Origin of the sequence: Bradyrhizobium canariense (assembly GCF_019402665.1) — a bacterium.
In the GTDB taxonomy this organism is placed as follows: domain Bacteria; phylum Pseudomonadota; class Alphaproteobacteria; order Rhizobiales; family Xanthobacteraceae; genus Bradyrhizobium; species Bradyrhizobium canariense.
Genome location: NZ_VSST01000012.1, coordinates 1 through 108,390, shown reverse-complemented (window position 1 = coordinate 108,390; position 108,390 = coordinate 1). Strand labels below are relative to the sequence as shown.

The 108,390-nt window shown below is 64.2% G+C and carries 117 protein-coding genes, 5 tRNA genes and 2 pseudogenes (1 of these 124 only partly in view); 76 read left to right on the top strand and 48 right to left on the bottom strand.

From position 1 onward, the window contains the following. The 3 genes from recJ to FXB41_RS05250 form a co-directional block, all read left to right on the top strand. Window positions 1–1,043, top strand: partial view of a single-stranded-DNA-specific exonuclease RecJ gene (gene recJ / locus FXB41_RS05260; RefSeq protein ID WP_219680271.1) — the 3' portion only. The gene continues 799 nt to the left of window position 1, outside the view; 1,043 of the gene's 1,842 nt are visible here — the last part of the coding sequence; its start codon lies off the left edge, out of view; it ends in the stop codon at window positions 1,041–1,043. A gap of 44 nt (window positions 1,044–1,087) precedes the next feature. Further along, complete coding sequence (locus tag FXB41_RS05255; RefSeq protein WP_219680269.1) at window positions 1,088–1,897, top strand: SDR family NAD(P)-dependent oxidoreductase; 810 nt, start codon at window positions 1,088–1,090, stop codon at window positions 1,895–1,897. A 109-nt stretch (window positions 1,898–2,006) separates the two neighbouring features. After that, on the top strand, window positions 2,007–2,804 hold the full coding sequence (locus FXB41_RS05250; RefSeq protein ID WP_219680267.1) for an aldolase: 798 nt from the start codon (window positions 2,007–2,009) through the stop codon (window positions 2,802–2,804). A gap of 31 nt (window positions 2,805–2,835) precedes the next feature. On the opposite strand, the gene FXB41_RS05245 is transcribed toward FXB41_RS05250, so the two are convergent. Continuing rightward, window positions 2,836–4,065 carry a lytic murein transglycosylase gene (locus FXB41_RS05245; protein ID WP_219680266.1) on the bottom strand — a complete coding sequence of 410 codons (1,230 nt, stop codon included), beginning with the start codon at window positions 4,063–4,065 and terminating at the stop codon, window positions 2,836–2,838. Between the two features lie 134 nt (window positions 4,066–4,199). Between FXB41_RS05245 and FXB41_RS05240 the strand changes: the two genes are divergently transcribed. The 3 genes from FXB41_RS05240 (at window position 4,200) to FXB41_RS05230 (ending at window position 5,049) form a co-directional block, all read left to right on the top strand. Further along, a complete protein-coding gene (locus FXB41_RS05240; protein WP_219680264.1) occupies window positions 4,200–4,460 on the top strand; it encodes a hypothetical protein in 261 nt (86 codons plus the stop codon). 72 nt (window positions 4,461–4,532) lie between these two features. After that, window positions 4,533–4,784 carry a hypothetical protein gene (locus tag FXB41_RS05235; protein ID WP_219680262.1) on the top strand — a complete coding sequence of 84 codons (252 nt, stop codon included), beginning with the start codon at window positions 4,533–4,535 and terminating at the stop codon, window positions 4,782–4,784. A gap of 85 nt (window positions 4,785–4,869) precedes the next feature. Next, window positions 4,870–5,049 (top strand): hypothetical protein, encoded by a 180-nt coding sequence (locus FXB41_RS05230; RefSeq protein WP_219680260.1) that lies wholly within the window; start codon window positions 4,870–4,872, stop codon window positions 5,047–5,049. A 27-nt stretch (window positions 5,050–5,076) separates the two neighbouring features. On the opposite strand, the gene FXB41_RS05225 is transcribed toward FXB41_RS05230, so the two are convergent. Continuing rightward, entirely contained in the window at window positions 5,077–5,601 is a 525-nt protein-coding gene (locus FXB41_RS05225) for a MarR family winged helix-turn-helix transcriptional regulator (protein WP_219680258.1), read from the bottom strand. Between the two features lie 54 nt (window positions 5,602–5,655). Between FXB41_RS05225 and FXB41_RS05220 the strand changes: the two genes are divergently transcribed. Together FXB41_RS05220 and FXB41_RS05215 are read left to right on the top strand one after the other, a co-directional pair. Further along, window positions 5,656–6,135, top strand: a complete 480-nt coding sequence (locus FXB41_RS05220; RefSeq protein ID WP_219680253.1) for a carboxymuconolactone decarboxylase family protein — start codon at window positions 5,656–5,658, stop codon at window positions 6,133–6,135. 21 nt (window positions 6,136–6,156) lie between these two features. Next, window positions 6,157–6,660, top strand: coding sequence for a cupin domain-containing protein (locus FXB41_RS05215; RefSeq protein WP_219680250.1), 504 nt, complete (start codon window positions 6,157–6,159; stop codon window positions 6,658–6,660). Window positions 6,661–6,760: 100 nt separating this feature from the next. On the opposite strand, the gene FXB41_RS05210 is transcribed toward FXB41_RS05215, so the two are convergent. From FXB41_RS05210 to efp, 3 genes are all read right to left on the bottom strand, one after another. Next, the gene (locus tag FXB41_RS05210) at window positions 6,761–7,669 is read right to left on the bottom strand and encodes an amino acid ABC transporter substrate-binding protein (RefSeq protein ID WP_007591441.1); all 909 of its coding nucleotides are present in this window, start codon (window positions 7,667–7,669) and stop codon (window positions 6,761–6,763) included. A 181-nt stretch (window positions 7,670–7,850) separates the two neighbouring features. Next, a complete protein-coding gene (locus FXB41_RS05205) occupies window positions 7,851–9,473 on the bottom strand; it encodes a M23 family metallopeptidase (RefSeq protein ID WP_219680247.1) in 1,623 nt (540 codons plus the stop codon). 23 nt (window positions 9,474–9,496) lie between these two features. After that, window positions 9,497–10,063 carry an elongation factor P gene (efp, locus tag FXB41_RS05200; RefSeq protein ID WP_007591435.1) on the bottom strand — a complete coding sequence of 189 codons (567 nt, stop codon included), beginning with the start codon at window positions 10,061–10,063 and terminating at the stop codon, window positions 9,497–9,499. Between the two features lie 162 nt (window positions 10,064–10,225). Between efp and epmA the strand changes: the two genes are divergently transcribed. From epmA to FXB41_RS05185, 3 genes are read left to right on the top strand one after another with little or no spacing between them, the layout of a single operon-like run. Further along, window positions 10,226–11,290 (top strand): EF-P lysine aminoacylase EpmA, encoded by a 1,065-nt coding sequence (gene epmA, locus FXB41_RS05195; protein ID WP_219680244.1) that lies wholly within the window; start codon window positions 10,226–10,228, stop codon window positions 11,288–11,290. Further along, on the top strand, window positions 11,287–12,381 hold the full coding sequence (locus FXB41_RS05190; protein WP_035992751.1) for a lysine-2,3-aminomutase-like protein: 1,095 nt from the start codon (window positions 11,287–11,289) through the stop codon (window positions 12,379–12,381). The genes epmA and FXB41_RS05190 overlap by 4 nt, the downstream gene beginning before the upstream one ends. 44 nt (window positions 12,382–12,425) lie before the next feature. Then, window positions 12,426–12,680 carry a hypothetical protein gene (locus FXB41_RS05185; protein ID WP_007591425.1) on the top strand — a complete coding sequence of 85 codons (255 nt, stop codon included), beginning with the start codon at window positions 12,426–12,428 and terminating at the stop codon, window positions 12,678–12,680. A 54-nt stretch (window positions 12,681–12,734) separates the two neighbouring features. Here FXB41_RS05185 and FXB41_RS05180 read toward each other — a convergent pair whose 3' ends face one another. The 7 genes from FXB41_RS05180 to FXB41_RS05150 form a co-directional block, all read right to left on the bottom strand. Beyond that, a complete protein-coding gene (locus FXB41_RS05180) occupies window positions 12,735–13,820 on the bottom strand; it encodes a 3-deoxy-7-phosphoheptulonate synthase (protein ID WP_007591423.1) in 1,086 nt (361 codons plus the stop codon). Window positions 13,821–14,055: 235 nt separating this feature from the next. After that, entirely contained in the window at window positions 14,056–14,634 is a 579-nt protein-coding gene (locus FXB41_RS05175; protein ID WP_007591421.1) for an HdeD family acid-resistance protein, read from the bottom strand. A 74-nt stretch (window positions 14,635–14,708) separates the two neighbouring features. After that, complete coding sequence (locus FXB41_RS05170) at window positions 14,709–15,749, bottom strand: PrsW family glutamic-type intramembrane protease (RefSeq protein ID WP_007591420.1); 1,041 nt, start codon at window positions 15,747–15,749, stop codon at window positions 14,709–14,711. 563 nt (window positions 15,750–16,312) lie between these two features. Next, complete coding sequence (locus FXB41_RS05165) at window positions 16,313–16,570, bottom strand: hypothetical protein (protein WP_007591419.1); 258 nt, start codon at window positions 16,568–16,570, stop codon at window positions 16,313–16,315. A gap of 104 nt (window positions 16,571–16,674) precedes the next feature. Beyond that, window positions 16,675–17,301, bottom strand: coding sequence for a pilus assembly protein PilZ (locus FXB41_RS05160; RefSeq protein WP_007591418.1), 627 nt, complete (start codon window positions 17,299–17,301; stop codon window positions 16,675–16,677). 164 nt (window positions 17,302–17,465) lie between these two features. Then, window positions 17,466–18,107: a hypothetical protein gene (locus tag FXB41_RS05155; protein ID WP_219680240.1), complete on the bottom strand. Its 642-nt coding sequence runs from the start codon at window positions 18,105–18,107 to the stop codon at window positions 17,466–17,468. Between the two features lie 103 nt (window positions 18,108–18,210). Beyond that, window positions 18,211–18,285 (bottom strand) — tRNA-Glu (locus FXB41_RS05150). 225 nt (window positions 18,286–18,510) lie between these two features. On the opposite strand from FXB41_RS05150, the gene FXB41_RS05145 reads away from it, so the two are divergent. Genes FXB41_RS05145 through FXB41_RS05135 form a run of 3 tightly spaced genes read left to right on the top strand, consistent with a single transcriptional unit; the run spans window position 18,511 to window position 19,232 of the window. Beyond that, window positions 18,511–18,765, top strand: coding sequence for a PilZ domain-containing protein (locus FXB41_RS05145; protein WP_007610106.1), 255 nt, complete (start codon window positions 18,511–18,513; stop codon window positions 18,763–18,765). Window positions 18,766–18,813: 48 nt separating this feature from the next. Continuing rightward, window positions 18,814–19,059: a hypothetical protein gene (locus FXB41_RS05140; protein ID WP_007591413.1), complete on the top strand. Its 246-nt coding sequence runs from the start codon at window positions 18,814–18,816 to the stop codon at window positions 19,057–19,059. 5 nt (window positions 19,060–19,064) lie between these two features. Next, window positions 19,065–19,232, top strand: coding sequence for a hypothetical protein (locus tag FXB41_RS05135; RefSeq protein WP_007591410.1), 168 nt, complete (start codon window positions 19,065–19,067; stop codon window positions 19,230–19,232). Between the two features lie 108 nt (window positions 19,233–19,340). Here FXB41_RS05135 and FXB41_RS05130 read toward each other — a convergent pair whose 3' ends face one another. The 5 genes from FXB41_RS05130 to FXB41_RS05110 all read right to left on the bottom strand — a co-directional run bounded on the left by FXB41_RS05130 (window position 19,341) and on the right by FXB41_RS05110 (window position 21,978). Then, on the bottom strand, window positions 19,341–19,979 hold the full coding sequence (locus FXB41_RS05130) for a glutathione S-transferase family protein (protein WP_007591409.1): 639 nt from the start codon (window positions 19,977–19,979) through the stop codon (window positions 19,341–19,343). Between the two features lie 239 nt (window positions 19,980–20,218). Then, entirely contained in the window at window positions 20,219–20,401 is a 183-nt protein-coding gene (locus tag FXB41_RS05125) for a hypothetical protein (protein WP_157158543.1), read from the bottom strand. Then, window positions 20,368–20,820, bottom strand: coding sequence for a VOC family protein (locus FXB41_RS05120; RefSeq protein WP_219680237.1), 453 nt, complete (start codon window positions 20,818–20,820; stop codon window positions 20,368–20,370). The genes FXB41_RS05125 and FXB41_RS05120 overlap by 34 nt, the downstream gene beginning before the upstream one ends. 224 nt (window positions 20,821–21,044) lie before the next feature. Then, entirely contained in the window at window positions 21,045–21,443 is a 399-nt protein-coding gene (locus FXB41_RS05115) for a VOC family protein (RefSeq protein ID WP_007591406.1), read from the bottom strand. A 280-nt stretch (window positions 21,444–21,723) separates the two neighbouring features. Further along, a complete protein-coding gene (locus FXB41_RS05110; RefSeq protein ID WP_007591405.1) occupies window positions 21,724–21,978 on the bottom strand; it encodes a hypothetical protein in 255 nt (84 codons plus the stop codon). A 180-nt stretch (window positions 21,979–22,158) separates the two neighbouring features. On the opposite strand from FXB41_RS05110, the gene FXB41_RS05105 reads away from it, so the two are divergent. The 3 genes from FXB41_RS05105 to FXB41_RS05095 all read left to right on the top strand — a co-directional run bounded on the left by FXB41_RS05105 (window position 22,159) and on the right by FXB41_RS05095 (window position 23,032). After that, window positions 22,159–22,398: a hypothetical protein gene (locus tag FXB41_RS05105; RefSeq protein WP_007591404.1), complete on the top strand. Its 240-nt coding sequence runs from the start codon at window positions 22,159–22,161 to the stop codon at window positions 22,396–22,398. 116 nt (window positions 22,399–22,514) lie between these two features. Continuing rightward, on the top strand, window positions 22,515–22,757 hold the full coding sequence (locus tag FXB41_RS05100) for a hypothetical protein (RefSeq protein ID WP_245285858.1): 243 nt from the start codon (window positions 22,515–22,517) through the stop codon (window positions 22,755–22,757). Window positions 22,758–22,762: 5 nt separating this feature from the next. Next, window positions 22,763–23,032 (top strand): hypothetical protein, encoded by a 270-nt coding sequence (locus FXB41_RS05095; protein WP_219680235.1) that lies wholly within the window; start codon window positions 22,763–22,765, stop codon window positions 23,030–23,032. 27 nt (window positions 23,033–23,059) lie between these two features. On the opposite strand, the gene FXB41_RS05090 is transcribed toward FXB41_RS05095, so the two are convergent. The 6 genes from FXB41_RS05090 to FXB41_RS05065 all read right to left on the bottom strand — a co-directional run bounded on the left by FXB41_RS05090 (window position 23,060) and on the right by FXB41_RS05065 (window position 26,450). Then, window positions 23,060–23,251, bottom strand: a complete 192-nt coding sequence (locus tag FXB41_RS05090; RefSeq protein ID WP_219680320.1) for a DUF3072 domain-containing protein — start codon at window positions 23,249–23,251, stop codon at window positions 23,060–23,062. A gap of 132 nt (window positions 23,252–23,383) precedes the next feature. Beyond that, the gene (locus FXB41_RS05085) at window positions 23,384–24,406 is read right to left on the bottom strand and encodes an acyltransferase family protein (protein ID WP_311985791.1); all 1,023 of its coding nucleotides are present in this window, start codon (window positions 24,404–24,406) and stop codon (window positions 23,384–23,386) included. A 498-nt stretch (window positions 24,407–24,904) separates the two neighbouring features. Beyond that, window positions 24,905–25,081 carry a hypothetical protein gene (locus tag FXB41_RS05080; RefSeq protein ID WP_007591393.1) on the bottom strand — a complete coding sequence of 59 codons (177 nt, stop codon included), beginning with the start codon at window positions 25,079–25,081 and terminating at the stop codon, window positions 24,905–24,907. A 186-nt stretch (window positions 25,082–25,267) separates the two neighbouring features. Further along, window positions 25,268–25,540: a hypothetical protein gene (locus FXB41_RS05075; RefSeq protein WP_007591383.1), complete on the bottom strand. Its 273-nt coding sequence runs from the start codon at window positions 25,538–25,540 to the stop codon at window positions 25,268–25,270. Between the two features lie 176 nt (window positions 25,541–25,716). Next, on the bottom strand, window positions 25,717–26,019 hold the full coding sequence (locus tag FXB41_RS05070; protein ID WP_219680230.1) for a hypothetical protein: 303 nt from the start codon (window positions 26,017–26,019) through the stop codon (window positions 25,717–25,719). A 245-nt stretch (window positions 26,020–26,264) separates the two neighbouring features. Next, window positions 26,265–26,450 (bottom strand): hypothetical protein, encoded by a 186-nt coding sequence (locus FXB41_RS05065; protein ID WP_007591378.1) that lies wholly within the window; start codon window positions 26,448–26,450, stop codon window positions 26,265–26,267. 408 nt (window positions 26,451–26,858) lie between these two features. On the opposite strand from FXB41_RS05065, the gene FXB41_RS05060 reads away from it, so the two are divergent. Then, on the top strand, window positions 26,859–27,155 hold the full coding sequence (locus tag FXB41_RS05060) for an HU family DNA-binding protein (RefSeq protein WP_007591377.1): 297 nt from the start codon (window positions 26,859–26,861) through the stop codon (window positions 27,153–27,155). A gap of 147 nt (window positions 27,156–27,302) precedes the next feature. Next, the gene (locus FXB41_RS05055) at window positions 27,303–27,479 is read left to right on the top strand and encodes a DUF2934 domain-containing protein (protein WP_106943511.1); all 177 of its coding nucleotides are present in this window, start codon (window positions 27,303–27,305) and stop codon (window positions 27,477–27,479) included. 229 nt (window positions 27,480–27,708) lie between these two features. Here FXB41_RS05055 and FXB41_RS05050 read toward each other — a convergent pair whose 3' ends face one another. Then, window positions 27,709–27,936 carry a hypothetical protein gene (locus FXB41_RS05050; RefSeq protein ID WP_219680227.1) on the bottom strand — a complete coding sequence of 76 codons (228 nt, stop codon included), beginning with the start codon at window positions 27,934–27,936 and terminating at the stop codon, window positions 27,709–27,711. Window positions 27,937–28,226: 290 nt separating this feature from the next. On the opposite strand from FXB41_RS05050, the gene FXB41_RS05045 reads away from it, so the two are divergent. Next, window positions 28,227–28,379, top strand: coding sequence for a hypothetical protein (locus FXB41_RS05045; RefSeq protein ID WP_219680224.1), 153 nt, complete (start codon window positions 28,227–28,229; stop codon window positions 28,377–28,379). 216 nt (window positions 28,380–28,595) lie between these two features. Here the strand turns inward: FXB41_RS05045 and FXB41_RS05040 are convergent, their stop codons facing one another. Further along, on the bottom strand, window positions 28,596–29,099 hold the full coding sequence (locus FXB41_RS05040; protein WP_219680221.1) for a hypothetical protein: 504 nt from the start codon (window positions 29,097–29,099) through the stop codon (window positions 28,596–28,598). 23 nt (window positions 29,100–29,122) lie between these two features. Here FXB41_RS05040 and FXB41_RS05035 point away from each other — a divergent pair, with 23 nt between their 5' ends. Then, a complete protein-coding gene (locus tag FXB41_RS05035) occupies window positions 29,123–29,320 on the top strand; it encodes a hypothetical protein (protein ID WP_007591364.1) in 198 nt (65 codons plus the stop codon). Here the strand turns inward: FXB41_RS05035 and FXB41_RS41435 are convergent. Both FXB41_RS41435 and FXB41_RS05030 read right to left on the bottom strand, forming a co-directional pair. After that, entirely contained in the window at window positions 29,317–29,442 is a 126-nt protein-coding gene (locus tag FXB41_RS41435) for a hypothetical protein (RefSeq protein ID WP_007591362.1), read from the bottom strand. The two genes, FXB41_RS05035 and FXB41_RS41435, sit on opposite strands and share 4 nt — an antisense overlap. Window positions 29,443–29,519: 77 nt before the next feature. After that, entirely contained in the window at window positions 29,520–29,750 is a 231-nt protein-coding gene (locus FXB41_RS05030) for a hypothetical protein (protein ID WP_007591360.1), read from the bottom strand. Between the two features lie 282 nt (window positions 29,751–30,032). Between FXB41_RS05030 and FXB41_RS05025 the strand changes: the two genes are divergently transcribed. After that, a complete protein-coding gene (locus FXB41_RS05025) occupies window positions 30,033–30,332 on the top strand; it encodes a hypothetical protein (RefSeq protein WP_035992730.1) in 300 nt (99 codons plus the stop codon). Between the two features lie 67 nt (window positions 30,333–30,399). Here the strand turns inward: FXB41_RS05025 and FXB41_RS05020 are convergent, their stop codons facing one another. Continuing rightward, a complete protein-coding gene (locus FXB41_RS05020; RefSeq protein ID WP_015686271.1) occupies window positions 30,400–30,564 on the bottom strand; it encodes a hypothetical protein in 165 nt (54 codons plus the stop codon). Window positions 30,565–30,869: 305 nt separating this feature from the next. On the opposite strand from FXB41_RS05020, the gene FXB41_RS05015 reads away from it, so the two are divergent. The 4 genes from FXB41_RS05015 to FXB41_RS05000 all read left to right on the top strand — a co-directional run bounded on the left by FXB41_RS05015 (window position 30,870) and on the right by FXB41_RS05000 (window position 33,262). Next, window positions 30,870–31,631 carry an SIR2 family NAD-dependent protein deacylase gene (locus FXB41_RS05015; RefSeq protein ID WP_007591358.1) on the top strand — a complete coding sequence of 254 codons (762 nt, stop codon included), beginning with the start codon at window positions 30,870–30,872 and terminating at the stop codon, window positions 31,629–31,631. A 198-nt stretch (window positions 31,632–31,829) separates the two neighbouring features. Further along, window positions 31,830–32,462, top strand: a complete 633-nt coding sequence (locus FXB41_RS05010; RefSeq protein ID WP_018457757.1) for a cold-shock protein — start codon at window positions 31,830–31,832, stop codon at window positions 32,460–32,462. Between the two features lie 111 nt (window positions 32,463–32,573). Further along, complete coding sequence (locus FXB41_RS05005; RefSeq protein ID WP_007591354.1) at window positions 32,574–33,059, top strand: DUF192 domain-containing protein; 486 nt, start codon at window positions 32,574–32,576, stop codon at window positions 33,057–33,059. Window positions 33,060–33,185: 126 nt separating this feature from the next. Then, a tRNA-Pro gene (locus tag FXB41_RS05000) sits at window positions 33,186–33,262 on the top strand. A gap of 344 nt (window positions 33,263–33,606) precedes the next feature. Here the strand turns inward: FXB41_RS05000 and FXB41_RS41430 are convergent. Next, a complete protein-coding gene (locus FXB41_RS41430; RefSeq protein WP_256375792.1) occupies window positions 33,607–33,738 on the bottom strand; it encodes a hypothetical protein in 132 nt (43 codons plus the stop codon). Window positions 33,739–34,072: 334 nt separating this feature from the next. Between FXB41_RS41430 and FXB41_RS04995 the strand changes: the two genes are divergently transcribed. Beyond that, the gene (locus tag FXB41_RS04995) at window positions 34,073–34,267 is read left to right on the top strand and encodes a hypothetical protein (protein ID WP_007591350.1); all 195 of its coding nucleotides are present in this window, start codon (window positions 34,073–34,075) and stop codon (window positions 34,265–34,267) included. A 39-nt stretch (window positions 34,268–34,306) separates the two neighbouring features. Here FXB41_RS04995 and FXB41_RS04990 read toward each other — a convergent pair whose 3' ends face one another. Then, window positions 34,307–35,476: an OpgC domain-containing protein gene (locus tag FXB41_RS04990; protein ID WP_007591348.1), complete on the bottom strand. Its 1,170-nt coding sequence runs from the start codon at window positions 35,474–35,476 to the stop codon at window positions 34,307–34,309. Between the two features lie 259 nt (window positions 35,477–35,735). Between FXB41_RS04990 and FXB41_RS04985 the strand changes: the two genes are divergently transcribed. The 3 genes from FXB41_RS04985 (at window position 35,736) to FXB41_RS04975 (ending at window position 37,361) form a co-directional block, all read left to right on the top strand. Continuing rightward, window positions 35,736–36,041 carry an ETC complex I subunit gene (locus tag FXB41_RS04985; protein WP_007591346.1) on the top strand — a complete coding sequence of 102 codons (306 nt, stop codon included), beginning with the start codon at window positions 35,736–35,738 and terminating at the stop codon, window positions 36,039–36,041. A gap of 262 nt (window positions 36,042–36,303) precedes the next feature. Beyond that, a complete protein-coding gene (locus FXB41_RS04980; RefSeq protein WP_219680218.1) occupies window positions 36,304–36,789 on the top strand; it encodes an Lrp/AsnC family transcriptional regulator in 486 nt (161 codons plus the stop codon). Window positions 36,790–37,061: 272 nt separating this feature from the next. Continuing rightward, window positions 37,062–37,361: a DUF3551 domain-containing protein gene (locus FXB41_RS04975; RefSeq protein ID WP_007591343.1), complete on the top strand. Its 300-nt coding sequence runs from the start codon at window positions 37,062–37,064 to the stop codon at window positions 37,359–37,361. A 73-nt stretch (window positions 37,362–37,434) separates the two neighbouring features. Here FXB41_RS04975 and FXB41_RS04970 read toward each other — a convergent pair whose 3' ends face one another. Beyond that, complete coding sequence (locus FXB41_RS04970) at window positions 37,435–38,463, bottom strand: AraC family transcriptional regulator (RefSeq protein WP_219680217.1); 1,029 nt, start codon at window positions 38,461–38,463, stop codon at window positions 37,435–37,437. Window positions 38,464–38,620: 157 nt separating this feature from the next. Here FXB41_RS04970 and FXB41_RS04965 point away from each other — a divergent pair, with 157 nt between their 5' ends. The 4 genes from FXB41_RS04965 to FXB41_RS04950 are packed head-to-tail and all read left to right on the top strand — an operon-like array spanning window position 38,621 to window position 44,298. Then, window positions 38,621–39,748 carry an isovaleryl-CoA dehydrogenase gene (locus FXB41_RS04965; protein ID WP_283843410.1) on the top strand — a complete coding sequence of 376 codons (1,128 nt, stop codon included), beginning with the start codon at window positions 38,621–38,623 and terminating at the stop codon, window positions 39,746–39,748. A 24-nt stretch (window positions 39,749–39,772) separates the two neighbouring features. Then, the gene (locus tag FXB41_RS04960) at window positions 39,773–41,377 is read left to right on the top strand and encodes a carboxyl transferase domain-containing protein (RefSeq protein ID WP_219680210.1); all 1,605 of its coding nucleotides are present in this window, start codon (window positions 39,773–39,775) and stop codon (window positions 41,375–41,377) included. Window positions 41,378–41,381: 4 nt separating this feature from the next. Then, window positions 41,382–43,385: an acetyl/propionyl/methylcrotonyl-CoA carboxylase subunit alpha gene (locus FXB41_RS04955; protein ID WP_219680208.1), complete on the top strand. Its 2,004-nt coding sequence runs from the start codon at window positions 41,382–41,384 to the stop codon at window positions 43,383–43,385. A gap of 1 nt (window position 43,386) precedes the next feature. After that, entirely contained in the window at window positions 43,387–44,298 is a 912-nt protein-coding gene (locus FXB41_RS04950) for a hydroxymethylglutaryl-CoA lyase (protein WP_219680205.1), read from the top strand. Window positions 44,299–44,391: 93 nt separating this feature from the next. On the opposite strand, the gene FXB41_RS04945 is transcribed toward FXB41_RS04950, so the two are convergent. The 4 genes from FXB41_RS04945 to FXB41_RS04930 form a co-directional block, all read right to left on the bottom strand. Next, a complete protein-coding gene (locus tag FXB41_RS04945; RefSeq protein WP_007591326.1) occupies window positions 44,392–45,318 on the bottom strand; it encodes a dihydrodipicolinate synthase family protein in 927 nt (308 codons plus the stop codon). A 75-nt stretch (window positions 45,319–45,393) separates the two neighbouring features. Further along, window positions 45,394–46,377, bottom strand: a complete 984-nt coding sequence (locus FXB41_RS04940) for a TRAP transporter substrate-binding protein (protein WP_219680202.1) — start codon at window positions 46,375–46,377, stop codon at window positions 45,394–45,396. Between the two features lie 24 nt (window positions 46,378–46,401). Continuing rightward, window positions 46,402–47,667, bottom strand: a complete 1,266-nt coding sequence (locus FXB41_RS04935) for a TRAP transporter large permease (protein WP_007591322.1) — start codon at window positions 47,665–47,667, stop codon at window positions 46,402–46,404. Continuing rightward, window positions 47,667–48,275, bottom strand: coding sequence for a TRAP transporter small permease (locus FXB41_RS04930; RefSeq protein WP_219680318.1), 609 nt, complete (start codon window positions 48,273–48,275; stop codon window positions 47,667–47,669). Before FXB41_RS04930 ends, FXB41_RS04935 begins: the two co-directional genes overlap by 1 nt. A 204-nt stretch (window positions 48,276–48,479) precedes the next feature. On the opposite strand from FXB41_RS04930, the gene FXB41_RS04925 reads away from it, so the two are divergent. After that, entirely contained in the window at window positions 48,480–49,172 is a 693-nt protein-coding gene (locus FXB41_RS04925; RefSeq protein ID WP_219680198.1) for a GntR family transcriptional regulator, read from the top strand. 119 nt (window positions 49,173–49,291) lie between these two features. Here the strand turns inward: FXB41_RS04925 and FXB41_RS04920 are convergent, their stop codons facing one another. The 3 genes from FXB41_RS04920 to FXB41_RS04910 are packed head-to-tail and all read right to left on the bottom strand — an operon-like array spanning window position 49,292 to window position 52,220. After that, complete coding sequence (locus tag FXB41_RS04920) at window positions 49,292–50,650, bottom strand: TRAP transporter large permease (RefSeq protein ID WP_007591317.1); 1,359 nt, start codon at window positions 50,648–50,650, stop codon at window positions 49,292–49,294. Beyond that, complete coding sequence (locus FXB41_RS04915) at window positions 50,647–51,201, bottom strand: TRAP transporter small permease (RefSeq protein WP_007591315.1); 555 nt, start codon at window positions 51,199–51,201, stop codon at window positions 50,647–50,649. The genes FXB41_RS04920 and FXB41_RS04915 overlap by 4 nt, the downstream gene beginning before the upstream one ends. Then, a complete protein-coding gene (locus FXB41_RS04910) occupies window positions 51,198–52,220 on the bottom strand; it encodes a TRAP transporter substrate-binding protein (RefSeq protein WP_007591303.1) in 1,023 nt (340 codons plus the stop codon). The genes FXB41_RS04915 and FXB41_RS04910 overlap by 4 nt, the downstream gene beginning before the upstream one ends. 320 nt (window positions 52,221–52,540) lie before the next feature. On the opposite strand from FXB41_RS04910, the gene FXB41_RS04905 reads away from it, so the two are divergent. Next, window positions 52,541–52,783 (top strand): pentapeptide MXKDX repeat protein, encoded by a 243-nt coding sequence (locus tag FXB41_RS04905; protein ID WP_007591301.1) that lies wholly within the window; start codon window positions 52,541–52,543, stop codon window positions 52,781–52,783. A gap of 123 nt (window positions 52,784–52,906) precedes the next feature. Here the strand turns inward: FXB41_RS04905 and FXB41_RS04900 are convergent, their stop codons facing one another. Then, window positions 52,907–53,254: a DUF6481 family protein gene (locus tag FXB41_RS04900; protein ID WP_007591299.1), complete on the bottom strand. Its 348-nt coding sequence runs from the start codon at window positions 53,252–53,254 to the stop codon at window positions 52,907–52,909. 267 nt (window positions 53,255–53,521) lie between these two features. Between FXB41_RS04900 and FXB41_RS04895 the strand changes: the two genes are divergently transcribed. The 3 genes from FXB41_RS04895 (at window position 53,522) to FXB41_RS04885 (ending at window position 55,031) form a co-directional block, all read left to right on the top strand. Continuing rightward, the gene (locus FXB41_RS04895; RefSeq protein ID WP_007591294.1) at window positions 53,522–53,758 is read left to right on the top strand and encodes a hypothetical protein; all 237 of its coding nucleotides are present in this window, start codon (window positions 53,522–53,524) and stop codon (window positions 53,756–53,758) included. A 75-nt stretch (window positions 53,759–53,833) separates the two neighbouring features. Continuing rightward, a complete protein-coding gene (locus FXB41_RS04890) occupies window positions 53,834–54,070 on the top strand; it encodes a hypothetical protein (RefSeq protein ID WP_007591292.1) in 237 nt (78 codons plus the stop codon). A gap of 184 nt (window positions 54,071–54,254) precedes the next feature. Beyond that, the gene (locus tag FXB41_RS04885) at window positions 54,255–55,031 is read left to right on the top strand and encodes a hypothetical protein (protein WP_219680195.1); all 777 of its coding nucleotides are present in this window, start codon (window positions 54,255–54,257) and stop codon (window positions 55,029–55,031) included. Between the two features lie 110 nt (window positions 55,032–55,141). Here the strand turns inward: FXB41_RS04885 and FXB41_RS04880 are convergent, their stop codons facing one another. After that, complete coding sequence (locus tag FXB41_RS04880; RefSeq protein WP_007591288.1) at window positions 55,142–55,321, bottom strand: hypothetical protein; 180 nt, start codon at window positions 55,319–55,321, stop codon at window positions 55,142–55,144. A gap of 227 nt (window positions 55,322–55,548) precedes the next feature. On the opposite strand from FXB41_RS04880, the gene FXB41_RS04875 reads away from it, so the two are divergent. Then, the gene (locus tag FXB41_RS04875) at window positions 55,549–55,698 is read left to right on the top strand and encodes a hypothetical protein (protein WP_167552267.1); all 150 of its coding nucleotides are present in this window, start codon (window positions 55,549–55,551) and stop codon (window positions 55,696–55,698) included. Window positions 55,699–55,935: 237 nt separating this feature from the next. Continuing rightward, window positions 55,936–56,154: a hypothetical protein gene (locus FXB41_RS04870; protein ID WP_007591284.1), complete on the top strand. Its 219-nt coding sequence runs from the start codon at window positions 55,936–55,938 to the stop codon at window positions 56,152–56,154. Between the two features lie 126 nt (window positions 56,155–56,280). On the opposite strand, the gene FXB41_RS04865 is transcribed toward FXB41_RS04870, so the two are convergent. Next, on the bottom strand, window positions 56,281–56,508 hold the full coding sequence (locus FXB41_RS04865; RefSeq protein ID WP_007591282.1) for a DUF2171 domain-containing protein: 228 nt from the start codon (window positions 56,506–56,508) through the stop codon (window positions 56,281–56,283). A gap of 140 nt (window positions 56,509–56,648) precedes the next feature. On the opposite strand from FXB41_RS04865, the gene FXB41_RS04860 reads away from it, so the two are divergent. Together FXB41_RS04860 and FXB41_RS04855 are read left to right on the top strand one after the other, a co-directional pair. Next, window positions 56,649–57,932 carry a hypothetical protein gene (locus FXB41_RS04860; protein WP_219680191.1) on the top strand — a complete coding sequence of 428 codons (1,284 nt, stop codon included), beginning with the start codon at window positions 56,649–56,651 and terminating at the stop codon, window positions 57,930–57,932. A gap of 15 nt (window positions 57,933–57,947) precedes the next feature. Next, a complete protein-coding gene (locus FXB41_RS04855; protein ID WP_007591279.1) occupies window positions 57,948–58,313 on the top strand; it encodes a hypothetical protein in 366 nt (121 codons plus the stop codon). A gap of 61 nt (window positions 58,314–58,374) precedes the next feature. On the opposite strand, the gene FXB41_RS04850 is transcribed toward FXB41_RS04855, so the two are convergent. After that, window positions 58,375–58,617: a hypothetical protein gene (locus tag FXB41_RS04850; protein WP_219680188.1), complete on the bottom strand. Its 243-nt coding sequence runs from the start codon at window positions 58,615–58,617 to the stop codon at window positions 58,375–58,377. 201 nt (window positions 58,618–58,818) lie between these two features. Continuing rightward, window positions 58,819–58,895: transfer RNA gene (locus FXB41_RS04845), tRNA-Arg, on the bottom strand. Window positions 58,896–59,297: 402 nt separating this feature from the next. Here FXB41_RS04845 and FXB41_RS04840 point away from each other — a divergent pair. From FXB41_RS04840 to FXB41_RS04815, 6 genes are all read left to right on the top strand, one after another. Continuing rightward, complete coding sequence (locus tag FXB41_RS04840; protein WP_219680187.1) at window positions 59,298–64,502, top strand: alpha-2-macroglobulin family protein; 5,205 nt, start codon at window positions 59,298–59,300, stop codon at window positions 64,500–64,502. Between the two features lie 95 nt (window positions 64,503–64,597). Continuing rightward, the gene (gene pbpC, locus FXB41_RS04835; RefSeq protein WP_219680185.1) at window positions 64,598–66,706 is read left to right on the top strand and encodes a penicillin-binding protein 1C; all 2,109 of its coding nucleotides are present in this window, start codon (window positions 64,598–64,600) and stop codon (window positions 66,704–66,706) included. 50 nt (window positions 66,707–66,756) lie between these two features. Then, window positions 66,757–68,499 carry an ArnT family glycosyltransferase gene (locus FXB41_RS04830; RefSeq protein WP_007591232.1) on the top strand — a complete coding sequence of 581 codons (1,743 nt, stop codon included), beginning with the start codon at window positions 66,757–66,759 and terminating at the stop codon, window positions 68,497–68,499. Between the two features lies 1 nt (window position 68,500). Continuing rightward, window positions 68,501–69,346, top strand: coding sequence for a phosphatase PAP2 family protein (locus FXB41_RS04825; protein ID WP_219680184.1), 846 nt, complete (start codon window positions 68,501–68,503; stop codon window positions 69,344–69,346). Between the two features lie 63 nt (window positions 69,347–69,409). Continuing rightward, the gene (locus tag FXB41_RS04820; RefSeq protein WP_007591225.1) at window positions 69,410–70,156 is read left to right on the top strand and encodes a glycosyltransferase family 2 protein; all 747 of its coding nucleotides are present in this window, start codon (window positions 69,410–69,412) and stop codon (window positions 70,154–70,156) included. Then, on the top strand, window positions 70,153–70,491 hold the full coding sequence (locus FXB41_RS04815; RefSeq protein WP_007591223.1) for a lipid-A-disaccharide synthase N-terminal domain-containing protein: 339 nt from the start codon (window positions 70,153–70,155) through the stop codon (window positions 70,489–70,491). The genes FXB41_RS04820 and FXB41_RS04815 overlap by 4 nt, the downstream gene beginning before the upstream one ends. A gap of 10 nt (window positions 70,492–70,501) precedes the next feature. Here the strand turns inward: FXB41_RS04815 and FXB41_RS04810 are convergent, their stop codons facing one another. Both FXB41_RS04810 and metC read right to left on the bottom strand, forming a co-directional pair. Further along, window positions 70,502–72,193 (bottom strand): Na/Pi cotransporter family protein, encoded by a 1,692-nt coding sequence (locus tag FXB41_RS04810; protein ID WP_007591220.1) that lies wholly within the window; start codon window positions 72,191–72,193, stop codon window positions 70,502–70,504. A 156-nt stretch (window positions 72,194–72,349) separates the two neighbouring features. Further along, a complete protein-coding gene (gene metC / locus FXB41_RS04805; protein ID WP_007591219.1) occupies window positions 72,350–73,534 on the bottom strand; it encodes a cystathionine beta-lyase in 1,185 nt (394 codons plus the stop codon). 395 nt (window positions 73,535–73,929) lie between these two features. Here metC and FXB41_RS04800 point away from each other — a divergent pair, with 395 nt between their 5' ends. The 7 genes and pseudogenes from FXB41_RS04800 (at window position 73,930) to FXB41_RS04770 (ending at window position 82,439) form a co-directional block, all read left to right on the top strand. Then, a complete protein-coding gene (locus FXB41_RS04800) occupies window positions 73,930–74,946 on the top strand; it encodes an amino acid ABC transporter substrate-binding protein (protein WP_007591217.1) in 1,017 nt (338 codons plus the stop codon). Window positions 74,947–74,971: 25 nt separating this feature from the next. Further along, a complete protein-coding gene (locus FXB41_RS04795; RefSeq protein ID WP_219680181.1) occupies window positions 74,972–76,177 on the top strand; it encodes an amino acid ABC transporter permease in 1,206 nt (401 codons plus the stop codon). Beyond that, entirely contained in the window at window positions 76,174–77,694 is a 1,521-nt protein-coding gene (locus FXB41_RS04790) for an amino acid ABC transporter permease (protein WP_219680178.1), read from the top strand. Before FXB41_RS04795 ends, FXB41_RS04790 begins: the two co-directional genes overlap by 4 nt. Window positions 77,695–77,705: 11 nt before the next feature. Beyond that, a complete protein-coding gene (locus tag FXB41_RS04785) occupies window positions 77,706–78,443 on the top strand; it encodes an amino acid ABC transporter ATP-binding protein (protein WP_007591212.1) in 738 nt (245 codons plus the stop codon). Window positions 78,444–78,543: 100 nt separating this feature from the next. Beyond that, window positions 78,544–79,713 (top strand): annotated as a pseudogene (locus FXB41_RS04780) (tetratricopeptide repeat protein); the annotation flags it as partial. Continuing rightward, window positions 79,635–81,770 carry an O-linked N-acetylglucosamine transferase, SPINDLY family protein gene (locus FXB41_RS04775; RefSeq protein ID WP_446479879.1) on the top strand — a complete coding sequence of 712 codons (2,136 nt, stop codon included), beginning with the start codon at window positions 79,635–79,637 and terminating at the stop codon, window positions 81,768–81,770. The pseudogene FXB41_RS04780 and the gene FXB41_RS04775, both read left to right, overlap by 79 nt. Before the next feature lie 135 nt (window positions 81,771–81,905). Beyond that, window positions 81,906–82,439 (top strand): DUF805 domain-containing protein, encoded by a 534-nt coding sequence (locus FXB41_RS04770; RefSeq protein ID WP_219680172.1) that lies wholly within the window; start codon window positions 81,906–81,908, stop codon window positions 82,437–82,439. 21 nt (window positions 82,440–82,460) lie between these two features. On the opposite strand, the gene FXB41_RS04765 is transcribed toward FXB41_RS04770, so the two are convergent. Beyond that, a complete protein-coding gene (locus FXB41_RS04765; protein WP_219680170.1) occupies window positions 82,461–83,495 on the bottom strand; it encodes a cysteine synthase A in 1,035 nt (344 codons plus the stop codon). Between the two features lie 759 nt (window positions 83,496–84,254). Here FXB41_RS04765 and FXB41_RS04760 point away from each other — a divergent pair. The 10 genes and pseudogenes from FXB41_RS04760 to FXB41_RS04720 all read left to right on the top strand — a co-directional run bounded on the left by FXB41_RS04760 (window position 84,255) and on the right by FXB41_RS04720 (window position 96,297). Beyond that, window positions 84,255–85,706, top strand: a complete 1,452-nt coding sequence (locus tag FXB41_RS04760; protein WP_376707486.1) for an efflux transporter outer membrane subunit — start codon at window positions 84,255–84,257, stop codon at window positions 85,704–85,706. Then, a complete protein-coding gene (locus FXB41_RS04755) occupies window positions 85,696–87,093 on the top strand; it encodes an efflux RND transporter periplasmic adaptor subunit (RefSeq protein ID WP_219680164.1) in 1,398 nt (465 codons plus the stop codon). Before FXB41_RS04760 ends, FXB41_RS04755 begins: the two co-directional genes overlap by 11 nt. A gap of 36 nt (window positions 87,094–87,129) precedes the next feature. Next, complete coding sequence (locus FXB41_RS04750) at window positions 87,130–90,279, top strand: efflux RND transporter permease subunit (protein WP_219680162.1); 3,150 nt, start codon at window positions 87,130–87,132, stop codon at window positions 90,277–90,279. After that, the gene (locus tag FXB41_RS04745; protein WP_219680159.1) at window positions 90,279–93,383 is read left to right on the top strand and encodes an efflux RND transporter permease subunit; all 3,105 of its coding nucleotides are present in this window, start codon (window positions 90,279–90,281) and stop codon (window positions 93,381–93,383) included. Before FXB41_RS04750 ends, FXB41_RS04745 begins: the two co-directional genes overlap by 1 nt. Window positions 93,384–93,424: 41 nt before the next feature. Further along, on the top strand, window positions 93,425–94,159 hold the full coding sequence (locus FXB41_RS04740; RefSeq protein ID WP_219680157.1) for a tRNA-uridine aminocarboxypropyltransferase: 735 nt from the start codon (window positions 93,425–93,427) through the stop codon (window positions 94,157–94,159). A gap of 198 nt (window positions 94,160–94,357) precedes the next feature. After that, entirely contained in the window at window positions 94,358–95,074 is a 717-nt protein-coding gene (locus tag FXB41_RS04735; RefSeq protein WP_246648613.1) for an ABC transporter permease, read from the top strand. A 160-nt stretch (window positions 95,075–95,234) separates the two neighbouring features. Continuing rightward, window positions 95,235–95,354 (top strand): annotated as a pseudogene (locus FXB41_RS42150) (ATP-binding cassette domain-containing protein); the annotation flags it as partial. Window positions 95,355–95,521: 167 nt separating this feature from the next. Then, window positions 95,522–95,830 (top strand): hypothetical protein, encoded by a 309-nt coding sequence (locus FXB41_RS42145; protein ID WP_246648610.1) that lies wholly within the window; start codon window positions 95,522–95,524, stop codon window positions 95,828–95,830. A gap of 57 nt (window positions 95,831–95,887) precedes the next feature. Continuing rightward, window positions 95,888–95,961: transfer RNA gene (locus tag FXB41_RS04725), tRNA-Cys, on the top strand. Between the two features lie 189 nt (window positions 95,962–96,150). Beyond that, window positions 96,151–96,297 (top strand): hypothetical protein, encoded by a 147-nt coding sequence (locus FXB41_RS04720; protein WP_219680155.1) that lies wholly within the window; start codon window positions 96,151–96,153, stop codon window positions 96,295–96,297. Between the two features lie 86 nt (window positions 96,298–96,383). On the opposite strand, the gene FXB41_RS04715 is transcribed toward FXB41_RS04720, so the two are convergent. Beyond that, a complete protein-coding gene (locus FXB41_RS04715) occupies window positions 96,384–96,578 on the bottom strand; it encodes a hypothetical protein (RefSeq protein ID WP_219680153.1) in 195 nt (64 codons plus the stop codon). A 254-nt stretch (window positions 96,579–96,832) separates the two neighbouring features. On the opposite strand from FXB41_RS04715, the gene FXB41_RS04710 reads away from it, so the two are divergent. From FXB41_RS04710 to FXB41_RS04675, 8 genes are all read left to right on the top strand, one after another. Beyond that, window positions 96,833–97,096 (top strand): hypothetical protein, encoded by a 264-nt coding sequence (locus FXB41_RS04710; RefSeq protein ID WP_007591186.1) that lies wholly within the window; start codon window positions 96,833–96,835, stop codon window positions 97,094–97,096. A 1,271-nt stretch (window positions 97,097–98,367) separates the two neighbouring features. Next, window positions 98,368–98,736, top strand: a complete 369-nt coding sequence (locus FXB41_RS04705) for a hypothetical protein (protein ID WP_007591185.1) — start codon at window positions 98,368–98,370, stop codon at window positions 98,734–98,736. Window positions 98,737–98,870: 134 nt separating this feature from the next. After that, window positions 98,871–98,945: transfer RNA gene (locus FXB41_RS04700), tRNA-Asn, on the top strand. Window positions 98,946–99,121: 176 nt separating this feature from the next. After that, window positions 99,122–99,301, top strand: coding sequence for a hypothetical protein (locus FXB41_RS04695; RefSeq protein ID WP_007591158.1), 180 nt, complete (start codon window positions 99,122–99,124; stop codon window positions 99,299–99,301). A gap of 136 nt (window positions 99,302–99,437) precedes the next feature. Then, on the top strand, window positions 99,438–100,100 hold the full coding sequence (locus FXB41_RS04690) for a protein-L-isoaspartate O-methyltransferase family protein (RefSeq protein WP_219680151.1): 663 nt from the start codon (window positions 99,438–99,440) through the stop codon (window positions 100,098–100,100). Window positions 100,101–100,314: 214 nt separating this feature from the next. Continuing rightward, the gene (locus FXB41_RS04685; protein WP_219680148.1) at window positions 100,315–101,715 is read left to right on the top strand and encodes a TolC family outer membrane protein; all 1,401 of its coding nucleotides are present in this window, start codon (window positions 100,315–100,317) and stop codon (window positions 101,713–101,715) included. A 306-nt stretch (window positions 101,716–102,021) separates the two neighbouring features. Then, on the top strand, window positions 102,022–102,795 hold the full coding sequence (locus tag FXB41_RS04680; protein WP_007591154.1) for a PopZ family protein: 774 nt from the start codon (window positions 102,022–102,024) through the stop codon (window positions 102,793–102,795). A gap of 153 nt (window positions 102,796–102,948) precedes the next feature. Then, entirely contained in the window at window positions 102,949–105,825 is a 2,877-nt protein-coding gene (locus FXB41_RS04675; protein WP_219680145.1) for a valine--tRNA ligase, read from the top strand. Between the two features lie 2 nt (window positions 105,826–105,827). Here FXB41_RS04675 and FXB41_RS04670 read toward each other — a convergent pair whose 3' ends face one another. Further along, window positions 105,828–106,430, bottom strand: a complete 603-nt coding sequence (locus FXB41_RS04670; RefSeq protein WP_219680144.1) for a DNA-3-methyladenine glycosylase — start codon at window positions 106,428–106,430, stop codon at window positions 105,828–105,830. A 130-nt stretch (window positions 106,431–106,560) separates the two neighbouring features. Here FXB41_RS04670 and lipA point away from each other — a divergent pair, with 130 nt between their 5' ends. Together lipA and FXB41_RS04660 are read left to right on the top strand one after the other, a co-directional pair. Then, window positions 106,561–107,517, top strand: coding sequence for a lipoyl synthase (gene lipA, locus FXB41_RS04665; RefSeq protein WP_219680140.1), 957 nt, complete (start codon window positions 106,561–106,563; stop codon window positions 107,515–107,517). A gap of 6 nt (window positions 107,518–107,523) precedes the next feature. Continuing rightward, a complete protein-coding gene (locus FXB41_RS04660) occupies window positions 107,524–107,994 on the top strand; it encodes a type II toxin-antitoxin system RatA family toxin (protein WP_219680137.1) in 471 nt (156 codons plus the stop codon). Window positions 107,995–108,390 lie beyond the last annotated feature (396 nt).

Here is a 108,390-nt window from a genome sequence, read left to right as displayed (position 1 = left end):
CGCCGCTGATCGGTCTCAACCGCGCGTTCGTCGCCAAAGGCCTGATCGCAATGCGGCGGCGCGACCATGTCGGCCACACCGCGCTGATGGACGTGGCGCGGCTCAACGGCCCGCCGGAGGCCTGGCATCTCGGCTTCATGCTGGGGCCGCGCATCAATGCCGGCGGCCGCATCGGCCGCGCCGATCTCGGCGTGCGGCTGCTTTTGGAGGGTGACAGCGTCGAGGCCGCGCGGATCGCCGCCGAGCTCGACCGCCTCAATAGCGAGCGCCGTATCATCGAGCAGGCGGCCGAAGCGCAGGCCGAAGCCGAGGCGCTCGCCTCGATCGGGCTCGAGGACAAGATCGGCGTGATCGTGACGGCCTCCGAAGGCTGGCATCCCGGCGTGGTCGGTCTCGTTGCGTCCCGGTTGAAGGAGAAGTTCTCGCGGCCCGCCTTCGCGATCGCGCTGGAGCCCGGCGGCATCGGCACCGGCTCCGGCCGCTCGATTGCCGGCGTCGATCTCGGCAAGGCAGTGCGCCAGGCGGTCGCCGACGGCATTCTGCTCAAGGGCGGCGGCCACGCCATGGCCGCGGGCGTCACGCTGCGCAAGGAAAAGCTCGCCGAATTTCGCGCCTACCTCGAGCATGCGTTGGCCCGCGACGTTGCCGAGGCGCGCCACGTCAACGAGCTCTACATCGACGGCGCGGTCTCCGCGCGCGCGGTGACGACCGAGCTTGCAACGACGCTCAACCGCGCCGGTCCCTTCGGCAGCGGCAATCCGGAAGTCGTGTTGGCGCTGCCGGCGCACCAGCTCGTCTATGCCGACGAGGTGGGACAGGCACATTTGAGGCTACGCTTCAAGTCGGGCGACGGCGCCATCGTCAACGGCATCGCGTTCCGTTCGATCGGACAGAAGCTCGGCAATGCGCTCGTTGCCAATCGCGGCCAGCAATTGCATGTCGCGGGATCATTGTCGCTCGATCGCTACCAAGGCGCCGAGCGTGTGCAATTCCGCGTCGTCGACGTCGCGCTACCCGACCAGGGACCATCCATGATTAGATAGGTCCGGCAAACAACAAAAAACGAATAGCAAAAAAGGGAGTGAACATGGCAGGGCAGGTTGAGGGCAAGGTCGCGCTGGTGACCGGCGGCGCCTCTGGCATCGGCGAGGCCGTCGTCGAGATGTTCGCGCGCGAGGGCGCCACCGTCATCGCCACCGACATCGACGAGCTGCGCGGCCCCGAGCTCGCCAATAGCATCACCAAGGCCGGTGGCAAGGCGATTTTCCTGGAGCAGGACGTCACCAGCGAAGAGCGCTGGATCGAGATCACAGCCGAGATCGCGAAGCGCTTTGGCCGGCTCGATATTCTCGTCTCCAACGCCGGCACCGGCATTGCCGTGCCCTCGATCGTCGACATGACGCTCAGCGATTGGCGCAAGCAGAACGCGATCAACCTCGACGGCGTCTTCCTCTCGGTCAAGCATTGCCTGCCCCTGATGCGCAAGACCGGCGGCGGCTCGATCGTCATGATGTCCTCGCTTGCGGGCCTGCGCGGCGCGCCCGGGCTGTCGGCCTATTCAGCGACCAAGGGCGGCGTGCGGCTGTTCGCAAAGTCGATCGCGATGGAGTGCGCGGCGGCCTGTGACGGCATCCGCGTCAACTCCGTCCATCCCGGCATCATCGACACGCCGATTTGGGGCAAGATCCCGACGGGCGCGACCGGCAACCAGGGCAATGCGCCGATCGATCCCGAGGAGCGTGCGCGCGTCGTAACGCCGCTCGGCCGCGCCGGTCAGGCTGCGGAAATTGCCTCTGGCGTGCTGTATCTGGCCTCCGATGCCTCGCGCTACGTCACCGGCAGCGAGCTCGTCATCGACGGCGGCATGAATGCTGGCGGCGTGCCGCGGCGGCAATAGCCCGCCGCGCGGGCTGCGAAGGGCAGGGTGGCGCCCGCGGGGGCTGACGCGCAGGCGTCGGACCTGTACAACGCGGGCGTCGTCCGATCGACAGAGGTGTCCTTCCGCCATGGCGCACAGCCTTCACTCTTCGTCATCCACGCCAGCAACGTTTCGATCGAACCGTCCGGATCTCGCGAGCGACGCGATCCGCAGCGCGCGCGAGGATCTTGCCGCCTGCTTTAGGATGGCGGCGCGCAACGGCTTTGAGGAGGGCATCTGCAACCACTTCTCGGCCGTGGTGCCGGGCCATGACGATCTCTTCCTGGTCAACCCTTACGGCTACGCCTTCCGCGAGCTGACCGCGTCAAAACTTCTGATCTGCGACTTCCACGGCAATGTGCTCGAGGGCGAGGGCGTGCCCGAGGCGACCGCGTTCTACATCCATGCCGAGATGCACAAGCGCCTGCCGCGCGCCAAGGTCGCCTTCCACACCCACATGCCCTACGCCACGGCGCTGTCGATGACCGAGGGGGATCCGCTGATCTGGGCCGGCCAGACCGCGCTGAAATTCTACGGTCGAACGGCCGTGGACCGCGACTACAACGGCCTCGCACTCGACAACCGCGAAGGCGCACGCATCGCGTCGGCCGTGGGGGATGCCGACATCATCTTCATGAAGCATCACGGCGTGATGGTGCTGGCGCCGACCATCGCGGAGGCCTGGGACGATCTTTATTATCTCGAACGCGCCGCCGAGGTGCAGGTGTTGGCGATGTCGACCGGGCGACAGGTGCTGCCGGTCGATCCCGCGATTGCGGCCGAAACCTACAGGCAGATGCGCGAGGGCGATTCCGAATCCGCGCGGCTGCATCTTGCCGCAATCCGCCGCCAGCTCGATGCGGAAGAGCCGCAGTACCGGCACTAGCGATCGCGTCGTAGCCCGGATGGAGCCATAACTAAGACCCCTGGCGCAGCTTCGCCAGCACCTTCAGCCCGCCATAGCCGTCCGCAGGCGTGATGCCCGCGCGCTGCTGAAAGTCCTTGATCGCTTTCATGGTGTCGTTGCCGACACGGCCATCGGTGCCGCCGGTATCGAAACCCGCCTTGGTCAGGCGCGTCTGCATCTCCTGCACCTCGGCGAGCGTCAATGCGCGCTCGGAGCCGGGGAATGGCTGGATGAAAGGCGGGGCGCCGAGGCAGCGGTCGCCGAGATGGCAGATCGCCAGCGCATAGTTCATCGAGGGATTGTAGCTCTTCACCGCGTTGAAATTCGGTCCCAGCAGAAATGTCGGCCCGCCCGCAACCGGCGTCCACATCTGCGCGGATGCGGAGGCTTGCGGAAACGGCTGGCCGTCGGCGCGGGTGACGCCGGCCGCCTGCCAAGCCGCATAGGTCCGGCTGCCGCTCATCTCACCGGGCGTGCGCACCTCGTAGCCCCAATGCTCGCCGCGGTGCCATTTGCCGCGATTGACGAGATATTTTGCGGTCGAGCCCAACGCGTCGTCGGGCTTGCCGAACGGCGACACCTTGCCGTCGCCGTCATAGTCGATGCCGACATTGAGCCAGACTTCCGGCATCCATTGCGAATGCCCCATTGCGCCGGCCCAGGATCCCTGCATCTGCTCCGGCGTGCTCCAGCCCTTGTCGACAATGCGCAGCGCGTTGATCAGCTCGGTTTCCCAATAGGCTTTTCGGCGCGGCTCGTTCCAGGCGAGGGCGGCGAGCGAGGGAAACACCGGCGTCATGTGGTTCTGCTGCACCAGCGGATCGCCATAGGCGGACTCGACGCCCCACAGCGCCAGCAGCGTACCGCGCCCGACGCCGAAATCGCGCTCGATGCGCGCGAGCAGCGCCTCGTTGTTCTTCAGCGCGATCTTGCCGTTGATGATGCGCCAGTCGGAGACGCGGCGATTGATGTATTGCCAGACCTGCTCGTGGAATTCGGGCTGGTTGCGCATTTGCTTGAAGACGCTCATGTCGGGCTCGACCCGCGCCATCGCGCGCTGCCATGTCGCAGCCGAGATGCCCTTGGCCATTGCACGAGCGCGAAAACCCTCACGCCATTCCTCGAAGCCCGGAGGCGCGGCCAGGATGCGCGTTGGGAATGCGATGAGGGCGGCTGCTCCGAGCGTCGATCGAAGCAGAGCGCGGCGGCTGCGAGAGGATATAGAATCAGCGTGTTTCATGGATGCATTCTAGCGGGAAACATGGCGGCTGTGACCGGTTCCTGGAACTGGAGGAACAGACGCGGGCCCCGCGTTCCCCGGAACAAACTGTCGCACTCCCGCATTCCCCCAGCACCAATTTGGAGGAGAAGAAGATGAGGAAATATCTGTTTGCCGCGGCCATGGTCACCGCCATCGCTGCGCCTGCTTTTGCCGACGAAGTCGGCGTTCACGTCGGTCCGGTCGGTGCCGGCGTGACGGTCGGACAGTCTCACGAATATCGTGAGCGGGACCGCGATCGCGACCGCACCACCGTCATCAAGGAGCGTGAACCTGCCGATCGCACCACGGTGATCAAGAAGGAAGATGAATTCGGCAATCGCAGCAAGACCGTGATTCATCACGACAACGACTGATGGAGTGGGGCCCCGGCCGATGGCCGGGGCCTGCCGTCGCACGCAGTCCGTTCATCGATAATTCGGGGTGGAATGAAGATACGCGCGCATGCGGAAAGTCATGTCGTCGAACTCGACGACGGATCGCAATGGCAGATCTTTCCCGGCGATCTCGCGACCACGCTGAGCTGGAAGCCCGAAACCGACCTGCGCCTGGAGCGAAGCTGCGACCGGGTGAGTTCGCATGAGCTGGTGAATGACACCGATCAAAGCCGCGTCCGGGTGATTGCCGCGGGCGAGACCTGGCCCGATGGCGAGGTTAAGAAAGCGTTGAAGGGGAAATAGGGCGCGCCTGCAGCGGGTCGGATACCCCCAGTTTTGGGCCTGTCGCTTTACGGTCGATTCGCTTCCGTCTGCGCACAATGCGTGAATGCAGGAGCTGTTCGACATCATCCGCGCTAATCCCTGGCCGTTCGGCGCCGGGTTGTTCGTCGTCATCCTGATGATCCTCGCGGAGAACTTTGGGCGCGGTATTCAAGGCGACGGTACCGTCAGTGACTTCTCGGATTCGGACGGTGGCGGCTGCGGCGACGGAGGAGGCGGCGACTAGCGCCCGTCAGCGGCGAACGCGCTTCGGCTAGTCCTCCTGCAAATCGGCCGCGATGCCTGCGAGCCACCGGCGAATGCTTGCCTCGGCCTTGGCATCGAGCCCGGCGGCCAGCCGCTTCTCCAACGCGATCACCCTTTCCCGGCACGCTTTCAAAAGCGTCGCGCCGCGCGGCGTCAGTGTCCATTGCTGGATGCGGCCGTGGACGGGATGCGGCGTCATCACAATCGCACCGTCACGTTCGAGATTGCGGATGATGACGCCGACGGTCTGGGGCGTCAGAAAGGTGAGGCGGGCAATGTCGGCGCCCGAGAGGCCCGGATAGGCGTTGAGCATGGTCAGCACCGCGAATTGCGGTGAGGTGACACCGAGATCGGCCAGCGACCGCTCCATCGTCAGACGGACCGCGGCGTGGGCTTGGCGCAGCAGATAGCCGAGATAGCCCTGCTCGCCGCGCTTGCCTTCCCCTGGGGCTGGCACGCGCACCGCCGGGGCAGACGTGGGGGCCTTCCGCCGCGGTTGCGATCTCGTGATATCAGGCGGCTTGCGCAACATGTAAGTGCTCTTATAATGTCTCAGCACTCTTACAATACCACGAGGTGAACGGCAATGTCACACGCCCGCAGCGAATACGAGGATTTCAAGAGGATCGCGCCCGACGCGTATGAGCTGGTGCTGGCGCTCGGCCAGGTCGCGGCCAAGGCCGGCCTCGACAAGCAGCTTCTCGAACTGGTCAAGCTGCGGGCATCGCAGATCAACGGCTGCGCCTTCTGCCTGCAGCATCACATCCTGCTTTCGGAGCGGATCGGCGTGCCCGTCGACAAGCTCAATTTGGTCGTGGCCTGGCGCGAGGCGCCGATCTTTTCCGCGCGCGAACGTGCCGCGCTGGCCTGGGCCGAGGCGCTGACCTGCCTGCCCGACGGCGTCGGCGAAGACGTGTACGCCGAGGCGAGCCGTGAATTCTCCGAGACTGAGCTGACGTACCTGACCTCGGCGGTCGCCTCGATCAACGTCTGGAACCGTTTCGGTGCGGCGTTTCGCTGGACGCCGGCGACGCGGCCCGTCGAAGCCAATGCCGCAGCGTCCTGATTGCAACGAAGGGAGATCACGATGACAGCAATGAGTGTTCCCACCGCGCCGCGCCCGGCGTCATCGCGTTCGATGGCGATCGCCGTCGTCGGCGGGCTTGCCTGCGCGCTTGCGATCGGCAAAGCGCTGCCGGTGACGATGGACACCATTTCCGGCGCACTCTCGCCGCTCTGCGCCACCGCCGCCGAAAGCTCGCCGCTCGACAAGGTCGAACCGATCGGCTCCTACCCGCTGCCGAACGTGCCCGGCAAGCGCGTCACGATCGTGCGCGTGTTCTACGGCCCCGGCGGGTTCTCGCGGCCGCATCGTCACGCAGGATCCGTCACCGCCTACATCACCAAGGGCGAGATCCGCTCCCAGCTCGGCGGCGGCCCGGTCGAGACGTTCGGCGTCGGCCAGTCCTTCTTCGAGCCGCCCGGCTCGACCCATCTGGTCTCGGCCAATGCGAGTACCACGGAGCCGGCAGAATTGATCGCGGTGTTCGTGGCGGACGAGGGCGCGCAACTCACGACGTTGCTGGATTGATCCGTAGCCCGGGTGAGCGAAGCGACACCCGGGGCAGTCGTCGCGTGAGTCCCGGATGTCGCTTCGCTCATCCGGGCTACGTTACCAGCGTGCTCTCTCGTCAGCCGCCGTAGGATGCTGGATCAGGATTGTCCGACGGATGCTCGAACGACTTCTTCATCGACACCGGCATGGGTACGTGAAAGTTCAGGCCGCGCGGCGGCACCGGCTCCATGAACCATTTGTTGTAGATCTGCTCGATCTCCGGGCTCTTGTAGAGTTTTGCGGTCGCGCGATCGACCACCGCCTTGAACGGCGCGTCGTCCTTGCGCAGCATGATGCCGTAAGGCTCCGGATCGGAGAACGCGCCGGTGCTGATCGCGTACAGCGACGGATCCTTCGAGGAGGCGATCATCGCCGCCAGCTGGATGTCGTCCATGACGAAGGCCACGGCCCGGTCGGTCTCGACCATCAGGAACCCTTCGGGGACATCCTTTGCGTTCATCACGGTGATGTCGAGCGAGCGGGCCGCATTGGCCTTGTTGAGCTGCGTGATGTTGGTGGTGCCCGAGACCGAGACGACGGCCTTGCCCTTGAGATCGTCGATTTGGTCGAGCTTCGAAGTCTTCTTGGACACGAAGCGGCTCGCCGTGAGGAAATGCGTGTTGGTGAACCACACTTGTTTCTGGCGATCGGCGTTGTTGGTCGTCGAGCCGCATTCGAGATCGACGGTGCCGTTCGCCATCAGCGGAATGCGGCTGGACGAGGTGACCAGGTTCTCGTTGACCGCGAGCTTGTCCAGCTTGAGCTCGGCCTTGATCTCCTCGACGATCTTCATGCAGATGTCGATGGCGTAGCCGACGGTCTTCTGCTTCTCGTCGATATAGCTGAAGGGCACCGCGCTGTCGCGCACGCCGAGTGTGATCGCGCCGGTGTCCTTGATCTTCTTCAAGGTCCCGCTCAATTCCTGCGCATGAGCCGGCACGCCGAACGCGACGGCCAGAACGGCCACTATAGTGAGACAACGCATGTGCCTTCCCTTCATCCTGTTTACCCGCGGGGAGGAAAGCAATTCTGAGGCCAGACAATTTCGAGGCCAGAGAAGGCTCCGTCATAAGGAGGCCGGGCCGGTCAGGCGGTGTGCGTGCAATTCGCTGTCATAGGACCGTCATCAGACAGTTTGGTTGGCTGTCTAGATGGCGCAAGCAGCGTCAATTCTCGTCGCCGCCCGATCCCTCGCGCAGGTCCGGCTTGAGCACGTCCTCCGGCAGCGCATGTGCCACGGGCTGCGGCGTGCCGGCGATCTCCGGGCCGACCTCGCGGCCGCGGGCATGGATCAGACGCTCGTACGCCGAGACCAACGTGACGTAAGGACTGACCCAGATCCAGCCGTCGCGGGTGAACACCTGCACGTCGAAATGCAGGTGCATCGAGGTGCCGGCGGGATGATCGAGATAGTTCGAGACCACGCCGATCTTCTCACCCTCCGATACGATGCGACCATTGAGCAGGCCATCGGCGTTCAGCGCCTGCGGGTTCATATGCATGTAGCGGAAACGGATGTGCTCGGTCCGGCTGTTGATTTGCAGCGTCACGGCCTGGTCCTTGGAAGCGCGTATGACCCTCGCATCGCGCACGGCGACGATGGCGCGCTGCTTGGGATCACAGGCTTGGCGGCCTTCACCAGGCGATGGGCACTCAGCCGCGCGGATGTCCTCGCCCTGATGGCCATAACCGCCGCCGCATTGCCAGACCTCGAAACTGCGGGATTCGCAGAAGTTGTCGCGCCAGGGGTAAGCGGTCGTGCTCTCCATCTTGTCGCGCTTGGCATAGGATTGCGAGTGTACGAAAGCGGGCGCCTTCTCGAGAGGAAAGCGGATCTGTGCGTAGGCCATCACGTCGGGATGGCCGCCCTGCTTGCGATAACCGGTGTTCGGGATGATGTCGCCGCTCGGCCGATAGGTGAAGTCCGGGGAACGCGCCGCGGGACGATCGAGAATGTTGGAAGCGATGTCCGTGAGCGGCCGCATGCGCTGGCCGCCCGCCACGCGCAGCGCCTTCAGGAAGCGCTCGGCGACCGGATAGGCCTCCTTGCAGGCAAGCCGCCGCGGCTTGGCGACGCTGTCGAGGCATTGGATCGACACCACATAGGCGACGCCGAAACGGGTGAAAGCGTAGCGCACATAGCCTTCCCGGATGAATTTGCGCAGGTCCGGGTAGAGCGCTGCGAGCGGTTTGACCGGCTCGCCCTTGCCGCCCGAGGGATCGGCAATGTCATAGACGAGCGCCGAACCCGTGATCTGCACCTCGACCGGTCTTGCGAAGACCCGGCTCGGCATGCCGTCTCCGGTACCAGGCTCGAACGAAAAGGTCGCGCTGTAGCCGGCGGGGCCGGCATCGAACATGTCGACGGAATTGAAGTCGGCCTGGTAGCGCGACAGCGCGACGGTCGCTGGCGCACCATTGCGCCGTGCTTCGAAATACGCAGCAGCGTCGAACGGCAGCAGCACGGGCACGGAGCTGCGGGAGATGCCGGTGAAGAATTGCGAGGAGATCGCGTTGAGCTGCACCAGCGCCGGCATCGTGCGCGGATCATAGCGCGGCATCGAACGACGGGGCGCGAAGATGAAATCGTCCGCGACCCGGGGATGGGCGTTGATTTCGGTGCGCAGCTGATCGAGCGCCGCGCGCCAATCGACGCGCAGCGCCGTGAGCGAGGGGCTGCGGAATTCATCCGCAGTGAGCGGAGAGGCAATGAGGAGCGAAAGCGACGCCAGAAGTTGCGAGACGAAGTGGAAACCTTTCCCAACCACTGTCTCGCCCCCCGGCGGCACCTGTTGCGCTCGCGTTGGCCCCGTCAGTCCTTGGCGCGCTCGGAGTAGGAGCCGTCTTCGGTCATCACGACGATTCGGGTGCCGACGGCGATGTGCGGCGGCACCGTGGTGCGCAGGCCGTTCGAGAGCACGGCGGGCTTGTAGGACGAGGAGGCGGTCTGGCCTTTGGTCACGGGCTCCGTCTCGACCACTTCCAGCGTCACGCGCTGCGGCAGGGCGATCGATACGGGATTGGCGCCGTGCAGCGACAGCTTGACCGTCATGCTCTCCTGAAGATAGGCCGCCGCGTCGCCGATCACGTCCTTGGAGACCTGGACCTGGTCATAGGTCTCCGGGTTCATGAAGTGATAGCCGTCACCATCTTCGTACAGGAAGGTATAGTTGCGCTCTTCGATCGTGGCCTTCTCGACCTGGTCGGTGGTCTTGTAGCGCTCGGAGATCTTTACCCCGTCCGAGATTCGGCGCATTTCGATCTGGCTGACCGGGGTGCCCTTGCCGGGATGGATGTTCTCGGCGGTCACGACGACATATAGCTTGCCGTCTTGCTCGATCACGTTGCCCTTGCGAATAGAACTGGCGATGACTCTCAAAGCTGTATTTCCTGCTTGCTTGGCCCGGCTCGGGCCAGGACGTGGTCAAATTGATGGGGGACCTGGGGCCCCAAATCAGACCGCGGCACCCGTTTCGGGCCGCAACATACTGGTTTTGCCGTTGGATGCCAGCATTTTGCTGGCCTGCGGGACGGCCGGTTAATGGCGGGGGACAAGCCGATGTCGCCGTTCTGGTCCCCCTCGCGGCATCTCGACCGCCGGCCCTTCCTGCAGGCCAGGGGAGCAATCACCGGGGCTCTACGGGGATTTTTCGCCGAGCAGGGCTTTGTCGAGGTCGAAACCTCCGTTCTCCAGGTCTCTCCGGGCAACGAGACCCACCTGCACGCCCCCCGGACCGAGATCGTGCGACCCGACGGCAGCCGTGTGAGCCGATATTTGCGGACTTCGCCGGAATTCGCCTGCAAGAAGCTGCTGGCGGCCGGGGAGACCCGGATTTTCGAGTTCGCCCGGGTGTTCCGGGACCGCGAGCGCGGCGACCTGCATTTGCCCGAATTCACCATGCTGGAATGGTACCGGGCAGGCGCCCCCTATGACGCCATCATGGCCGACTGCGTCGTCCTCATCGGCCGCGCCGCCCAAGCGACCGGGATTGGCACCTTCGCCTTCCGCGGCCGGACCGCCGATCCCTTCGCCGAGCCTGAACTTGTGACGGTGGCCGGCGCCTTCGAGCAGTTTGCGGGAATCGACCTGCTTGCGACCATTTCCGGTGGCGAAGGCGACCGCGCCGCGCTTGCCCGGGCCGCTGCCGGCAAGGTCCGTGTGGCCGAGGACGACACCTGGTCCGACATCTTCAGCAAGGTTCTGGTCGAGCATGTCGAGCCGCATCTGGGGCAGGGGCATTTGACCATTCTGTTCGAATACCCATCTCCAGAGGCGGCACTGGCGCGCATGAAGGCAGGCGATCCCCGCGTTGCCGAGCGGTTCGAGATCTACGCCTGCGGTGTCGAGCTCGCCAACGGCTTTGGCGAACTGACCGACGTCGAGGAGCAGCGCAAGCGCTTCACGCAATCCATGGCGGAGAAGCAACGCCGCTACGGCGAAGCCTATCCGCTGGACGAGGACTTTCTGGCCGCGGTCGCGGCGATGCCGGAGGCGAGCGGCGTCGCGCTCGGTTTCGACCGGCTGGTGATGCTGGCGAGCGGCGCATCGCGAATTGATCAGGTGGTCTGGACGCCGCCTGCAAATGAAGCGTTAAGCGAGACATGATGAAGAGCAATCTTGCGCGCACATTGCGCGAGCCGGCCGAACTTGTCGCCGAGCAGCTGGTATCAGCCACAGCGCTGCCGGTGCTCGATCGCGTTGCCGCACGCTATGCGGTTGCGATCACGCCGGCGCTGGTCGATCTGATCGACAGGTCCGATCCCGACGATCCCATCGCGCGGCAATTCGTTCCGACTGCCGCGGAGCTCGAGATGCAGCCGGGCGAGAACGCAGATCCGATCGGCGATCATCCGTACTCGCCGGTTCCCGGGATCGTGCATCGCTATCCCGACCGTGTGCTGTTCAAGCTCGTTCACGTCTGCGCGGTCTATTGCCGCTTCTGCTTCCGCCGCGAGATGGTTGGACCCGGCAAGGAGAACGCGCTCTCGGACGGCGCCTATCGCGCCGCGATCGACTACATCCGATCGCACAGCGAGATCTGGGAGGTGATCCTGACCGGGGGCGATCCCCTGATGTTGTCGCCGCGGCGGATGAGCGAGATCATGGCGGATCTTGCCGGAATCGATCACGTCAAGATCATCCGCCTTCACACCCGCGTGCCCGTGGCCGAGCCCGCGCGCATCAGCGAGGAGATGGTCGGGGCGCTCAAGGTCGAAGGCGCCACCACCTGGGTGGCGCTGCATGCCAACCATGCGCGCGAACTGACGGGGCCCGCGCGTGCCGCCTGCGCGCGGCTGGTCGATGCCGGAATTCCCATGGTAAGCCAGTCCGTGCTTTTGCGCGGCGTCAATGACAACGCGACCGCTCTGTCGGATTTGATGCGAGCTTTCGTCGAATGCCGGATCAAGCCCTATTATCTGCATCACGGCGATCTCGCGCCCGGCACGGCGCATCTGCGAACGACGCTCGCCGAGGGGCAGGATTTGATGCGGCAGCTGCGCGGACGGGTGTCGGGACTGTGTCAGCCCGACTATGTCATCGACATTCCCGGCGGCGCCGGCAAGTCGCCGGTGGGACCGAATTACGTGTTGCCGATGCAAAATACCGCACCTGATGCGGGTGATGCGGCATCGGAAACGCGCTATCGTATCGTGGATTATTGCGGCGACGTTCACCTCTATCCGCCCGAGACCTGATTGGTCGTGATGGAGATTCTGGCTCGAGGAATGGAGGGAGAGACATGAAGAAGATCATGGTGGCAGTATCGCTCGCGGTCTTGCTCGGCGGCGCGGCGGTCGCGCAGACCGGCGGCACGAAGGGATCGACATCGGGCGGCGCGGCGTCCGGATCGCTGCCGCAGGCACCCGTGGGCCATCGCCAGCCGCGCGTCGGCGACGTGCCCAGCGAGAAGAACCTGAGCGACCCGAACGATCCCCTCAGCAAGGAAAATCAGGCGCTCGACAAGAAGATCAAGAGCATCTGCCGCGGCTGCTAGGCGCCGGAGCAGCGGGCAGGGTGCGACAGCCTCACCCCGCCCGCGATCGTTCGGTCAGGCGGAGCGCTCGTGCAGCCCTGCGCGTTTGGTGTTGCGCCGGATCTCGACCGCGTCAGCGAGCTGTTTGAGCACGGTTGCCGTGGTCGCCCAGTCGATGCATCCGTCCGTGATGCTCTGGCCATAGGTGAGCGGCTTCCCCGCCACCACGTCCTGGCGTCCGGCGACGAGATTGCTCTCGACCATCACCCCCATGATGCGGTTCTCGCCGCCGGAAATCTGGCCGGCGATGTCGGCTGTCACGAGCGGCTGGTTTTCCGGCTTCTTGCTCGAATTGGCGTGGCTCGCATCGACCATCACGAGCGGTGCGACGCTCGCTTTCGCCAGATCGTTGCAGGCCGCTGCGACGCTTGCCGCATTGTAATTCGGCGTGCTGCCGCCGCGCAGGATGATGTGACAATCCTCGTTGCCCGCGGTTGAGGCGATCGCCGAGCGGCCGAGCTTGGTCACCGCCATGAAATGATGCGGATTCGAGGCCGACTTCACCGCGTCCGCCGCGATGCGCACATTGCCGTCGGTGCCGTTCTTGAACCCCACAGGGCAGGACAGCCCCGAGGCCAGCTCGCGATGGATCTGGCTTTCGGTCGTGCGCGCGCCGATCGCGGCCCAGGACACGAGGTCGGCAATGTATTGCGGCGTCGTCATGTCGAGGAATTCGGTGCCGGCGGGCAGGCCGAGATTATTCACGGCCGAGAGCACGTTGCGCGCCAGCCGCAGGCCCTTGTTGATGTCGAAGCTGCCGTCCAGATCAGGATCGTTGATCAGGCCCTTCCAGCCGACCGTGGTGCGTGGCTTCTCGAAATAGACCCGCATCACGATTTCAAGTTGATCGGCAAGCTCTTCGCGCAAGCTCGCGAGGCGCTCGGCGTATTCGAGCGCGGCCCTGGGATCATGCACCGAGCAGGGGCCGACCACGACCAGAAGCCGGTCGTCCTGGCCATTGAGGATCGCGTGGATGGCGTTGCGTGCCGCCATCACCACGCGCGTCGCGGTGAGCGTACGCGGGACTTCCCGCATCACCTCTTCAGGCGTGCTCAGTTCTTTCAGTTCGCGGATACGAAGATCGTCGGTCGTGCTCAGCACGGCGGGCTCCTTGTCATTTTGAGACCCTGCCGGCCAATAAAAAAGCCGCCAGGTCTGGCGGCTGTTCGGACTAGATGCTGCAATTTGTCAGATTGAGCGTGATCCTCCCACCGCCAGCGAGCTGTCGTAGCTAAAATACCAATAAAAGCTGGTGGTGACGGTGATCATGGCCAGTCATATACCGCGCGATCGGCGGGTTGTCACCCCCTAAGCGAGGTGAGGATCACGGGGCGCCTCAACTGTTGCTTTTGCGTGCCGCCAGCGCCATGCCGATCAGCGTGGCGCCACCGAACAGCAGGTTGATGCCGACGAGGATGCCGATCGCCCATTCCGCCGAGCTCGGCAATCCCGTGATCACCATGAACGAGATCGCGATATCGACGAGGCCCGAGATAAGAAGCCACGACCAGCGGCCGCCCGGCTCGCGGCGGTGCTCCAGCGCGTACATGATGGTGGCGATGCCCTCGGCGAGGAAATAGGCGCCGAGCACGATGGTCAGCGTCAGCACGGCCTGCATCGGTCGCGCCAGCAGCAGCATGCCTGCGAGCACCGCGAGCGCGGCCGAGATCAGCGACCACCAGAAGCCCGGCGTGCTGCGCGCCCAATAGGTGGCGATCAATCCGCCGATGCCGCTGATCAGGAACATCCAGCCGAGGAAGATCGCAATCGCAAGGCTTGCGAGCGGCGGCAGGATCAACGCGGCAACGCCGAGCACTGCAAGCAGGATGCCTTCGAACAGGAAGGCCTTCCAATGTGCCTTGACCGTCCGGCTCATGGCGGATTGCAGCCGGGAAAAATCCTCAGGCGATGTCATGGGCGGGCTCCGGATCGACAGGTGTGTGCTCGATCCAGTCTAGTACGTGCACACCGCGCTTGCCATCCCGCGGCTCAGCCGCCGCCGTGCGCCGACGAAAAACCTTCGCCGCTGGTGCGGATGCGGTTGCGCCCGAGAACATAGATCGCGGTCGTGACGATCAGAAGTGCGAGGCCGAGCAGGATCGAGACCAGGCCGATCGGGATCAGGGCCAGGGTCAGATTGCGCTCGGGGTTGATGAGCCAGTGATGGATTGAGGTCAGCACGAAGGCGAGCCCGAGAAAGCCGACGCCGCCGCCCGCGAGCAGCAGCGCCCACATCCGGCGGAGCTGGCTGAGGCGCTCGCGCGCGACCTCGGTCCGGGGCGCGTGATGGCGCGCGACGCGCCGCACCAGGCGGATGGCGAAGGCGATCGAGCTGAAGCCGATCAGCAGGCTCGCGCCGCCCAACCACATCCGCAGCGTCGGATCGAGATCCGGCATGCGCTGGAGTGTGAGCAGCGGGAAGTCGAACGCCGAATGCAGGGCGAGCGGGCCTGCGAAGATCAGCAGCCGGCTGGAGAGACGGGCCCAGTCGCGATGATGGCGGTTCGCACCCAGCGCCGTGCCGGCGCGCGCGATGGTCAGATAGGCGCCGGCGATGATGCCGAGCGCGCCGTGGAATGGCACGGTCAGCACGCTGCGCAATGCAGCCAGCGAGCGCCACATCTCCGCGTGCTGGACGAGATAGGCGAGGTTCTCGTAGGCGGCGAAGCCCAGGCCGACCGCAGCGCCATAGACCACGGTGTCCATCGGATTGGCGAAGGTCCGCCGCTTGGTCGAGGCGACCAGCACGATCGCGATCACCTTGACCGCTTCCTCCGGCAGCGCGACGCCGAAGATCGAATGCATGGCCAGCGCCGCCCACGGGTTGTCCGGAGCCGCGACCATTTTGGCGAAAGGGGCGCGGGCCAGGCCCAGCAGCGAAATGCTGGCCGCGCCGAGCAGGAACGCGGTCCAGACCTGGGCCGGCGGTCCCGGGCGTTCCTCGGCGGCAATGACAAGCCACAGCATTAGCAGCGCCGGGGCAATGGCGGCCGTTCCGATGACGGTGGGTAAAGCTTCAATCAGGTACATCGGCGCCGAAAATAGGTTCCCTTGATCCGCTTATCCACATTGCCCGATGCGACCTTGTGTCATGCGCTTGCTGTCGCGTCGCTTAACAAGCGCGACAGCCTACGTTCATTAGGACGGTCGCCGAGGTGTAGAATATGGAGCGCAATCAATCGCATGACAGAACCACCTCGTCGTTTCTGACAACGGTCGCGCGCCTGTCATCGGATCGCGATTGGTAAGTCAGATCAAGGCAATGTGCAGGTTTCTTCGATTCACGATGAACGTGTCGCCGCGGCAAGTCCAGAGCCGGGATTGCCCCGTGCGGGCTATGCACGGCCGGGCGACGGCCTAGTCACGCCTGGTCGCGCGGGATGGCGACGCGGTCCGGCGGGCCCGGAGTTGCTCCACCTCCCAGAAGGCGCGTATGAGGCACGTGCCGAGGCAGAGCACGATGAGCAACAGCAGGAAGGCCTGATCGACGGCGGGGATGTGGGTCATGGCAATGATAAAGCAACCGCTATGCCACCGCGTTCCTTCCCGGCCTGCACCACGTGCAGGGCTGCCGCTCCCAAGCCCGCTTTGACTCAATGCGTGGTGAACGGCGGCGGTGCGTCGGGCGCCACGTCGAAAGCGCCGAGATGGAATTCCTCGCCGATGGACGCGTCCGGCTCGGAATGCTGCGCCATCAGCGTGAACGCTGCCTGCGGGTATTGCTTCCAGATATCGAGATCGCCGGCGGTGATGGTGAGCCAGCCGAAGGTGTACATGTAGCGTCCCGGCTCGGTGACCCGGCCGACCTTGTCCCAGGTGATCTTATCGACCGTGATCTTGTCGACTGCCATTCGGTCCCCCGATCGCAAGTCTGCAAATGATGCCCGGCACGAGGCGCGGACCTTCAAAAGCTTATCTCGAAATAGGGCTGCGATAGGGCGGCGAGGCCGGCGGTTCAGGCCGATTGCAGCATGGGCGAGCGGACGATCAGCCGGACGACGTCGTCCCGCGACTGCTTTTCCGCGAATTTGACAGCAAAGCCGTTTTCGAATTTGCGGATCACGCGCCCGACACAAGCGCCGACCGCAAGCGGAGTTCCCACTGGCGGATCGTATTCGCAGGATATGGCGACACCGGCCGTGGAGACGTCGATGATGAAGCAGGCATGGGTGTTGCCGTCGGCGAGCGTCAGGAAGGTGTGCGCGACCTGCGGAACGAAGCGCGCGTCATTCCGCAGCTCCTGGACACTGGCGTCCTTTTGCTTCTTCTCGAGCCAGGTCAGCTTTTCCGACATCCAGGCGCGCCGGGCCCGCGTCATGTCGAGCTCCATCAGGAAGCCCGATTTCAGCGTCGCGCTGATGGTGCACTGGAATTCGCCAAAGTCCTGGAAGTAGGAGGTCACGCGCTCGCCGACTTTGCCGACCACGGGAACGTCGACCATCATGCGGAACGGCGAGACGCGGCTGGTGCGGCAGGCGAAGGTCCGGAGCTTGCCCTCGCAATCGTACCAACGCGGCAGCGAGTAGCTGCCACTCACGGTGACTTGCACGGCACGCTGTCTGAGGAATTCTGCGACGGACATGGGCGCCAATCGTGGTTCGGAGGGTTCCGTAGTTCCACGGTAGCAATCAAATTCTAAGCAAATGATACCGGCGCTCACGAGCAGGGGTAAATTTTTGGTAAATGCGCCGGTCGAGACAGGCGGCATAGCGCCGCGATTATCAGTCCCGTGACCTCACGATCGCGTCATCCGAGCAGCACCAGCAGGGCCAGCACGCCAAGGGCCATGACGAGCTTGATCGTCGCGCAGGCCACGCTGCTCGGTCTTCTCTCAAATCCGAACCACGGCAATGAATGCTGCATCGCGCGCGTTGCGACTGCTTCGACGATGGCGAACAAAAGAGCGATTCCGGCGAGGAAGGACCACGATGTATCCGGAAGCATCCATGTCGAGAGCGACGCGGGAACGGACGCTTTCAGCGATGCCAGCAGCGCGAACCATCCGAACAGGGATACGAAGCCCTTGATGATTTCGGGCCCGATCGTGCCGGGCTCGATACGGATGCCGATCTTTCCAAGAGCGAGTTCGATGCGCTCGCCATCGCTGAAGAAGAGGAAGGCGCCGAGGTAGAGCGGAACGCGCGACTGAAACAGGAGTGCGATGATGCCGAACAGCACGGCGTAGCCGTAGGCGTCAGCGAGAATGTTCGTGCCGGCCGTAGGCGACGGCGCAGCCGTGGCCCGAGACAGCGATCTGGCGCGCGCCATGTGCTCCAGCATTCTGGCGCGCCGTTCCGGCGCGTAGGCTGCCGTCCGGTGGATCCATGGCGGCGGCGCCGGCGAGGCAATCCCGGCCTGGTCGTCCGAGGGAGATTTATGCTGCGCCATGGGCCTGCATCTGGTTCCGTCTGGACATTGGTCGGAGGCGAGGGGGAAGGAGGTTCATTGCGAGGGCGGCAGATTTCGCCGCGTCATCCAAACGTCCGGATGATGGCGCTCCCTAGCGGAATCGAACCGCTCTCTCCACCGTGAAAGGGTGGCGTCCTAACCGATAGACGAAGGGAGCAAACCCAGGGCCCCGCCGCTTTTCGCGGCACGGCCGCTGGCCGCCCGAGTCATGCCCGGCGGCTGCAGCGGGCGAACCTATAATGGCCTTTGGCGCCCTGGGCAAGCCGTTCGGGAACGGTCTTTTGGCACCGGTGGATAGCCTCCCGCCCCAGGATCAGTCGGGGCAAATTCAACGGTTTCTTAGGTTCCCTGAGCTAGCGCTGGACGGGGAGAATTTAAGCCGATGCCACCGCCCAAGAAGCGCGCAGCCCGCAAGTCGCTGTCGCAGCATGCCTGGATCACGCTCGAGGGCGGGTTCGCGGCGCGGCAATGCCTGGTCCAGGACATCTCCGCCACGGGCGCCAAGATCACGCTGGACGAGGATGCGAGCCAGCTCCCGGGCGTGATCCGGATGGCATTCGCACGCGATGCGCGGACCGGGCGGAGCTGCCAGGTGGTGTGGCGCCGCGGCAAATCGGCCGGCATCAAGTTCATCTGAAGCGACCCCCGATGGCGCGCGGCGCCGGTCCGGGCTAGAACGGCCCGCATGCGTGCGCCGCTCCTCATCCTGATCTCGTTGCTGACGACGTCCGCGGCCGCGGCGGAAGCCTTGCGTCTCCCGCCTGCGGAGCGCCCACAGGCCGGCAAGGACTTGCCGCTGAAGGGTGCCGGCGGGAGCGCGAAAGCGGGCTCTTGCGCCGCCTATGGCCGCGGCTTCCATCTGGTCGAGAGCACCGGCACCTGCGTCAAGATCGGCGGCTCGATCAGCATCGAGACCACGGTCAGGCGCTGACGTCGATGCCGCCGGACATCATGCGGCCCGAGATCATCGTCCCGTTCGTGATGTATTGCGCGCTGCTGTGGTGGGTCGGCCGCGGCCTGAGCTGGACCGCGCGGCTCGCCACCGCGGCCGTCACGCTCGTGCTGATTTTCTGCGTGCTGCTGTTCGAGCGCGGCTGGCCTTAAACAAAAAACGCGAAAACAACCCCATGCACAGTAGCCGCCACCTCCCGGCGGCGCGCGGCGAAGTGCGGATTCATCGTGCTCTCAACGGAGTTTAGGCCGCATCACCGCTCACGACATCGGCGGTGCCACAAATTGCGCAAAACCGGGCCGTTTGCCGAGCTCGGCGAGCCAGCGCGTCAGATGCGGCTGCGCGGGCCGGGTGATGCCCTCGACGCCGAGCCAGCGCCGCGCATAGGCGCCGATCGCAATGTCGGCGAGGGTGAACGCATCGCCGTCCATGAACGGACGCGTGGAGAGCAGACGGTCGGCGATGGCCCAGACCTCGGCGGCGGCATCCGCATCCTTCTGCAGCTGGATCATGTCGCGCTCGGCGGGCGGCGTGCGCACGAGGCCCCAGAACACCGGGCGGTCGACCGGCTGCACCATCGACAGCGTCCAGTCGAGCCAGCGGTCGACGCTGGCGCGCAGCTTCGGCGCCTCGGGATAGATTTGCGTGCCGCGCCCGTGCGCGAGGCAGAGATAGCGCATGATCGAATTGGATTCCCACAGCGTGAAGTCGCCCTCGACCAGCGTCGGGATCCGCGCATTGGGGTTCATCGCGAGATAGTCGGCCTCGCGGGTCTTGCCGAAGGCCATGCCGGCGTCGATGCGCTCGTAAGCCAGGCCGAGCTCGGCGAGGCACCACAGCACCTTCTGCACGTTGACCGAATTGGCGCGGCCCCAGATCGTCAGCTTTTGGTCCGGCACATCATCCTCCCCAAGCTTTTCTTGGTGTCGTAGCCCGGATGGAACGAAGCGCAATCCGGGGTGCTTCGGCAGCGTCAGTCCCGGACGACGCGTGCGCTCCACCCGACAAGCGCGGGTGATAGCGGAATCCACTGCGGCGAGCGACGCGCGATTGCGCCGATCCTCTCATGCAAAAGGTCCGCATGCAAAAAGCTCCGCCTGAGGCGGAGCTTTCGTGCAGGGTCAAGTTGGTCAGGCGATCAGCGGCCGAAGAACAGCCATAGCAAGATGATCACCGGGATCGGCACACCCAGCATCCACAACAAAATTCCGCGTCCCATCGCGTCCTCCTCCAATTGCATTGTCGAAGAGAGAACGCTGCTGGCACGGGCTTGTTCCAGCGGCGAGCCTACCAATGGCCGGTGTTCGGCATCGACGACCACGGCTCCTGCGGCGGCTTCGGGTCGCCCTTCTGCAACAGCTCGATCGAGTGCAGATCCGGCGAGCGGACGAAGGCCATGTTGCCGTCGCGCGGCGGGCGGTTGATAGTGACGCCCGCCTTCATCAGCTTCTCGCAGGTCGCGTAGATGTCGTCGACCTCATAGGCGAGATGGCCGAAGAAGCGATCCTCGCCATATTTTTCCTCGTCCCAATTCCAGGTGAGCTCGACCAGCGGCGCGCCGCGGCTCGATGGCTGCTTCTTGAGCGCCTCGAGATCGTCCGACGAGCACAGGAACACCAGCGTGAAACGCCCCTTGTCGTTCTCGATCCGCCGCACCTCCTTGAGCCCCAACGCATCCTGGTAAAACTTCAGCGCGACATCGAGATTGCGCACGCGCAGCATGGTGTGGAGGTATCGCATGGTTGTTGCTCCCTTGAACGGATGGGGTTTTGCTTTGGGCCGAGACGGCGGAGAAGGAGATAGCAGGAAATTGGGGGGAGGGGCAAAGGGTGGGTGCACGTGTGCGTGAGGGTGAAGCCCGCTGATGAAGCAAATCAGCCGGCGACTTCAATGCACTTTCACCGCAAATCCAGTGCCGCACACGCGCCACCGGCAACGTATGCGGGCCGGTCTGCTGCCGCGGCCTATTGCGCCGCGAGGCGCTTTCCGGCCTGCTCGATCGGCGGCATGAAGAGCGATACTGCGGTGCCTTCGGGGTCACGAAACTGGAACGTCTTGTTGCCCCATGGCATCGTTTTCAGCTCATGAACCAGGGTGACCTTGTCTTTCAGGCGCTCATACTCCGCATCGATGTCTTCAACCTGAAACTCGATCACGGCGGTGCGGTTTGCGCCGGGCTCGGCACTGTTTTCTTGCCAGAGCGCGACCGTCTCGGCAGCGCCGATTGCCAGGTTGGCGCCCGGCGTTACGATCTTGGCGAACACCGGCGCGAGCCATTCGGCGGAAACTCCGGTGACCATTTCATAGAACGAGACCATGATGTTGATGTCGGAGGCGATCAGGCGAGTGGAGGCGAACTTCATGGCATGTCCTTTGGTTGACCGCAGATTTGAGCGGCATCGCGGGGCTCGTCGCACACCGCTGCTGCCACCCTGATGTCAGCAGTCACGATGCCGTGCCGAGCGCGCGAACTACGGGCATGAATTGCGATGGCAATGCTGGACTGCGCCTCAAGTGAGACACGATGATCCCGGTGAAAGGGCTGGACTGCACCGTCACCGCAATTTTAGAGTCACATGGGCAGCGCGCCAGTTCGTTCGAGGCCTAAGCCCAGCCTCCAAGGAAGACGGGCCCCGTGATGACTCAACGCTTGGGCGTCCAGGTATCGAAGTTGCCGTCCTTCTTACCGACAGCTCTGGCCTTCTCAACCGAGATGCCGTCGCGGCAGGCGATGTAGGACTGAACCTGGGCGTTGGTCCCGGCTCGCTTCGCAACCCACATGTCACGCGTGAAGCCGTTCTTTGCCATGCAATCGAGCGCATGAGGGGTGCTGTTCGAGGCGGCGTGGGCGCCGATTGTTGACAGCAGCAATGCGGAAACAGCGATAATTGTTTTCATGAAATCTCCCAATGAAGCGCCTGTACAATAGCCGCCGTAAACAAAGCTACAAGGCGCTGTTGTCAGAACGCTCAACTTTCCAGATAGTCGATCGTTGGAGACTCTTCAGGTCGCTGGAGGTCGGGGCGTCGCGCCGGTCGACCGAAGGGGGACTCAATTGCAAGCTCCCGGGAGATATTGATGCGTTTTAGAACGGCACTTTTGGTTGCTTCACTCGTGGCGCCGTGGTGTGCGGCTCCGGACACGGCAAAGGCTGCGGGCAGCATGACGCTCTGCCTGCAGGCTGGCTTCTCGCAAGCCTGCTGCAAAGCCGAGGAAGCGAAGGGCGGTTTCAACGGTGACGGTGCCGATGCCTCTGCGCGCCGCTGGAATAGTCTTGCTATGTGCAAGAGCGGGAGTGCGCAGAAGATCAAGCGCTAGAAGACGAGCCCCTTCACGCGAAGCACCTCCACAGCGCTAACCGGGCCCTCAGAACGGTGATCCAAAACCGCGGAATTTGGCCACCTCACTCACGGGTGGACAGGCTTGTTTAGCCGTTGGCAGATGAACTCCTCGCGGAGATGACGCGACTAACCGCCATGGCCAATATTCTAGGCGAGCTTCTGTTCGCACTTATCCGCTCGATTGTTGCTGGATGGGCGTATGCGCTCTGGGTCAAACTGGCGACATGGCTCGAGCCGAAAATCCAACGGCGTTGGGTGAAGGTTGCCGTAGGAGGCCTCCTCGGCCTGGCAGCCTTTTTTATGATTCCGATACTGATGGGGCTGTTGGGCCTTTGAAGACAATGAAATCCGTTCTCATCCCCGCACTGGCAATCGGGGCGCCCGTCTCGACGGTGCTGCTCGTCATGGAGCAGCTCACCGACTACTCCATCGCTGTGATGGCATGGGAGATGCCGGGCATATCCGCAGCTTATCTTTTCTGGGGAGCTGTCGGCAGTTCCGTTTTCCTGGGCATCGCCATCACTTGGGCCGTGAATGCCATCGTTTACGGGGCGCCCGCCTTCGTCGTCCTCACGGTCGTCAAGCTGGCAATTCGCGGTTCGCCGAAGTGACCTGACAATGACGGTGATGCCAGATATCTACTTCTCGAGCCCGGCCTTCTGCCGCATCGTATCGATTAGCTCTGAGGCCTCTGCCTTGGTCAGATCCTTCTTGGGCAGCTCCTTGTGGGCCTGCTCGGCGAGGGTCTTGAGGTAAGATTCCTGGGCACCGGTCATCGGGTCGTCGCCGGAGACCCAATCCTTCGGATCCTTTTGGGTGTTGTCCGCCATCTTGTTGTCAGTCACGGCGATCTCTCCTTTTCAGGTTCAATGCCGGCTGACGCCTTTTGTTCCTTATTTGTTCGTGGCTGACCCATGACGCAGCAAGGGCCGCACTTGCCCCGATTCAGCGTCGGGAGATGATCACGGAACGGCCGGCAGCGATCGGCGTCTGCGCATGAGACCTATCTTGCGACTTGCCTTGCGCCCCCAATCGAGGATCGGTGCCTCAACCGCGACATGCAAGGCGGCGGCGAGACCGATGGAGAGCAGGATGCCGGCGATGATTGTCCCGACGATCGACAGACGCCACAGTCCGTCAAAGCTGGCGATCCATTTCACCACCAGATAATGGACGATATACAGCGCGTACGAAATCTTGCCGAGCCATTGCAGGATCGGTGAGAAGGATCGTCCTTCGGTCTCGACAGCGATCACAGCATGGATCAGCAATCCCGCACCTACGCCATAGGTCAGGACGCGCGCGAACTGCGCGTCGATCGCGCCGTGCACGAAAATCCAGTACCAGCCGGCCACGAACAGGCCCGCGGAAACGGCTGGGAAGTGGCGCGAAAAGCGCAATCGTCCGCTTCTCTGGAGATAGGCGATGACAACGCCGGCACCGAATTCCAGCACCAGCGGATGAAAGTAGATCCCGAACTCAAGGCCGAAGACGAGAGCAAGAATGACCAGGCCGAATCCAGCGAACAAGATCTCGAACAGCCGGTCCGGCTTGATCGCCAAGACGACCGCGACGGCGACATAGAAGTGCAGTTCGAAAGCCAGCGACCACGCCGGCCCGAGGTACCAATTCGGATATGTCCATGCGAAGATGGTTCCGAGGTCGAGAGCGGGGCGGTCGCCCGGCGCCAGCGCGATCCAGGAAGAGCTGATAAACGCCGCCAGCAACACCAGCCAATAGAGCGGAAAAATTCGGAGCGCCCGTCTGAAAGCGAAATCCAGCGGGTTGTGTTGTGCCGTCGCCGTGGTCGCGATGATGAAGCCGGAGATCACGAAGAAGATGTCGACGCCGCTCGCGAGAATCGTCAGCGCGCCCTCGGCGAGCTCGGGGCCGACCCTATCGGGTCGCGCACTGATTGCGTGTCCGCAGACCACCGACAGCGCAGCGACCCCGCGCATCGCCTGTATACCCGCGAAGATCCGCACCAAGCCCCGCCACGTTTATTGATACGCAATCTAGGCGAGAAACCCATTAAGGAACAGTTGCGCTGATGCGATAGAATGGCTGCTGGATGCGCTGGCGATGAGACATGCATCTCAAGGCGGATACATTTTGCTGAGCCTGTCATCGAAGGCACGACCATTGACGGCGTTGCCCTGCTATGCGGGTGCTTCTCAGCGGCGCCTGAGCAAGCGCCTCATCCTTCGAGACGACCGCTTCGCGGCCCCCTCAGGATGAGGCTCAGCTGCATCCGTCTCCGTTGAAGTGCTGCCGCCTACTCATTCCTCATCCTGAGGGCCCGCCGCAGGCGGGCGTCTCGAAGGATGGCCGCAGTCGAGCTTCCAGCCACATGTTTCTTCATGTGCGAGAGTCCCGCACGCGACGGCGCGTGAATCGAAAAACCGCCCCCGATTGCCGGAGGCGGTTCTCGAAAATCTGGCCAGAGAATTATCGCGACCGATATTCGCTTCGCGCGAGACGCCCTAGTGACCGGTGCCGGGCTTGGTCGTCTTTGGCGGCTTGCCGTCTTCGATCCGGCCTTCGTTGCGCAAGTCGCGACCTTCCTGGGCCTTCTTCTGGCTCTCGCGGGATTTGCCGTGTTCGTTCATCTCTTCTTTGATGAATCCGGCGCCTTCCTTCACTTTACCTTCAACGCTCATGACGATCTCCCTTGCTGGAGATGGGGCAACTCGCGGCGAGACCTGACCGTTCCGGTGCGCGCACGATTGTGAGGCGTGCATTGGCGACAGGTTCCAAAAAGATCCGCGTCATGATGGGTCATGAAATGGCCGCGCCGCCTTGTGGGAAGCGACGCGGCCGGGAAGCAAGCCGTACAGGAAACCGGCTTACTTCATGTTGCTGCGGGTCCTGGTGCCGCCCTGGTCGCTGCCGGGGCCGGAGCCGCCTTGGCCGGAGGCGTCGGGCCTCACCATTCCGCCCTTGCCCATGCCGTCATGGCTCATGCCGGTGGTGCCGCTCCTCATCGTGCCCTTGTCCGTGTTGGTCATACCGGGCTTCTGCATGTTGTCGGTCTGCGCGGCGGGGCCGGTCTGGTTCTGCGCAAAGGCGGAGCCGCACATGAGGCCGAGGGCGGCGGTCGCAATGACGAGCTTCTTCATCTCAAACTCCTGGTTGGTTGTGTGGGCCAACGGGAGCGCAGAAACCGTGTTCCTAAAACAAGGTGTTCCGGAGTGCAAAAATTCTCGTCTGCAACGAGGGTACTTTCGGTTCTGATTGACTCAGAACCGCTCCGGATTGTTGTGACGCGTTTTCTTCGCGCGAACTTGAAAACGCCCTACGCCGCAAGCCGCTGGTCGGTCGGGCCCGTCAGGTGCTTGAGCACTTCCGCATGCTCCAGGTCGGGAACCGCAATGGCCGTGTGGCTGTAGCTCGCATGGGTTCGTGAGTTTGCAATCCGGTCCAGGATCTCGCCGCCCTTGATGACGTGGAGGCCCATGCCCTCTCCGGACGGGAAGATCGCGAGCACCACGTCATAAGCCGTGATGACGGCCCGAAGCGCTTCGGCCTTGTCTTCGGCAATTTCGACGAACACGCGAACATCGGCCGCGAGTTCACGCAGCTCGTTAAAATCCAACACTGTGGGGTACTCCAACGCAACGATACTGAGAGGAGCTTGGAGGCGTTAGGTTACTGAAGTCTCAACGGCCTATGCCCAGCCACAGGTTTATCGACCAGGCGCCCCCGTCAGGCCGATAGACGCGCGGGCGTTGCCGCCTGCTCGGCGATGCGCCGGCACGGGAAGGACATCTGGAGCGGGGAGGGACGAAGCGCGCCTCGTACCCATACGGGCGTCACGCGATACACGCGTGACTTATGCGCGCTTTACTTGGCGTATCCCTGGGAGCGGAGCCACGCGATCTTGCGGTCGCCGTTGATCCAGTCGTCGGCGTCTGCCTTGCTGGTGAAGCCCTTGATTTCGCGCTGTTCGCTGTCCGGGTAATCCGCCAGGATTTTCCAGTCGTTGTCTGCAATGCGGACGGTTTTGAAGGTCACTTTTGTTTTTGCCATGCCGCATTATGCAGGAGATGGCCGGAAAAGAGAACCTGCCTTGTGACGGTCACCGGTGTGGCCCGGGCGCAGACCTCGGGGGCCAGCCTGATCGGCTTTGCGCGGCCAGGTCCCCGAAAAGGCGAAAGCCCCGCCTGGGGGAAGCGGGGCTCTCCGATGGGGGTGAAGCTTGGGGACTTCAAAGAGTTAGACGCCTCCGGGAGAAAATGGTTCAACGCGAAAACGGCGAAGGCTGCGGCATCGTTCCCACGGCGTCCGGCCCCCCGCAGAACCCCTGCTTGCGTTTTGGGCGTCGATGGGTTCTAAGCCCCGTCACTTCATGAAAGTTGGCATGAATCAGAAGCGCGTTGCGCGGTTGGACCGCGTCCTGAGCAAAGCCTGCTCGCGCGCACAGAAGGAAATTCAGACATGGCGAAGATGACCAAGACTCAGTTGATTGATGCAATTGCCGAGGGCACGCAGCTGTCGAAGAACGACGTGAAGTCGGTCATCGAGTACATGGCGACCGTTGGCTACAAGGAGCTCAACGAGTCCGGCGAGTTCGTCATTCCCGGCTTCGTGAAGATGTCGGTGGTGAACAAGCCGGCGACAGAAGCCCGCATGGGCGTCAATCCCTTCACCAAGGAGCCGATGCAGTTCGCGGCGAAACCGGCGAGCAAGTCGGTGAAGGCCTCGCCGCTGAAGGTGGCCAAGGACTCCGTCTAAGGGCTCGCTAAGGGTTCGCATTTTCGTTGCGGCGGCTCCTTTTTGCGGAGTGCTGCCGCGGAGTGCTGCAATGACTGCTTGCTTGTGCTGAACCAATAAGGAACTCTGGGCGATCGTCAGGCTTTGCTTCCGAGAGGGAGAAATCACATGACTGGTCTCAGCGAAGTAGAGATTCGAAATCGGGCCTATCACCTCTGGAAAGAGGCCGGCGAGCCTGCGGGCACGATGGACACCTTCTGGTACGAGGCCGAAAAGGAGCTTCTCGCCGAGCGGACCAAGCAAGGCGAAGTGCCGCCTGGGATGACCGACAATCTGCCGGTCTGACTGCGATGGTCTAAGAGGCGAGCGTCGACAGTTCTCAAAGCAGCCACCCGGCGTAACGCCCGGGTGGCTGCTTTGCTGTTCGGGCCACCGCTTGGATGGCGACCGCCTTAAAGAAAAACCCCGGGCTTAGGGACCGGGGTTCTTCAAGCTGGCCGCCCGCGTCGCGACGTGCCGCCAGCACCACTGAATTCGGCTTGATAACGTGAGACGGGAAAATTCGTTCCGGCCGCTAGTCCGGCGACACGGACACGTCGATGATCGCCGGCGTATCGACCTTGCGCTCGCGCCAGACGACGAGATCGCATTTGGGATTGAGCCACTGATATTCGGAGCCGCGCGCCTTCAGGTGCGCGAGCGCTGCATCATGTGCGGCGGTCCGGTCCGGCGCTTCGACCATGATCTCCACGGTCTCCTCGATCTGACGCACCACCTCGACGGCGTAGAATTTTCTGGTCACGGTCCCTCGCTCCGGAATGACTAACGGGGAGGGCGATGGCGCGTTCCCCAAAAGAAAAACCCCGCGCTTTCGCATGGGGTCTTCTTGGCTGGCGACGATGGGATTTCAGCGCCTGGCCGCCGGCCGCGTTCTCGCACTTAAGGTTGAAAACCCAAAAAGCAACCGCGGCGGCGCGCGGAAGCCTGAGGCGATGTGGCCGGCGAATTTTGCGGGGAGGGGCTGGACTTTTTGTTCTTATTTTGTTCTAGTGGGGCATCCCTTTTGGCAGCGACATTGATTTGGAGGTGCCCATGACTGTCGAGAAACAACGCGAAGTGATCAGGCTCTGGAATCAACTCAGGAAACTCGACGGCCCGGCCGCGGAAGAACTCCGCATCCAGATCCTCGAATGCTTTTCGGAGAAAGATCTGTCGGGGAAGGGCACGGCGAAGCGAGCGGCGTGATGAGCGTCGCACTACGTTGATGATAACGGGCCATCTTCCCCCACCTTCACCGATCGTTAGGAATCGTTTTGCGCTGATTTCTCGACTCCGATTCGTTCCTTGCGAACGAAATGGAGTCGGATGCAGAACAAGCCGTGCCTTCTGTGTCGATGCGGGACACGCGCTTCCAAACCAAGCCAGCGTGATGCTTCGCACGGTCCCTCCCGCGTGTCCTCGCTACGAGATCAGGCGAAGGAGACGCGACATGGATGCGTGCTGGTTTCTTGAGATGTTCGCCGAGATCGCGAAAGTGTTTTGGTATGATCGGCATCCGCGCTTGCGCAAAGGCAGGCCGTCGGTGCCGCAGGTGTCGCCGCGGTCGAAATCCCAAGACGCGATGTGAGTGCGCGATCGTTGGCGACTGCGCTCGTTTGTGTGCAAACGAAATGTTAAGATTTGCTTCGCGTCGATTTCTGCGATTCCGATTCGCTCTTCGAGAACGAAAGGCGGGCGAAGCTGGAACAAAGCCGGATGGCGGATCGCCAGAAGCTCCGCAGCCTCGGCTTTCGCGCGGGCTTGAGGCGGCTCGCCGACTTCTGGAGACGCTTCGCGCACTCCTAACGGAAGCTTGCCGCGAAGCCGATAACCGTATTCGGTTAGGTTAAAAGCGCGATCGCATTGCGCTTGCCGCTGCTTGGGATAGGTGTGTCTGGCGACGTCTGGAAACGACTTTGCCAACAAGCAATTTTGCCAAGAACGAATTCATGACACCTTTTTCAGAACCGAGCTTTTATCAGGGCGACCGCCACACCTATCGGCGCGTTGCCATCGTCGGCACGCTGTTCTGTCTGGCTTTCGTGGTGATCAGCGTCTCGCTGCGGCCACAGCTCGAGGAGACGCGTGTCGCGGTCAAAGCCGACAGGCTGATGCGCACGGCGGGCCAGCCACCGCACACGAATTAACGGTCCTCGCCGGAGATCTGATGGTCGGCGCAATTGCCTGGGCAGGCGGTGCCCCGCGAGGCGAGCGCCACGAAGCCGGCATAGCCGGACAGGTTGAGCAGGACTTCGAGCCAAACGGGCATGTCGGCCTCTTTTCTCCCTGAAGGCTACGCCAACGTGCGCGCGAAGCGCATGTTCCCGGACAAGAAGGCGCCGCGCCTCAAAGCGGGGTGGTGGGGTCGAGCCGCCGGCCGAGGACGCCTACGGACTCGCTCGACGGCTGCTCCTTAAGGAACTCGGCAATAGCCCGCGCCAGTTCGCCGTCGCTCATCGGCGTCGATGGCGGGCGCAGCGTGCCGACACCGAAACTGCGGACGATCTCGTCGTAATGCTGATCGCCGGATTTGGGAACGAGCCTCCGGATACGGGCCAGCAGCGTGGATATCGGCACTTTAGCCTCCTAGGCGCTCCCCGCTGGCAGCAATTGGGCTGCGTTGCCAATTTGCTGTCCGTGAAACTGAAAACCCCGCCAGCATTGGTGATGCTGACGGGGTCTTCGTGCTGTTGCCTCAACCGGATGGCAGAGGCATCCGCACTTGCACAAACAATTCGCGGAACGCGCGCCTGTTCCATGCGTGGCCGGATTTATTCCGAGCTCGGTTCCACAAGCTTGCGCGCAACCATCGCAACGCGCCGGCGTTGTCCATCCGAGATACGAAGGAGGAGATTCATGATGAGGAAGACACTGGCAGTTCTGGCTACCGTTGCAGCCGTCGGCCTGACCGCGGTTGCGGCGCCTGCGCCCGCCGAGGCGCGCGGCCGCGGTATCGGTCCGGGCCTCGCATTCGGCCTCGCCGCCGGCGCCATCACCGCGGGCGCCGTCGCCGCGTCGCATCCTTACGGCTATGGCTACGGCTACGGCCCGGGTTATGGCTACTATGGCGGCCCGGCCTATGCTTACGGCCCCGGTCCGTACGCCTATTACGGCGATGGACCGTACTACCGCCGCCACCATTATTACCGTCACTGGTAACGCCTGAACAAATGAAAAGCCCGGAGCAATGCTCCGGGCTTTTTTCATGCTCGGTGATCTGGTGTCGTTACGGCCAGAGCGAGGGCCGTTCCACCTTGCGCGCGTTGTCGAGCGTCGACACGAAATACTCTTCACGTTCGCGCTTGAATTTTTCCTGCGTGGCACGGAAGGCGGCGACACGGGCGGCGATCTCTTCGCGTTCGCGGATTTTGCGTTGTTCGTCCTCGGTCATGTCAAATCCCCTCTGCACGTGAGTATGTGTCCTACTGAACTCAAGCACTGCCGCCGCAATCACGTTGAGTCGCGTCAACACATGCATTGGCGCTTCTGATTGGGGCGTCAATGGGGAGGAGGCATTGCAGGATTGTGATAAGCGAGGGTCGGAAAAAATTGCCGACCGTGCCTTGCGCGGCAGTGGATAACAGCGTCAATAATCTTGTCGCTTGCGCATGTTGCAGCTAGCGCAAAAACAAATCACCAACCGATCAGCAGAACCAATCGGCCAAACCAATCGGCAAAGCAAAACGGGAGGCCGCGTTGATTGCATCGGATCTTCGCAGCGGCGTCGAGCGTCTCGGCGACATGATCGCCGAAGCCAAACGGATCGTGCCGTTCACCGGCGCCGGCATCTCGACCGAATGCGGCATCCCCGACTTCCGCTCGCCGGGCGGAATTTGGACGCGCAACCGCCCGATCCCGTTCGACGAGTTCGTCGCCAGCCAGGAGGCGCGCGACGAATCCTGGCGCCGGCGCTTCGCGATGGAGGAGGTCTTTGCGGCGGCCAGGCCCGGCCGCGGCCATCGCGCGCTCGCCTCACTCTACCGCGCCGGCAAGGTTCCCGCGATCATCACCCAGAACATCGACAATCTGCACCAGGCCTCCGGCGTCGCGAGCGACCACGTCATCGAACTTCACGGCAACACCACGTATGCGCGCTGCATCGGATGCGGGCAGGCCTATCCGCTTGATTGGGTGAAGCGCCGCTTCGACGAGGAGGGCGCCGCGCCCAACTGTCCCGTGTGCGACGAGCCGGTGAAGACCGCCACGATCTCCTTCGGCCAGACGATGCCCGAGGATGAAATGCAGCGCGCCACCGCGCTGTCGCAAGACTGCGACCTCTTCATCGCGATCGGTTCCTCGCTGGTGGTATGGCCGGCCGCGGGCTTTCCGATGATGGCGAAGGAAGCAGGTGCACGCCTGGTAATCATCAATCGCGAGTCCACCGAGCAGGACGACGTCGCCGATCTCGTGATCCGCCACGACATCGGCGAAACGCTCGGGCCCTTTGTCGGTAATTGAGGCAGCAATTTGATTCGCGGCTGTGCAAGCTGTTCATAGGTTCCGGCGAATCTCTTTTTTGTCTATGCGTCGCAACCGGGAGTGTTATCTTTTGAGTCGAAAGATTCGCGTCGCGTCGAGTTGAGAAGATTCTCTAAAGACGCGTGATTCGGCGCCGCCATTCAGGCGGGTTGCATGGCATGTGTGGGGTCCGGGGTTATGGGGTCGTCCGACGGATTTGAGTCCAAGAAGGTCGGAGTTCCCGCGGTGGGTGAACACGGCGGTGGCGGTCGCGACAGCGCTCTCAGTCCATTCACCGGACTTGGTGAGAGCAGCGCCAACCTCGTCGAGGTTCACGGCGTCATCAAATGGTTCGACGCCTCAAAGGGCTACGGCTTCATCGTTCCCGACAATGGCTGGCCCGACGTGCTCCTGCACGTTACCGTGCTTAGGCGCGATGGCTTCCAGACCGCCTACGAGGGCGCCCGCATCGTCGTCGAGTGCATCCAGCGGGCCAAGGGCTACCAGGCGTTCCGCGTCGTCTCGATGGACGAGTCGACTGCGATCCATCCGGCGCAGATGCTGCCGCCGCGCACCCATGTCACGGTGACGGCGACCAGCGGGCTGGAGCGAGCCCAGGTCAAATGGTTCAACCGGCTGCGCGGTTTCGGCTTCCTGACCTGCGGCGAGGGCACGCCCGACATCTTCGTGCACATGGAGACGCTGCGCCGCTTCGGCATGACCGAGTTGCGGCCCGGCCAGTATGTGCTGGTCCGCTTCGGGCCCGGCTCCAAGGGCATGATGGCGGCAGAGATCCATCCCGAGACGGGATCGCCGGTCTCGTCCCACTAATTCTATTCCCGCGATCGTGAGCAGAGGCGCGCTGGCTGACCGGCGCGCCTCTGGCTTTTCCGGCGATCGCCACGTAAGGACTGGTCCAGTCCCACGCCTCGAGAGCCATCCATGAATTTCGATCGAAAGGCCGTCTTCGCCGTTGCGAAGGGCTGGCTCGCCGCCATCCTCGTCATCGCCGGCTGTGCCGTCGCGAGCGCCCCCGTCCGCGCCGCCAGTTTCCAGCCGCTCGAGATCGTCACCAAAAACGGCGTGCAGGTGTTCTCGGTCGAGATCGCGACGACCGAGGAGGAGAAGCAGACCGGCCTGATGTACCGCAAGGAACTGGCGGACGGCAAGGGCATGCTGTTCGACTTCAATCCCGAGCAAGAGGTGTCGATGTGGATGAAGAACACCTATGTCTCGCTCGACATGATCTTCATTCGCGCCGACGGCCGAATCCTGCGCATCGCCGAAAATACCGAGCCGATGTCGACAAAAATCATCTCATCCAGGGGGCCCGCGCGGGCTGTTCTGGAGGTGGTGGCAGGGACGGCGCAGAAATATGGCATCCGCGCCGGCGACCGCGTCGGCCACCCGCTGTTCGGCAGCAAGTAGGCGGGTCAAGGGGCTATTGGCAGGGCTATTGCCCCCGTCCTGAGGTCTTTTGGGAAGCTTGCTGGTGCCGTTGGAAGGCTTGCTGGCGCTTTGGGAAGCGTGTATCGACGGGGCTCGCCGGACATTCGGGGTATAGCGCAGCCTGGTAGCGCGGCAGTTTTGGGTACTGCAGGTCGTTGGTTCGAATCCAGCTGCCCCGACCAGTCCGGAGGTGGGTCGGAACCGCACCAGAGAACAACAGCCCGTCGGCGAGGCGCCAGGCGATCCAGGCGAGAGCGCAGCAGCCGAGCATGGTGCGCGTTCAGTGCCGATGCCCGGAGCTGCCAAAGCCCTCCAAACCCTCGGCGCTCATTCCCTGCCCAACGCGACTTCTGCGCGATTTTTCAAGCCATTGGGCAGATCGGGCGGTGCGGAAATCGTAAAACTTTGTCGAACCTTTTGTCGTCGCCATGCACGTATAGGTGTTGGGGGATTTCAGCGCCCAATGCCTAACGGGCGCCGCCAAGCGATGATATTCCGCTTGCGCGGCGTTACGCTTTTCCGACCATCAGTTCGTCGCGTACCAGCCGAACGGAAACGGCAGGAACGGCCAGGCCAGCTGATTGTCGTTGGCGGCCTTCCGCGGGTCTTGCTCCGGCGTCTTCGCGGGCAGAGCAGGCGGCGTCGAACGCAGCGCCAAGCGCAGACATGCACATTGCAAATTCATCGTGGTGGCCCCCGCCCATTAATAGTTTTCAAAAATTTGCGTCAGCCTGGAAATAACCGCACGTCCTCAAAACGACGCGCTCATTCTCAAATCACACACAGTCTAGGAAAATCGGCGACCGCTTTCAACCGGTCTTGCCGCGCGCGCACAGGAAGTAAGGTTGATCGGTTAGGTTAAGGACGAGCGGTTGTTGCGGCCGTCTTCGTGACTGTTATCAGATCGGTCCGGCTCGCGACGGCTGCCTGAAATTCGTGCTCACATGATATCACAGTTCGTCGCAGTGCTCGTATCCTGTGAGTTCTGCATCATGTCTTTCGATCGCAACGTCCGAACCATCGGTCCGCAGGCGAGCTGGACCGAGATCTGGCATCTCTGGACCGTGTTCGTGCCGCGCCGCTCGATCAACGGGCAGCTGGTTTACGGCAAGGTCTGGCGCCGCCACGACGGCCGCGACTGGATCTACAAGAAATTCACCGAGTACGACAGCGAAGCGGCAGCCTGAAGCGGCGTCGCTGTCGTCCGGCGCGGTATCGCTGCCCCCTCAAGCGGCCTTTGCCGCGGCAGGCTTGGGCGGCGGCGGCTTCAGCGGCTTGTCCTGCCTCTTCGACCAGGAGATGTAATAGGCCACTGTCGTCATGATCGCGATGCCGGCGACGCTGACGAAGATCTGCGCGAACAGCGAGCCCGAGCTCATCGACAGCTCGAAATGACCGACGAAGGACAGGAACACGCCGACGCAGAACACGGCGAGCGACTGCTGGCCGCATACGATGATGGGATCGAACCCTTTCCATTCCAGGCCCGGCCAGTCCTTCGGCACGAAGCGGATCACCAGGATCACGATCACGACGAAGTGGATGAAGCGGTAGGGCGCAAGGTTGGTCTTGTCGTTCGGGTTGAACGCCGAGAACAGCCATTCCGGGAACATGCCGCCGAGGGTCGGGAAACGGCCAGCCATGGTCATGACCAGCGCAAACAGCATGTAACCGAGACAGAGCCAGAGCGTGACCGGCGCATTGATCAGCGCCATCGAGCGCCGCGCGCCGCCCATTGCGCACCAGGCGCCGAACACGAACAGCACCTGCCAGCAATACGGGTTGAAGTACCACTGTCCGGCCGGATAGGCGTTCAGGTTCAAGCCGAAATGGCGCGCGGTCAGCCAAAGCACGATGGACAATGCCATCGTCAGGTCCGGCTTGCGCAGCATGAACCACAGCACCGGCGGAAACAGCCCCATCAGCACAATGTAGAGTGGCAGCACGTCGAGATTGAGCGGCTTGAAGCGCAGGAACAGGCCCTGGCGCAGCGTCTCGGTGGCATTGTCGACCAGGCCGGCGACGTTGAACTCGTTGATCATCTCGGAATCGCCGAAGCGCAGCGCCAGATAGCTGATCGAGGCGATGTAGATCACGAACAGGATGATATGGGCGACGTAGAGCTGCCAGACCCGCTTGGTCAGCCTCGTGGCGCCGACCAGGAAGCCGCGCTCGAGCATCATCCGTGCATAGACGAAGGAGGCGGTGTAGCCGGAGATGAAGACGAACAGATCGGCGGCGTCGGAAAAGCCGTAATTGCGGGTGGTGATCCAGTTCACCACGTTGTCGGGGATATGGTCGAGGAAGATGGCCCAGTTCGCAATACCGCGAAACAGGTCGAGCCTGAGGTCACGGCCCTTTTCGGGGAGCGTGGCGTTGATGTTCAGGAAGGACATGCGACGGGAGCTTTCGGAGGGGACGGACAGGTGGGCGTCAACGAAGCAGGGCCGCCGGGCGAGATCCCGGCGCGGAAGGCGGGTACGCAATTGTCACGATGCAGCATAATGATTATACCCGTCGGCGAGGCATCCCGGGGGCCGGAATCACGGATCAGTTCCCTAAAGGTGTCTCTATACTATGCCCGCGGTTTCCACCAACTGCTACCGTGCCGCATCGAAATCGAACGAAAAGACGAACAAGAGGCCCGGACCATCCATGACCGCACGCATTTTCAAGCCCGCCAAGAACGCGATGCAATCCGGCCGGTCCAAAACCAAGGAATGGCAGCTCGACTATGAGCCCGAGCAGCCGCGCGCGGTCGAGCCGCTGATGGGCTGGACCTCGTCCGGCGACATGAAGCAGCAGATCACGCTGCACTTCCACAGCAAGGAAGAGGCGGTCGCCTATTGCGAGCGCAAGGGCATCGCCTACCAGGTGATCGAGCCAAAGGAATCGGTGCGCCGTCCGGTCGCCTATGCCGACAATTTCTCGTTCCGCCGCGGCGAGCCTTGGACGCATTGAGGGCGGGCCACGCGTCGAGACTCTGGTCATGCCCGGGCTTGCCGTCTTCGCTGAAGCTTCGCCGGCCCAACACCGAATGCCCTGCGAAGCCTTGGTGGAGCCGGGTCCCGGGCATCCTTGTTTTTAGCCCCGCGTGAAAGCCCGCGGCTGGCCGGAATAAGCCCGGGCAACCACGCGGGTTCTTCCCATCGTCCTGCCCTTGGCAGCCATTCCGCTCCGTGCTTCGCTGCCGCGCAAGACAGGCTCATGGCGAGGTGGGGGTATGGCCGGGCGTGACCAGCTCGACGGCGTCGATCTGAAAATACTCTCCGAGTTGCAGCAGGACGGGCGGGTTCGCAACAATGAGCTGGCGCTGCGCGTCGGGGTGTCCGGGCCCAACTGCGTCAGGCGGTTGAAATCGCTGTTCAGCCGCGGCGTGATCCGGGCGGTGCGCGCCGTCATCGACGAGCGGCTGCTCGGCTACGAGGTGGTGTCGTTCGTCTCGATCCAGCTCGGCAGCCAGGCCCAGCCGGTGCTGGCGGCGTTCGAGAGCTCGATCGCCGCGATCCCGCGCATCCAGCAGTGCTGGCGGATTTCGGGCGACACCGACTATCTTCTCAAATGCGTGGCGCCGAGCGTCGAGAGCATGCGCCAGCAGCTCCTGCATTTCGCCGCGATGCCGAACGTGAAGAACGTCCGCAGCTTCCCGGTGCTGGGCGTAGCGAAGGACGTGCCGCTGCCGTTGCAGAAGATCGCGGCGGCAGGATAGTTCGGCGGCAACTGTCCCAGAACGTAGCTCGCACAACGACATCCAAACGTCTGAAGGCGCGGGGGTTATTCCCTTGCTGGGATAGAAGTTCGGATAAGGCGGATAAAAAGATAAGTAACTCACCTAACTGTGACATGTGATTTGGGAAGTCCTGCAATGCGCCGAGCCGTGATTGCCGGTTCCTGGCGCCGGCCTACATGCGAGGTGTGAACCTCAGCCTGCATCGCATGCCGAGGCCTCTTTTGTGGGACCCTGAAGCAGGAAAAGACAACATGACCTCGATCTCGAAGACGTTCGTCGCATCCGCTGCGACGCTGTTTGCATCTGCGTTTCTCATGATGACCGCGCCGGCTGCCCAGGCAGAAGACTACTGCATCACCAATGGCGCCCAGGCCGCGCATGGCTGCGGATATCCGACGATGGAGGCCTGCCGGGCGGCGGCCGGCGGCATCGGCGGCTCGTGCTCGCAGAGCGGCGGCGCGAAGACGTCGACAGACGCGCTGGCCTTCCAGCCGAAGCAGACGCACTCGCGCACCAAGCTGCGCCCGGGCGGGCAGACCAACTCGAACTGATCGAGACCGGTTTCGAAATGTTGCGGCCTCCGAGTTGGATCTCGGAGGCCGCAACGGCACGACAGCCCGCGCGTCAGCGATACCGGCCGCGGAACTCGCGCGGCGAGGTACCGGTCCAGCTGCGGAAGGCGCGGGAAAAGCTCTTTTCGTTGCGGAAGCCGGCGATCTCCGCGATCCGCTTGATCGGGCTGCGACCGCGCATCAGCTCCTGCTTGGCGAGCTCGAATTTTGCCTCTTCCTTGAGATCGCGCAATGAGGTCGCCTCCTCGCTCAGGCGCCGATGCATGGTGCGGGTAGAGAGTGCCAGCTCGCTTGCGACATCCTCGGCTCCGAGACTGCGTCCGCGCGCATTGCGGAGCACGCGGCGAACGCGCTCGACCAGCAGCCGGTCGCGCCGATAGGGGAGCACTGTCAGCCGCAGCGCGCCCTTGAGCATGTTGTCGAGGTCCGCCGCGCTACGGGTGAGCGGCAGCGACAGATAATGCTTGTCGAAGGTGATGGAAGCACGGTCCGCATCGAAGCGGATGTTTCGGCAAAAGATGGTGGGATAGACCGAGACATGGCCGGGCTCGGCGTACGGGAATTCCGCGGCGCGGAGCGCGATCCTGGAATCCACGGCCCAGCAGGAAAAGCCAAGAACATAGCGAAGCAGGGTGACCAGGCAGAATTCGCGTAGAGATCCAAGGTCGCGCAGTTCACGGATGGACACGACTGCGGTCTCCTTGCCGACCGCGAGATCGAGCAGCACGTCCTCGGTGAGCAGACGATGGTGCCGGCACCAGCGCTTGAGCGCGACCTCCAGCGTCGGGGCGGTGATCGAGGCGCGGCACAGCATGCCGTAGGTGCCGAAGGGCAGCCGGCGCGAGAACCAGCCGAGCGCCTCGTCATCGAGCTCGCGCATGGCATGGCCCGCCAGCGCCTCGAACTGGCCGGCCGTGACCCGTCCACCCGGAGAATTGACAAGGTCTGGCGTTACCTGACCCCGGCTCAGCGCCTCGGTCGGATCGCGGCCGTAACGTTCGTAAGCGGCAACGACCCCGCGGACGAAGGCGGCTGGGGTCACGGCGCGGCGCGGGATCGCGGTTGCGACTTGAAAAGGCATCGGAAATCCTCTGGGAAAATCCTCGCCAAGTTTGGCGGAAAATGCAACCTTTTCGACCGCAGAAGGGCCCCGATGCCGCTAGGTTCGGTCCCCAAAAGACGGAGGAATCGCCTTGAATATTCCGAGCATCGATTTCGATCTGGGCGAAGATATCGGCATGCTGCGCGACACGCTGCGCGCCTTCGTGGAGGCGGAGATCGCCCCGCGTGCCGCCGATATCGAGAAAGCCAATCTGTTCCCGGCGGACCTCTGGAAGCGCCTCGGCGACCTCGGCCTGCTTGGCATGACCGCGCCGGAGCAATATGGCGGCTCCAACATGGGCTATCTCGCCCATATCGTCGCGATGGAGGAGATTTCGCGCGGCTCGGCCGCGGTCGGTCTCTCCTACGGTGCCCATTCCAATCTCTGCGTCAACCAGATCCGCCGCAACGGCAGTGATGCGCAGCGCGAGCGTTATCTGCCGAAGTTGATCTCCGGCGAGTATGTCGGCGCGCTCGCGATGTCCGAGCCCGGCGCCGGCTCCGACGTTGTGTCCATGAAACTGCGCGCCGACAAGCGCGGCGACCGCTACGTGCTCAACGGCTCGAAGATGTGGATCACCAATGGCGGCGATGCCGACGTGCTGGTGGTCTATGCCAAGACCGATCCGGAAGCGGGCCCGCGCGGCATGACCGCCTTCCTGGTCGAGAAGGGGGCCAAGGGCTTCAGCCACGGCCAGCATCTCGACAAGCTCGGCATGCGCGGCTCCAACACCTATCCACTGTTCTTCGACGAATGCGAGGTGCCGGAGGAGAACGTGCTTGGCAAGGTCGGCGAGGGCGTCGGGGTGCTGATGTCCGGCCTCGACTATGAGCGCACGGTCCTCTCCGGCGGCCCGCTCGGGATCATGGCGGCCTGCATGGACGCGGTGGTGCCCTACATGCACGAGCGCAAGCAGTTCGGCCAGCCGATCGGCGACTTCCAGCTCATGCAGGGCAAGCTCGCCGACATGTACGCGACCTGGCAGGCCACGCGCGCCTATGTCTATGCGGTGGGGCGTGCCTGCGACCGCGCCGATCACGCACGCAGCTTGCGCAAGGATGCGGCGGCTGCGATCCTCTATTCCGCGGAGAAGGCGACGTGGATGGCGGGCGAGGCGATCCAGGCGCTTGGCGGGGTCGGCTACACCTCCGAATTTCCGGTCGGACGGCTCTGGCGCGACGCCAAGCTCTACGAGATCGGCGCGGGGACTTCCGAGGTCCGCCGCATGCTGATCGGCCGCGAATTGATGGCTGAGACGGCTTAAAACCTTCACGCAATTGGAATCAACATGCCGCTCCATTCCAGCATCGATACGTCTTCGTCGGACTTTGCACGCAATTCCGAGGCCATGCGCAGCCTCGTCGCGGATCTGCGCGAAAAGCTGAGCCAGGTCGCCGGCGGCGGCGGTGAGGTCTCGCGCAACCGCCATACCTCGCGCGGCAAGATGCTGGCGCGGGAGCGCGTCGACCTCTTGGTCGATCCCGGCACCGCGTTCATGGAGCTGTCGCCGCTCGCGGCCTATGGCCTCTATGGCGGCGACGTGCATTCGGCCAGCGTTGTCACCGGGGTCGGGCGCATCGCGGGTCGCGAATGCGTGATCGTTGCCAACGATGCCACCATCAAGGGCGGCACCTATTATCCCATGACCGTGAAGAAGCATCTGCGCGCGCAGGACGTGGCGCGGCAGAACAATCTTCCCTGCGTCTACATGGTGGATTCCGGCGGCGCCTTCCTGCCGCTGCAGGACGAGATCTTTCCGGACGAGCGTCATTTCGGCCGCATCTTCTACAACCAGGCCCAGATGTCGTCGCAAGGCATCCCGCAGATTGCCATCGTGATGGGCTCCTGCACGGCCGGCGGCGCCTATGTCCCCGCGATGTCGGACGAGAGCATCATCGTGCGCAATCAAGGCACCATCTTCCTCGGCGGGCCGCCGCTGGTGAAAGCGGCGACGGGCGAAGTGGTGACCGCGGAAGAGCTCGGCGGCGCCGACGTGCATTCGCGGCAATCGGGCGTGACCGATCATTACGCCCAGAACGACGCGCACGCGATCGGCATCGCCCGCCGCATTGTCGGCACGCTGAAACCATCGGTGCGACCGAACCTCAACATGCATCCGGCGCGTGATCCCTTGTTTGCGGCGGAGGAGATCTACGGCGTGGTGCCCGTCGACGGGCGCAAGCCGTTCGACGTGCGCGACATCATTGCGCGCGTGGTTGATGGCTCCGAATTCGACGAGTTCAAGAAGCTCTACGGCACGACGCTGGTGTGCGGCTTCGCTCACATCTGGGGTTTTCCGGTTGGCATCATCGCCAACAACGGCATTCTCTTCAGTGAAAGTTCGCTGAAGGGGGCGCATTTCATCGAGCTGTGCTGCCAGCGCGGCATTCCGCTGGTGTTTTTGCAGAACATTACCGGCTTCATGGTCGGCAAGAAGTACGAGGCCGGCGGCATCGCGCGTGACGGCGCCAAGCTGGTGACGGCGGTCGCGACGGCGTCGGTGCCGAAATTCACCGTCGTGATCGGCGGCTCCTATGGCGCCGGCAATTACGGCATGTGCGGTCGCGCCTACTCACCGCGCTTCCTCTGGATGTGGCCGAACGCCCGCATCTCGGTGATGGGCGGCGAGCAGGCCTCGATGGTGCTGAGCCAGGTCCGCCGCGACAATATCGAGGCCAAGGGCGACAGCTGGTCGAAAGAAGACGAAGATAAATTCCGCGAGCCGATCCGCGCGCAATATGAGAGCCAGGGGCACCCGTATTACGCGACCGCGCGGCTCTGGGACGACGGCGTGATCGACCCGGCCGATACAAGGCTGGTGCTCGGCCTTGGCCTCTCGGCCGCGTCGAATGCGCCGATCGAGCCGACGAAATTTGGCCTGTTCAGGATGTGATGCGATGGACCGCTCAAAGCTCTACCGTCGTTTTCGCACGCTCCTGATCGCCAACCGCGGCGAGATCGCCTGCCGGGTGATCCGCACCGCGCGCGCCATGGGCCTGCGCACCGTCGCGGTCTATTCCGAGGCCGACCGCGAGGCGATGCATGTCGCGCTCGCCGACGAGGCCGTACTGCTCGGACCCGCACGCGCTCGCGACAGCTATCTCAATGTCGAGCGGCTGATCGGGGCCGCGCGAAAGACCGGCGCGGAGGCGGTCCATCCCGGCTACGGCTTCCTATCTGAGAACGCCGAGTTTGCGCAGGCGTGCTTCGACGCCGGCCTGGTCTTCGTCGGCCCGACCGCCGCGATGATGACCGCGATGGGCTCGAAGTCCGGCTCCAAGGCGCTGATGGAGAAGGCCGGCGTACCGCTGGTGCCCGGCTATCACGGCGAGGCCCAGGACGATGCGACGCTGGCGAAGGCGGCCGAGAAAGTCGGTTTCCCCATTCTGGTAAAGGCGTCCGCCGGCGGCGGCGGCCGTGGCATGCGCATCGTTCGCTCCGTGGATGAACTTGCGCCTGCAATCGTCAGCGCGAAGCGGGAAGCAAAAGCCGCGTTCGGCGACGACCGCATGCTGATCGAAAAATACGTCGATAACCCCCGCCATATCGAGGTGCAGATCGTCGGCGATAGCCATGGCAATCTGCTCTCGCTGTTCGAGCGCGAATGCACGTTGCAGCGGCGGCACCAGAAGGTGATCGAGGAGGCGCCGTCGCCGACGCTCAATGCGGCCCAGCGCGAGACGGTCTGCGCCGCTGCGCGAAAGGCGGCCGGAGCCGTCAACTATGTCGGCGCCGGCACCATCGAGTTCGTCTCCGACGGCAAGGACGTGTTCTTCATCGAGATGAACACGCGCCTTCAGGTCGAGCATCCCGTGACCGAGCTGATCACCGGGATCGATCTGGTCGAGTGGCAGTTGCGGGTCGCCTTCGGCGAGGCGCTGCCGCTCAAACAAGATCAGATCAAGCTCAACGGACATGCGGTTGAGGCTCGGGTCTACGCGGAGAACCCGACCAAGAACTTCATGCCTTCGGTCGGCAAGATCTCGACCTGGCGGTTGCCCGCGGAAACCGGCGGCCTGCGCATCGACGCTGGCTATCGCGAGGGCGACGCCGTCTCGCCGTACTACGATGCGATGCTAGCGAAGATGATCGCCTGGGCGCCGACGCGGGAGGTCGCGATCGAGCGGCTGAACCGCGGGCTGGAAGAGTCCGACGTCCGCGGGATCGTCAGCAACATCCCGTTCCTGTCGGCGCTGATGACGCATCCGAAGGTGAGAGCGAACGCGATCGACACCGGCTTCATCGAACGCGAGCTTGCGGTCCTGACGCAGGCACCGCCGGCGCCCGGCGAGCTCGAGCTCTGCGCCGCCGTGGCCGCTGTGATCAACAACGAGCGGCAGGCTGCGCAGGCGGACGCGAATTCGCCCTGGCAAACCTTTGGCTGGATGCCGGTCGGCCGCCGCCAGCGCAACTTTACGTTCCGCGTTGGCCACGGACCCGAGCAGAAGGTTGTGCTGAACTACGGCAGCGGCCCGTCCACACTGGTGATCGGCGAACGCGAGCTGGCGTTTGCGATTGCGCCTCGCGACGGCGGCTTCGATCTGACTCTCGACGGCGTCAAATCGTCGGTCGCGGCCGTGATCGACGGTCATGAGCTGTATTTGCGCACGCGCAACGGGCGCTTCGACCTGCATTGGGTCGATCCGTTCGGCGGCGAGACCGAGGAGCAGGCCGGCGCGGATAAGATCGCAGCGCCCTTGCCGGGCACCGTCGTCGCCGTGCTGGCGGAGGAGGGGGCCAAGCTCGAGAAGGGCGCGCCGATCCTGACGCTGGAAGTGATGAAGATGGAGCAGACGCTGCGCGCGCCCTATGCCGGCGTGCTGAAGTCGATCAAATGCAAGGTCGGCGACATCGTCCAGGAGGGCATCGAGCTCGCCGTGGTCGAGCCTTCCGGAGAATGAGATGAGCGACCCCGTCCGCATCATCGAAATGGGGCCCCGCGACGGCCTGCAGAACGAGAAGACGGCGGTCAGCGTCGAGGCGCGGATCGCCTTCATCGAGGCGCTGGTCGCGGCTGGCCTCAATACGGTCGAGGTCGGCGCCTTCGTCTCGCCCAAGGCGATCCCGCAGATGGCGAGCTCGGATGCCGTGCTGCGCGGCGTCAGCCATTTGACCGGTGCCGAATTCCACGTGCTGGTGCCGAACGAGAAGGGCTATGACGCCGCGCGCGCGGCCGGCGCCAAGATCGTCTCGGTGTTCGCCGCGGTTTCCGAAGGCTTTTCGCGGGCCAACATCAATTGCACGGTCGCGGAGTCCATCGAACGGTTCAAGCCGGTGCTGGCGCGCGCCAAGGCTGATGGTGTCAAGGTACGCGGCTATATCTCCTGCGTGCTGGGCTGTCCCTTCGACGGCGAGATCAAGCCGAAAGCCGTCGCCGATCTCGCCACCACGCTGTGGGAGCTCGGCTGCTACGAAATCTCGCTCGGCGACACCATCGGCGTCGGCACGCCTGATAAAGCCAAGGAGATGCTGCGCGCGGTCAGCGCCAACATCCCGCCCGCCAATCTCTCGATGCATTTCCACGACACCTACGGCCAGGCGCTCGCCAATCTGTATGCGGGGATGGAGGAAGGCGTCCACGTCATCGATGCCGCCGCCGGCGGCCTCGGCGGCTGCCCCTACGCGCCGGGCGCGACGGGCAACGTTGCGACCGAGGACGTCGTCTACATGCTCGAGGGCATGGGAATCAGGACCGGCGTTGATATGGAGAAGCTGCTGGCTGTCACGAACGAGATGAGTCGCGTGCTCGGCAAACCGCCCGTGAGCCGCGTGGCGTCCGCACTGAATGCAAGGAAGAAGCGGGCAGCTTCGTAGGGTGGGCAAAGGCGCATAGCGCCGTGCCCACCATCTTTCCACGATTTCGATCTCAGTGGTGGGCACGCTTCGCTTTGCCCACCCTACGTGCGCTCAGGCTGCCTTCAACCCAACATCGGGCAGGCGCGGCCGGCTCTTGAGCGCCTTGGCCATCATCGCCTCGACCTCGGCCTTCTCCTGCGGCAGCAGCGCGAGGCGGGGCGGGCGGGTCAGCGCGGTGCCGCGGCCCATGATGTGCTCGCACAGCTTGATGCACTGGACGAGGTCCGGGCGTGCGTCGAGATGCAAGAGCGGCATGAACCATTCGTAGAGCGGCATCGCCTCGGCATAGCGTCCGGCCTTGGCCAGGCGAAACAGCGTCTCGCCCTCGCGCGGAAAGGCGTTCGACATGCCGGACACCCACCCCACGGCGCCCATGGCGATGCTCTCGACGATGACGTCGTCGAGGCCGGCGAACAGCACGAAGCGATCGCCGACCATGTTCCTGGTGTCGATGAAGCGCCTTGTGTCGCCCGAGGAATCCTTGAAGCAGACGACGGTCTCGACGTCGGCGAGCGTGGCCAGAATGTCGGGGGTGACGTCGTTCTTGTAGATCGGCGGATTGTTGTAGAGCATCACCGGCAGGTCCGTCGCGGTGGCGACGGCGCGGAAATGCGCGGCGGTCTCGTGCGGCTTGGACGAATAGACCAGGGCCGGCATCACCATCACGCCGTCGATGCCGACGCGCGCGGCCTCCTTCGCGGTTTCGACTGCGAAGGCCGTGGTGAATTCGGCGATGCCGCACAGCACGGGCACGCGGCCGGCCGCAACGGATTTCGCCGTCTCCATGATCGCGACCTTCTCCTTGCGCTCCAGCGAGGTGTTCTCGCCGACCGAGCCGCAGACGATCAGGCCGGAGACGCCATCACGGATCAGTCCGTCCATCACCTTCGCGGTCGCGTCGATGTCGAGCGAGAGATCGTCGTGGAATTGCGTGGTGACGGCCGGGAAGACGCCCTCCCAGGAAACGCGGCGGCTCATGATTTGACTCCGAGTGGATTTGGCCGGCGGGGGGCTGGATCCGCCGGGGTTCTTGGAAGGGGATGGCGGTTGGGGTCAGAGCGTGGCGCCGACCTTGCGCAGCTCGGCGAGGACGGGCGCCTTCGGCAGCCAGATCTTGTCGAACTCGGCAATGACGGCTTCGGTATCGCCGGCCGGCACCTGGCGGATCGGGATCGGGGCATTGCGGAAATTCTCGATCAGCGCGGGCTCGTTGGAGGCCAATTCGTCGATCTGCGCATCCAGCGTCGACTTGACGGTCTTGGCGATCAGCTCGCGGTCGGCGGCGGGGAGCGACTGCCAGACCCGGCCCGAGAGCACTGCGGCCATCGGCATGAAGACGGCGTTCATCTGCAGGATCACCTTCGACACCTTGTCGAAGCGCTGGTTCCAGGAGAATTCGAGATCAGCCTCGAGACCGTCGACCTGGCCATTGGCCATCGCGTCGAACACCTGCGGCGTCGGGATCGGCGTCGGAGCTGCACCCAGCGAGGAATAGAAATCGCGATAGACCGGCGTCGGATTGATGCGCAGCTTCATGCCTTTGATGTCGGCGAGCGAAGTCAGGTCCTTTGAGGAGAATACCGCCCGCATGCCGGTGATGCCCCAGCCGAGCCCGATCGTTCCGGTCTCCTGCGGCAGCACCTCGAACAGCTTCACCGCCGCCGGATGCCGTACGAATTTCGCCACTGCGGGCGTCGAGCGGACGATGTAGGGCGCATTGATCGCTGCAATGTGCGGCACGCGCGAGCCGAGCTCTGCGGCCTGGACGAAGCCCATGTCGAGCGCGCCGGACTGCAATTGCTGCATCATCGCGGGCTCGTTGCCGAGCTGGCCGGAGTGAAATACGGTCAGGGTCAGGCGGCCGTTGGTCGCCGCCTTGAGATCTTCACCGAATTTGAGCGCAGCCTTGTTCCAGGAATGGCCGTTCGGCGTAATCAGGCCGAGACGGAATTCCTTGGCCTGGGCGAGCGCCAACGACGGCGCGAACACCGATGCGGCGGCGCTGGCTGCGAGAAAGCGGCGGCGTGAAAGCGGCATGGTCGGGCTTCCTTTTGGACGGGCCTATTTGATCAGGATCAGCGAGAGTGACGGATAGAGCGAGAGCAGCACCAGCAGGACGCAGGAGATGACGAAGAACGGCAGCGTCACCATGAACATCTTGCCGGGCTTGGCGCCGGTGACAGCGGCCGCGACGAAGAAGCAGAGCCCGACCGGCGGCGACAACAGGCCGAGCACGAGGTTGATCACCACCACGACGCCGAAATGCCTGGGATCGATGTGATAGACGTCGGTTGCAACAGGCAGCAAGATCGGCACCGTCATGATCAGGCCGGGAATGCCGTCGATGACGGTGCCGATCACCAGCAGGATGACATTGCAGATCAGCATGAAGCTGATCGGGTCCTTGGCGGCCGTCTGGATCCAGGCGGCGGTTTCCTGCGGCACCTTGCCGAAGATCAGCACCCAGGAGAACACCGCCGCGGCGGCCACCAGGAACAGCACGATCGCCGAATAGATCGCGCTGCGCAGCATCATCTGCGGCAACTGCGAGAATTCGAACTCCCTGGTCCAGAACTTTCCGACCAGGGCTGCGGCAACGGCGCCGACGGCGGCGGATTCCGTCGCGTTGGCGAGACCGCCGAGGATGGTGCCGACGATGACGATCGGGATCAGTAGGGTGGGCGAGGTCCGCAGGATCGTCGCCACGCGCTGCCGCGGCGTCTGATAGTCGGCGCGCGGATAGTTGTAGACGTATCCCATCAGCGCAATGACGACACAAAACATCACCGTGAGGATCACGCCGGGCACGATGCCGGCGATCAGCATGTCGCTGACCGAGACCTGTGCGAGCACGCTGTAGACCACGAACATCACCGAGGGCGGAATGATCGGACCGAGCATGCCGCCATAGGCGGTCAAGCCCGCCGCAAACGTCTTGTCGTAGCCCTTCTTCTCCATCTCCGGCACCATGATCTGGGCCATGATCGCGACCTGTGCGGTCGCTGACCCCAGGATCGAGGAGATGAACATGTTGGCGAGGATGTTGACGTAGGCGAGGCCGCCCTTGAGCGAGCCGACGAAGGCCATCGCCATGTCGACGATGCGCCGCGTGATGCCGCCGCCGTTCATGATCTCGCCGATCAGGATGAAGAGCGGGATCGCGATCAGGCCGTAGCTGTCGACGCCGCCGAACAGCTGGAGCGGATAGGACTGGAACAGCACCGGATTGCCGGATGCGGCGATGTAGACCAGGCCGGCGAGACACAGGCAGAGACCGATCGGTACGCCGACCAGCATGATCGCGAGGAAGGCTGCCGACGTGATCATCAGTTGACCCCGTCGAGCTCGGAGAGCGCAAAGCCCTTCGGTGGGATGCGCGGGACCAGTTCGAGATCTTCCAGCAAATTGGCGAGACCATGCACGGTCATCGACACCGCGAAGATCGGCAGCGTCAGATAGAGCACCCAGGTCGGCCAGTTCAGCGTCTGGGTATGCTCCGTGTAGAGGAAATTGAAGGTCTGGGCCGCCAGCTTGCGCCCGTCGAAGCCGGCGCGGGCGAGGCCAATCGGGTCCATCCAAAGCACGCAGGTGACGATCAGGGCGAGACCGAACACGACGACGAGGCCGGTCGAGATCACCTTCGCGATCTTCTGGGCGCGGAGCGAAAGACGTTCCGTCAGCATCGTCACCGCGAAATCGAGCCGCAGCCGCGTCATCGCGGAGGCGCCGACGAATGTCAGCCAGACCACGCAATAGACCGCGGACTCGTCGATCCAGTAGATCGGGAAATGCGAGTAGCGGGTGACGACGTTGACCAGGATCAGGGCGGTGAGCAGGTACATCAGGCCCATCAATGCGATCCGCTCGACGGCGAGCAGGGCGCAGGAGGCGCGGACGACCATGCGTCGAACGCTGAACGCGCGCGTGGCCGGCATCGTCTGCTCGATCATGAAGAGGCCCCATTGCCCGCAAGATTTGTCGTGCGATGGCCGAATGTATAATTTATACATTTTGGCTGTCAAATGGAATCGCGGATTGCGTCGAAGGCGTGCACGCGCTTTTTGCGGGGACGCGATGACCTCAACATGCAAGACAGGGACCGTTCCGGCCGGCCGAGTCGGAGAGGGACGGAAGATCGGATGAAACTGCCTCTGAAGCATCGCACCCTGTCGGCTGCGATCGTCGACCAGCTCCGGCAAGCAATCCTCGACGGGACCTATCCGGCCGGATCGCAACTGCGCCAGGATGCGCTCGGCGAGGCCTATGGCGTCAGCCGTATCCCCGTGCGCGAGGCGCTGTTTCAGCTCGAAGCGGAAGGCCTGGTGCGGATCGTTCCGCAGAAGGGCGCCATCGTCTCCGAGCTGTCACTGGACGAGATCAACGACGTCTTCGACCTGCGCCGGATCCTGGAGCCGCGGCTGCTGGCGCACTCGGCTCCCCGGTTCACGGCGGAGGATTTCGCAGGGCTCGACGACATCCACAAAAGCTTCGAGAAGGCGATCAAGGCCCGCAACGTCAGCGAATGGGGGCAGCTCAATGCCGACTTCCACATGGCGCTCTACATCCACGCGCCGCAGCCCCGCACCCGGGCGATCGTGCTGTCACTGCTCCAGACCAGCGACCGCTACACGCGGCTTCAGCTCTCCAACACCAAGGCGATGGGCACGGCGGAGAAGGAGCATGCCCATCTGATCGCGCTCTGCCGCGCGCAGAAGATCGAGGAGGCCTGCCGGTTTTTGGAGCGTCACATTGAAGCCGTGCGCAAAGATCTGCTGCAGGTGGTGGGTGGCGGCACGCTCGCGCCGAAGTCGCGGCGGAAGCGCGAGTCGTAATCGACGCGCTGGTAGGGTGGGCAAAGCGAAGCGTGCCCACCACTTTTCGCGGAAGCACAGAGAGGTGGTGGGCACGGCGCTGCGCGCCTTTGCCCACCCTACAGCACTTGCGATTGCCGCTACCTGCTCCCGTCCGGCCCCATCACCAGGTCCGGCAGTGCGGTCGAGATGCCCGGCACGAAGCACAGCAGCAGCACCGCGAGCATCATCAAGAGCACGAAAGGAAGCGTGCCCCAGATCACCTCGCGCAGGGGAATGTCCGGCGCGACGTTGCGGATGACGAAGATGTTGAGCCCGACGGGTGGATGGATCAGTCCCATCTCCATCACGATGGTCATGACGACGCCGAACCAGATGATGTCGAAATTGGCGGCACGGAGCGGCGGCAGGATGATCGGCGCGGTCATGAGAATAATCGAGACCGGCGGCAGGAAGAAGCCGAGCACGACGACCATGACGAGGATCGCGAACAAGAGGCCCCAGCGCGGCAGATGCATCGCGACGACGGATTCGGCGGCCGATTGCGAGATGTGCAGATAGCTCATCACGTAGGAATAGAGCAGCGACATGCCGATGATCATCATCAGCATGGTCGATTCCCGGATCGTCGATTTCAGGATCGGGGCGAGGTCGCTCGGCCGCCACACGCTGTAGATCGCCGCGATCAGCGCCAGCGCCAGGAGACCGCCGAGGCCGGCAGTCTCCGACGGCGTGGCGTAGCCGCCATAGAGCGCGATCATGACGCCGGTGAGCAGCAGCACGAAGGGGATTACGCGTGGCAGCACGCTGAAGCGTTCCGCAAGCGTGTACTCGTCGCGGGCGAGGATCGCAGCTTCCGGCCCGCCGTTCTTGTAGATCGCTTCGGCCGCGGCGTATTCCTGGCGGAAGCGGATCACGGCGTAGACGCCGAACAGCGAGACCAGCAGCAGGCCGGGCCCGATGCCGGCGAGGAACAGCCGTCCCAGCGATTTTTCGGCGGCGACCGCAAACAGGATCATGGTGATCGACGGCGGGAGCAGAATGCCGAGCGTGCCGCCGGCGGCGATGATGCCCGCGGCAAAACCACCGGAATAGCCGCGCTTGCGCATCTCGGGGATGCCAGCCGAGCCGATTGCCGAGCAGGTCGCGGGCGAGGAGCCCGCCATCGCCGCAAACAGCGCGCAGGCAAACACATTGGCGACGCCGAGGCCGCCGGGGACGCGGTGCAGCCAGGCGTGCAGAGCCGAATAGAGATCCTGGCCCGCGCGAGACTTGCCGATCGCGGCGCCCTTCAGGATGAAGAGCGGGATCGACAGCAGCGTGATCGAGGCCATTTCCTCGTAGACGTTCTGCGTCACCGTATCGAGAGAGGCGGCGGGCATGTAGATGCCCATGAACACGACCGCGACCGCGCCGAGCGCGAACGCAATCGGCATGCCCGAAAACATCACGACCAGCGTCGCAATTCCGTATGCGAGGCCGATACCGAAAACGCTCATGAACGCCTGGCTCCAGCGAAAGGCAGCGCAAGCTGCACGAAGATCTGGACGCAGAGCAGGCTCATGCCGAACGCCATCAGCGAATAGGGGATGGCCAGCGGCGGCGACCACATCGAGTTCGAGACCTGGCCGTCGACATAGGCTTCATGCGCCAGCGTCCACGACTTCCAGGCGAAGAAAGCGCAGAACAGAAGCGTCACGGCGTCGACCAGCCACAGCCTGATCCGGTTCGCCAGCGGCGAGAGCAGGCCGACGAAGGCCTCGATGCCGATGTGACCGCGGTTCTGCTGTACGTAGGCGGCGGTCATGAAGGTGGCGCCGACCAGCAGGAACACCGCAGCCTCGTCCTGCCAGTAATTGGCGGCCTTGAACAAGGCGCGGCTGAGCACGCTGTAGCTCAGGATGGCGCAGGCGGCGATCAGCGCAATCGCGGCGAACACGACGATGATGTTGTTGAGGATGGCGAGACCGCGATCGATCGCCGCCGCAAGGCCAGTCCTTGCGGCAGCGTTGGCCTGGTCGTCACGATCCGGAAGCGGACCGTGGCTCATGCGGCGACGTCGGTCGCGAGCTTGAGCAGGTTGGCCGAGGTCGCGGTCTTGGCGCCGTAGTCTTTCCATGCGGTGTCGCGGGCGATGTCGCGCCACTTGCCGACGGTCGCGGCATCGAGCGCCGAGACCTTGGCGCCGGCCTTCTCGTAGACCTTGGCGACCTCGACGTCGTCGTCCTGCGCGCCCTTGCGGCCGAAGGCTTCGAGCTCGGTGCCGACCGCGAGCAGGACGTCCTGCTGGTTCTTCGGCAGCTTGTCGAAGATCGCCTTCGACATCATCAGCGGCTCGAGCATGAACCAGTAGGACGCGCCTGCGCCCGAGGTCAGCGATTTCGCGACCTCTTCGAGGCGGAACGAGATCAGGCTGGTCGAGGAGGTGATGCCGGCATCGCAGGCCCCCGTCTGCATCGCTGCGTAGATTTCGTTCGAGGGCACCGACAGCACGGATGCGCCGGCGGTCTGCAGCACCATGTCCATCTCGCGCGAGCCGCCGCGCACCTTGAGACCCTTGGCATCTTCGGGGGCCACGATCGGCTTGGAGCGGCTGGCGACGCCGCCGGCCTGCCACACCCAGCTGAGCAGGATGATGCCCTTGTCGGCGAGGAAGTCGGTCAACGCCTTGCCGACCGGCTCCTTCTTCCAGCGCATGCCCTGGTCGTAGGTGGTGACGAGGCCCGGCATCAGGCCGATATTTGTTTCCGGCAATTCGCCGCCGGCGTAGGGCATCGGGTAGAGGCTGATGTCGAGCGCGCCCTTGCGCATCGCGGAGAACTGCGCGTTGGTCTTGATCAGGGAGGAGTTCGGATAGATTTCGGCGGCGATGTCGCCGTTGCTGCGCTTGGCGACTTCGGCGGCGAACATGCGGCAGAGCCGGTCGCGGAAATCGCCCTTGTCAACGGTGCCGCCCGGGAATTGATGCGAGATCTTCAGCGTGGTCGCGGCATGCGCGGTGCCGGTGCTGAAACGGAGAATGGCGGGTGCGGCGACGGCGGTCGCGATCAAGTGGCGGCGCGTGAGCATGGTGTGATTCCCTTTGGACGTTTCTTGGACGGTTCTTGCTTGCTGTGATTTTGGGCGGGTCTTTGAGACCGTGCTGAGGCCCATCCTAGCCGGTCTTTCAGACAATGTTCTCTAGTCTGATAGTTCGAGACCGAATGCCGCGGCAAGTGTCGACCATGCTGCGTTGCACACTTCTGGGTGTTTCTGCATCCGTCCAACGAAGGGGCGGCGGGGGCGCAGAAATTTATCAGCGGTCGCGTAACAACGCCCCGTGGCAATCCGTCGAGATCAGATAGCGGCGTCCGTCGCTGACAAACATCATCTCGAAGGGAAGACCAGTCATGACCATTCGTACCCGCATCGCGCTCGGCGTTTCGGCGGCCGTTCTCTCGCTCGGCCTCGCGCTGTCGCCGGCCGCCTTTGCCCAGGACAAGATGGGCAAGGATGACGGCATGATGAAAAAGGACACGATGTCCAAGGACGGCATGAAGAAGGACACCATGTCCAAGGACGACGGCATGAAGAAGGACACGATGTCGAAGGACGGGATGAAGAAAGACGACGGGATGATGAAGAAGCACTGATCTTCCATCGTCGAGGCGGCGCTTGCGACAGCCAGACGCGCGCCAAAAATCCGGGGGCGGTCACGTAGACCGCCCCCGGAGTATTGTTTCAGTCCAAATTCAATTGAACGTGACTTGCGAACGTTACTTGCGCTTCGCCTTGCGGGCGGCGTAGCGGGCGTCTCGCTTGGCCTTTTGATCGGCCTCGGCTTCGGCGGCCTTCGCGACGGCTTCTTCGGCTTCGCGGGCGATCCGCGCGGCCTCGAGCGCGGCAGCCTCTTCTTGAAGGCGCTTCTGCTCGGCCTTTTCCGTCTCGCGCGCAGCCTTTGCCTCGGCGCGCTTGGCCGCAAGGGCCTCGCGCTCCGCACGCTTCGCCACAACCGCGGGATCATCCGGCCCCGGCTGCGACTTGAATTTGTTCAAAAGGTTTTTGCGTGCTTCCTGTGCCGCCTTTTGCCGGTCGGAGAAGCCTGGTTCCCTAAATCCACTCATCGGCGAACCTTGTCATCCTCGCTTTCGATCCTACATCACTGCCTGTTGGTACGTCGGCTGGGCATAGCGGGCGCCGCGCGACGCAGATGCGTGTACATCGGCGCGCGCCGTGATGCCACCTATAATCGCAGCCGATCAGGTAGACGAAAATCGCCGCCCCCGACGATCTCTCGTAGCCCCGAAAAACTGCCGAATTGTGATGCCCCTCATAAGGGGCACCAGGGCGGCGCCTAGCGTCCCGCCTGGTATGAGACGCGGAGCACGGGCATGACGATCTCAAGACTGAGCCTGAAGGCGCTCGCAATCGCCGTCGCGGTGGCAACCCTGGCTGGTGTCACGCTGCTCTTCGCCAGCCCGCAGCCGATCGAAAGTGCCGTCCTGGGTGCAGATTGGGAATGCACCCAGACTGCGTTTGTGCTCACGACCTGCGCACCGCGGGCCCAGCAGGCGATCCCGGCCGCCGAAACCTCGCGCAAGGAAGCGATCCGGCCGACGCGGGGCTAACCGGGAGAAGCTGGGCGGGATGTGACGCCACGCCGCAGAGGTGATAAAGCCCGCTCGCCCCGTGATCGGTCAGCCATGTCCAAGTCCGAAGCCAAGCCCGAGCCTAAGCCCAAACCGGGCGCGAAGCTCAAATCCCCTCCAAAACCTCAATCCGGTGACAACCGCCGCGGCGCCATCGCCGGCTTGATCATCGCGATTGTCATCCTCGGCGTCGGCTGGTGGCTCGCCCGCGATCTCACCTCCGCGAGCAAGATGCAGGACTGCCTGATGTCCGGGCGAAGCAACTGCAATGTGATCGAGCCGGCCCGCTAGAGGCACTCCAGAGCGGCCCGCGCGGACGAAAAAATGTCGTGATCTTAATCATTTGTAACGGGACTTGGCCGACCAAAGCAGGTCAGTCATGTCAGCCGGCATCAGCTCAGCGCGAGCCGAATCGTCTATCGCGCCAGGCATCACGGCCATCGACGGCAATCGAGAGAGTAGGGGGCAAGCACGCATGAGTGCGTCCAGTCGCATCAAGATCATCATTCCCTTGGTTTCGGCCATGTCATTGCTCGCCGTCCCGGCGCAGGCTCAGGACGCGCGGCCGCCGAGAGACGCCGCCCAGCCATCGCCCGGGCCGAGCGCAGGTGCGCCGCCGCAGAACATGCGCAAGGGGCTGCCGCCGCAGCAGGCTGCCCGGCCCGTGCTACAGCCCGGCGGCCAGCCTCACGCGGGCGGTCCGGGCTATGCAGGTTCTGGTCCGCGCAATGCCGGCGGTCCGCCGCCCGGACGCAATTACGCCAGGGGTCCCGCACCGGCGCGCGATTGGGGCGGACACACCTATCGCGGCCATCTCGCCTGGGATGGCGGACGCTGGCGCCACGAAGTCCACGACGGCCGCTCCGGCTGGTGGTGGGATGTGGGCGGCGCGCGGTATTATTATCCGCAGCGCATGGAAGGGCCTCCGGCCTACATCTCGGAGGATTATTACGATGACGCGCCTGTGGCCTACACCCCGCCGCCGGTCGCCTACGAACCGCCGCCTCCGCCGCCGCCGGCGGATCCTGGTGCGAGCGCGCTTGGCGGCGCTATCGTCGGCGGCGTGCTGGGGGGCCTGATCTCGGGCAACGCCTCGGGCGCGGCCGCAGGCGCCGTGATCGGCGGTGCCACCGGGGCGATCGCCGGCGCGACGGCTGCTTCGCGCCCCGGCTACTATTTGGCCCAGGGCAACTGCTACTACCGCTATCCGAGCGGCCAGTATGTGCAGGCCGATCCCCGGGCGTGTTACTGAGCACTCCAGGCGAGACCTGAAGCGATGAGGCGGGCGAAAAGTCCGCCTCTTTTCGTTTTGCGCTGGCCGTCAGCTGGCCGGGAATTGATTCAAGGGGGATCGCCCGCGCGTCAGGACACCAGCCAGCTGAAGAACGCGATCGCGGCCCAGACCAGGCCTGCGATCCAGGCCAGCATCACGATGCCGATGGTCGCAAGATAAGCGATGCCGAGCGGGTCGGATCTTTCGCGTCGCGTCGGGACGGCAATTTCGGCTGCGGCTTCTTGCGTCATGACGGGAATATCTCCCATGCCTTCTCCCTCTCTGGGAGCGCTGAGAACTGTTTAGCGGAGGCGCCGGGCGCCGGCTGTGACGCACTTCACAGATCGGTACGCACCAAGCCCACAATCGGGGCGGATCGTTCGACAGATGCGTGAGCTGGATCGCGTCGCAAATCCGTGTCGGGAGGCATTAACCCCGCAATCATACGGACGAAATTGCCACGCGCTTGTCCAGATCGTCCGGCTAGAATTGCTTCATGTGTACCAAGTACGATCCACAGCACGAAGCCGAGGCGGCGATGAAGCGCGCCGTGGCGGCCGATGGCCCCGACCGGCAACGTCTCATCGAGCTGGCCCTGGCCTGGCACCAACTCGCCCGCGACCGGCGCGAAGAGCGGACGGACTGAGCCCACGCTCTTACGACAATATCCGTATTCAAAGAAAAACCCTGTGCTCGGGGGGACGAGCACGGGGTTCTCGAGAGCCGATCGGGGCTGGCAAATCGGCACCACTCGATATCGAACGCGCTGATCGCAGGTTCGTTCCGCGCCCCCTCAATTCTTTTCGCGCGAAGATCATGAAGGGCGACCGGGGGAGGGCGTCTTGCCGATGGAACGTCGGTTCCCCGCCGACGTTGAGCCGCTATGACCGATCCCGAGTTGCGCGCACAGTCCTTCGAGATTGCCTGGAAGTATCTCGACCAATCCGGCCTGCTTACTGGCGAGCGCAGGGACGCGGCCCGGTTCATCCTGAACAGGATCGACCGCATGATGTTGGGTGGCGAGAGGCGACGATTGCTGCTGTCCAACGCCGCGATCGACGCCTACCGCTTCCGGCCCGTGCTCGTGACGCTCGAGGCCTGACGCGAGCCGTCGAAACGCGACGTTAAGACTCGTTCGGGCGACGATTTTCCGATCGCGTTTCGTTTCGGAGAACGAAGCGGAGCAGGACCGTGAACAAACAAAAAGTCCCCGAGGGGACTTGCTGGCTCAGGCTGCTTCCGACTTCGGCACCGCGTCGGCATTGACCGAAAGCTTGACGACATCGCCTTCGACGGCACCGACATATTTCGTGTCGATGTAATGATGATGGTCCTTGTGACCTTCCGGGCTGTCCTTCCGCGTCAGCTTGATGCGGTTGCCCTCGACGCGGTCGACGGTGCCGACATGTGCGCCGTCCTTGCCGACGATCTTCATGTGCTCTCTGATCTCGCTCATGATGTTCTCCTTGTGCAGTGTCAACGGCGAGGACCGGTCTTCGTTGCAAGGATGAGCGCGGCCGACTGTTTGGAGCCAATGCGTTCGCCGAACGTTGAAAGGCCGTCGCAATTGCCAAGACCACCTTCGTCAAGATCCGCATGGAGACCTCCGAGGCCTATCTCGAACGAAAGCACAGGGAAATCGGGCTGCTGAACGATTGCCTGAGGAGCCCGCTGCATTTGGCTCGGCCGCAATCGGTCGACGAGGTCGTGGTCTCCAAGTTTCAGCTCGCCGCCGCGCTACGCGCGGAGCATGCGCTCCAGGACTGGAAGGCGACGGAGACCGCCTGGTCGCACGCGGCGTCTCCCAGCAGCGGTCCGTTCGTGTTCAGCTACGATTATCAGCGCGCGGACCTCAAGGTGCGTGGTCCCTCGTTCTACGAACTCGAGCGGAGCTGCGGGAGCGAGGCGATCTATACCGCATCCGGCATGGCCGCGATCTCCGCGCTGCTGCTCGCGTCCGCACGAATCATCGGCAAGGCAGACGTCGTGGTGCTGCCGGGCACCTACGGCGAGACACTGGAGCTGATCGAGAGCCTCGTCCCCCATTTACGGCTTGTCACCGCCAGCCTCCCGCTGGGCGAAGCGTTTGCTGCGGCAGCCTCGCCACGGTTTCTCCTGCTGGATTCATGCGCCCCTGCCGCGGCGTTCGAAGCGGCTTTGCGTTGCGACGGTTCGGGGCTCGACCTGTTGATTTTCGACACGACATGTTTCGCCGGCAGATCGGGGCGCATCCGGCGCGTTCTGAGATGGGCCGCGCGATTGGACATTCCGGTCGTGTTGGTGCGAAGCCACAACAAGCTGGATTCGCTCGGGGTGGAATACGGCCGGCTCGGCTCTGCCGTATTCGTGCATTGGAGCCGGAAAGACCTGAATGCAGGCCAGCTGCTGTCCGAGAGCCTGGCGGCGGAAACCGGCAATGCCGTCCGGCTTCTCGGTGGCGCGGCGTTGCCGGCACACTTCCCGCCATTCGTGGGCTCAGCGGGCTATTGGGCCCTGACGAAAAAACGCGTCGCGGCGATCCTGCGCAACGGTCGCCACACGGCGCGATATTTCGCCGCCGAGCTCGGTTCGCTCTCGGCCGAGCTGCATTTCACCCACGGCCTCTATGTCACGCTTCGCGGCAGGCGCTCCCTCGATGAGGCGACCGCGCGGCAGGCGGCCGAGGACATGAGCCGCGACCTCGGCGGCGAAGGCTTCCCCATCCGCCACGCCGGCAGCTTTGGTTTCGATTTCGCGGCGACCGAGTGGTTTCACGACGCGACTACGGATCGGTACAGCGTCCGGGTGGCGGTGCCGGATCTGCCGACCGAGTCGTGGAAGAATCTTGCGGCGGCGATCGCCGGATGGTGGGCGCGACATCAGGGCGACACTGAAGAGTGAGTGCGGTGCAAGGCCATGACAGAGCGACCGACAGCGTTTCCTTACAGGGAATGCACGTGGCATGTTTCAGACGAACAGTCCCAGCAATGGCTTGCGGTGCTTGAAAAGACGGGTGCAGCCAACGTCCGAGCGCGCCTAGCCCAGACCGACGCGGCATCCGCAGGAGCGATTGCGATCGGAACCGCGCCCGTCATGACGATCGGGTTCGCCCAGGAATGGCTGAACTGGAAAGATAATCAAAAATCCGAGGCGGATATCGAACGGCACGAGCGGCAGATCTGGTGGACTCGGACCGCGGCAATCGCCGCATCGGTCGCCGCCTTGAGCGCACTGTTCGGCTGGATTTGGACGATCTTCATCCGGGGGAATAATGGCCTGTAACAAACATGATTGTTACGTTGCGCATACATCCGCGAGACGAGCGGCGACAAACTGCGCTGTTTCAATCGATCGCCAGGCATTCTTCCACGGCCGGCTTCTGGTGGCCGCGACGTGCCCAGGCTTGAACGGCGAAGGCGAGTTCGTGCTGACTCGCCGCCGCGTCCACGATGGAGGCCCGCGCCGTCGCGATGGGCTTTGTGATCACCCCGGAGTTCACGACTCCCGCGTCAACTGCCAGGAACGATATTGCCACAACCGCCACCGCAGATGCGATCGCCATTCTCGTCAAGTCGGATAGTGGCATCAAAGTCCTTATCGGGGCGCAAGTCGCTCGGCGGATACATAGGGTTCGTTTGCCCGGATCAAAGCCCGGAGGGAGGCGACCCACGCGTTCGTGAAGGACGGTGGATTCTGCAGGCGCGCGTCGTAGACCGGGCTTACAGTGAACGCCGGTGTATCGAGTCAGCGTGCGCCGGACGATGTCCCCGTCCGATGAGACTGAATATGGCGATCCCGGCAGGAATCGAACCTGCAACCCTCAGAGTAGAAATCTGATGCTCTATCCAGTTGAGCTACGGGACCGTCTTGAGCCGCCCTGGTTGGGGCCGGCTGTTCATCTACCATGCCATTATGAAAAATATCGTCTTTCGCCAAGCCTGAACCGAACCGTTTTCCTCGAAGCCGCGACAAAGCGGAACGGTGGGGTGTCAGGGTGCCGGGTTGAGCGGCAGCGGACTGGACGATGGATCACATCGCCGGGAACGCTGGCCAGCTTCCGGGACACGGCCGCCGGACGACTGGTCGGGTATTACTGCGCCATCAGGACGGCGTGCGCGGCGGTAGCTTGATCGGTCTCCTCTGGGCGTGCCTTGTCATGGCGAATGCGACGGTTTGCACCTTTGGTTCCATCGCCTTGAGTCGGTCACCTTTCCGCGCATTTCATGCGACAAGCGGCGTTCGTCCGCGATTTCCGGGAGTCCATCCATGATCGGTCTTGTTCGCGCCGTCACACTCTGCGCCACGCTGGCGTTCGGCCTTAGCGTAGCGCAGGCCGCCGACAAAGCCTTCAAGCGGGACGACCTCGCCGATTCCGCGATCAAACTGGAGGCGCAGATCAAGGGCGAGGCGGGGCCGGTCGCCAAGAGCGGCGCGAGCTTACGCACCGACGCCGATGCTGCCTTCCGGCGCAACGACTATCGCACCGGCCTGTCGGTGCTCGGCCAGATCGCGGCGACCACGCCGGAGGACGCCGGCAACTGGCTGCGCCTGGCGAAAGTCATCTTCCAGATCACGCCCAAGAGCTCGAGCGAACAGACGTTTCTGCTGGAGCGCGCCTCGACTGCCGCCTACATCGCCTACCAGCGCGCCGGCAATGCGGGCGAGGAGGCCGATTCGCTCGCGGTGCTCGGCAAGTCGCTGTCCGAACGCAAGCTGTGGCGGCCGGCGCTTGATGCACTGCGGCTGTCGCTCGACATGCGCGAGGTCGCCGACGTCCGGGGCCAGTACGAGAAGATGCGCGACGAGCACGGGTTTCGGTTGCTCGACTACACCGTGGACTCGGACTCCGCCAGTCCGCGCGCCTGCTTCCAGTTCTCGGAGGAGCTGGCAAAACGCACCGATTTCGCGCCGTACCTCGCGCTGGCGGGCCAGGACAAGCCGGCTTTGTCGGCCGAGGGCAAGCAGCTCTGCGTCGATGGGCTCAAGCACGGCGAGCGCTACAACATCAATCTGCGCGCCGGCCTGCCGTCCACCGTGAAGGAAGGCCTGCCGAAATCGGCCGAGTTCAACGTATATGTGCGCGACCGCAAGCCCTTCGTGCGCTTCACCAGCCGCGCCTATGTGCTGCCGAGGACGGGCCAGCGCGGCATTCCCGTCGTCAGCGTCAACACGCCAGCCGTCAACATCAACGTGTTCCGGATCGGCGACCGCAATCTGATCAACACGGTGGTCGACAGCGATTTCCAGAAGACTCTGTCGAAATACCAGCTCAGCGATCTCGGTGGCGAGCGCGGCGTCAAAGTCTGGACCGGCGAGCTCGCGACCGCGATGACGCTCAACCAGGACGTCACCACGGCGTTCCCGGTCGACCAGGCGCTGGGCGAGCTCCAGCCCGGCGTCTATGTGATGACGGCCGCAGCCAAGGGGCCGGGCTCGGACGACGATTACCAGCTCGCCACCCAATGGTTCATCGTCTCCGATCTCGGCGTCACGGCCTATTCCGGCAATGACGGCATCCATGTCTTCGTGAATTCGCTGGCCTCGACCGATCCCGTCGGCAAAGCCGAGGTGCGACTGGTCGCGCGCAACAACGAGATCCTGGCCACCCGCAAGACCGATGAGAGCGGCCATTTGCTGTTCGAGGCGGGGCTTGCGCGCGGCGAGGGCGGCCTGTCGCCGGCGATGCTCACCGTGACCGGTGAGAAGGCCGACTATGCTTTCCTCAGCCTCAAATCCTCTGCCTTCGACCTGTCGGACCGCGGCGTTTCGGGCAGGGCCGTGCCTGTGGGCGCCGACGCCTTCGTCTATGCCGAGCGCGGCGTCTACCGCTCCAGCGAGACCGTCTATCTCACCGCGCTGTTGCGGGACGGGCAGGGCAACGCCGTTACCGGCGGGCCGATGACCCTGGTGATCGAGCGTCCCGACGGCGTCGAATATCGCCGCGCCGTGCTGTCCGACCAGGGCGCCGGCGGGCGCACCTTGTCCGTGCCGCTCAACTCGGCCGTCCCGACCGGGACCTGGCGGGTGCGCGCCTTCACCGATCCGAAGGGCTCTTCGGTCGGCGAGACCACTTTCATGGTCGAGGACTACGTCCCTGATCGGATCGAATTCGACCTGTCTTCCAAGGACAAGCTGATCAAAGCTAACGCTCCAGTGGAGCTTAAGGCGGACGGTCATTTCCTCTATGGCGCGCCGGCCTCGGGGCTGGCGCTCGAAGGCGACATGCTGGTCGCGCCCGCGTCCGAGCGGCCGGGCTTCGCCGGTTACCAGTTCGGCGTCGCCGACGAGGAGACCACCTCGAACGAGCGCACGCCGCTGGAAAACCTGCCCGAAGCTGACGCCAACGGCGTTGCGACCTTCCCGGTCACGCTCGACAAGCAGCCGGCCTCGACGCGGCCGCAGGAGGCGCAGATCTTCGTTCGCATGGTGGAGACCGGCGGCCGCGCCGTCGAACGCAAGATCGTGCTGCCGGTCGCGCCTGCTGCCGCCATGATCGGCATCAAGCCGCTATTCGGCGACAAGAACGTGGCCGAAGGCGACAAGGCCGAGTTCGACATCGTGTTCGTCTCGCCCGAGGGCGAGAGGCTACGCCGCGACGGCCTGCGCTACGAGCTCCTGAAGATGGAGTCGCGCTACCAATGGTATCGCCAGAGCAATTACTGGGAGTACGAGCCGGTCAAATCGACCTCGCGCGTCTCTGACGGCGACGTGACCGTCGCCGCGGACAAGCCGTCGCGGATTTCGCTGACCCCAAAGCCCGGCCGCTACCGGTTGGACGTGAAGTCGAACGATGCCGACGGGCCCGTGACCTCCGTACAGTTCGACGTCGGCTGGTATTCCGACGGCAGCGCCGACACGCCGGACCTCCTGGAGACCTCGATCGACAAGCCGCAATACGCCTCGGGCGACATGATGACCGTGTCGGTCAACGTCCGCAGCGCCGGCAAGCTGACGGTCAACGTGCTCGGCGATCGCCTGCTGACGACGCAGACCATCGACGTCAAGGAAGGCACCGCCCAGGTGAAGCTCCCGGTCGGCAAGGACTGGGGCACTGGCGCCTATGTGGTGGCGACGCTGCGCCGTCCGCTCGATGCGGCCGCGCAACGCATGCCAGGCCGGGCGATCGGACTCAAATGGTTCGGTATCGACAAACAGACCCGCACGCTCCAGGTGAAGCTGACCCCGCCGGCGCTGATCCGGCCGAATGGGTTGCTGAAGATCCCCCTCAAGCTCGACGGGCTCAATCCGGGCGAGGACGCCAAGATCGTCATCGCCGCGGTCGACGTCGGCATCCTCAACCTCACCAATTACAAACCGCCGGCGCCGGACGACTATTATCTCGGCCAGCGCCGCCTCAGCGCGGAGATCCGCGATCTCTATGGGCAACTGATCGACGGCATGTCGGGCACGCGCGGTCAGATTAAGTCCGGCGGTGACGCCGGCGCGGCCGAATTGCAGGGCTCGCCGCCTGCGCAGAAGCCGCTCGCGCTCTATTCGGGCATCGTCACGGTTGCTGCTGACGGCACCGCGGAAATCAGCTTCGACATTCCGGAGTTCGCCGGCACCGCGCGCGTCATGGCGGTGGCGTGGACCGCGACCAAGCTCGGTCGCGCCAACACGGACGTGGTGATCCGCGATCCTGTCGTGCTGACCACGACCCTGCCGCGCTTCCTGCTCAACGGCGACCACGGCACGGTCAATCTCGAGATCGACAATGTCGAGGGGCAGGCGGGCGACTACGTTATCAACGTGAAGACGGGCGGCCCGGTCAAGATGACAGGCAATCCCGCAACCACGGTCAAGCTCGCCGCCAAGCAGCGGAATTCGTTCACGCTCGCCATCGACGCGACGGCGGCGGGGCAGGCGACGCTCGACGTCGACATCAAGGGGCCGAACGGGCTTGCACTCGCGCGCCACTATGCGCTCGACGTCAAGGCGGCGACGCAGGTGCTGGCGCGGCGCTCGATCCGGACGCTGGCGAAGGGCGAGAGCCTGACGCTGACGTCTGATATGTTCGCCGACCTCGTACCGGGCACCGGCAGCGTCTCGGTCTCGGCGAGCCTGTCGACCGCGCTCGATGCGGCGACGATCCTGAAAGCGCTCGACCGCTATCCCTATGGCTGCTCGGAGCAGATCACGAGCCGTGCGATGCCGTTGCTCTATGTCAACGATCTCGCCGCGGGCGCGCATCTCGCCATGGACACCGAAGTCGACCAGCGCATCCGCGACGCGATCGAGCGGCTTTTGGCCCGCCAGGGCTCCAATGGCTCGTTCGGACTGTGGTCGGCGGGCGGCGACGATGCGTGGCTCGACGCGTACGTGACCGACTTCCTGACCCGCGCCCGCGAAAAGGGCTTTGTGGTCCCGGATGTGCTGTTCAAGACCGCGCTCGATCGTATCCGCAACTCGGTCGTCAACGGCAACGAGCCGGAGAAGGACGGCGGCCGCGATCTCGCTTACGGCCTCTATGTGCTCGCGCGCAACGGCGCGGCGCCAATCGGCGACCTCCGCTATCTCGCCGACACCAAGCTAAGCAACCTCGCAACTCCCATCGCGAAATCGCAGCTCGCCGCGGCACTCGCGCTGGTCGGTGACCGCAACCGCGCGGAGCGCGTTTACGGTGCCGCGCTCGACAGTCTCGCGCCAAAACCCGTGCTGGAGTTCGGCCGCACCGACTACGGCTCGCAGCTTCGCGATGCCGCAGCGCTGGTGTCGCTTGCCAGCGAAGGCAATGCCCCGAAGGCGACGCTGACGCAGGCGGTGTCGAGGGTCGAGACTGCCCGCGGGCTGACGCCCTATACCTCCACGCAGGAGAATGCGTGGCTGGTGCTGGCGGCACGCGCGCTCGCCAAGGAGAACCTGTCGATGGAGGTCGACGGCCAGCCGGTCAAGACCGCGCTGTACCGCAGCTACAAGGCGGCGACCCTGGAGGGCAAGCCGCTGAAGATCACCAACACGGGCGATGCGCCGGTGCAGGCCGTGGTCTCTGTGTCGGGTTCGCCGGTGACGCCGGAGCCCGCGGCATCGAACGGCTTCAAGATCGAGCGCAGTTTCTTCACGCTCGACGGCAAGCCCGCCGATATCAGCAAGGTGAAGCAGAACGACCGCTTCGCCGTGGTGCTGAAGATCACCGAGGCCAAGCCCGAGTACGGCCACATCATGGTGTCCGATTATCTTTCGGCCGGCCTCGAGATCGACAATCCGAAACTGGTGTCGTCGGGCGACAGCGGCACGCTGGGCTGGATCGAGGACGGCCAGGAGCCCAAGGATACCGAGTTCCGCGACGACCGCTTCACGGCGGCCGTCGACCGGGCCTCGGATTCCAAGGCGGTCTTCACGGTGGCCTATGTCGTCCGTGTGGTCTCGCCCGGCAAATACGTGCTGCCGCAGGCCTATGTCGAGGACATGTACAATCCCTCGCGCTACGGCCGCACCGGGACGGGCACCGTCGAGGTGCGGGCGGCGAAGTGAGTGGTGAGGGGATGAGCGACAAGGAGCCACATGCTCCGCCGTCATGCCCGGGCTTGTCCCGGGCATCCACGGACTTTTGTGCGAGGGGCAAGGACGTGGATGGCCGGGACGAGCCCGGCCATGACGGAGCGCGGAGCTTGGACCTGCATGTCCTCTCCGCGCTGGCATTCTCGCTCATTCTCACCATCGTCGGTTTCGTCGCCTGGGTCTACGCCCTCGGTCCGCTGCCTTTCGACGAAGCCCGCCAAGTTTCCACCACCATTGTCGATCGCAACGGCAAGCTGCTGCGCGCCTATGCGATGGCGGACGGGCGCTGGCGACTGCCGGTTGAGACAAATACGAACGTCGATCCGACCTATCTGAAGCTGCTGCTCGCCTATGAGGACCAGCGCTTTTACGCGCATGACGGTATCGACCCGCTGGCACTAGGGCGCGCTGCGTTTCAGCTTGCGACCCGCGGCCACATCGTCTCGGGCGGCTCGACCATCTCGATGCAGCTCGCGCGGCTGATGGAGCCGCGGCGGCAGCGTTCGCTCCATGCAAAGCTGCGGCAGATGGTGCGTGCGATCGAGATCGAGCGCAGCTTGAGCAAGCAGCAGATCCTCGACCTCTATCTCGCGCTCGCGCCCTACGGCGGCAATCTCGAAGGCATCCGCGCTGCCTCGACCGCCTATCTCGGCAAGGAGCCGAAGCGGTTGTCGCTGGCTGAAGCCGCATTGCTGGTCGCGCTGCCGCAATCGCCGGAGACCCGTAGGCTCGATCGCTATCCCGATGCGGCGCGCAAAGCGCGTGACCGCGTGCTCGACCGCATGGTCGAGGAGCAACAGATCAGCCTCGACGATGCCAAGCAGGCCAAGGCCGTTCCCGTGCCGAAGCTGCGCAGGCCAATGCCGATCCTGGCGCCGCATGCCTCCGATGCGGCGCTTGCGACGGTCAAGGACGCGCCCGTCATCAAGCTGACGCTGGATGCCAACCTGCAAAAGGTGCTTGAGCCGCTGGCGCGCGACCGTGCCATTGCGCTGGGACCGAACATCTCGGTCGGCATCATCGTCGTCGACAATGAGAGCGGCGACGTGCTCGCACGCGTCGGCTCGGCGGATTATTTCGACGAGCGCCGGGCAGGGCAGGTCGACATGACCCGCGCGGTCCGCTCGCCGGGCTCGACGCTGAAGCCGTTCATCTATGGGCTCGCTTTCGAGGACGGTTTTGTTCACCCCGACAGTCTGATCGACGATCGGCCCGTGCGCTTCGGCTCCTACGCGCCGGAAAATTTCGACATGACGTTCCAGGGCACCGTGCCCGTGAAGAAGGCGCTGCAGCTGTCGCTGAACGTGCCCGCGATCGTCCTGCTCGACCGCGTCGGCGCGAGCCGGCTGGCCTCGCGGCTGCATCAGGCGGGCGGCAATCTGGTGCTGCCCAAAGACGAGGCGCCGGGACTTGCCATGGGCCTTGGCGGCGTCGGTGTGACGCTGCAGGACCTCGCCCAGCTCTATGCGGGCTTCGCCCGGCTCGGCACCACCAAGCCGCTGCGCGAGATCATGAGCGACAGGGACGTGCGCGAGCCGCTGCGACTGCTCGATCAGGTCGCGGCCTGGCAAGTCGGCAATGTGCTGCTCGGCACCCCGCCGCCGGAGAACGCGGCTCACAACCGCATCGCCTTCAAGACCGGCACCTCCTACGGCTACCGCGACGCCTGGTCGATGGGCTTCGACGGGCGCATGACCATCGGCGTCTGGGTCGGCCGGCCCGACGGCGCGCCGGTTCCGGGCCTGATCGGGCGCGTCGCCGCCGCGCCGATCCTGTTCGACGCCTTCGCCCGAACCGGCAAGACGCTTCTCCCGTTGCCGAAGCCACCGAAAGGAACTCTCGTTGCCAGCAACGCCAAGCTGCCGTTGCCTTTGAGGCGGTTCCGCCCGGTCGGGGATCTGGTGCGGACCGGGGGCGAGCAGGCTCTGCACATCCAGTTTCCGCTGAACGGTTCGCGGATCGACGTCGATCGCTCAGGTGGCGAGGGGGGCGCAGCCATGCCGGTCAAGGTCGCCGGAGGCGTTCTCCCCATGACTGTCATGGTTAACGGAATGGCGCTCGGCGAGATCGACGGCCGCCGTCAGCGGCTGATCGATCCGCCGGGTCCGGGCTTTGCGCGGCTGACCGTGATCGATGCCACTGGCGCCGCGGACACAGTTGTCATTCGAATTCAGTGACCCTGCCTCAAGCGGTTGTGGCGATGGCGGTTTCAGCGTAAGCGGAACCGATGGCTGAAACCTACCCAGCACCCCGTTTTGGAGCTCCCCGCGAGCCGAAATCCCCGGTGAATCCGGGCAGCCGGCTCGTGTTCATGTTCGACATCGCCACCGCCAGCCACGTCCGCGCGGTGAGCTTCCTGTTGCTGTGCGCGCTGCTGCTATTCCTGCCGGGCTTCTTCACGATTCCGCCGGTTGACCGCGACGAGGCGCGCTTTGCGCAGGCCACCAAGCAGATGGTCGAGAGTGGCGATTATGTCGACATCCGTTTCCAGGAGGACGTCCGCTACAAGAAGCCGGTCGGGATCTACTGGCTGCAATCGGCTGCGGTCGAGACGGCGTCGGCGCTCGGTCTGCCGAAGGCCGAGTTGCGGATCTGGGTCTACCGGCTGCCGTCGCTGATCGGCGCGATCGGTGCCGTGCTCATGACCTACTGGACGGCGCTCGGCTTCGTCACGCGGCGCGCCGCGGTGCTTGCAGCACTTCTGATGTGCGCCTCCGTGCTGCTCGGGGTCGAGGCGCGGCTTGCGAAGACCGACGCCATGCTGCTGTTCTGCGTGGTCGCCGCGATGGGCGCGATGGGGCGGGCCTATCTGTCGTGGCAGCGCGCCGAGGACGAGACGCGTCCGCCCTGGAGCTGGCCCGCGATCTTCTGGACCGCGCTCGCTGTCGGCATCCTGATCAAGGGCCCGCTGATCCTGATGTTCGCGGGCCTGACCATTGTCGCGCTCGCGATCCAGGACCGCGACGCCTCCTGGCTATGGAAGTTGCGCCCGCTCTGGGGCCTGATGTGGATGCTGGTGCTGGTGCTGCCCTGGTTCGTCGCGATCTTCTGGCGCGCGGGCGATGCCTTCTTCGCCGATTCCGTCGGCGGCGACATGCTGAGCAAGTTGGGCGCGCAGGAATCCCACGGCGCGCCGCCCGGTCTGTATCTGGCGCTGTTCTGGATCACGTTCTGGCCCGGCGCGCCGCTCGCGGCGATGGCGGCGCCCGCGGTCTGGCGCGCGCGTCGCGAGCCCGGCGCGCAGTTCCTGCTGGCCTGGCTGATCCCATCCTGGATCGTGTTCGAGGTGGTGCTGACCAAGCTGCCCCATTACGTGCTGCCGCTGTATCCTGCGATCGCGATCCTCACCGCGGGCGCGCTCGAGCGGCGCGTGCTGTCCTGGTCCTGGCTGATGCGCGGCTCGGCCTGGTGGTTCGCGATCCCTGTTGGCGGCTCGATCATCGCGGTCGTCGGCGCGGTGATGCTGACTCGACAGCCTGCTTTCGTGGCCTGGCCGTTCATCGCGGCCTCGCTGATCTTCGGCCTGTTCGCCTGGTGGCTTCACGACAACAATCACGCCGAGCGCTCGCTGCTCAACGCGCTGGTCGCAGCCCTGATGCTCGCGGTAACAGTCTACGGCATCGTGCTGCCGTCGCTGACGCCGCTGTTTCCGAGCATCGAGATCGCACGCGCGCTTCGCAACGTCACCTGCGTCGGCCCGAAGGCGGCCGCGGCCGGCTATCACGAGCCGAGCCTCGTCTTCCTGACGGGTACGCAGACGCTGCTCACCGACGGTTCGGGCGCGGCGGATTTCCTGCGGCAAGGAAGCTGCCGTTTCGCGCTGATCGAGCAGCGTTCGGAGCGCGGCTTCGTGCAGCGCGCCGAGGCGATCGGGTTGCGCTATAAGGTCGGCACGCGCATCGACGGCTACAATTTCTCGCAAGGGCGTGCGATCTCGATCTCGATCTTCCGCTCGGAAGGCACCGAGTAGGATGTCGGCACCAACCGACATCGCGCCGCGCGCGAGCTATCCCGCGCAATTGCTCACGCTCTCGGGGCGCGCCCTGGCACAGCTCGTGCGCACGCCCTCGCATTCGCGCCGCGCCGAGGCCGCGCGAAAGCTGGCGCGGCATTCGCTGTGGCTGAGTGCGGCAGGTGCAGCCCTGGTCATCGCGCTGATGGTCGTTTTCGACCTGACCGAGATCCAGCTGATGCCGGCGCGTGGCACGCCGGGCCTGTGGCCGATCCGCATCCTCACTGATTTCGGCAAGGACGAGTATGTGCTCTCGGTGCTCGGGGGCCTGCTGGTGGTGCTGGCGCTGGTTGCGGCGGGATTGCGCGGCACAAGCCGCGCGTTGCTGCTCGGCCTCGGCACGCGGCTGCAGTTCATGTTCCTGTCTGTTGCCGTGTCCGTATTCGTCGCCGAGATCCTGAAATATCTCATCGGTCGAGGACGTCCGTTCGTCGGCGGCAAGGCCAATCCGTTCAACTTCATCCCGTTCGAGGGGACCGGGGCCTATGCCAGCCTGCCGTCGGGGCATGCGGTGACGGCGTTCGCGCTGGCGTTCGCGGTCTCGGCGCTGTGGCCGCGCCTGCGCGTGTTCATGTTCACTTACGCGATCGTGATCCTGCTGACGCGACTGGTGCTGCTTGCGCACCACCCGAGTGACGTTGTGGCCGGCGCCTTGGTCGGCTTGGTCGGCGCCTTGGCGGTGCGCTACTGGTTCGCGGCCCGCAGGCTCGGCTTTGCCATCCGTGCCGACGGCACCATTGTGCCTCTTGCAGGGGCGGTCTCGGGCCGCCTCAAAAGGGTTGCCCACGGGGCATCCGCCCCATAAAAGCGGCTGCCTGCCGGGACCGCCGGTTCCCGAGCCAAGCCAATTCTAACCACGAGCTTCGATTTGTCGTCCCAGCCTTCGGTTTTCCAGCCCTCGGTTTCCATCGTCGTTCCCGTGCGCAACGAAGCCGACAACATCGTGCCGCTGATCGAGGAGATCGTCGCAGCGCTCGACGGCCGCTGGACCTATGAGATCATCTACGTCAATGACGGTTCGAGCGACGCGACCGGCGAACGGCTCGGCGCGGTCATGAAGCAGCGGGACAATCTGCGCCAGCTGCGCCATGCCAGATCAGGCGGCCAGTCCGCGGCCGTGCGCAGCGGCGTGCGTGCGGCACGCGGTGCCATCGTGGCGACGCTCGACGGCGACGGCCAGAACAATCCGGCTTTCCTGCCCGACCTGATCGCGGCGGTCGAGAACGGAAGCAAGGTTGGACTTGCCGCCGGACAACGCGTCGGCCGCAAGGATACCGGCTTCAAGAAATTCCAGTCGCGCATCGCCAACGGCGTCCGCAACGCGATCCTGAAGGACGGGACGCGCGATACCGGCTGCGGCCTGAAGGCGTTCCGGCGCGAGGTGTTCCTGATGATGCCCTATTTCGACGGGCTGCATCGCTTCCTGCCGGCACTGGTGCGCCGCGAGGGCTACGAGATCGCCTATGTCGACGTGATCGACCGGCCGCGCCGCTCCGGCGTTTCGAACTACGGTTTCTTCGACCGGCTGTGGATCGGCATCATGGATCTCGGGGGCGTGTGGTGGCTGATCCGCCGCAAGAAGCCGACGCCGGATGTGACTGAGGTGACGGCATGATCATCCAATACGGTCAGGCGCTGAGCAATTATTTCTACGACGTCTTCGTGGCCAAGTTCGACTTCTGGCTCGCGTTCGGCCTCGTCGCGCAACTGTTCTTCACGGCACGCTTCCTGGTGCAGTGGATCGCGAGCGAGCGCGCCGGCAACAGCGTGGTGCCGATGGCGTTCTGGTTCTGCTCCATGGGCGGCGGGCTGATGACGCTGGTCTACGGCGTCGTCAAGCGCGAGCCCGTCATTATCCTCGGCCAGGCGCTGGCGACCATCATCTATATCCGCAACATCATGCTGATCGTGAAGAACCGCGGCCGCGCGTCAAAGACGCTGGAGCGCTGATCCGACGCGACTAGCGCGGCAAGGCCGACGCCGCGCCCGTTGCGGGCAGGGCAGCGGTCCCCGTCTCGGTCCTGCGATGGGGCTCGCCGGCTGCGTCGAGCACGGGATAGGCGACCGAGCAGATATGCGAGTGGATGCGGCGCAGGTCCCGCAGCACGTCGAGATGCAGCGACGTGGTTTCGATGGTCTCGGGACGGCCCTCGCGCAGGCGGTCGAGGTGGCGCTCGACGGCGGCCAGCTCGGTGTTGCGCAGCGCCGTCTTCTCCACCAGCAGCTTGCGCGCCTCGTTGGCGTCGCCCGACATGAAGACGCCGAAGGCGATGCGCAGCGAATCCATCGTGCGCTTGTGGAAGGCGGCGAGCTCCTCGGCGCCCTCGGGCGAGAACTGGAAGCGGCGCTTGATCTTCTTGGTCGCCAGCTCGCTCAAGCTCTTGTCGATGATGTCGCCGATATGTTCCAGATTGATGGCGAAGGAGATGATCTCCATCGCGCGCCGGCCCTCGCTCTCGTCGAGACTGCCCCGCATGAGTTTGGTCACGTAGAGCTTGATGGCTTCGTCGAGGCCGTCGACGATGTTGTCCATCTTCGAGACCTGGTCGACCAGCGCGCGGTCACCGCTCATCATCGCCGCCATCACCTTGCGCAGCATGATTTCGACGAGATCGCCCATGCGCAGGGTTTCGCGGCCGGCATCGGCCAGCGCCAGCGACGGCGATTCCAGCGCAGTCTCGTCGAGATAGCGCGGCCGGGCCGGATCGGCCTCCTGAACGCGATCGGGCAAGAGCCGGGTCAACAGGCGCGACATGGGGTCGAGCAGGCCAATGAAGATGATGGCTGTGCCGACGTTGAAGGCGATATGAAATGCCGCCGTCATCCTGGCGAGATCGGGTTGCCAAGCGTGCATGTGCTCGGCGATCGGGCCCAGGAAGGGCAGGACGAGGGCGATTCCGATCACGCGGTTGACGAGATTGCCCACCGGCAGGCGATAGCTGGCGGGATCGTCGCGTCTGGCGCCTTCGAACACAGGATTGATGGCGCTGCCGAGATTGGCGCCAAGCACCAGTGCGAGCGCGGCGTAAGGCGAGATGAACTGCGAATAGGCGAGTGACATGATCAGCAGCACGCTTGCGACGCTCGAATGCACCGCCCAGGTGACGAGCGCCGCGATCAGGATGCACAGAACGGGATCGCCCGTGATGGAGGACATCATGACGCGGACGCCCGGTGCGTTCTCGGCCGGGGCCAGCGTGTCGAGCAGGATGTGCAGCGACAGCAGCATCAGTCCGAGACCGATCGAGACACGGCCGACATCCTTGATCCGCGAGCGCGGACCCACGCGGAAGGCGACCAGTCCGAGCACGAACAGGACCGGCGCGACGGCGGCGATGTTGAACGACAGCACCTGCACGATCAACGTCGTGCCGACATTGGCGCCGAGCATGATGGCAAGCGCGGTGACAAGGCTGAGCAGGCCCTCGGCTGCGAACGAGCTCGTGAGCAGCGCAGTCGCGGTGCTGCTCTGGAGCAGCGCCGTCAGCCCGAGACCGGCAGCAAACGCGTTGAAGCGGTTACCAAGAGCCTTGCCGAGCAGCCGTCGCAGGTCCGGGCCAAAGGCACGCAGAATCCCGCTGTGGACCATGTGCAGGCCCCACAGCAACAGCGCCACGCCGCCCATCAGATCGAGCAGTACCAACGTTCCCATGCTCCGAGTCCGGATTGGAGTCGATTGGTGAGGCTAGCGCCAAATGCTTGAGGTTCAAACCATTTGTTGGCGCAGGGGGCATCAACGTTTGCAGCGGCTACACGTTCCTGCGGCGCGCGTTGGCGCGTGCGCAGGCGCAGTGCCTTGTGAACAGGCTCACATTGCCGCTTTGAGGGCAGCGAAGCCGCGATCGAGGTCGGCCTTGAGGTCGTCAGTGCTCTCCAGCCCGATGTGCAGACGCAGGGTAGGGCCGCCCGGCGCCCACTTGGTCGCCGTGCGATAGCCGTCGCAGTCGAAAGGAATCGCAAGGCTCTCGAAGCCGCCCCAGGAAAAGCCCATGCCGAACAGCTTGAGCGTGTTGAGCATTGTGTCGACCGCCTTCTGCGGCGCCGGCTTCAGCACGATGCTGAATAGGCCCGACGCGCCCGTGAAGTCGCGCTTCCAGATCGCATGGCCCGGATCGGTCTCGAGTGCCGGATGCAACACGCGCGCGACCTCTGGCCGGTTGGCGAGCCAGCGCGCCATGTCGAGGCCGGAGCGATGATGCTGCGCCAGCCGCACCGACAGCGTACGCAGGCCGCGCAGCGCCAGGAAGACGTCATCGGGACCGGCGCAGACGCCGAGCAGGCGGATGCCTTCGGCGATCTGCGGCCATGCCCTGGCATTGGCCGAGATGGTGCCGAACATGATGTCGGAATGGCCGCCGATATATTTGGTGGCGGCCTGCATGCTGATGTCGACGCCCTGTTCGAGCGAGCGGTGATAAAGCGGCGTCGCCCAGGTGTTGTCGTCGATGACGAGCGCGCCGCGCGCATGTGCGACATCGGCGATGGCGCGGATGTCGGGCATCTCGAACGACTGCGAGCCGGGCGCCTCGACCAGGACGGCGCTTGTGTTGGATCTGAACAGCTTGTCGATGCCGGCGCCGATCATCGGATCGAAGTAGGTGGTCTCGATGCCGTAGCGGGTGAGCATGCCATTGCAGAAATTGCGCGAGGGCCGGTAGACGTTGTCGCAGACCAGGATGTGGTCGCCGGCCTTCAGCACCGAGAGCAGGGTGGTGGAGATCGCCGACAGGCCCGACGGCACGATGCCGACGCCGGCGCATTGTGGCCCCTCCAGCGCCATCAGCGTCTCCTGGAACGCCTTGGTGGTGGGGGAACCATGGCGACCATAGGTGAACTCGCCGCGATGGGCGTGCAGGTCCTCGGCGGTCGGATAGAGCACGGTCGAGCCGTGGAACACCGGAGGATTGACAAACCCCTTCTGCGCCTTGGTGTCGCGGCCGGAGGTGACCAGCCGGGTCTCGGCGTGCTGTTCGGAGGGGTGTGAGGAATCCATGCGTCTGCTTTCAAAAGCGCGTTTCCACCAGGCGCGCTGCGCCCGCGGGCAGGCCGAAAGGCCGCTGTCGTTAATAACAGAACACAGAAGAGTCCCGTCAACCCCTTGACCCGGCACGCCAGCCGTTCTGTTATCGCAGGTGCTAGTCAGTCGCCGCATGTTGAGGGGCCTGCCGCGACCTTCGATCCATCGCCTGACCGGACCACGCGCCACAGCCGTAACGGCGGGCGCCTTTCGGCGGGGATTAAGGTAGGGCCTCCCGGGATCGGCGGGTGATCGGCAAGGTTTTCCAGCATGACTCTTGCAGGGCTGGTCCTGATACGGCTAGCCCTGGCAGAGACGATCGCAAAGACAACGTTCCTGACCTTGAGACGACTTTGAAAGGCCCCAAGCCCATGAAACGCGTAATCCTGGCTCTCACTCTCGCCCTCGCCGCCGGCCTGACGGCCCAAGCCGCCGAGGCGCAAACGCTCAAGACCGTCAAGGACCGCGGCATGCTGTCCTGCGGCGTCAGTCAGGGCCTGCCCGGCTTCTCCTCGCCGGACGACAAGGGCAACTGGACCGGGCTTGATGTCGACGTCTGCCGCGCGATCGCCGGGGCGATCTTCAACGATCCGACCAAGGTCAAGTACGTGCCGCTCTCCGCCAAGGACCGCTTCACGGCGCTGCAATCCGGCGAAGTCGACGTGCTGTCGCGCAACACCACCTGGACCATCTCGCGCGACACCTCGCTCGGCGCAAACTTCACCGGCGTGACCTATTATGACGGGCAGGGCTTCATGGTGAAGAAGTCGCTCAAGGTGAACTCCGCGCTCGAGCTCAACAGCGCCTCGGTCTGCGTCCAGACCGGCACCACCACGGAGCAGAATCTCGCCGACTACTTCAAGGCCAACAACATGAAGTACGAGGTGATCGCGTTCGGCACCAACGACGAAACGGTCAAGGCCTACGAGGCCGGGCGCTGCGACGTCTTCACCACCGACCAGTCGGGCCTTTACGCCAACCGCCTGAAGCTTGCCAATCCCGGCGATCACATGGTGCTCCCGGAAATCATCTCGAAGGAGCCGCTCGGACCGATGGTGCGCCACGGCGACGACCAGTGGTTCGACATCGTGAAATGGACGCTGTTTGCCATGATCACCGCCGAAGAGCTCGGCGTGACCGCGAAGAACGTCGACGAGAAGGCGAAGCAGGAAAATCCGGAGCTGAAGCGCGTCCTCGGCACCGACGGCAATTTCGGTGAACAGCTCGGCCTGAGCAAGGATTGGGTGGTGCGCATCGTGAAAGCCGTCGGCAATTACGGCGAAGTGTTCGACCGCAACGTCGGCGCAGGCTCGCCGCTTGGTATCAATCGGGGACTCAACAATCTCTGGAATAAGGGCGGTCTCCAATACGCGCCGCCGATCCGCTGACCCCGCCTGACCCGCGCTCGCGGCGATGAGCATCGAGGCCCGCAAACCCCCGCCCCAGATCGCGCTGAAGATCAGGCGCGTCCTGGGGGGCAAGACAGGCTGGAACGGCATCGCCGTCCAGTTTGCCTTCGCTGCGGTCCTGGGCTGGATTGCCTATGAAATCGTCTCCAACGCCCGCGCCAACCTCGAGAACCAGCACATTGCGGCCGGCTTCGGCTTCCTCGCGAACAACGCCGGTTTCGACGTCAATCAGACGCTGATCTCGTATACCGGCTCGGACACGTTCCTGCGCGTGTTCCTGGTCGGGCTCCTCAATACGCTCGTGGTCTCGGTGGTGGGCATCGTGTTTGCCACCGTGATCGGCTTCATTGTCGCGCTGTGCCGGCTGTCACCCAACTGGTTGCTCGCGCGCATTGGCGAAATCTATGTCGAGATCATCCGCAACCTGCCGGTGCTGTTCCAGATCCTGTTCTGGTACCTGGCGGTGCTTGCTGCCTTGCCTAATCCACGACAGAGCATTTCGCTGCTCGGCATCGCTTTCGTCAGCAATCGCGGTCTCGTCATTCCCCGGCCGATCGGCGAGAGCGGCTTCGAGGCGTTTCTTGTGGTGCTGGCGCTCGGCATCGTGGCTTCGGTGGTGCTGCGCATCCACGCGCGCCGGGCGCTGTTCCAGCGGGGGCAGATGATCCGGATCTGGCCCTATGTGCTGGGCCTGCTGTTCGGACTGCCGCTCGTCACCATTCTGGTAGCGGGTCTGCCCTTCAGCTTCGAGCTGCCGCAGCTCAAGGGCTTCAATTTCGCCGGCGGCTCGCGGATCATCCCGGAGTTCGTGGCGCTCACATTGGCCTTGTCGACCTATACGGCTGCCTTCATCGCCGAGATCGTGCGCGCGGGCATCCTCTCCGTCCACAGCGGGCAGATGGAGGCGGGATCGTCGCTGGGCCTGAGCCGCGGCACCACGCTGCGCCTGGTGGTCGTGCCGCAGGCGATGCGCGTCATCGTTCCGCCGCTGACCAACCAGTACCTCAATCTCACCAAGAATTCGTCGCTGGCCGTCGCGATCGGCTATCCTGACCTTGTCTCCGTGTTCGCTGGCACGTCGCTGAGCCAGACCGGGCAGGCCATCGAGATCATCGCCATGACGATGGGCGTCTATCTCCTGATCTCGCTGATCACCAGCGCCGTCATGAGCGTCTACGGTTGGCGCATCAGCCGGAGTCTCGGCGCATGAGCGATATCACCTCGTCCAGCTTCGTCCGCCAGGATCTTCTCGATGAGCGTCCCGCGCCGGTGAAGACCACGGGCTTCGTCGGCCTGGTGCGGACGCGCCTGTTCAACTCGCCGACCAACATCCTGCTCACGATCGTCGGCGCCTTGCTGCTATGGTTCACCATCATTCCTTCCGTCAGATTCCTGATGGTCGATGCAGTCTGGACCGGTAAGGATCGCACGGCCTGCCTCGCCGAGAACGCCGGCTTTACGGTCGGCGCCTGCTGGCCCTACATCCAGGCCAAGCTGCCGCAACTGATCTACGGCTTCTACCCCGAAGCCGAACGCTGGCGGGTCAACCTCACGCTCGTCCTGTCGGTGGTCCTGTTGGTGCCGTTGCTCATTCCACGACTGCCGTCGAAAGGATTGAACGCAGGCCTGTTCTTCTTTGCGTTTCCAGTGGTCGCATTCTTTCTGCTGCATGGCGGCGGCATCAAGGGATTTGGCCTGAGCTGGACCGCTGACCTGCTGCAACTGTTCGACGACAGCATCATCGGCGCCGGCAAGGCTCTGCTCGGTCTCGGCAAGACATCCTCTGCCGCACCGCTGTTGTGGGTCGTCGGCAATGTCATCATGCTCGTGGGGACCGCGATCTACTGGCTGATCTTTCCGCTGACCTGGCTGCGTGACCAGCTGCAGGGGACGGGCCAGTCGGTCTGGGCCGATTTCGCCATCACCGCCGCGATCGTCTCGCTGATCGCCTTCGTTCTCGGCGGCGGCCTCCGCACGGGGGGGCGGGCCCTGACGTCCAGCGTCGTCACCTTCGCCGCCATCGCAATCGTGATCAAGCTGATGGGGCTCGATCACGGCGGACTGCCGATCGTGCAGACGAACCTGTGGGGCGGACTTCTGGTGACGCTGGTGGTCTCCGTCACGGGCATCGTCACCTCGCTGCCGATCGGCATTGCGCTGGCGCTTGGCCGCCGCTCGACCATTCCGCTGATCCGGATCTTCTCGATCGCCTTCATCGAGTTCTGGCGCGGCGTGCCGCTGATCACCGTGCTGTTCTTCGCCACCTACATGCTGCCGCTGTTTCTGCCGGGCAATTTCACAGTCGACGGGTTGGTGCGTGCGCTGATTGGAATTTCGCTGTTCACGGGCGCCTATCAGGCTGAGAACGTCCGTGGCGGGCTGGCTGCTATCCCGCGCGGGCAGGGCGAGGCGGCCGCGGCATTGGGGCTGTCCTGGTGGAAGACGACCTCGCTGATCGTGCTGCCGCAGGCGCTGCGCCACGTCATTCCGAACCTCGTCAACAGCTTCATCTCCCTGTTCAAGGACACGTCGCTGGTCTCGATCGTGGCGCTGTTCGATCTGCTGGGCTCGCTGCGGGCGTCGTTCTCGGATCCGAAATGGTCGTCGCCGTCGACCGCGTTCACCGGGTTCGCCTTCGCCGGGATCATCTACTTCATCTTCTGCTTTGGAATGTCACGCTACTCGCTCTTCGTCGAGCACCGCCTCAACGCTCACCGCCGCAACTGATCGAGGTCACCATGTCCGACCCCATCGTCAAAATTTCCGGCTTGAACAAATGGTACGGCGAATTTCACGTGCTGCGCGACATCGACCTTGCGGTCGAGAAGGGCGAGCGCATCGTGATCTGCGGCCCCTCCGGCTCGGGCAAGTCGACGCTGATCCGCTGCATCAACGCGCTCGAGGAGTTTCAGGAAGGCGAGATCGTCGTTGACGGCATCGAGCTCGGGCCGAACCTGAAGCATGTCGATGCGGTGCGGCGCGAAGTCGGCATGGTGTTCCAGAGCTTCAACCTGTTTCCTCACCTGTCCGTGCTGGACAATTGCACGCTGGCGCCGATCTGGGTGCGCAACATCCCCAAGAAGGATGCCGAAGCGGCGGCGATGAAGTTTCTGGAGCGGGTCAAGATCCCGCACCAGGCCAACAAGTTTCCGGGGCAGATGTCCGGTGGTCAGCAGCAGCGCGTTGCGATTGCCCGCGCGCTGACGATGAACCCGAAGGTGATGCTGTTCGACGAGCCGACCTCGGCGCTCGACCCCGAAATGGTCAAGGAGGTGCTGGACACCATGGTCGACCTTGCCGAGGAGGGCATGACCATGCTGGTCGTCACCCACGAGATGGGCTTTGCCCGCGAGGTCGCCAACCGCGTGGTGTTCATGGACGCGGGCCAGATCATCGAAGCCAACACGCCCAACGAGTTCTTCGCGGCCCCGCAGCACGCCCGCACAAAACTGTTCCTGAGCCAGATCCTGCGCTGAGCACCTGCAATCCGGTGGCGTCGCTGGTCTAACCGATCCGCCAGCTTGGCACCATGCGAATCGGCCAGCCTCTTTTCGGGCCATACTCCGGAGAGAGACTTTGCAGAGCAGCGCCGGCGCGCGCGCATTCCAGAACGCGCGATTGCAAAAGAAATTGAGGAAGCAGGCGGACGCGCTCATGTCCGCCGCGGTTCAGGCACTCGGGCAGGGCAGATACGCAGAGGTCGAGACACTCTGCCGGCGGATTCTGACGGAGGTTCCGGATCATTTCGACGCCGCGCACCTGCTTGGCCTGCGCGCGTATGATGGCGGGCGCCTCGATGAGGCGCAACAATTGCTCGAGCGCGCGACCGTGCTCGATCCACGTTCGCCCGATGCCCATGGCAATCTCGGGGCAGTGTATTTCACCCTCCAGAAGTTTCAGGACGCTCGCGCATGCCAGGAGAAAGCCATTGCGCTGAAGCCGAATTCTCCGATCGCCTTGACCAATCTCGGCAATACGCTGCTGCACATGGGCTTCGCCGAGCAGGCTATCGAGCTGCACGAACGCGCTATCAGGCTGAAGCCGGACTATGCCGATGCATTCTGCAATCGTGGCATGGCGGAGCTGATCGAAGGGCAGTTCCAGCGCGCCAAGGAGAGTTTCGATCGCGCCCTCGCGTTTCAACCGCGTCATGCGGAAGCGATCGCGGGCAAGGGCATGGTGTGCATCGAGCTCCGGCACTACGAAGAGGCGGCCGCGGCGATCGCGGCAGGGCTCGCGATCAAGCCGGATTCGCCGAAGATTCTGGCGCAGCGCGGACGGCTCAATCTCGATCTGTTGCGGCTGGAGCAGGCGCTCGCGGATTTCGATGCGGCGCTGGCGCTTTCACCGAGGCTCGAAGTGGCCTTGCAGGGGAAGGCGCAAGTCAACATTCTCAAGGGCAATACGGCCGGGGCGATTGCGGTCGTCAAGAAGTTGCTCGAGGAACATCCGCGGTCCGACATCGGAATTGCGCTCCTGGCTTCCTGCTATGCGAGCCAGGGAGACATCGCGACGGCGCTCGAACATCTCGATGCAGGGCTGGCAATCGCGCCTGACTATGCGGACTTGATCGGGCGCAAGATATTCTTGCTGGACTATCTCCCCGACGCGGATTTTGCGGTCCAGCAGGCTGCGCGAAAACATTGGTGGGAAGCGATCGGCGCCAAATTGCCGCAAAGGGTGTTGTCGCCCCGCAAGCTCGACCCGGACAAGCGGATCTTGATCGGATATGTCGCTTCCGAATTCACCTGCTTGGCTTGGGCGCATTCGCGAGCCGACAGTTCGAGGCAGCGAAACAGGCACTGAAATATGCCGTGACGCTCGACCCACGCTCCGCACAGGCTTTTTCCGATTTGGGAGCCACGCATTTCGCACTTGGGGAATATGAGGACGCGCGTACGTCCCTGGAGAGGGCCATCGCGTTGAAGCCGAGCTTCCCGATGGCCTTGGCCAATCTCGGCAATACCTTGTTGCACCTAAACCGCGTCGAGCAGGCTATCGAATTGTACGATCGCGCGATCGGGCTGAAGCCCGATCATGCCGATGCGCTGTGCAATCGCGGCCTGGCAGAGCTTGCGCTGCGCCAGCTTGATCGCGCCAAACAGAGCTTCGAGCGCGCGCTGTTGTTTCAGCCGCGAAACGTGGAGGCGCTCGTCGGCAAAGGTCTGGTCAATATCGAGCTCAAGCACTTCGACGAGGCCAAAGGCGCGCTGGAGGCGGCGCTCGCGATCAGGCCGGGTTCGGCGAAGATTCTGGCGAACCGTGGGCGGCTCAATCTTGAGACGTCGAGGTTGGAACAGGCCGCGTCAGATTTTGACGCGGCCCTTGCGCTTGCGCCCAAGCTCGAGGTGGCCCTGCAGGGGAAGGCGCAAGTCGCGCTCGCCATGGGAAACACGGCGCAAGCAATTCTGGCCTGCACGACGTTGCTGGAGGAATATCCACGCTCCGCGATCGGAATGGCGCTGCTGAGCGCTTGTTTTGCAAACCAGGGAGAGATCGCATCAGCAATCGAGCTTCTCGATGCGGCGTTGGCCATTGTGCCGGATGCCTCCTTGATCGGGCGGAAGATCTTCTTCCTCGACTATCTCTCCGACGCCGATTTCGCGGTTCAGCAGGCCGCGCGAAAACAGTGGTGGGACGCGATCGGCTCGAGATTGCCGCGAAGGACTCTTGCCCCGCGGCAGCTCGATCCCGACAGGCGGATCGTGGTTGGCTATGTTGCTGCCGAGTTTTGGCATCACTCGGCAGCGTTCGCTCTGTTACCGGTGCTGCGCCATCATGATCACGCCAGGTTCGAGATCGTCTGCTATTCGTGCTCGCCGGTAAGAGATGAGATGACCGCCGCATTCAGGTCCTCGGCGGACGTCTGGGTCGACGCCTGGCAGCTTTCGGACGACGAACTCGCCGATCGCATCCAGGCGGACAAGGTCGATATCCTGATCGACGTGTCCGGGCACACCACCGGCAACAGGCTCCACGTCTTCGCCCGCAAGCCGGCCCCGATCCAGGTCTCGGGTTTCGGACACGCTACGGGCACGGGCCTGCAGACCATGGACTACGTGCTCGCGGATCCCATCTTCATTCCGCAATCGGCGCGCCATCTGCTGGCTGAAAAGGTCTACGACCTGCCGTGCCTGATCACGATCGATCCCATTTTGGATGTACCTGCATCGGAGCCGCCCATGCTCCGCAACGGCCATGTCACCTTCGGCGTGTTCAACCGCATCTACAAGATCTCGGACGAGGCCATCCGGGTGTGGTCGAACGTGATGCGCGAGGTGACCGGTTCGAAGATCGTCATCAAGCATACGCTGCTCGACGATCCCATGCTGCGCGATAGTCTGATCGCGCGGTTCGTGGCGCAGGGCGTTGCCGAGGAGAATGTCATCTGCCTGGGCTCGACGCCGCGCCACGAGCACCTGCGGGCGTTTGCAAACGTCGACATATCGCTCGACACGTTCCCGCAAAACGGCGGCGTCAGCACCTGGGAATCGCTCTATGCGGGCGTTCCGGTCGTGGCCAAGCTCGGCAACGGCGCCTCGTCGCGTGCCGGCGGTTCGATCGTGGCTGCTGTCGGTCTCGACGACTGGGTCGCCGAGGATGACGAGGGCTATGCCGCGATCGCCTGCAAATATGCGGCGCAGCCGGCGCACCTGGCGAAGTTGCGTAGCGAGTTGCCGGCTCGGATCGCAGCCTCCCCCGCCGGCAATGTCGAAATCTACACGGCCAGGGTCGAGGCGGGCTATCGCCAGTTCTGGCGCGACTATTGTGCCGCGGCTGCCGAAGGCGGCGAGGGCGCCTGACCCTCTCGGGTGGGGCGAAGTCTCGAATTGCGCTGGCCAGCTTAGTCGTCCGGAAACCATGCGCCGGCGCGCGATAGTGCCGGTTCATGGCTCCGAAAGCCATTTCTGGGCATATGGCGCTAAAAGGGTACGCCAATGCTCGGTTTCGTCTTCGGCTTGAACGCCCGGCTCGGGCGATTGCATTTCTTCCTCGCCACGGTCGCGCTTGCGATCGTGATGACGGCGATCTGCTTTGCAATCGCAATGGCCGTGCTGCGCAACACCTCGCCCGGCGCGATCCGGCCTGAAGATCTCACCAGCAGCTCGGCGATGATCGCTGCGATCGTCTTCTTCGGAGTTGTCACCTTCACGTTGCAATCGGTGCGCATCCGCGACATCGGCTGGGATCCGGTCTGCGTGGTGCCTGCCTGGTTCGCGCTGGTGATCGTCGACCATGTCGTCGCGGGCCGGTTTCCGGCCTGGGCGATCGGGCAGGAGCATCAGGCAACGGCGGTCGGCGCGCTCGTCAACCTCGCGCTGATGCTCGCGCTCGTGTTCTGGCCGAGCGGCGACAGCGAAGGCTCCTACGGCGCTCCCCTCCCGCCGCGCACGCGCGCGATCAAGCCCTCGCTATCGAACGAGCGCCTCACGCGGGTGTCGCAGGGATCGTCGCGGCCGACCTGGAGTTAGACGGCCGGCTTCCGGAACGTTCTAGACGAACGGCAGCTTGATGTTGCTGCGCTTCTCCAGCCATTCCGGCACCGGCAGGTTCTTGGCGCGCATGAAGTCGGCGTTGAACAGCTTTGACTGGTAACGGCTGCCGGAATCGCAGAGCACGGTGACGATCGTCTTGCCCGGTCCGAGCTGCTTTGCGAGGCGGGTGGCGCCGGCGATGTTGATGCCGGTCGAGCCGCCGAGGCACAGGCCTTCGTGCTGGAGGAGTTCGTAGATCACCGTCACCGCTTCGGCATCGGGAATGAGATAGGCGTCGTCGACCTTTGCGCTCTCGACGATTGCGGTCGCCCGGTTGAGGCCGATGCCCTCGGTGATCGAGCCGCCCGGCGTCGCCTTGGCGTCGCCCGTTCTGAAATATTCATACATGCCGGCGCCGTGCGGGTCGGCGCAGGCGATCCTGACGTCCTTGCTCTTCTCTTTCAGGAAGCGGCTGGTGCCGGCCAGCGTGCCGCCGCTGCCGACGGAGCAGACGAAACCGTCGACCTTGCCGCCGGTCTGCTCCCAGATCTCAGGACCTGTGGACTCGTAATGCGCCTTCGCATTGTCGAGGTTGTTCCACTGGTCGGCGAACAGCACGCCGTTCGGCTCCGTCTTACGCAGCTCGTCGGCAAGACGGCGGCCGACATGCTGGTAGCTGTTCGGATTGGAATAGGGCAGTGCCGGTGATTCCAGCAGCTCGGCGCCGCACAGCTTCAGAAAATCCTTCTTCTCCTGGCTCTGCGTTTCCGGGATCACGATCAGCGTGCGGTAGCCGCGCGCGCTCGCCACGACCGCAAGGCCGATGCCGGTATTGCCGGCGGTCGATTCCACGACGAGACCGCCGGGCTTGAGCTCGCCGCGCTTCTCGGCCTCCAGGATCATCCATTTGCCGGCGCGATCCTTCACCGACTGGCCGGGATTCATGAACTCGGCCTTGCCCAGAATGGTGCAGCCGGTCAGTTCGGAAGCGCGCTTGAGCTTGATCAGCGGGGTGTTGCCGATGGCTTCGACAACGTCATTTTTGATGGTCATGTCAGGGGAAATCACTGGCAAAGGGTTGATCAGGTTGGCCAGAACCTAGTGCTTGGGCGGTCAAAGGGGAAGGCTTTTGCGCTGCGGCGAAACCGGCGGAAGTGCCCGGAAGCAGTGAATTTTTGGGAGGAGAGATCGCCGATGCTGCTGCTGTGCTACGCTGCGGGATATCGGTAGGAGGATCTGGCCGGTCCCTGCCAAAACATGGAAGATAAGGGTCGTCGCCAGCGCACCTTCGCCATTGGATCTGAGACATCGCCCTCGAAGAGTGCGGCTGGTACGCGGGAGGCGGTCAAATCTCTGCACGACGAATGCCCATTCGTTTCGACAATGGACGGCCTCGCGAGAGTGGCCCACCTCGGTTTCGAGACCGGACTGAAGCCGCATCGCGAGCGGTGCAGGCGGATTGAAGGGACTGGCGTCGGTGTGGCGGCATTATCACATGAAATCTTGGTAAGCTTGAGCAGGCTCCACGGCCGCATAGGAATGCGAAAAAGCGCTGCAACACAGCACTATTTCGTGCTTTCTTCGTGTTGATGGCGGTGCGCTTTGGCGGTCATTTCGCACCTGCGGGACTGTCCCGCTGTTCCGCACCCGGCTAGTATGGGTGTCCGGTTCCGCAGAAAGCATCATCGCTGTGAACGAGTTATCCAACGCCCGCCGACTGTCCAGCCGCGAATCGGTTAATCCGGCTTCGCGGCGGCGGCTCGATCTGCCCGGCGGGGGGTGGATTTGACACAAGATGATCCTGCGATCGCGGTGCGGCGGTCTCTAGGTTCCGCGTCCCGGACACGACGTGCGGCGCGCTGGCTTGCGGTCGCTTGCCTCGCCGCCGGCTCGGGCGCTTGCGTGCTCACGCAGGATCTTCCCGATCCCGCGCTCGACGTTCCCACGCAGTACAAATACGCCGGCAAGGGCGATGCGCCGCCGTCTCTGGATTGGTGGCGCAGCTTCCGCTCGGCGGAGCTGACACAGCTGATGGAAGAGGCGCAGACCGTCAACCTCGACATTGCCGCCGCCGTTTCGCGCATCGTCGAGGCCGACGCGCAGGCGCGGCAAGCGGGTGCGGCGCTGCTGCCGAGCCTTTCCGGCACCGGGCAGGAGGCCTATTCGCGCACCTCCGGCTCCTCCGCCTCGGGGCTCACCAATGGCGGCCGTGAGGTCGTCAACTACCAGGCTTCGCTGAGCGCGAGCTACCAGCTCGATTTCTGGGGTCAGAATCGGGACGCACTCCAGACCGCGGAAGAAACGGCGCATGCCAACCGTTTCGATCGCGACGTCGTTGCGCTGACGACGCTTGCGGGTGTGGCTAACGCCTATTTCCAGGTGCTGGCCTCGCAGGATCGCATCCGGACCTCACAGCGCAACATCGCGAGCGCGCAACGCATCCTCGATGCCGTCAAAGAACGGCGTAAGGCTGGCACGGGCACCGATCTCGACGTCGCGCAGCAGGAGAGCGTGCTCGCAAACCAGAAGGCCCTGGTGCCGCCGCTGCGCCAGACGCTCGACCAAAACGTCAATGCGCTTGCAGTCCTGGTGTCGCGGCCGCCGGAGAGCGTGCGCGTGCTCGGCGGCTCGCTGAACCGGATCGCTATACCCCGCGTGACGCCCGGCCTGCCGTCCGAGCTCCTGACGCAGCGGCCCGACATTCGCCGGCAGGAGGCGCAACTTGCTTCTGCCACTGCGAACGTCGGCAATGCCCGCGCGCAGTTCTTTCCGACCATCCAGCTCACCGGCAATGGCGGCTATCAGAGCTCGGCCCTGGTCTCGCTATTCCAGCCGCATGCGGCGTTCTTCCAGCTCGTCGGCAGCGCGACGCAGCCGATCTTCGACGGCGGCAAGATCCTCGGCAATTTCGAGTTTGCCAAGGCGCGGCAGGACGAACTGCTCCAGACCTACCGCAAGACCATCATCCAGTCTTTTGCCGATGTCGACAATGCGCTGTTCTCGATCAAGCAGACCACGATCAGGCTGCAATTGCAGCGTGACGTCCTCAACGCCTCCCGCCGCGCCTTCGATCTCTCCGAGCAGCAATTGCGCGCCGGCACCGCCGACATCGTCACCGTGCTCAACACCCAACTGACCCTGTTCCAGGCGGAAGACGCGCTGTCGCAGGCGCAACTTGCCCGCCTTCTTGCTATCGTCAGCCTGTATCAGGCGCTCGGCGGCGGCTGGGAGCCGAGGATGGAGAAACCGGTCAATGCTCTTTAAGCCGGATACGAAGCAGGGCGCGAAGGAGGGAACGGCGAAGAAGTCGCGCGGGCGCGGCTTCGTCATGACCCTGATCACGCTGGCGATCCTCGGCGGGCTCGGCTACTACGGCTGGACCACCTGGCATCAGCAGCCGCAGCAGGCGAACGGCCGCAATCAACGGCCGGATCTGCCGGTACCGGTGCTGGCGGCGACGCCCCGCATCCAGGACGTTCCCGTCTATCTCGACGGCGTCGGCGCGATCCGCGCACTCAACACCGTGACCGTCCGCTCTCAAGTCGACGGCAAGCTGATCGCGGTCAATTTCACCGAGGGACAGGACGTCAAGAAAGGCGACGTGGTCGGCGAGATCGACCCGGCGCTCTACCAGGCGACGTACGATCAGGCTGTCGCCAAGAAGGCGCAGGACCAGGCCCAGCTCGCCAACCAGCGCATCGACCTCACGCGCTACGAGCAGCTCGCCGCGTCCAACGCCGGATCCAAGCAGCAGGCCGACACCCAACGCGCGCTGGTCGCGCAGACCGAGGCGCTGGTCAAGGCTGACCAGGCGGCGATCGACAATGCGGCGGCGACGCTGAGCTACACCAAGATCGTGGCGCCGATCTCGGGCCGCGCCGGCCTGCGCCAGGTCGACCAGGGCAACATCATCCACGCCTCCGACACCACCGGCCTCGTGGTGATCACGCAATTGCAGCCGATCGCGGTGTGGTTCAGCCTGCCCCAGCAGCAGATCATGCGGGTCAACGCCGCCGCGTCGAAGGGCGCGCTCGCCGTCGACGTGTTCGGCAATGACGGCCTCACCGTGATCGACACCGGCAAGCTCACCGGCATCGACAACCAGGTCGACCAGACCACCGGCACGCTCAGGCTCAAGGCCGAATTCCCGAACGCCAATTACCAGCTCTGGCCCGGCCAGTTCGTCAATGTCCGCCTCAAGGTCGAGACCTTGACGCAGGCACTGGTGGTGCCGACCTCGGCCGTGCAGCGCGGACCGATCGGCACGTTCAGCTATGTCATCGGCGAGGACAATTTGGTTGCGGCCAAGCCGGTGACGGTGACGCAGCAGAACGAGCATGACGCCGTCATCGCCAGCGGCCTGTCGGCGACAGACAAGGTCGTCACCACAGGCTTTGCCAATCTGTCCGATGGCTCCAAGGTGGTCATCGGCCGCGACGACCAGACGCCGTCGGCCGATCTCGCGCCACGCAAGCGCTCGCGCGGACCGGATGGTCAGAAGAAGGACGGCGCCAAAGACGGCCAGAGGGACGGACAAGATAAGGACGGCGAGTTCCGCGCCAAGCGCAAGAGCAGCGAGGGCGACCAGAAGGGCCAGACCGGACCGGCACCAGGGCCGGGTGCATCGGGAAGTGGAGCCAAGCAGCCATGATCCCGACGACAGCCGCCTGAGCGGCAGGCGCATCCCATGGGCGTCTCCGAACCCTTCATCCGACGGCCGATCGCGACCTCGTTGCTCGGCATCGCGCTTCTGATCGGCGGGCTGCTCGGCTATTTCGCGCTGCCGGTGTCTGCGCTGCCGCAGGTCGATTTCCCGACCGTGCAGGTGACGACGCAATTGCCCGGCGCGAGTCCCGACGTGATCGCCTCGCTGATCACCGCGCCGCTGGAGCGGCAACTCGGCCAGATCCCGTCGCTGTCGGCGATGAACTCGACGAGCTCGTTCGGCGTCAGCCAGATCTCGCTCCAGTTCGATCTCAACCGCGACATCGACGGCGCGACCCAGGACGTCCAGGCCGCGATCAATGCCGCGGCCGGCGTGCTGCCCAAGACGCTGCCTTATCCGCCGACCTACGCCAAGGTGAACCCGGCCGATGCGCCGGTGATGACGTTGGCGCTGCGCTCCGACACCATCTCGCTACGGGCGATGAGCGACATCGCCGACACGCTTCTGGCGCAGCGGCTGAGCCAGATTTCCGGCGTTGGACGCGTCTCTGTGCTCGGCGGACTGAAGCCGGCCGTCCGCATCCAGGCGGATCTCGCGCGGCTCGCCGCCTATGGCATCGCCATGGAAGACCTGCGCACCGCGATTGCCAATGCCAACGTCTCGGGGCCGAAAGGCTCGCTCGACGGCGCGCAGCAATCCTACATCATCGCCGCCAATGACCAGATCGCCGCCGCCGACGCCTACAAGCCTGTCATCATCGCCTACCGCAACGGCTCGCCGGTCACGATTGCCGACGTCGCCCAGATCGTCGATGGCCTCGAGAACGACCGCACCGGCGGCTGGTATCAAGGCTCGCCCGCGGTCATCATCGACATTCAGCGGCAGCCCGGCGCCAATGTGATCGACGTCGTCAGCCAGATCCGGGCGGAAATCCCAAAGGTCCAGCGCGCTATTCCGGCCGGCGTGAATCTCACCATCGTCTCCGACCGTACCGTCACCATCCGTGCCTCGGTCCGCGACGTGCAGTTCACGCTGATCCTCAGCGTGGTGCTGGTGACGCTGGTGGTGCTGCTGTTCCTGCGCTCGCTCAGGGCCACGCTGATCGCCGGGGTGGCGCTACCACTCTCGCTGATCACCAGCTTCGGCATCATGTATTTCGCCGGCTTCAGCCTCGACAATCTGTCGCTGATGGCGCTCACCATCGGCACCGGCTTTGTCGTCGACGACGCCATCGTGATGATCGAGAACATCGTCCGCCACATGGAAAACGGCGATAGCGCGATGGAGGCTTCGCTGAAGGGCGCCAGCGAGATCGGCTTCACCGTGATCTCGCTGACGGTGTCGCTGATTGCGGTGTTCATCCCGCTGTTGTTCATGTCGGGCCTTGTCGGCCGCATGTTCCGCGAATTCGCGCTGACGCTGACGATCGCGGTCGTGACCTCGGCCGTGGTCTCGCTGACGCTGACGCCGATGATGTGCTCGCGTCTGCTGAAGCATGCCCATGAAGAGCTGGCAGTGCCGGGACTTGCCGCGGTCAGCCGCTTTATCGACCGCACCGTGGGGTTCTATCACCGCACGCTGCTCTGGGTGTTGGAGCGCCAGCGCGCGACGCTGGTCGTGACCCTCGCCACACTGATTGCGACCCTGGCGCTCTATGTCGTCGCGCCAAAGGGCTTCCTGCCGCTGCAGGACACCGCCTCGATCACGGCGGTGACGGAAGCGGGTCCCGACGTGTCGTTCGCAGAGATGCAGAAGCGGCAGGCCGACGCGGCCGACGCCATCAAGGCCGACCCCGATGTAACAGGCGTGGTCTCGGTGATCGGGGCAGGCTCGGTCAATCCGACCACTAATGTCGGCCGTCTGGTCATGACGCTGAAACCCCGCGGCGAGCGGCGCGACGATGTCAGCGTCGTCATCACGCGGCTGAAGGAGCGGGTGGCAGCCATCCCCGGCATGACCGTCTACTTCCAGCCGGTGCAGGATGTGCAGATATCGACCCAGTCGAGCCGCTCGCAATACCAGTACACGCTGACCGGCACCGACGCCGCGCTGGTGTCGGAATGGGCGCGCAAGCTGGTTGCCGAGATGCGGCGCGATCCGCTGTTCCGCGACGTCTCCTCGGAGGCGCAGGAAGGCGGTCTGCGGGCGCAGCTCACGGTCGACCGCACCCGCGCCGGCCAGCTCGGCGTCAGCCTCCAGGGCATCACCGACACGCTCAACGACGCGTTCGCGCAGCGCCAGATATCGACCATCTACGGCCAGGCCAACCAGTATCGCGTGGTGCTGGAAGCGCTGCCGATGTACCAGCGCGATCCCTCGATCCTGTCGAAGCTCTATCTGCCGGGCGGGGCGAGCGCGACCGCCGGCGCGCCCAACGCACAGGTGCCGCTCTCCGCCGTGGCGACGCTGACCCGCACCACCGCGCCGCTCGCGATTTCGCACCAGGCCCAGTTCCCGTCGATCTCGCTCAGCTTCAACCTCGCCCCGGGCGCTGCGCTCGGCGATGCCGTCGAGGCCGTGAAGACCATCCAGACCCGGATTGAGATGCCCAACAGCATCGTCGGCGTCTATGCCGGCGACGCCGCCGAATTCGCCAAGGCACTCGCCGGCCAGCCCTGGCTGCTGCTGGCCGCGGTGATCACGATCTATATCGTGCTCGGCGTGCTCTACGAGAGCTACATCCATCCGATCACGATCCTCTCGACGCTGCCGTCGGCCGGCGTCGGCGCGATCCTGGCGCTGATGCTGTGCGGGCAGGATCTCTCCGTGATCGGGCTGATCGGCATCATCCTGTTGATGGGCATCGTCAAGAAGAACGCGATCATGATGATCGACTTCGCGCTCGAGGCCGAGCGCAGGCAGGGGATGTCGCCCAACGAGGCGATCGTGCAGGCTTGTCTGCTGCGCTTCCGTCCGATCATGATGACGACGCTGGCCGCGCTGTTCGGCGCGCTGCCGCTGGCGATCGAGAGCGGCACCGGCGCCGAGCTGCGCTTTCCGCTCGGCATCTCCATCATCGGCGGCCTGCTGCTCAGCCAATTGCTCACGCTCTACACCACGCCGGTGATCTACCTCGCCCTCGACCGCATCAACCGCCGCCTCGAGCAGGCGCTGCCGCCGGCGGAGTCCGGCGGGCCGCCCGTCGCGGGCGCGACCGAGGGGATGCAGTGATGGCATCGATCTCGGAGCCCTTCATCCGCCGCCCGGTCGCGACCACGCTGCTGTCGATCGGGTTGTTCCTGCTGGGTATCGTGGCTTACGAGTTCCTCCCCGTCGCCTCGGTTCCGAACATCGATTTCCCCGCCGTCTTCGTGTCCGCCAGCCGTCCCGGCGCCGATCCGTCCGTGATGGCCGCGACGGTTGCCTCGCCGCTGGAGCGGCGGCTCGGCGAGATCGCGGGCATCAACCAGATCACCTCGACCTCGTCACTCGGCACGACCAGCATCCAGCTCCAGTTCGACATCGGCCGCAACATCGACAAGGCCGCGCGCGACGTGCAGGCGGCGATCAACGCCGCGCTGGTCGACCTACCCAGCGATCTGCCGACGCTGCCGCGCTTCCGCAAGGCCAATACCGCAGGCGCCCCCGTGTTCGTGCTGGCGCTGACCTCGAAGACGCTGTCCGCCAGCGCGGTCTACGACGTCGCCGATACCGTGCTGGCGCAGCGCATCTCGCAGGTGCCGGGGGTGGGCAATGTGACGATCTCGGGTGCCGACCAGCCGGCGGTCAGGATTCAGCTCAATCCCGTCGCGCTGTCGAACGCCGGCATCGCCACCGACGACGTGCGAACTGCGATTATCAACGCCAACCCGCTCGGTCCGGTCGGCATCTTCAACGGCGAGCGCCAGAGCGAAACGCTGTCGCTCAACAGGCAGATGCGGACGGCGAAAGAGTTCCGCGACATCGTCATCAAAAGCGCGAACGGCAATTTCGTCCGGCTCTCCGATGTTGCCGACATCGAGGACGGCGTCCGTAACGCCCGATCCATCGCTTGGTTCAACAAGCAGCCGGCGGTGCTGATCCAGATCACCAAGCAGGGCGACGCCAACGTCATCGAGACCGTCGACCGGGTGAAGGAGCTGATCCCCGCGCTGAAGCAGTGGATCCCGGCCGGCGTCGACGTCTCCACCTTGGTCGACCGCACCAGTACGATCCGCGCCAGCGTGCTCGACATGCAGTGGACCTTGTTCGCGACCGCCATTCTCGTGATGGTCGTCGTGTTCGTATTCCTGCGACGGCTGACGCCGACGATCGCGGCCGGAATCTCCGTGCCGCTGGCGCTGGCCGGGACCTGCGCCGGCATGTGGGTCGCGGGCTTCTCGATCGACAATCTGTCGCTGATGGCGCTGGCGATCTCCGTCGGCTTCGTGGTCGACGACGCCATCGTCATGATCGAGAACATGTACCGCAATCTCGAACAGGGCATGCGGCCGCTTCAGGCGGCATTGGACGGCGCCCGGCAGATCGGCTTCACCGTGGTGTCGATCAGCCTGTCGCTGATCGCGGCCTTCACGCCGCTGATCTTCATGGACGGCATCGTCGGCCGTCTCTTGCGCGAGTTCTCGCTGACGCTGACCTTCGCGATCCTGGTCTCGACCCTGGTGTCGCTCACGGTGACGCCGATGATCTGTGCCCACTATATCAGGCAGACCACGTCGGGATCCGCCACGCTGTTCGATCGTGTCATCGAGGGCTCGCTGACGCGCATCGTCGCCTTCTACACCCGCACCCTGCGCACGGTGCTGGAGTATCCGCTGCTAACGCTGCTGGTGTTCTTTGCCACCATCGGCCTCACCGTGGTGCTCTACATCAAGGTCCCCAAGGGCTATTTCCCGACCGACGATTCCGGCTTCGTCATCGGGGCGACGCGCGCCTCGGCCGACATCTCGTTCCAGTCCATGCTCAGCCTGCAGCAGCGGCTCGCCGACATCGTGATGCAGGATCCGGCCGTGGCCGGCATCGGCTCCACCGTCGGCAGCGGCGGCGGGCCGGGTGGCGCGACCTCCAATCGCGGCACCATGTTCATCAGCCTGAAGCCGCCGGAGGAGCGCGACCACGTCTCGACCCAGGTGGTGATCGACCGTCTCAGGCGGGCGTTATACCCGGTGCCCGGCATCCGCCTGTTCATGTTCGCCGCCCAGGACGTGCGCGCCGGCGGACGACAGAGCGATTCCGACTACCAGTACACGCTGACCAGCACCGACCTCGGCCTGTTGCAGAAGTGGGCGCCGATCGTGGCCAAGCGCATGGAGAGCGTCGAAGGCATCACCGACGTCTCCAGCGACCGCGATCCCGGCGGGCTTCAATTGACCTTGTCGATCGATCGCCAGAAGGCCTCGGCGCTCGGCGTCCGCGTCCAAGATATCGACAACGCGCTCAACAACGCGTTCTCGCAGCGGCAGATCGGGATCATCTACACCCAACGCAACCAGTACATGACCGTTCTGGAGATGGACCCGAAATTCCAGGTCGACCCGTCCAACCTCGATCGCATCTATGTCGCCGGCGCGGGCGACGCGCAGGTGCCGCTGTCGGCCGTGGTACATGCGACGCGCGGGCTCGCCGCCCTCGCGGTCTATCATTCGCAATCGTTCCCATCGACCACGGTGTCGTTCAACCTGTTGCCGGACGTGCAGATCCAGGCCGCAACGCAGAACATCCAGCGCGCGGTCGAGGAATTGCACATGCCGGAAGGCATCCGCGGCAGTTTTGACGGCAACGCCGGCGATTTCGCCAAGACCAGCGGCCGCCAGCCGCTCCTGATCCTCGGCGCGCTGGTGGCGATGTATATCGTGCTCGGCGTGCTCTATGAGAGTCTCGCCCATCCGCTCACGATCATCTCGACGCTGCCCTCGGCGGGCCTCGGCGCGCTGCTGGCCTTGCAGATCACCAACACGCCGCTGACGGTGATCGCCTTCGTCGGCATCATCCTGTTGATCGGCATCGTCAAGAAGAACGGCATCATGATGGTGGATTTCGCGCTCGATGCCGAGCGCCAGCGCGGCCTGTCTTCGGCGGAGGCGATCTTCGAGGCCTGCCAGGCACGCTTCCGTCCGATCCTGATGACGACCATGGCTGCATTGTTCGCCGGCATTCCGCTGGTGGTCGCGACCGGGCCCGGCACGGAACTGCGCCGCCCGCTCGGCATCACCATCATCGGCGGGCTGTTCGTCTCGCAGATCCTGACGCTCTACACCACGCCCGTGATCTACCTGCTGATCGACCGCCTGCGCCGGCGCCGCGAGCCGCGCCCGGTGCCTGCGCCGGCGGAATAGGCGGGTTGTTGAACAGCCCCGCAAAGCGTATAGCGGCGACCATGTCGAACCCCACCGCCGCTGCGCCGGCCGATCCAATCCCCGAATGCCCGCACTGCCAGAAGCCGATGCCGCTGTGCATCTGCGACAGCGTCACGCCCATCAAGAACCGGCTCTCGCTCCTGATCCTTCAGCATCCGCAGGAGCAGGACAGGGCGCTCGGCACCGCGCGGCTGCTTGCGAAGCATTTCGCCGGTGCCACGCTGCGGGTCGGCTTGTCCTGGCCGAGCCTGTCCAAGGCGCTGGGGCAACCGATCGAGAACGCCTCGCACTGGGCCGTGCTCTATCTCGGCTCGGCGCACGCCGCCGATCTCGAGGCCGAGGGCGAAATCCTGGCGCTCAACCGCAAAGGCGAGGGCGCGGACAACCAGCGCGCGCGCCTCGGCAAGCTCGAAGGTGTGGTGCTGCTCGACGGCACCTGGAGCCAGGCCAAGGCCCTGTGGTGGCGCAACCCCTGGATGCTGAAATGCCAGCGCGTCATCCTCAACCCGGCCGCGCCATCGCGTTACGGCCGCCTGCGCAAGGAGCCTCGGAAGGACGGCCTGTCGACCATCGAAGCGGCAGCGACGATCCTCTCCGTTCTGGAGAAGCGCCCGGACATCGCCGAGACGCTGAATGCCAGCTTTGAACGGATGTTAACCCGCTACCGCGAGGTCCAGACCGAGATGCCCGAATTGGCGCCGAAGCCGCCGGTGAAGGACCGCCGGCGCGGTGTCCGGCGGGTCAAGCGAGCCTGACTCCGGTCCGGATCATCCGTCCGGCCGATTGTCCCGCGAGAGGCGGGCGGATAGAGACCATCGGCCAACAGGCCGCGATCTGCTATCCTGTCGCACCATCGGAACGCCGGAAACGGAAGGGACCGTCGCATTCAGCTTGCAGCCAAGGAGATCCTTGCCCAGGCGGCGCGGTTCGATCGTTGGGGCACGCTCGCCCTGATGGACATTTCGCTGCGCTACCGGCGCACCGTGATCGGCCCGCTCTGGATCACGCTGACGCTCGCCGCGACGATTGCCAGCGTCGGCACGGTCTATGCGGCACTGTTCAAGCAGGACATTGCGAGCTTTCTGCCGCCCTTTGCCATTGGCCTGATCGTCTGGACGCTGATCGCGACGACGCTCCAGGAAGGTTCCAACATCTTCGTGGCATCAAACCATTTGATCAAGGCGGTGCCGGCGCCGCTGATCGTGCATGTTCTCCAGATGATGGCGCGCAACGTCCTCATCTTCGCGCATCATCTGGTGATCGTCGTACTGCTCTATCTGGTAATGCCGTGGCCGCTGCATGGGAGCATGCTGCTCGCGGTGCCGGGCTTTGCGATCCTGCTCGTCGTGCTGCTGGGCGGCTCGGTCGCGCTCGGCATGCTCTGCGCGCGGTTTCGTGACATCGGCTCGGCGATCGTCAGCGGCCTGCAATTCGTGTTCTTCCTGACGCCGATCATCTGGACCGAGGACACCGTGCGCGGCACCGCGTTTTATTGGCTGATCCGCGCCAATCCGTTCGCGACGCTGCTCGATCTGGTGCGCAGGCCACTGCTCTCACAGCCGACCGATGCGGAGCAATGGCTGCCCGGGGTCATCTATGCGACCGTCGTGGCCGTCATCGGCCTCGGCTGCTACGCGAAATACCGCCATCGCGTGGCGTATTGGCTGTGAGGCGCGAGATATGACCCCCGCAGCTCATATCGCGCTTCGCAACGTCTCGGTGAGATTTCCGGTGCTGTCGTTCCGCGACCGCTCGCTGCGCAGCCGGTTCGTCAACGCGGTGACACTGCGGCGGACGACCCCGCACATCGTCTCCGCGTTGAACGATGTCAGTCTCGACATCCGTGCCGGCGACCGCGTCGCCATCATCGGCGCCAATGGCGCCGGCAAGACCACGCTGCTGCGGGTGCTCGCCGGCATCTACCATCCGACGTCCGGCAGCGTGGACGTGCTGGGCCGCTGCCAGCCGCTGTTCGATCTCTCGGCCGGATTCGACGAGGAAGCGACCGGCTACGAGAACATCATGCGGCGCGGGCTCGTGATCGGCGCGCGGCGCTCCGAGATCGACGACCGGCGCGCGGAGATCGCCGCATTCACCGGCTCGGCGAACGGCTCGACTTGCCGCTGCGCACCTATTCCAGCGGCATGATGCTGCGCCTGATCTTTGCGGTCGCAACCGCCGTCGAGGGCGAGATCGTGCTGCTCGACGAATGGATCGGCGTCGGCGACCAGCAGTTCCGCAAGAAGGCGCGGCAGCGGCTCGACGAGATCGTCGTGCGCGCCGGCATTCTGGTGCTCGCCTCGCACGACGTCGAGCTGATCAAGAGCACCTGCAACCGCGCGATCCTGCTGGAGGAGGGGCGGATCGTGGCGGCCGGTGCGACCGATGAGATTCTCGGCCAATATCTCGGCGGCGCGAAGGCGTAGCTGCCCGGTCGGGGTTGCCTAAACCCGTGATCCCCTATATTGCTCCGCCCTCGTTGGGGCCACGTGGCGGAGTGGTTACGCGCCGGTCTGCAAAACCGTTTACTCGGGTTCGAGTCCCGACGTGGCCTCCATCACAACCTCCTGATATCTCAGCGAATATCCGATCGTGTCGCGGCTGCCATCAGCCTGCGGGGGCGATACGTGCCGGCTGCGCACACCGGGTTTGCCTGGGGGCCCGCGGAAACCCGCCATTCAGCCCGCTGGCATAGTCTTCGCATCTGCGAAGTGATGCATCCCAACGATCGAGCGCTGGAGAGCACGTGAGCGAAATCGTCCGATTTGTCCCCAAATCCGAGCTGGAGCGGGCTCGCCTCATTCGCGAGGCCCGCGCGATCTACGACAGCATCTTTCCCTCGGCCGTACCCGACCAGGCGCCGCAGGACGACGGGGAGCGCGTCAAGACTTGATCGCGGTCGCGCCGGATTTCGCGGCGTAGAGCCCACAGCAAAACGCCCGCAGAGCGCGGGCGCATCGGCTCACGGCGAGATTGGCTTCAGCAGGCCGCGTACCAGCCGTCCGGGAAAGGTAGCAGGGGCCACGCGCCCTCGTTGTCATTGGCAGCTTTGGGCTTCGCGTAATAGGTCCACGAGCGCGGCACGAAATCCTCCCCCGGCACGAACGCCAGATCTTCATGGATCATGGCGTCCTGGACGGCGTCCAGCAGTAAGTTGAATTCGGCTTCGCTCATCACACCCTCCGGCCCGCGGATGGCGCAATATCGCAAAGCGGGTTTGCTTCCCGGTTGAGCCGATCGTTCGTATTTTAACGATCGGCCAATCGGGTCCCGATTGGTTAGCGATTGATGAAATCCCGTTGGGAAACTTAGGTTCCTGCCGGGTGCCCGCAGTGTGAAGGAGGTCACATCGTCCGCTGTTTATTTCTCCTACCCCTTCGCACACCGGCCAACACAGGCCGGCGGGCAAGGCAGACGGGAGACTGGTCATGAAGGCGAGGTTCTTGCGGTTTGCGGGTGTGAAAAGCCGGGCGCGTCGCGCCTCGACGGTCGGGCTGTTCCTGACGCTGTTTGCCTCCGCCGCCCATGCTCAGCAGGGAACGCCCGAGCAGCGCCGGGCCTGCACCCCCGACGTCTACCGGCTCTGCGCCGGCGAGATCCCCAACGTCCGGGCCATCACGGCGTGCCTGCGCCGTAACAGGTCAAGCTTGAGTGAGGCTTGCCGCACCGTGTTCGATCAGGGCGGCGGCTGACATACCGGGCCTGTGGGTTTGTGCGCAGCAAGTGGCTCGCGCGGGCTCGCGAATCCGGCATAGTCGGCCTGTGGATATGCCTGTGGGTATGCTGCGGAAAGACTGTGGACGGGGGTGATGTGCTTCGGATGCCGGCCGCAGATGCGTCCTTCGATTGTCATATCTGTGTCAAATGACCTCACCGCATGATTCCCTAATCGGGCAGATCGCTGCGTCGCGCAAGATCATGTTGTTTCTCCGAATTCGGAAATTGATGCCGCGAGGGTTCCTCACGAGCAGTTTTTGGCAGCCGGCTGCTAGGACGCACTGATCGAGATCGACCCGGTGTGTCGGCGGCCGTGAGGCGACAGCCGATAGCCCGGATTCGCGAAGCAATCCGGGCTTCAATCCCTTGCGTTGCCCGACGGGCAAAACACCCAAACGACGGGTCAATCCGCTCGCGCAAAAATATTCCGCTTTACCGAAATTCGGCTTTGGCGTATTCAGCCGCCACCTCATCCCGGTCAGAGGGGCGTATCGCGATCGTCACGAAACGTGGGGTGAGCTGCGGTGGACGCGGGCAGCATCGGCGCGAAGGGCTTCGCAGGGCGGCAAAACCGTGAGCGAAGGCGTCGCGCACACGACCGGTGCTGACAGCGTACGGCAAAACCGTGTCGTCCTGACGCCCGGGGTCTGTGCGTCAAGTCTTGTGGTGATGTGGGCGGCCCGACCGGGCATCCGCATCAGCCATCCGCAAGGCGACGGGGGCAATAGTGCATCGCTCCCCGGGGAGAGCACGGCATAAGCCGTCAAACCACTGCGCAGGGAAGGCCGTGTGTTGGGCTTCACCTGTATGCCGCTGTGCAGCCTCTCGTAGCGCAACCTTCGCACAGTGGACCGTGGGTGCCAGCCGGCACCCGGTCTTCCCTGCGCCCTCTGACGGAGGAGGGTGGACGAGACAAAGCAAAGCTCGGGCGAGATGCGTCGCGAGGAAGCGAAGCCGTGCCTGCGACAAGAATCATATTGAGCGCGCAGCGCCGGCGCCCGCGCCGGAGACAACAAGCCGCGCCGATCTATGAATGCCGGTTCATTGCTGCGGAGAATTCGAATCGGTAAGAATTGGCTCGCTGCGCGTCTCGCGTCGTGCAGAGAGCCGGAGGCGGATCGATCGCGTCTTGAACCTTTCGATTGCGCCTCCGACGAATCCTCCAAGGCAACACCATTGGTTGCCGCGGCGCCTGCGCCGATCGACGTCAGGCACCGAAAGCCCGTTTCGATCGGGGGAATTTCATATGAAGTATTTTCTGTCTGCACTGATCGCGATCGGTCTATCGATTGCCGCCGCGCCGTCGTTCGCGGCTGACGCGCGCAACGTCACTGTCGTCAACGAGACCGGCTATGCCATCAAATTCCTGGGCTTCAACGCCCCGGACGATGGCATGGACGAATGGGACAACGAGCTGGACAAGGTTTTGCAGAACCAGGCGAGCACCTATGTCGAGTTCGACGATGACGACGAAGGATGCGTCTGGAACGTCCGCGTCGACTGGCAGAACTATGACGAGACCGTGCTCTGGAAGAACGTCAACCTCTGCAAGTTCACCGCGCTTCGGCTGCGCTACGATTCCGGCACCAAGACCACTTCGTTCGTCGCCGAGTAACTTGACCTGAGGCCAGGCGGAGGAGGGGCCACGCGCCCTTCCTCGCCGCAATGTGCGAGATGGCGAATTCGTCCTTTGCAAGCGCAAGCGGCTTTGTTATACGCAGCCGCGCGCGAACGACGGGTTCGCCCTTTTCCTCGGTAGCTCAGCGGTAGAGCATCCGACTGTTAATCGGATGGTCGCTGGTTCGAATCCAGCCCGGGGAGCCAAATTCCGCTTCATCGTCAATGGTTTGCGTCCAGACTCTGATCTGGGATGCGATCTCGTTGCGGCAAATTCTCAATTAGATGTGTACCGTGGCGAGCCCGCATCCTCCGCCGCGACGCCAAAACGACTCAATTGAAATCGAGCTTCCAGGCGCCGGTCCTTTACGGAGCTGATTCCCATGCGAGACATCCAGGTCGACCGTTCCCCGTTGGCTCCCTCCATTCTGCCGGCGGACATCCCCGAACTCAGCGATGACGAATGCCTCGCCTGTCTCGCGCGGGCGGTCGAGACCCACGATTCGGCACGGCTGGATGAAGTCGCCGCATTGATCGGCCGCCTCGCAGTCACGATCGAATAGGCGGCTCACCCTCGACGTTGCGAGTTGCGGAAGGGCCCGTTTCGCGGGCCAAAGCCATGTTGCGTTTTCGCAGGGCCTGTTCCAAAGATGCCGCCAACTTTCGTCCGCGGCATCGTCCGCCTTGCAGGGTCCGCAAATGTCCGTTTTCTCGACGGCGCGCCTAAAAATGGTCGATGGCCAGGTGCGCACCAGTGACGTCACCGACCGTCGTGTTCTTGATGCCATGCTCACGGTTCCGCGCGAGGCCTTCGTGCCGGCCAGCCGGCAGGCATTGGCGTATCTCGACCTCGATCTCGACGTCAGCGAGGGCGGCGCCAAGCGGTTCCTGATCAAGCCGCAACTGACCGGCAAGTTGCTCCAGGCCGCCGAGATCGGCGAGGATGACAACGTGCTGGTCGTCGGCTGCGCCACGGGCTATCTCGCTGCGCTGACCGCCAAGCTTGCGCGTCAGGTCACCGCGACGGAATGCGATTCGGCCTTGGCCGCGAAGGCCAAGGACGCCTTCGCCGCCCTCGGGCTCGCCAACGTGGCCTGCAAGGCCGCAGCCTGCACCGAGGGTGATGCCGCTGCTGGCCCCTATGATGTGATCGTCCTCAACGGCGCCACAGAGGTGACGCCGACAGGGCTGCTCGGGCAGCTCAAGGAGGGTGGGCGCCTGTTGGGGGTCTCGGCCGAATCCAGGCCGCCGCGAGCCATGATCGTCACCCATACTCACGGCGAATTCGGCCATCGGGCGCTGTTCGATGCCGCGGCCCCGGTCCTTCCCGGGCTGGAACGAGCCGCCGCCTTCGTGTTCTGACGGCCCGATAGCGGCTTTGGCCCGTTAAAATCCCGTTCTGAATCAGAAGTGTGGCCGGGATGCTGCACGTGAAGAGTTTCCACCGAGAACCACCCTCAGGTAGTTCCGTCGCGCTTGACCGCGTCCTATGTTGCGGCGGGGCAACGACTCCACTCGTAGACGGTAACCCAGCTCGCGGGCACGAGCCGGGCGTTAGAATGAACGGAATTTTTGGATGCATGGGGTGAAGTTCTTCACCGGAGCAGCGGTTTCGGTCCTGCTGCTGGCGCTTGCCGGGCCGACGCCTGCCTCGGCGGATACGATCGAGGCTGCGCTGGTGCGCGCCTATCAGAACAATCCGCAGCTGAACGCGCAGCGCGCCCAGGTGCGCTCGACCGACGAGAACGTGCCGCAGGCGCTGTCGGGCTATCGGCCCAAGGTCAATGTGACCCTCGGCAGCGGGTATCAATATCAGGACGTCCAGGCGACGCAGAATGTCGTCCCCCCCACCCCCAAGTCGATCTCCGGCTTGCTTCAGCCCAACAGCGCCAGCGTGAGCGTCAGTCAGACACTCTACAACGGCAATCAGACCGCCAACAGGACGCGCGTTGCGGAGAGCCAGGTGTCGGGTTCCCGCGAGGCATTGCGTGTGCTCGAGCAGACGGTCCTGCTGCAGGCTGCCACGGCCTATATGGATTTTCTGCGCGACTCGGCCACGCTCGAAGTTCAGCGCAGCAACGTGCGCGTGCTCGAACAGACGCTCAAGCAAACGCGCGATCGCTTCAATGTCGGCGAGGTGACGCGCACGGACGTCGCGCAATCCGAAGCGCAGCTGGCTGCCGGCAGGACCCAGGCCCTGACCGCCGAATCGAATCTCACGACGACGCGCGCGAACTTCCGCCGGATCATCGGCAACGAGCCGGCGGCCCTCGCCCCCGGCTCGCCGGTCGATCGCTTCCTTCCTGCGACGATAGCCTCCGCCGTTGGTCTCAGCCTTGTCGAGAATCCCAACGTTACGGCTGCCATGTATGGCATCGACGTCAACTACCTCCAGGTCAAGATCAACGAAGGCGCTTTGCTGCCGACGGTCACGGTCGCGGCTACTGCCAGCACAGCCTACCAGCAGCAGCTGACGATCTTCCGAACGAGTTCCGCGTCCGCCCTCGCGACAGTCGCTGTGCCGATCTATCAGGGTGGCACAGAATATGCGCTGATCCGCCAATCGAAAGAGAACCTGGCGCAGCAGCGCCTGAATCTCGAAACCACCCGCGATCAGACCCGCGCCAACGTCGTGCAGGCCTGGGGCCAGTTGGAAGCCGGCAAGGCGCAGGTGCAGTCCGCGCAGGCGCAGGTCACGGCGTCCGAGATCGCGCTGAACGGCGTGCGCGAAGAGGCTAAGGCCGGGCAGCGCACCACCCTCGACGTGCTCAATGCGCAGCAAGCGCTGGTGAACGCGCGCGTTGCGCTCGTCACTGCCCAGCATGACCGCGTGGTGGCGTCCTATTCGGTGCTCAACGCGGTCGGTCGTCTGGCGCCGCAGGTGCTTGGTCTCAACACCACGGTCTACGATCCCAGCGTGCACTACCAGCAGGTCCGCGACAGCTGGGCCGGCGTACGCACGCCAGACGGACGCTAGAGTCCCGTAGTCATCCGGTCGGCCTCGCGAATAGCCGAAGCCGACCGGTGCTTTGCTTGCAATCATCAAAATCCCTGACATAGCCTTGCCAAGAAGATGCGGGTCGATTCGCTCTGCATCCGATGCCGTGTGCGTAAAGCATGAGGTGCCGAGGGCAGGGGCGCACCGCTGCACGTTGAGCCGTCATCTGGGGACAAGTCGGGCTGCCGTGACGAAAATGTCGGGCCAGCCATCCGGAACCGGCCAATCCTGTCGTGCTTGGTGTAAAACAACGCATGCGAGGGCGTTGATGATGTGGAGTCGGAGATGACGCAGCCTGCAAAGGTCACAGAACCCTCGATGGAGGAGATTCTGGCCTCGATCCGGCGCATCATTGCCGATGATGAGGCCAAGCCGCCGCCGGCGGATGCTGCCAAGTCCGAGAAAGCTGCCGCCCCCGCCGCCCCACCGAAGCCGCAGGCGATCAACGATATTCCGCCATCCAAGGTCGTGCCGCCCAAACCGGCCGCCGAGAAGCCCGTACCGCCTTCAGCCGCAAAGCCGGCGCCGCCGCCGGCCCCCGCGCCCGAGGCGGATGCATCCAACAATCAGGACGATATCGACGCGCTGCTGGCGGGCCTCGACACGGCCACGGCTGCGCCGGAAATCCGTGCTCCCGAGCCGGAGCCCGAACCTGAGCCCGACGTGCTGGAATTGACTGACGATATGGCGCTGGCGATGGAGCCGACGCCGCCTCCGCCGCCGCCGAGCTTCCGCAAGGTCGAGCCGCGCGACGATCTCGAATTCGCCGAATCGCCGCCGCCGCGTCCGACGCCGGCATCCTATGCGCCGGTGGACTTCGATGCGCCGCCATTGCCGCTCCAACAGCCGATCCTGGCGCAATCGACGGTCTCCGCGGTCGAATCCGCCTTCAATTCCCTGGCCCACACGGTGCTCAGCAGCAATGCGCGAACGCTGGAGGATCTGGTTAAGGAGATGCTGCGTCCGATGCTGAAATCCTGGCTGGACGACAATTTGCCCGGCCTGGTCGAACGCATCGTGAAGGCCGAAATCGAGCGGGTATCGCGCGGCGGCAGGTAGATCGGGCCGCAGAGCCCTCATAAAGCCCCGCTTGTGGGTCATATTCTGCCTCCCGACCGGATCGGAAAGCCCTGCTGCCGCCTGGCTTTCCTTTGACCTTTCCGTTGACTTGTCCGTTGACTTGGACCCCGTGCGCGGCTTTCTAACAGCGCCATGATCGAGAAAAATTACCAGCCCGCCGATATCGAAGCCCGCATGTCCGTCGTGTGGGAGGACAGCCTTGCGTTCAAGGCCGGCCGCCCGGACCGCCGCGACGCAGTGCCCTTTACCATCGTGATTCCGCCGCCGAACGTGACGGGCTCGCTGCACATGGGCCACGCCCTCAACAACACCCTCCAGGACATCCTGTGCCGCTTCGAGCGCATGCGCGGCCGCGACGTGCTGTGGCAGCCCGGCACCGACCATGCCGGCATCGCCACCCAGATGGTTGTCGAGCGGCAACTGATGGAGCGCCAGCAGCCCAGCCGTCGCGAGATGGGCCGCGAGAAGTTTCTGGAGCGGGTCTGGCAGTGGAAGGCCGAGAGCGGCGACACCATCATCAACCAACTCAAGCGGCTCGGCGCCTCCTGCGACTGGTCGCGCGAACGCTTCACCATGGACGAGGGCCTCTCCAAGGCCGTGGTCAAGGTCTTCGTCGAGCTGCACCGCGACGGCCTGATCTACAAGGACAAGCGGCTGGTCAACTGGGACACCAAGCTGCTCACTGCTATCTCCGATCTCGAAGTGCAGCAGACCGAGGTCAAGGGTAGCCTCTGGTACCTGCGCTATCCGATCGAGGGCAAGACTTTCAGCCCCGAGGATCCCTCGAGCTTCATCGTCGTTGCCACCACGCGCCCGGAGACCATGCTCGGCGATAGCGGCGTCGCCGTGCATCCCGACGACGAGCGCTATCAGAAGCTGGTCGGCAAGAACGTGATCCTGCCGCTGGTCGGCCGCAAGATCCAGATTGTCGCCGACGATTATTCCGATCCGGAGAAGGGCTCGGGCGCGGTCAAGGTGACACCGGCGCACGACTTCAACGATTTCGAAGTCGGCAATCGCCATGGCCTCGCCCGGATCAGTGTCATCGACAAGGAAGGTTGCCTCGATCTCCTCGAGAACGAGGATTATCTGCGCGACCTGCCGGAAGGTGCCTCGCAGTTCGCCGAGGAGTTCAACAAGCTCGATCGCTTTGCTGCGCGCAAGCGCATTGTCGAGCGGTTGGAATCGTTCGGCTTCGTCGAGCGGATCGAGCCCCACACCCACATGGTGCCGCATGGCGACCGCTCCGGCACGGTGATCGAGCCCTATCTGACCGACCAATGGTATGTCGACGCCAAGACGCTGGCGAAGCCCGCGATGGCGGCAGTGCGTTCCGGCGAAACCACGTTCGTGCCGAAGAACTGGGAAAAAACCTATTTCGAGTGGATGGAGAACATCCAGCCGTGGTGCATCTCGCGCCAGCTCTGGTGGGGTCACCAGATCCCGGCCTGGTACGGTCCCGACGGCAAGGTGTTTGTCGCCGAGACCGAGGAGGAGGCCGTCAGCCACGCGCTTGGCTATTACGTCGAGCAGGAAGTCATCACGGTCGAGCAGGGCCGCGAGATGGCGCTCGACCGCAACAAGCGTGATGGTTTCATCACGCGCGACGAGGACGTGCTCGACACCTGGTTCTCCTCGGCGCTGTGGCCGTTCTCGACCCTCGGCTGGCCCGCGGACGCGCCGGAAGTGCAGCGCTACTACCCCACCAACGCGCTGGTGACCGGCTTCGACATCATCTTCTTCTGGGTCGCCCGCATGATGATGATGGGCCTTCACTTCATGAAGGAGGTGCCGTTCTCGACGATCTACATCCACGCCCTCGTCCGCGACGAGAAGGGCGCCAAGATGTCGAAGTCGAAGGGCAACGTCATCGATCCGCTCAGCTTGATCGACCAATATGGTGCGGATGCGCTGCGCTTCACGCTTGCGGCGATGGCCGCGCAGGGGCGCGACATCAAGCTCGCCACCAGCCGCGTCGAGGGCTATCGCAATTTCGCGACCAAGCTCTGGAATGCGTCGCGCTTCGCCGAAATGAACCATTGCGCCGTGCCCGAGGGTTTCGAGCCGGCCAAGGTCAAGGAGACGCTGAACCGCTGGATCGCGCATGAGAGCGCGCACACCACGCGCGAGGTGACCGAGGCGATCGAGGCCTATCGCTTCAACGACGCCGCCGGCAGCATCTACCGCTTCGTCTGGAACGTCTATTGCGACTGGTATCTCGAGCTCGCAAAACCCGTGCTGCTCGGCCCCGACAGCCCTGCCAAGGCCGAGACCCGCGCCATGGTGGCATGGGCGCGCGACGAGATCTTGAAACTGCTGCACCCCTTCATGCCCTTCATCACCGAGGAGCTGTGGGAGGTGACGGCCAAGCGCGACGGTCTGCTCGCGCTGGCGCCGTGGCCGCTGAAGCCGGCCGGGCCGACGCCGGAGCAGCTTGCGATGCTCGCGGCGACGACGGGGCCGACCGATGCGCTCGTCTCGCCGGTTTGGGTGCTGCCGATCTTCGACCATGCCGACTTCACCGATCCCGCCGCCGAGGCCGAGATCGGCTGGGTCATCGACCTTGTCACCCAAATCCGTTCGGTGCGCGCCGAGATGAACATCCCGCCGGCGACCCTCACGGCGCTGGTGCTCGCAGGCGCCTCGGCCGAGACGAAGGAGCGCGCGCCGCGCTGGAGCGACGTCATCAAGCGCATGGCGCGGCTGTCGGATATCTCCTTCGCCGACCGTGCGCCCGACGGCGCGGTCCAGCTCCTGGTGCGCGGCGAGGTGGCCGCGCTGCCGCTGAAGGGCGTGATCGACGTCGCCGCCGAGCGCACGCGTCTCGACAAGGAGATCGGGAAGGCTGACGCCGACATCAAGCGCGCCGAGTCCAAGCTGGCCAACGAGAAATTCGTCGCCAACGCGGCCGAGGAGGTCGTCGAGGAGGAGCGCGAGAAGCGCGAGGCCGCGCTGGCCCGCAAGGCCAAGCTGCTTGAGGCGCTGGAGCGGCTCAAGCAGGCGTCGTAGGCTTATTTCGGAAACGGCTTGCTCAAAAACTTCGAACCCCTGACGCCATAGCGCCAGGGCAGCTCGGCCGCCTTTGTGATGCCGATCCGGATGCCGGCCACCACCTCGACGTCCTCCGTCCGCGCATGCAGCGCGATCGGCGGACGGTCCAGCGGCAAGGCATTGTGCGCGATGGTGATGCCGAGCGATTCGGTCAGCTTGCCCGGGCCCGAGCACAACGCGTGCAAATCCTGGAGATGGCGCCGCCGACGCATCGCGGCGATACCATGGGTCGGCTCCAACGCGCGGATCAGCACGGCGCTGGCCGAGCCTTCTTCCTCGCAGACGAAGTTCACGCACCAGTGGATGCCGTACGAGCGGTAGACATAGGCAAAGCCGGGCGGGCCGAACATCACCTGGTTCCGCGGCGTGAGGCCATTGTAGGAGTGCGCCGCCGGCTCGGTATGATGATAGGCCTCGACCTCGACGATGATCCCGCCGACGCCGTCGACCAGCATGGTTGCACCGATCAAGTCGGGCGCGACCTCGTGCACGCTGCGTGCGAAAAAGGCACGCTTCAGCGCTTTGCCGAGCCGGGGTGTGGAAGGTTTCGAGACTGGAGCCATTCGAGGTGAGAATCGCCAGAGAACAGAGCAGGATATTGCCCATATCTGCCATGTTCCCTGAAGCGGGGCGAGCCGGGTTGCGATGCCCGGCGAGACCGACTAGGTAGGACTTGGTCAGACCGGACACCCCATGGTCGTTATTGTCGATACCATCTCGAACCCGCTGCGCCCACGTCACCCCGAAAAGGTGAATCGGCCCGATTCCGCTTCGCCGCCGAAGCCGGACTGGATCCGCGTACGCGCGCCCAACACCCGCGGCTATGCCGACACCCGCAACATCGTGCGCGCCAACGGCCTGCATACGGTGTGCGAGGAGGCAGGCTGCCCGAATATCGGCGAGTGCTGGGACAAGAAGCACGCGACCTTCATGATCATGGGCGACACCTGCACCCGCGCCTGTGCATTCTGCAACGTCAAGACCGGCATGCCGAACGCGCTCGACGCGGCCGAGCCGCAGAACGTCGGAGAGGCCGTGGCCAAGCTCGGGCTTGCCCATGTCGTCATCACCTCCGTCGACCGCGACGATCTCACCGACGGCGGCGCCGAGCATTTCGCCCAGACCATCCGCGCGATCCGCGCCGCGTGCCCCTCGACCACGATCGAGATCCTGACGCCCGATTTCCTGCGCAAGGAGGGGGCGCTGGAGGTTGTCGTCACGGCGAAGCCCGACGTGTTCAACCACAATCTCGAGACCGTGCCGTCGTGCTATCTCACGGTGCGGCCGGGCGCGCGCTATTTCCATTCGATCCGGCTGCTGCAGCGGGTCAAGGAGCTCGATCCCACCATCTTCACCAAGTCCGGCATCATGGTCGGCCTCGGCGAGGAGCGCCACGAGGTGCAGCAGGTGATGGACGATCTGCGTTCGGCCGACGTCGATTTCCTGACCATCGGGCAATATCTCCAGCCGACCCGCAAGCATCACGCCGTGATGCGCTACGTGCCGCCGGACGAGTTTTCGTCCTACGAGAAGGTCGCCTACACCAAGGGCTTCCTGATGGTGTCGGCGAGCCCGCTCACCCGTTCGTCGCATCATGCCGGCGAGGATTTTGCGAAACTGAAGGCCGCGCGGGCAGCAAGCGCCCGCTGAATCGCCATGCCCAATTTTTCGAGCAAGCGCCGTGTCGATCACAGCGCGTCCGAGATGTTTGATCTGGTCGCCGACGTCGAGCGCTACCCGGAATTCGTGCCGCTGTGCAGCGCGCTGAAGGTCCGTCAGCGTATGGCGAAACCCGACGGCACCGAGGTGCTGGTCGCGGACATGACAGTGTCGTTCAAGCTGGTCAGGGAATCCTTCACCAGCCGCGTGACGCTCGACCGTGCCAATCTGAAGATCCTGGTCGAATATCTGCAAGGTCCCTTCAGCAATCTGGAAAACCGTTGGACGTTCGAGCCCAAAGGCGAGAGCGTTTGCGATGTCGGCTTCTTCCTTGCCTACGAGTTCAAGAGCCGCATGCTGGCGCTCCTGATGGGCTCGATGTTCGACGCCGCGTTCGCGCGATTTTCCATCGCGTTCGAGAAGCGAGCGGATTCGATCTACGGACGGCGGAAGCTGGCGTCGTCGTAGTGGACGGGCACGCTCTCTCCTCCGTCATTGCGAGGAGCCCTTGCGACGAAGCTATCCAGAGCCTTTCCACTGAGGGATGCTGGATTGCTTCGCTCCGCTCGCAATGACTGAGGAGGCGGCGTCGACACTCTCCAACAACTCTCGTCCTACGTCGCAGACACGGGTGTGCAGCCCCGCGGCGTGTCTCGCCCGAGCTTGGCTTTTGGCGTCGCCCCCAATTGCCAGAGGGCGCAGGGAAGACCGGGTGCCGGCTGGCACCCACGGTCCACTGTGCGAAGGTTGCGCTACGAGAGGCTGCACAGCGGCATACAGGTGAAGCCCAACACACGGCCTTCCCTGCGCAGTGGTTTGACGGCTTATGCCGAGTTCTCCCCGGGGAGCGATGCACTATTGCCC

What these genes read in the sequence shown, in the direction of transcription:
- FXB41_RS04895 (WP_007591294.1), top strand. Translation starts at nt 53,522, where the DNA reads ATGACGATCTCAAGACTGAGCCTGAAGGCGCTCGCAATCGCCGTCGCG.
- FXB41_RS05025 (WP_035992730.1), top strand. Translation starts at nt 30,033, where the DNA reads ATGAGGAAGACACTGGCAGTTCTGGCTACCGTTGCAGCCGTCGGCCTG.
- FXB41_RS04735 (WP_246648613.1), top strand. Translation starts at nt 94,358, where the DNA reads ATGGACATTTCGCTGCGCTACCGGCGCACCGTGATCGGCCCGCTCTGG.
- FXB41_RS04675 (WP_219680145.1), top strand. Translation starts at nt 102,949, where the DNA reads ATGATCGAGAAAAATTACCAGCCCGCCGATATCGAAGCCCGCATGTCC.
- FXB41_RS04885 (WP_219680195.1), top strand. Translation starts at nt 54,255, where the DNA reads ATGAGTGCGTCCAGTCGCATCAAGATCATCATTCCCTTGGTTTCGGCC.
- FXB41_RS04975 (WP_007591343.1), top strand. Translation starts at nt 37,062, where the DNA reads ATGACCTCGATCTCGAAGACGTTCGTCGCATCCGCTGCGACGCTGTTT.
- metC (WP_007591219.1), bottom strand. Translation starts at nt 73,534, where the DNA reads ATGGATTCCTCACACCCCTCCGAACAGCACGCCGAGACCCGGCTGGTC.
- FXB41_RS05115 (WP_007591406.1), bottom strand. Translation starts at nt 21,443, where the DNA reads ATGAAGTTCGCCTCCACTCGCCTGATCGCCTCCGACATCAACATCATG.
- FXB41_RS04940 (WP_219680202.1), bottom strand. Translation starts at nt 46,377, where the DNA reads ATGCCGCTTTCACGCCGCCGCTTTCTCGCAGCCAGCGCCGCCGCATCG.
- FXB41_RS04755 (WP_219680164.1), top strand. Translation starts at nt 85,696, where the DNA reads ATGCTCTTTAAGCCGGATACGAAGCAGGGCGCGAAGGAGGGAACGGCG.
- FXB41_RS04770 (WP_219680172.1), top strand. Translation starts at nt 81,906, where the DNA reads ATGCTCGGTTTCGTCTTCGGCTTGAACGCCCGGCTCGGGCGATTGCAT.
- FXB41_RS04740 (WP_219680157.1), top strand. Translation starts at nt 93,425, where the DNA reads ATGTCGAACCCCACCGCCGCTGCGCCGGCCGATCCAATCCCCGAATGC.
- FXB41_RS05185 (WP_007591425.1), top strand. Translation starts at nt 12,426, where the DNA reads ATGAAGAAGATCATGGTGGCAGTATCGCTCGCGGTCTTGCTCGGCGGC.
- FXB41_RS04695 (WP_007591158.1), top strand. Translation starts at nt 99,122, where the DNA reads ATGCGAGACATCCAGGTCGACCGTTCCCCGTTGGCTCCCTCCATTCTG.
- lipA (WP_219680140.1), top strand. Translation starts at nt 106,561, where the DNA reads ATGGTCGTTATTGTCGATACCATCTCGAACCCGCTGCGCCCACGTCAC.
- FXB41_RS04925 (WP_219680198.1), top strand. Translation starts at nt 48,480, where the DNA reads ATGAAACTGCCTCTGAAGCATCGCACCCTGTCGGCTGCGATCGTCGAC.
- FXB41_RS05005 (WP_007591354.1), top strand. Translation starts at nt 32,574, where the DNA reads ATGAATTTCGATCGAAAGGCCGTCTTCGCCGTTGCGAAGGGCTGGCTC.
- FXB41_RS04745 (WP_219680159.1), top strand. Translation starts at nt 90,279, where the DNA reads ATGGCATCGATCTCGGAGCCCTTCATCCGCCGCCCGGTCGCGACCACG.
- FXB41_RS05210 (WP_007591441.1), bottom strand. Translation starts at nt 7,669, where the DNA reads ATGCGTTGTCTCACTATAGTGGCCGTTCTGGCCGTCGCGTTCGGCGTG.
- FXB41_RS04830 (WP_007591232.1), top strand. Translation starts at nt 66,757, where the DNA reads ATGGCTGAAACCTACCCAGCACCCCGTTTTGGAGCTCCCCGCGAGCCG.
- FXB41_RS05245 (WP_219680266.1), bottom strand. Translation starts at nt 4,065, where the DNA reads ATGAAACACGCTGATTCTATATCCTCTCGCAGCCGCCGCGCTCTGCTT.
- FXB41_RS05220 (WP_219680253.1), top strand. Translation starts at nt 5,656, where the DNA reads ATGTCACACGCCCGCAGCGAATACGAGGATTTCAAGAGGATCGCGCCC.
- FXB41_RS04685 (WP_219680148.1), top strand. Translation starts at nt 100,315, where the DNA reads ATGCATGGGGTGAAGTTCTTCACCGGAGCAGCGGTTTCGGTCCTGCTG.
- epmA (WP_219680244.1), top strand. Translation starts at nt 10,226, where the DNA reads ATGGCGGGGGACAAGCCGATGTCGCCGTTCTGGTCCCCCTCGCGGCAT.
- FXB41_RS05170 (WP_007591420.1), bottom strand. Translation starts at nt 15,749, where the DNA reads ATGTACCTGATTGAAGCTTTACCCACCGTCATCGGAACGGCCGCCATT.
- FXB41_RS05075 (WP_007591383.1), bottom strand. Translation starts at nt 25,540, where the DNA reads ATGAAGAAGCTCGTCATTGCGACCGCCGCCCTCGGCCTCATGTGCGGC.
- FXB41_RS04765 (WP_219680170.1), bottom strand. Translation starts at nt 83,495, where the DNA reads ATGACCATCAAAAATGACGTTGTCGAAGCCATCGGCAACACCCCGCTG.
- FXB41_RS05055 (WP_106943511.1), top strand. Translation starts at nt 27,303, where the DNA reads ATGACTGGTCTCAGCGAAGTAGAGATTCGAAATCGGGCCTATCACCTC.
- FXB41_RS05175 (WP_007591421.1), bottom strand. Translation starts at nt 14,634, where the DNA reads ATGACATCGCCTGAGGATTTTTCCCGGCTGCAATCCGCCATGAGCCGG.
- FXB41_RS04815 (WP_007591223.1), top strand. Translation starts at nt 70,153, where the DNA reads ATGATCATCCAATACGGTCAGGCGCTGAGCAATTATTTCTACGACGTC.
- FXB41_RS05165 (WP_007591419.1), bottom strand. Translation starts at nt 16,570, where the DNA reads ATGGCAGTCGACAAGATCACGGTCGATAAGATCACCTGGGACAAGGTC.
- FXB41_RS04850 (WP_219680188.1), bottom strand. Translation starts at nt 58,617, where the DNA reads ATGCCACTATCCGACTTGACGAGAATGGCGATCGCATCTGCGGTGGCG.
- FXB41_RS04945 (WP_007591326.1), bottom strand. Translation starts at nt 45,318, where the DNA reads ATGAGCCGCCGCGTTTCCTGGGAGGGCGTCTTCCCGGCCGTCACCACG.
- FXB41_RS05020 (WP_015686271.1), bottom strand. Translation starts at nt 30,564, where the DNA reads ATGACCGAGGACGAACAACGCAAAATCCGCGAACGCGAAGAGATCGCC.
- FXB41_RS04960 (WP_219680210.1), top strand. Translation starts at nt 39,773, where the DNA reads ATGCCGCTCCATTCCAGCATCGATACGTCTTCGTCGGACTTTGCACGC.
- FXB41_RS05105 (WP_007591404.1), top strand. Translation starts at nt 22,159, where the DNA reads ATGCGTTTTAGAACGGCACTTTTGGTTGCTTCACTCGTGGCGCCGTGG.
- FXB41_RS04810 (WP_007591220.1), bottom strand. Translation starts at nt 72,193, where the DNA reads ATGGGAACGTTGGTACTGCTCGATCTGATGGGCGGCGTGGCGCTGTTG.
- FXB41_RS04915 (WP_007591315.1), bottom strand. Translation starts at nt 51,201, where the DNA reads ATGAGCCACGGTCCGCTTCCGGATCGTGACGACCAGGCCAACGCTGCC.
- FXB41_RS41435 (WP_007591362.1), bottom strand. Translation starts at nt 29,442, where the DNA reads ATGCCCGTTTGGCTCGAAGTCCTGCTCAACCTGTCCGGCTATGCCGGC.
- FXB41_RS04875 (WP_167552267.1), top strand. Translation starts at nt 55,549, where the DNA reads ATGTGTACCAAGTACGATCCACAGCACGAAGCCGAGGCGGCGATGAAG.
- FXB41_RS04905 (WP_007591301.1), top strand. Translation starts at nt 52,541, where the DNA reads ATGACCATTCGTACCCGCATCGCGCTCGGCGTTTCGGCGGCCGTTCTC.
- FXB41_RS05120 (WP_219680237.1), bottom strand. Translation starts at nt 20,820, where the DNA reads ATGCGATACCTCCACACCATGCTGCGCGTGCGCAATCTCGATGTCGCG.
- FXB41_RS04715 (WP_219680153.1), bottom strand. Translation starts at nt 96,578, where the DNA reads ATGAGCGAAGCCGAATTCAACTTACTGCTGGACGCCGTCCAGGACGCC.
- FXB41_RS04750 (WP_219680162.1), top strand. Translation starts at nt 87,130, where the DNA reads ATGGGCGTCTCCGAACCCTTCATCCGACGGCCGATCGCGACCTCGTTG.
- FXB41_RS04910 (WP_007591303.1), bottom strand. Translation starts at nt 52,220, where the DNA reads ATGCTCACGCGCCGCCACTTGATCGCGACCGCCGTCGCCGCACCCGCC.
- FXB41_RS05250 (WP_219680267.1), top strand. Translation starts at nt 2,007, where the DNA reads ATGGCGCACAGCCTTCACTCTTCGTCATCCACGCCAGCAACGTTTCGA.
- FXB41_RS04790 (WP_219680178.1), top strand. Translation starts at nt 76,174, where the DNA reads ATGAGCGATATCACCTCGTCCAGCTTCGTCCGCCAGGATCTTCTCGAT.
- FXB41_RS04690 (WP_219680151.1), top strand. Translation starts at nt 99,438, where the DNA reads ATGTCCGTTTTCTCGACGGCGCGCCTAAAAATGGTCGATGGCCAGGTG.
- FXB41_RS04990 (WP_007591348.1), bottom strand. Translation starts at nt 35,476, where the DNA reads ATGTCCTTCCTGAACATCAACGCCACGCTCCCCGAAAAGGGCCGTGAC.
- FXB41_RS04865 (WP_007591282.1), bottom strand. Translation starts at nt 56,508, where the DNA reads ATGAGCGAGATCAGAGAGCACATGAAGATCGTCGGCAAGGACGGCGCA.
- FXB41_RS04710 (WP_007591186.1), top strand. Translation starts at nt 96,833, where the DNA reads ATGAAGGCGAGGTTCTTGCGGTTTGCGGGTGTGAAAAGCCGGGCGCGT.
- FXB41_RS04880 (WP_007591288.1), bottom strand. Translation starts at nt 55,321, where the DNA reads ATGGGAGATATTCCCGTCATGACGCAAGAAGCCGCAGCCGAAATTGCC.
- FXB41_RS05230 (WP_219680260.1), top strand. Translation starts at nt 4,870, where the DNA reads ATGCAGGAGCTGTTCGACATCATCCGCGCTAATCCCTGGCCGTTCGGC.
- FXB41_RS04930 (WP_219680318.1), bottom strand. Translation starts at nt 48,275, where the DNA reads ATGCCGGCCACGCGCGCGTTCAGCGTTCGACGCATGGTCGTCCGCGCC.
- FXB41_RS05145 (WP_007610106.1), top strand. Translation starts at nt 18,511, where the DNA reads ATGCCACCGCCCAAGAAGCGCGCAGCCCGCAAGTCGCTGTCGCAGCAT.
- FXB41_RS05240 (WP_219680264.1), top strand. Translation starts at nt 4,200, where the DNA reads ATGAGGAAATATCTGTTTGCCGCGGCCATGGTCACCGCCATCGCTGCG.
- FXB41_RS04890 (WP_007591292.1), top strand. Translation starts at nt 53,834, where the DNA reads ATGTCCAAGTCCGAAGCCAAGCCCGAGCCTAAGCCCAAACCGGGCGCG.
- FXB41_RS04935 (WP_007591322.1), bottom strand. Translation starts at nt 47,667, where the DNA reads ATGATCACGTCGGCAGCCTTCCTCGCGATCATGCTGGTCGGCGTACCG.
- FXB41_RS04855 (WP_007591279.1), top strand. Translation starts at nt 57,948, where the DNA reads ATGACAGAGCGACCGACAGCGTTTCCTTACAGGGAATGCACGTGGCAT.
- FXB41_RS04970 (WP_219680217.1), bottom strand. Translation starts at nt 38,463, where the DNA reads ATGCCTTTTCAAGTCGCAACCGCGATCCCGCGCCGCGCCGTGACCCCA.
- FXB41_RS05190 (WP_035992751.1), top strand. Translation starts at nt 11,287, where the DNA reads ATGATGAAGAGCAATCTTGCGCGCACATTGCGCGAGCCGGCCGAACTT.
- FXB41_RS04950 (WP_219680205.1), top strand. Translation starts at nt 43,387, where the DNA reads ATGAGCGACCCCGTCCGCATCATCGAAATGGGGCCCCGCGACGGCCTG.
- FXB41_RS04965 (WP_283843410.1), top strand. Translation starts at nt 38,621, where the DNA reads ATGCTGCGCGACACGCTGCGCGCCTTCGTGGAGGCGGAGATCGCCCCG.
- FXB41_RS04680 (WP_007591154.1), top strand. Translation starts at nt 102,022, where the DNA reads ATGACGCAGCCTGCAAAGGTCACAGAACCCTCGATGGAGGAGATTCTG.
- FXB41_RS04660 (WP_219680137.1), top strand. Translation starts at nt 107,524, where the DNA reads ATGCCCAATTTTTCGAGCAAGCGCCGTGTCGATCACAGCGCGTCCGAG.
- FXB41_RS05035 (WP_007591364.1), top strand. Translation starts at nt 29,123, where the DNA reads ATGACACCTTTTTCAGAACCGAGCTTTTATCAGGGCGACCGCCACACC.
- FXB41_RS04980 (WP_219680218.1), top strand. Translation starts at nt 36,304, where the DNA reads ATGGCCGGGCGTGACCAGCTCGACGGCGTCGATCTGAAAATACTCTCC.
- FXB41_RS04785 (WP_007591212.1), top strand. Translation starts at nt 77,706, where the DNA reads ATGTCCGACCCCATCGTCAAAATTTCCGGCTTGAACAAATGGTACGGC.
- FXB41_RS04985 (WP_007591346.1), top strand. Translation starts at nt 35,736, where the DNA reads ATGACCGCACGCATTTTCAAGCCCGCCAAGAACGCGATGCAATCCGGC.
- FXB41_RS04800 (WP_007591217.1), top strand. Translation starts at nt 73,930, where the DNA reads ATGAAACGCGTAATCCTGGCTCTCACTCTCGCCCTCGCCGCCGGCCTG.
- FXB41_RS05090 (WP_219680320.1), bottom strand. Translation starts at nt 23,251, where the DNA reads ATGGCGGACAACACCCAAAAGGATCCGAAGGATTGGGTCTCCGGCGAC.
- FXB41_RS05010 (WP_018457757.1), top strand. Translation starts at nt 31,830, where the DNA reads ATGGGGTCGTCCGACGGATTTGAGTCCAAGAAGGTCGGAGTTCCCGCG.
- FXB41_RS05045 (WP_219680224.1), top strand. Translation starts at nt 28,227, where the DNA reads ATGACTGTCGAGAAACAACGCGAAGTGATCAGGCTCTGGAATCAACTC.
- FXB41_RS05160 (WP_007591418.1), bottom strand. Translation starts at nt 17,301, where the DNA reads ATGTCCGTCGCAGAATTCCTCAGACAGCGTGCCGTGCAAGTCACCGTG.
- FXB41_RS05065 (WP_007591378.1), bottom strand. Translation starts at nt 26,450, where the DNA reads ATGGCAAAAACAAAAGTGACCTTCAAAACCGTCCGCATTGCAGACAAC.
- FXB41_RS05140 (WP_007591413.1), top strand. Translation starts at nt 18,814, where the DNA reads ATGCGTGCGCCGCTCCTCATCCTGATCTCGTTGCTGACGACGTCCGCG.
- FXB41_RS05155 (WP_219680240.1), bottom strand. Translation starts at nt 18,107, where the DNA reads ATGGCGCAGCATAAATCTCCCTCGGACGACCAGGCCGGGATTGCCTCG.
- FXB41_RS04995 (WP_007591350.1), top strand. Translation starts at nt 34,073, where the DNA reads ATGTCTTTCGATCGCAACGTCCGAACCATCGGTCCGCAGGCGAGCTGG.
- FXB41_RS04705 (WP_007591185.1), top strand. Translation starts at nt 98,368, where the DNA reads ATGAAGTATTTTCTGTCTGCACTGATCGCGATCGGTCTATCGATTGCC.
- FXB41_RS04840 (WP_219680187.1), top strand. Translation starts at nt 59,298, where the DNA reads ATGATCGGTCTTGTTCGCGCCGTCACACTCTGCGCCACGCTGGCGTTC.
- FXB41_RS05235 (WP_219680262.1), top strand. Translation starts at nt 4,533, where the DNA reads ATGAAGATACGCGCGCATGCGGAAAGTCATGTCGTCGAACTCGACGAC.
- FXB41_RS04860 (WP_219680191.1), top strand. Translation starts at nt 56,649, where the DNA reads ATGGAGACCTCCGAGGCCTATCTCGAACGAAAGCACAGGGAAATCGGG.
- FXB41_RS05110 (WP_007591405.1), bottom strand. Translation starts at nt 21,978, where the DNA reads ATGAAAACAATTATCGCTGTTTCCGCATTGCTGCTGTCAACAATCGGC.
- FXB41_RS05215 (WP_219680250.1), top strand. Translation starts at nt 6,157, where the DNA reads ATGACAGCAATGAGTGTTCCCACCGCGCCGCGCCCGGCGTCATCGCGT.
- FXB41_RS05095 (WP_219680235.1), top strand. Translation starts at nt 22,763, where the DNA reads ATGAAATCCGTTCTCATCCCCGCACTGGCAATCGGGGCGCCCGTCTCG.
- FXB41_RS05080 (WP_007591393.1), bottom strand. Translation starts at nt 25,081, where the DNA reads ATGAGCGTTGAAGGTAAAGTGAAGGAAGGCGCCGGATTCATCAAAGAA.
- FXB41_RS05060 (WP_007591377.1), top strand. Translation starts at nt 26,859, where the DNA reads ATGGCGAAGATGACCAAGACTCAGTTGATTGATGCAATTGCCGAGGGC.
- FXB41_RS04955 (WP_219680208.1), top strand. Translation starts at nt 41,382, where the DNA reads ATGGACCGCTCAAAGCTCTACCGTCGTTTTCGCACGCTCCTGATCGCC.
- FXB41_RS05255 (WP_219680269.1), top strand. Translation starts at nt 1,088, where the DNA reads ATGGCAGGGCAGGTTGAGGGCAAGGTCGCGCTGGTGACCGGCGGCGCC.
- FXB41_RS04825 (WP_219680184.1), top strand. Translation starts at nt 68,501, where the DNA reads ATGTCGGCACCAACCGACATCGCGCCGCGCGCGAGCTATCCCGCGCAA.
- FXB41_RS05135 (WP_007591410.1), top strand. Translation starts at nt 19,065, where the DNA reads ATGCCGCCGGACATCATGCGGCCCGAGATCATCGTCCCGTTCGTGATG.
- FXB41_RS05225 (WP_219680258.1), bottom strand. Translation starts at nt 5,601, where the DNA reads ATGTTGCGCAAGCCGCCTGATATCACGAGATCGCAACCGCGGCGGAAG.
- FXB41_RS04670 (WP_219680144.1), bottom strand. Translation starts at nt 106,430, where the DNA reads ATGGCTCCAGTCTCGAAACCTTCCACACCCCGGCTCGGCAAAGCGCTG.
- FXB41_RS04920 (WP_007591317.1), bottom strand. Translation starts at nt 50,650, where the DNA reads ATGAGCGTTTTCGGTATCGGCCTCGCATACGGAATTGCGACGCTGGTC.
- FXB41_RS04900 (WP_007591299.1), bottom strand. Translation starts at nt 53,254, where the DNA reads ATGAGTGGATTTAGGGAACCAGGCTTCTCCGACCGGCAAAAGGCGGCA.
- FXB41_RS04795 (WP_219680181.1), top strand. Translation starts at nt 74,972, where the DNA reads ATGAGCATCGAGGCCCGCAAACCCCCGCCCCAGATCGCGCTGAAGATC.
- FXB41_RS04870 (WP_007591284.1), top strand. Translation starts at nt 55,936, where the DNA reads ATGACCGATCCCGAGTTGCGCGCACAGTCCTTCGAGATTGCCTGGAAG.